The sequence below is a fragment of the Lactobacillus sp. ESL0228 genome, assembly GCF_003692825.1.
Lineage (GTDB): Bacteria > Bacillota > Bacilli > Lactobacillales > Lactobacillaceae > Lactobacillus.
In genome coordinates, this window is the sequence record NZ_REHJ01000008.1 from 1 (window position 1) to 115,343 (window position 115,343).

General features: G+C 34.4%; 108 protein-coding genes, 1 pseudogene and 1 riboswitch (1 of these 110 running past the window's edge). Of the genes and pseudogenes, 93 read left to right on the forward strand and 16 right to left on the reverse strand.

The features are described 5' to 3' along the window. Positions 1-198: IS3 family transposase (locus F5ESL0228_RS03460; protein WP_147441423.1), on the forward strand; the 198-nt coding region annotated here is incomplete at its 5' end. Positions 199-303: 105 nt separating this feature from the next. Here F5ESL0228_RS03460 and F5ESL0228_RS03465 read toward each other — a convergent pair. Together F5ESL0228_RS03465 and F5ESL0228_RS03470 are read right to left on the reverse strand one after the other, a co-directional pair. After that, positions 304-765 (reverse strand): universal stress protein, encoded by a 462-nt coding sequence (locus tag F5ESL0228_RS03465; protein WP_122022862.1) that lies wholly within the window; start codon positions 763-765, stop codon positions 304-306. A 45-nt stretch (positions 766-810) separates the two neighbouring features. Continuing rightward, a complete protein-coding gene (locus F5ESL0228_RS03470) occupies positions 811-1,089 on the reverse strand; it encodes a hypothetical protein (protein WP_122022863.1) in 279 nt (92 codons plus the stop codon). Positions 1,090-1,761: 672 nt separating this feature from the next. On the opposite strand from F5ESL0228_RS03470, the gene F5ESL0228_RS03475 reads away from it, so the two are divergent. Beyond that, positions 1,762-6,576 carry an SLAP domain-containing protein gene (locus F5ESL0228_RS03475; RefSeq protein WP_122022864.1) on the forward strand — a complete coding sequence of 1,605 codons (4,815 nt, stop codon included), beginning with the start codon at positions 1,762-1,764 and terminating at the stop codon, positions 6,574-6,576. A 618-nt stretch (positions 6,577-7,194) separates the two neighbouring features. Here the strand turns inward: F5ESL0228_RS03475 and F5ESL0228_RS03480 are convergent. The 3 genes from F5ESL0228_RS03480 to rpsD form a co-directional block, all read right to left on the reverse strand. Continuing rightward, the gene (locus F5ESL0228_RS03480; protein WP_122022865.1) at positions 7,195-8,505 is read right to left on the reverse strand and encodes a replication-associated recombination protein A; all 1,311 of its coding nucleotides are present in this window, start codon (positions 8,503-8,505) and stop codon (positions 7,195-7,197) included. Beyond that, positions 8,502-8,975, reverse strand: a complete 474-nt coding sequence (locus F5ESL0228_RS03485) for a YueI family protein (protein ID WP_122022866.1) — start codon at positions 8,973-8,975, stop codon at positions 8,502-8,504. The genes F5ESL0228_RS03480 and F5ESL0228_RS03485 overlap by 4 nt, the downstream gene beginning before the upstream one ends. A 64-nt stretch (positions 8,976-9,039) precedes the next feature. Next, positions 9,040-9,651: a 30S ribosomal protein S4 gene (gene rpsD / locus F5ESL0228_RS03490; protein ID WP_122022867.1), complete on the reverse strand. Its 612-nt coding sequence runs from the start codon at positions 9,649-9,651 to the stop codon at positions 9,040-9,042. Between the two features lie 423 nt (positions 9,652-10,074). Between rpsD and ezrA the strand changes: the two genes are divergently transcribed. The 10 genes from ezrA (at position 10,075) to mreD (ending at position 23,149) form a co-directional block, all read left to right on the forward strand. Then, positions 10,075-11,790 carry a septation ring formation regulator EzrA gene (gene ezrA, locus F5ESL0228_RS03495; RefSeq protein ID WP_122022868.1) on the forward strand — a complete coding sequence of 572 codons (1,716 nt, stop codon included), beginning with the start codon at positions 10,075-10,077 and terminating at the stop codon, positions 11,788-11,790. A gap of 930 nt (positions 11,791-12,720) precedes the next feature. Continuing rightward, positions 12,721-13,878, forward strand: coding sequence for a cysteine desulfurase family protein (locus F5ESL0228_RS03500; protein ID WP_122022869.1), 1,158 nt, complete (start codon positions 12,721-12,723; stop codon positions 13,876-13,878). A gap of 6 nt (positions 13,879-13,884) precedes the next feature. Continuing rightward, a complete protein-coding gene (gene thiI, locus F5ESL0228_RS03505) occupies positions 13,885-15,102 on the forward strand; it encodes a tRNA uracil 4-sulfurtransferase ThiI (RefSeq protein WP_122022870.1) in 1,218 nt (405 codons plus the stop codon). Between the two features lie 271 nt (positions 15,103-15,373). Continuing rightward, positions 15,374-18,013, forward strand: a complete 2,640-nt coding sequence (locus F5ESL0228_RS03510) for a valine--tRNA ligase (RefSeq protein ID WP_122022871.1) — start codon at positions 15,374-15,376, stop codon at positions 18,011-18,013. A 1-nt stretch (position 18,014) separates the two neighbouring features. Then, positions 18,015-19,292: a folylpolyglutamate synthase/dihydrofolate synthase family protein gene (locus tag F5ESL0228_RS03515; protein ID WP_122022872.1), complete on the forward strand. Its 1,278-nt coding sequence runs from the start codon at positions 18,015-18,017 to the stop codon at positions 19,290-19,292. Next, positions 19,273-19,950: an HAD family phosphatase gene (locus F5ESL0228_RS03520; protein WP_122022873.1), complete on the forward strand. Its 678-nt coding sequence runs from the start codon at positions 19,273-19,275 to the stop codon at positions 19,948-19,950. Before F5ESL0228_RS03515 ends, F5ESL0228_RS03520 begins: the two co-directional genes overlap by 20 nt. A 38-nt stretch (positions 19,951-19,988) precedes the next feature. Continuing rightward, positions 19,989-20,612 carry a RadC family protein gene (locus tag F5ESL0228_RS03525; RefSeq protein WP_122022874.1) on the forward strand — a complete coding sequence of 208 codons (624 nt, stop codon included), beginning with the start codon at positions 19,989-19,991 and terminating at the stop codon, positions 20,610-20,612. 97 nt (positions 20,613-20,709) lie between these two features. Then, a complete protein-coding gene (locus tag F5ESL0228_RS03530) occupies positions 20,710-21,714 on the forward strand; it encodes a rod shape-determining protein (protein WP_122018078.1) in 1,005 nt (334 codons plus the stop codon). Between the two features lie 50 nt (positions 21,715-21,764). Then, positions 21,765-22,616: a rod shape-determining protein MreC gene (mreC, locus tag F5ESL0228_RS03535; RefSeq protein ID WP_122018079.1), complete on the forward strand. Its 852-nt coding sequence runs from the start codon at positions 21,765-21,767 to the stop codon at positions 22,614-22,616. After that, entirely contained in the window at positions 22,616-23,149 is a 534-nt protein-coding gene (gene mreD / locus F5ESL0228_RS03540) for a rod shape-determining protein MreD (RefSeq protein ID WP_122018080.1), read from the forward strand. Before mreC ends, mreD begins: the two co-directional genes overlap by 1 nt. A 27-nt stretch (positions 23,150-23,176) precedes the next feature. On the opposite strand, the gene F5ESL0228_RS03545 is transcribed toward mreD, so the two are convergent. Beyond that, the gene (locus tag F5ESL0228_RS03545; RefSeq protein WP_122018081.1) at positions 23,177-23,317 is read right to left on the reverse strand and encodes a DUF4044 domain-containing protein; all 141 of its coding nucleotides are present in this window, start codon (positions 23,315-23,317) and stop codon (positions 23,177-23,179) included. A gap of 99 nt (positions 23,318-23,416) precedes the next feature. On the opposite strand from F5ESL0228_RS03545, the gene F5ESL0228_RS03550 reads away from it, so the two are divergent. The 29 genes from F5ESL0228_RS03550 (at position 23,417) to F5ESL0228_RS03690 (ending at position 51,503) form a co-directional block, all read left to right on the forward strand. Further along, positions 23,417-23,743 carry a DUF3397 domain-containing protein gene (locus tag F5ESL0228_RS03550; protein WP_122018082.1) on the forward strand — a complete coding sequence of 109 codons (327 nt, stop codon included), beginning with the start codon at positions 23,417-23,419 and terminating at the stop codon, positions 23,741-23,743. 241 nt (positions 23,744-23,984) lie between these two features. After that, positions 23,985-24,416, forward strand: a complete 432-nt coding sequence (mraZ, locus tag F5ESL0228_RS03555; RefSeq protein ID WP_122018083.1) for a division/cell wall cluster transcriptional repressor MraZ — start codon at positions 23,985-23,987, stop codon at positions 24,414-24,416. A 3-nt stretch (positions 24,417-24,419) separates the two neighbouring features. Then, complete coding sequence (rsmH, locus tag F5ESL0228_RS03560) at positions 24,420-25,367, forward strand: 16S rRNA (cytosine(1402)-N(4))-methyltransferase RsmH (RefSeq protein WP_122022875.1); 948 nt, start codon at positions 24,420-24,422, stop codon at positions 25,365-25,367. 13 nt (positions 25,368-25,380) lie between these two features. Next, positions 25,381-25,743: a cell division protein FtsL gene (gene ftsL, locus F5ESL0228_RS03565; protein WP_122022876.1), complete on the forward strand. Its 363-nt coding sequence runs from the start codon at positions 25,381-25,383 to the stop codon at positions 25,741-25,743. After that, positions 25,743-27,908: a penicillin-binding transpeptidase domain-containing protein gene (locus F5ESL0228_RS03570; RefSeq protein WP_122022877.1), complete on the forward strand. Its 2,166-nt coding sequence runs from the start codon at positions 25,743-25,745 to the stop codon at positions 27,906-27,908. The genes ftsL and F5ESL0228_RS03570 overlap by 1 nt, the downstream gene beginning before the upstream one ends. A 6-nt stretch (positions 27,909-27,914) precedes the next feature. Beyond that, complete coding sequence (gene mraY / locus F5ESL0228_RS03575; protein WP_122018087.1) at positions 27,915-28,874, forward strand: phospho-N-acetylmuramoyl-pentapeptide-transferase; 960 nt, start codon at positions 27,915-27,917, stop codon at positions 28,872-28,874. Between the two features lie 5 nt (positions 28,875-28,879). After that, complete coding sequence (gene murD, locus F5ESL0228_RS03580; RefSeq protein ID WP_122022878.1) at positions 28,880-30,259, forward strand: UDP-N-acetylmuramoyl-L-alanine--D-glutamate ligase; 1,380 nt, start codon at positions 28,880-28,882, stop codon at positions 30,257-30,259. 1 nt (position 30,260) lies between these two features. After that, positions 30,261-31,361: an undecaprenyldiphospho-muramoylpentapeptide beta-N-acetylglucosaminyltransferase gene (gene murG / locus F5ESL0228_RS03585; RefSeq protein WP_122022879.1), complete on the forward strand. Its 1,101-nt coding sequence runs from the start codon at positions 30,261-30,263 to the stop codon at positions 31,359-31,361. 22 nt (positions 31,362-31,383) lie between these two features. Next, positions 31,384-32,235: a cell division protein FtsQ/DivIB gene (locus F5ESL0228_RS03590; protein WP_122022880.1), complete on the forward strand. Its 852-nt coding sequence runs from the start codon at positions 31,384-31,386 to the stop codon at positions 32,233-32,235. Positions 32,236-32,297: 62 nt separating this feature from the next. Further along, entirely contained in the window at positions 32,298-33,656 is a 1,359-nt protein-coding gene (gene ftsA / locus F5ESL0228_RS03595) for a cell division protein FtsA (RefSeq protein ID WP_122022881.1), read from the forward strand. Positions 33,657-33,671: 15 nt separating this feature from the next. After that, a complete protein-coding gene (ftsZ, locus tag F5ESL0228_RS03600) occupies positions 33,672-34,988 on the forward strand; it encodes a cell division protein FtsZ (protein WP_122022882.1) in 1,317 nt (438 codons plus the stop codon). A gap of 14 nt (positions 34,989-35,002) precedes the next feature. Continuing rightward, a complete protein-coding gene (locus tag F5ESL0228_RS03605) occupies positions 35,003-35,440 on the forward strand; it encodes a cell division protein SepF (RefSeq protein ID WP_122022883.1) in 438 nt (145 codons plus the stop codon). Then, complete coding sequence (locus tag F5ESL0228_RS03610; protein ID WP_122018094.1) at positions 35,440-35,742, forward strand: YggT family protein; 303 nt, start codon at positions 35,440-35,442, stop codon at positions 35,740-35,742. Before F5ESL0228_RS03605 ends, F5ESL0228_RS03610 begins: the two co-directional genes overlap by 1 nt. A gap of 282 nt (positions 35,743-36,024) precedes the next feature. After that, entirely contained in the window at positions 36,025-36,717 is a 693-nt protein-coding gene (locus F5ESL0228_RS03615; protein ID WP_122022884.1) for a YlmH/Sll1252 family protein, read from the forward strand. Further along, positions 36,687-37,463, forward strand: coding sequence for a DivIVA domain-containing protein (locus tag F5ESL0228_RS03620; protein WP_122022885.1), 777 nt, complete (start codon positions 36,687-36,689; stop codon positions 37,461-37,463). The genes F5ESL0228_RS03615 and F5ESL0228_RS03620 overlap by 31 nt, the downstream gene beginning before the upstream one ends. Before the next feature lie 216 nt (positions 37,464-37,679). Next, the gene (ileS, locus tag F5ESL0228_RS03625; protein WP_122022886.1) at positions 37,680-40,469 is read left to right on the forward strand and encodes an isoleucine--tRNA ligase; all 2,790 of its coding nucleotides are present in this window, start codon (positions 37,680-37,682) and stop codon (positions 40,467-40,469) included. Further along, positions 40,469-40,678 carry a cold-shock protein gene (locus F5ESL0228_RS03630; protein WP_122018098.1) on the forward strand — a complete coding sequence of 70 codons (210 nt, stop codon included), beginning with the start codon at positions 40,469-40,471 and terminating at the stop codon, positions 40,676-40,678. The genes ileS and F5ESL0228_RS03630 overlap by 1 nt, the downstream gene beginning before the upstream one ends. A 12-nt stretch (positions 40,679-40,690) precedes the next feature. Continuing rightward, positions 40,691-41,254: an NUDIX hydrolase gene (locus F5ESL0228_RS03635; RefSeq protein ID WP_122018099.1), complete on the forward strand. Its 564-nt coding sequence runs from the start codon at positions 40,691-40,693 to the stop codon at positions 41,252-41,254. Between the two features lies 1 nt (position 41,255). Continuing rightward, entirely contained in the window at positions 41,256-41,567 is a 312-nt protein-coding gene (locus F5ESL0228_RS03640) for a hypothetical protein (RefSeq protein WP_122018100.1), read from the forward strand. Between the two features lie 16 nt (positions 41,568-41,583). Then, positions 41,584-42,279 (forward strand): 5'-methylthioadenosine/adenosylhomocysteine nucleosidase, encoded by a 696-nt coding sequence (locus F5ESL0228_RS03645; protein WP_122022887.1) that lies wholly within the window; start codon positions 41,584-41,586, stop codon positions 42,277-42,279. A gap of 3 nt (positions 42,280-42,282) precedes the next feature. Further along, positions 42,283-43,440 carry a cysteine desulfurase family protein gene (locus tag F5ESL0228_RS03650; RefSeq protein ID WP_122022888.1) on the forward strand — a complete coding sequence of 386 codons (1,158 nt, stop codon included), beginning with the start codon at positions 42,283-42,285 and terminating at the stop codon, positions 43,438-43,440. Positions 43,441-43,489: 49 nt separating this feature from the next. Beyond that, entirely contained in the window at positions 43,490-43,831 is a 342-nt protein-coding gene (locus tag F5ESL0228_RS03655) for a DUF1831 domain-containing protein (protein ID WP_122018103.1), read from the forward strand. Continuing rightward, positions 43,832-44,959 carry a tRNA 2-thiouridine(34) synthase MnmA gene (gene mnmA / locus F5ESL0228_RS03660; protein WP_122022889.1) on the forward strand — a complete coding sequence of 376 codons (1,128 nt, stop codon included), beginning with the start codon at positions 43,832-43,834 and terminating at the stop codon, positions 44,957-44,959. It abuts the gene before it with no gap. Between the two features lie 171 nt (positions 44,960-45,130). Then, on the forward strand, positions 45,131-45,790 hold the full coding sequence (locus F5ESL0228_RS03665) for a histidine phosphatase family protein (RefSeq protein WP_122022890.1): 660 nt from the start codon (positions 45,131-45,133) through the stop codon (positions 45,788-45,790). Next, entirely contained in the window at positions 45,787-46,437 is a 651-nt protein-coding gene (locus F5ESL0228_RS03670; protein ID WP_122022891.1) for a lipopolysaccharide assembly protein LapB, read from the forward strand. Before F5ESL0228_RS03665 ends, F5ESL0228_RS03670 begins: the two co-directional genes overlap by 4 nt. Beyond that, the gene (locus F5ESL0228_RS03675; protein WP_122022892.1) at positions 46,430-48,781 is read left to right on the forward strand and encodes an ATP-dependent RecD-like DNA helicase; all 2,352 of its coding nucleotides are present in this window, start codon (positions 46,430-46,432) and stop codon (positions 48,779-48,781) included. Before F5ESL0228_RS03670 ends, F5ESL0228_RS03675 begins: the two co-directional genes overlap by 8 nt. A gap of 13 nt (positions 48,782-48,794) precedes the next feature. Further along, complete coding sequence (locus F5ESL0228_RS03680) at positions 48,795-49,184, forward strand: DUF1828 domain-containing protein (RefSeq protein ID WP_122022893.1); 390 nt, start codon at positions 48,795-48,797, stop codon at positions 49,182-49,184. A gap of 334 nt (positions 49,185-49,518) precedes the next feature. Further along, positions 49,519-50,742 (forward strand): MFS transporter, encoded by a 1,224-nt coding sequence (locus F5ESL0228_RS03685; protein WP_122022894.1) that lies wholly within the window; start codon positions 49,519-49,521, stop codon positions 50,740-50,742. Between the two features lie 293 nt (positions 50,743-51,035). Beyond that, on the forward strand, positions 51,036-51,503 hold the full coding sequence (locus tag F5ESL0228_RS03690) for a GNAT family N-acetyltransferase (protein ID WP_122022895.1): 468 nt from the start codon (positions 51,036-51,038) through the stop codon (positions 51,501-51,503). Positions 51,504-51,671: 168 nt separating this feature from the next. Here the strand turns inward: F5ESL0228_RS03690 and F5ESL0228_RS03695 are convergent. From F5ESL0228_RS03695 to def, 5 genes and pseudogenes are all read right to left on the reverse strand, one after another. Beyond that, a pseudogene (locus F5ESL0228_RS03695) lies at positions 51,672-52,334 on the reverse strand (alpha/beta hydrolase). Between the two features lie 184 nt (positions 52,335-52,518). Continuing rightward, positions 52,519-53,466 (reverse strand): diacylglycerol kinase family protein, encoded by a 948-nt coding sequence (locus F5ESL0228_RS03700; protein ID WP_122022896.1) that lies wholly within the window; start codon positions 53,464-53,466, stop codon positions 52,519-52,521. Positions 53,467-53,505: 39 nt separating this feature from the next. Then, positions 53,506-55,185: a ribonuclease J1 gene (gene rnjA / locus F5ESL0228_RS03705; RefSeq protein ID WP_122018113.1), complete on the reverse strand. Its 1,680-nt coding sequence runs from the start codon at positions 55,183-55,185 to the stop codon at positions 53,506-53,508. A gap of 5 nt (positions 55,186-55,190) precedes the next feature. Beyond that, positions 55,191-55,415, reverse strand: coding sequence for a DNA-dependent RNA polymerase subunit epsilon (locus F5ESL0228_RS03710; protein WP_122018114.1), 225 nt, complete (start codon positions 55,413-55,415; stop codon positions 55,191-55,193). Between the two features lie 170 nt (positions 55,416-55,585). Further along, a complete protein-coding gene (def, locus tag F5ESL0228_RS03715) occupies positions 55,586-56,140 on the reverse strand; it encodes a peptide deformylase (RefSeq protein WP_122022897.1) in 555 nt (184 codons plus the stop codon). A 255-nt stretch (positions 56,141-56,395) separates the two neighbouring features. Here def and typA point away from each other — a divergent pair, with 255 nt between their 5' ends. From typA to holA, 9 genes are all read left to right on the forward strand, one after another. Further along, positions 56,396-58,237, forward strand: coding sequence for a translational GTPase TypA (gene typA, locus F5ESL0228_RS03720; protein WP_122018116.1), 1,842 nt, complete (start codon positions 56,396-56,398; stop codon positions 58,235-58,237). A gap of 93 nt (positions 58,238-58,330) precedes the next feature. Further along, complete coding sequence (locus F5ESL0228_RS03725) at positions 58,331-59,509, forward strand: FtsW/RodA/SpoVE family cell cycle protein (RefSeq protein ID WP_122018117.1); 1,179 nt, start codon at positions 58,331-58,333, stop codon at positions 59,507-59,509. Then, the gene (locus tag F5ESL0228_RS03730) at positions 59,506-59,850 is read left to right on the forward strand and encodes a YlbG family protein (protein ID WP_122022898.1); all 345 of its coding nucleotides are present in this window, start codon (positions 59,506-59,508) and stop codon (positions 59,848-59,850) included. Before F5ESL0228_RS03725 ends, F5ESL0228_RS03730 begins: the two co-directional genes overlap by 4 nt. Continuing rightward, positions 59,847-60,398, forward strand: coding sequence for a 16S rRNA (guanine(966)-N(2))-methyltransferase RsmD (gene rsmD, locus F5ESL0228_RS03735; RefSeq protein ID WP_122018119.1), 552 nt, complete (start codon positions 59,847-59,849; stop codon positions 60,396-60,398). The genes F5ESL0228_RS03730 and rsmD overlap by 4 nt, the downstream gene beginning before the upstream one ends. Continuing rightward, entirely contained in the window at positions 60,398-60,892 is a 495-nt protein-coding gene (coaD, locus tag F5ESL0228_RS03740) for a pantetheine-phosphate adenylyltransferase (protein ID WP_122018120.1), read from the forward strand. The genes rsmD and coaD overlap by 1 nt, the downstream gene beginning before the upstream one ends. Beyond that, positions 60,882-61,925, forward strand: a complete 1,044-nt coding sequence (locus F5ESL0228_RS03745; RefSeq protein WP_122022899.1) for a SepM family pheromone-processing serine protease — start codon at positions 60,882-60,884, stop codon at positions 61,923-61,925. Before coaD ends, F5ESL0228_RS03745 begins: the two co-directional genes overlap by 11 nt. A 60-nt stretch (positions 61,926-61,985) precedes the next feature. Then, positions 61,986-62,681, forward strand: coding sequence for a helix-hairpin-helix domain-containing protein (locus F5ESL0228_RS03750; protein WP_122022900.1), 696 nt, complete (start codon positions 61,986-61,988; stop codon positions 62,679-62,681). Continuing rightward, the gene (locus tag F5ESL0228_RS03755) at positions 62,650-64,941 is read left to right on the forward strand and encodes a DNA internalization-related competence protein ComEC/Rec2 (protein ID WP_122022901.1); all 2,292 of its coding nucleotides are present in this window, start codon (positions 62,650-62,652) and stop codon (positions 64,939-64,941) included. Before F5ESL0228_RS03750 ends, F5ESL0228_RS03755 begins: the two co-directional genes overlap by 32 nt. Before the next feature lie 208 nt (positions 64,942-65,149). Continuing rightward, the gene (gene holA, locus F5ESL0228_RS03760; RefSeq protein WP_122018123.1) at positions 65,150-66,136 is read left to right on the forward strand and encodes a DNA polymerase III subunit delta; all 987 of its coding nucleotides are present in this window, start codon (positions 65,150-65,152) and stop codon (positions 66,134-66,136) included. A 51-nt stretch (positions 66,137-66,187) separates the two neighbouring features. Here holA and rpsT read toward each other — a convergent pair whose 3' ends face one another. Further along, positions 66,188-66,439, reverse strand: a complete 252-nt coding sequence (rpsT, locus tag F5ESL0228_RS03765; RefSeq protein ID WP_122018124.1) for a 30S ribosomal protein S20 — start codon at positions 66,437-66,439, stop codon at positions 66,188-66,190. Between the two features lie 201 nt (positions 66,440-66,640). Here rpsT and rpsO point away from each other — a divergent pair, with 201 nt between their 5' ends. The 7 genes from rpsO to yihA all read left to right on the forward strand — a co-directional run bounded on the left by rpsO (position 66,641) and on the right by yihA (position 74,516). Continuing rightward, the gene (gene rpsO, locus F5ESL0228_RS03770) at positions 66,641-66,910 is read left to right on the forward strand and encodes a 30S ribosomal protein S15 (RefSeq protein WP_122018125.1); all 270 of its coding nucleotides are present in this window, start codon (positions 66,641-66,643) and stop codon (positions 66,908-66,910) included. 169 nt (positions 66,911-67,079) lie between these two features. Then, complete coding sequence (locus F5ESL0228_RS03775) at positions 67,080-68,861, forward strand: ribonuclease J (protein WP_122022902.1); 1,782 nt, start codon at positions 67,080-67,082, stop codon at positions 68,859-68,861. Between the two features lie 2 nt (positions 68,862-68,863). Next, entirely contained in the window at positions 68,864-69,697 is an 834-nt protein-coding gene (locus F5ESL0228_RS03780; RefSeq protein WP_122022903.1) for a tetratricopeptide repeat protein, read from the forward strand. 183 nt (positions 69,698-69,880) lie between these two features. Continuing rightward, a complete protein-coding gene (tuf, locus tag F5ESL0228_RS03785) occupies positions 69,881-71,071 on the forward strand; it encodes an elongation factor Tu (RefSeq protein ID WP_122018128.1) in 1,191 nt (396 codons plus the stop codon). Positions 71,072-71,216: 145 nt separating this feature from the next. Beyond that, entirely contained in the window at positions 71,217-72,536 is a 1,320-nt protein-coding gene (gene tig, locus F5ESL0228_RS03790) for a trigger factor (protein WP_122022904.1), read from the forward strand. Positions 72,537-72,661: 125 nt separating this feature from the next. Next, positions 72,662-73,942, forward strand: coding sequence for an ATP-dependent Clp protease ATP-binding subunit ClpX (clpX, locus tag F5ESL0228_RS03795; protein ID WP_122018130.1), 1,281 nt, complete (start codon positions 72,662-72,664; stop codon positions 73,940-73,942). Continuing rightward, positions 73,932-74,516 carry a ribosome biogenesis GTP-binding protein YihA/YsxC gene (gene yihA / locus F5ESL0228_RS03800; protein ID WP_122022905.1) on the forward strand — a complete coding sequence of 195 codons (585 nt, stop codon included), beginning with the start codon at positions 73,932-73,934 and terminating at the stop codon, positions 74,514-74,516. Before clpX ends, yihA begins: the two co-directional genes overlap by 11 nt. 95 nt (positions 74,517-74,611) lie before the next feature. On the opposite strand, the gene F5ESL0228_RS08535 is transcribed toward yihA, so the two are convergent. Beyond that, entirely contained in the window at positions 74,612-74,731 is a 120-nt protein-coding gene (locus tag F5ESL0228_RS08535) for an SPJ_0845 family protein (RefSeq protein WP_369916844.1), read from the reverse strand. A gap of 175 nt (positions 74,732-74,906) precedes the next feature. On the opposite strand from F5ESL0228_RS08535, the gene uvrC reads away from it, so the two are divergent. The 8 genes from uvrC to F5ESL0228_RS03840 all read left to right on the forward strand — a co-directional run bounded on the left by uvrC (position 74,907) and on the right by F5ESL0228_RS03840 (position 83,921). Next, positions 74,907-76,709 (forward strand): excinuclease ABC subunit UvrC, encoded by a 1,803-nt coding sequence (gene uvrC / locus F5ESL0228_RS03805; protein WP_122022906.1) that lies wholly within the window; start codon positions 74,907-74,909, stop codon positions 76,707-76,709. A gap of 78 nt (positions 76,710-76,787) precedes the next feature. Continuing rightward, on the forward strand, positions 76,788-78,095 hold the full coding sequence (gene obgE / locus F5ESL0228_RS03810; RefSeq protein WP_122022907.1) for a GTPase ObgE: 1,308 nt from the start codon (positions 76,788-76,790) through the stop codon (positions 78,093-78,095). Between the two features lie 24 nt (positions 78,096-78,119). Continuing rightward, on the forward strand, positions 78,120-80,039 hold the full coding sequence (locus F5ESL0228_RS03815; RefSeq protein WP_122018134.1) for an acyltransferase family protein: 1,920 nt from the start codon (positions 78,120-78,122) through the stop codon (positions 80,037-80,039). A 12-nt stretch (positions 80,040-80,051) separates the two neighbouring features. Then, the gene (rnz, locus tag F5ESL0228_RS03820; protein WP_122018135.1) at positions 80,052-80,993 is read left to right on the forward strand and encodes a ribonuclease Z; all 942 of its coding nucleotides are present in this window, start codon (positions 80,052-80,054) and stop codon (positions 80,991-80,993) included. Further along, positions 80,986-81,780: an SDR family oxidoreductase gene (locus F5ESL0228_RS03825; RefSeq protein WP_122022908.1), complete on the forward strand. Its 795-nt coding sequence runs from the start codon at positions 80,986-80,988 to the stop codon at positions 81,778-81,780. The genes rnz and F5ESL0228_RS03825 overlap by 8 nt, the downstream gene beginning before the upstream one ends. Positions 81,781-81,789: 9 nt before the next feature. Then, positions 81,790-82,011 (forward strand): lipopolysaccharide assembly protein LapA domain-containing protein, encoded by a 222-nt coding sequence (locus F5ESL0228_RS03830; RefSeq protein WP_122022909.1) that lies wholly within the window; start codon positions 81,790-81,792, stop codon positions 82,009-82,011. A gap of 110 nt (positions 82,012-82,121) precedes the next feature. Beyond that, positions 82,122-82,313 carry a 50S ribosomal protein L32 gene (gene rpmF / locus F5ESL0228_RS03835; RefSeq protein ID WP_122022910.1) on the forward strand — a complete coding sequence of 64 codons (192 nt, stop codon included), beginning with the start codon at positions 82,122-82,124 and terminating at the stop codon, positions 82,311-82,313. A 60-nt stretch (positions 82,314-82,373) separates the two neighbouring features. Beyond that, positions 82,374-83,921: a bifunctional UDP-sugar hydrolase/5'-nucleotidase gene (locus F5ESL0228_RS03840; RefSeq protein ID WP_122022911.1), complete on the forward strand. Its 1,548-nt coding sequence runs from the start codon at positions 82,374-82,376 to the stop codon at positions 83,919-83,921. A gap of 88 nt (positions 83,922-84,009) precedes the next feature. On the opposite strand, the gene F5ESL0228_RS03845 is transcribed toward F5ESL0228_RS03840, so the two are convergent. Further along, complete coding sequence (locus tag F5ESL0228_RS03845) at positions 84,010-84,216, reverse strand: DUF2929 family protein (RefSeq protein WP_122018140.1); 207 nt, start codon at positions 84,214-84,216, stop codon at positions 84,010-84,012. A 104-nt stretch (positions 84,217-84,320) separates the two neighbouring features. Between F5ESL0228_RS03845 and F5ESL0228_RS03850 the strand changes: the two genes are divergently transcribed. The 16 genes from F5ESL0228_RS03850 (at position 84,321) to F5ESL0228_RS03925 (ending at position 101,386) form a co-directional block, all read left to right on the forward strand. Further along, positions 84,321-87,446, forward strand: coding sequence for a DNA polymerase III subunit alpha (locus F5ESL0228_RS03850; RefSeq protein WP_122022912.1), 3,126 nt, complete (start codon positions 84,321-84,323; stop codon positions 87,444-87,446). A 145-nt stretch (positions 87,447-87,591) separates the two neighbouring features. Then, a complete protein-coding gene (gene pfkA / locus F5ESL0228_RS03855) occupies positions 87,592-88,551 on the forward strand; it encodes a 6-phosphofructokinase (protein WP_122018142.1) in 960 nt (319 codons plus the stop codon). A gap of 24 nt (positions 88,552-88,575) precedes the next feature. Then, on the forward strand, positions 88,576-90,345 hold the full coding sequence (pyk, locus tag F5ESL0228_RS03860) for a pyruvate kinase (RefSeq protein WP_122022913.1): 1,770 nt from the start codon (positions 88,576-88,578) through the stop codon (positions 90,343-90,345). Between the two features lie 169 nt (positions 90,346-90,514). Next, a complete protein-coding gene (locus tag F5ESL0228_RS03865; RefSeq protein ID WP_122018144.1) occupies positions 90,515-91,402 on the forward strand; it encodes a S1 RNA-binding domain-containing protein in 888 nt (295 codons plus the stop codon). Further along, a complete protein-coding gene (xerD, locus tag F5ESL0228_RS03870; RefSeq protein WP_122022914.1) occupies positions 91,395-92,294 on the forward strand; it encodes a site-specific tyrosine recombinase XerD in 900 nt (299 codons plus the stop codon). The genes F5ESL0228_RS03865 and xerD overlap by 8 nt, the downstream gene beginning before the upstream one ends. Before the next feature lie 10 nt (positions 92,295-92,304). Next, entirely contained in the window at positions 92,305-92,652 is a 348-nt protein-coding gene (locus F5ESL0228_RS03875; RefSeq protein ID WP_122018146.1) for a reductase, read from the forward strand. 6 nt (positions 92,653-92,658) lie between these two features. After that, positions 92,659-93,384, forward strand: coding sequence for a ScpA family protein (locus F5ESL0228_RS03880; protein ID WP_122022915.1), 726 nt, complete (start codon positions 92,659-92,661; stop codon positions 93,382-93,384). Between the two features lies 1 nt (position 93,385). Next, complete coding sequence (gene scpB / locus F5ESL0228_RS03885) at positions 93,386-93,997, forward strand: SMC-Scp complex subunit ScpB (RefSeq protein WP_122022916.1); 612 nt, start codon at positions 93,386-93,388, stop codon at positions 93,995-93,997. Next, the gene (locus F5ESL0228_RS03890; protein ID WP_122018149.1) at positions 93,997-94,716 is read left to right on the forward strand and encodes a pseudouridine synthase; all 720 of its coding nucleotides are present in this window, start codon (positions 93,997-93,999) and stop codon (positions 94,714-94,716) included. Before scpB ends, F5ESL0228_RS03890 begins: the two co-directional genes overlap by 1 nt. A gap of 28 nt (positions 94,717-94,744) precedes the next feature. Continuing rightward, positions 94,745-94,860, forward strand: a riboswitch (FMN riboswitch). Between the two features lie 92 nt (positions 94,861-94,952). After that, on the forward strand, positions 94,953-95,639 hold the full coding sequence (locus F5ESL0228_RS03895) for an ECF transporter S component (protein WP_199713312.1): 687 nt from the start codon (positions 94,953-94,955) through the stop codon (positions 95,637-95,639). 100 nt (positions 95,640-95,739) lie between these two features. Continuing rightward, on the forward strand, positions 95,740-96,216 hold the full coding sequence (locus F5ESL0228_RS03900) for a LysM domain-containing protein (RefSeq protein WP_122022917.1): 477 nt from the start codon (positions 95,740-95,742) through the stop codon (positions 96,214-96,216). Between the two features lie 44 nt (positions 96,217-96,260). Beyond that, positions 96,261-96,944 carry a (d)CMP kinase gene (gene cmk, locus F5ESL0228_RS03905; protein ID WP_122018151.1) on the forward strand — a complete coding sequence of 228 codons (684 nt, stop codon included), beginning with the start codon at positions 96,261-96,263 and terminating at the stop codon, positions 96,942-96,944. 52 nt (positions 96,945-96,996) lie between these two features. Then, complete coding sequence (gene rpsA, locus F5ESL0228_RS03910) at positions 96,997-98,202, forward strand: 30S ribosomal protein S1 (RefSeq protein WP_122018152.1); 1,206 nt, start codon at positions 96,997-96,999, stop codon at positions 98,200-98,202. Positions 98,203-98,269: 67 nt separating this feature from the next. Next, the gene (gene der, locus F5ESL0228_RS03915) at positions 98,270-99,580 is read left to right on the forward strand and encodes a ribosome biogenesis GTPase Der (protein WP_122022918.1); all 1,311 of its coding nucleotides are present in this window, start codon (positions 98,270-98,272) and stop codon (positions 99,578-99,580) included. A 185-nt stretch (positions 99,581-99,765) separates the two neighbouring features. Continuing rightward, complete coding sequence (locus F5ESL0228_RS03920; RefSeq protein WP_122022919.1) at positions 99,766-100,041, forward strand: HU family DNA-binding protein; 276 nt, start codon at positions 99,766-99,768, stop codon at positions 100,039-100,041. 88 nt (positions 100,042-100,129) lie between these two features. Next, positions 100,130-101,386 (forward strand): lipopolysaccharide assembly protein LapB, encoded by a 1,257-nt coding sequence (locus F5ESL0228_RS03925; RefSeq protein WP_122022920.1) that lies wholly within the window; start codon positions 100,130-100,132, stop codon positions 101,384-101,386. Positions 101,387-101,971: 585 nt separating this feature from the next. Here F5ESL0228_RS03925 and F5ESL0228_RS08455 read toward each other — a convergent pair. Then, entirely contained in the window at positions 101,972-102,172 is a 201-nt protein-coding gene (locus F5ESL0228_RS08455) for a hypothetical protein (RefSeq protein ID WP_233553531.1), read from the reverse strand. A 676-nt stretch (positions 102,173-102,848) separates the two neighbouring features. On the opposite strand from F5ESL0228_RS08455, the gene F5ESL0228_RS03935 reads away from it, so the two are divergent. Further along, complete coding sequence (locus F5ESL0228_RS03935) at positions 102,849-104,048, forward strand: CCA tRNA nucleotidyltransferase (RefSeq protein WP_122022921.1); 1,200 nt, start codon at positions 102,849-102,851, stop codon at positions 104,046-104,048. Here F5ESL0228_RS03935 and F5ESL0228_RS03940 read toward each other — a convergent pair. After that, on the reverse strand, positions 104,045-104,710 hold the full coding sequence (locus tag F5ESL0228_RS03940; RefSeq protein WP_122018157.1) for a hemolysin III family protein: 666 nt from the start codon (positions 104,708-104,710) through the stop codon (positions 104,045-104,047). The two genes, F5ESL0228_RS03935 and F5ESL0228_RS03940, sit on opposite strands and share 4 nt — an antisense overlap. Positions 104,711-104,830: 120 nt before the next feature. Here F5ESL0228_RS03940 and F5ESL0228_RS03945 point away from each other — a divergent pair, with 120 nt between their 5' ends. From F5ESL0228_RS03945 to F5ESL0228_RS03995, 11 genes are all read left to right on the forward strand, one after another. After that, the gene (locus tag F5ESL0228_RS03945; protein ID WP_233553533.1) at positions 104,831-105,691 is read left to right on the forward strand and encodes a DegV family protein; all 861 of its coding nucleotides are present in this window, start codon (positions 104,831-104,833) and stop codon (positions 105,689-105,691) included. Between the two features lie 4 nt (positions 105,692-105,695). Further along, a complete protein-coding gene (locus tag F5ESL0228_RS03950; RefSeq protein ID WP_122018159.1) occupies positions 105,696-105,926 on the forward strand; it encodes a YozE family protein in 231 nt (76 codons plus the stop codon). Between the two features lie 45 nt (positions 105,927-105,971). Next, complete coding sequence (gene ylqF, locus F5ESL0228_RS03955) at positions 105,972-106,811, forward strand: ribosome biogenesis GTPase YlqF (protein WP_122022923.1); 840 nt, start codon at positions 105,972-105,974, stop codon at positions 106,809-106,811. Continuing rightward, a complete protein-coding gene (locus F5ESL0228_RS03960; protein ID WP_122018161.1) occupies positions 106,808-107,563 on the forward strand; it encodes a ribonuclease HII in 756 nt (251 codons plus the stop codon). Before ylqF ends, F5ESL0228_RS03960 begins: the two co-directional genes overlap by 4 nt. A gap of 53 nt (positions 107,564-107,616) precedes the next feature. Further along, positions 107,617-108,468 carry a DNA-processing protein DprA gene (gene dprA / locus F5ESL0228_RS03965; RefSeq protein WP_122022924.1) on the forward strand — a complete coding sequence of 284 codons (852 nt, stop codon included), beginning with the start codon at positions 107,617-107,619 and terminating at the stop codon, positions 108,466-108,468. A 78-nt stretch (positions 108,469-108,546) separates the two neighbouring features. Beyond that, positions 108,547-110,640, forward strand: a complete 2,094-nt coding sequence (gene topA / locus F5ESL0228_RS03970; RefSeq protein WP_122022925.1) for a type I DNA topoisomerase — start codon at positions 108,547-108,549, stop codon at positions 110,638-110,640. 95 nt (positions 110,641-110,735) lie between these two features. Further along, a complete protein-coding gene (trmFO, locus tag F5ESL0228_RS03975; protein WP_122022926.1) occupies positions 110,736-112,052 on the forward strand; it encodes a methylenetetrahydrofolate--tRNA-(uracil(54)-C(5))-methyltransferase (FADH(2)-oxidizing) TrmFO in 1,317 nt (438 codons plus the stop codon). 1 nt (position 112,053) lies between these two features. After that, positions 112,054-112,983, forward strand: coding sequence for a site-specific tyrosine recombinase/integron integrase (gene xerA, locus F5ESL0228_RS03980; protein ID WP_122022927.1), 930 nt, complete (start codon positions 112,054-112,056; stop codon positions 112,981-112,983). Continuing rightward, on the forward strand, positions 112,980-113,504 hold the full coding sequence (gene hslV, locus F5ESL0228_RS03985) for an ATP-dependent protease subunit HslV (protein ID WP_122018182.1): 525 nt from the start codon (positions 112,980-112,982) through the stop codon (positions 113,502-113,504). Before xerA ends, hslV begins: the two co-directional genes overlap by 4 nt. A 14-nt stretch (positions 113,505-113,518) precedes the next feature. Then, entirely contained in the window at positions 113,519-114,916 is a 1,398-nt protein-coding gene (gene hslU / locus F5ESL0228_RS03990) for an ATP-dependent protease ATPase subunit HslU (protein WP_305018003.1), read from the forward strand. Positions 114,917-114,934: 18 nt separating this feature from the next. Beyond that, positions 114,935-115,343 carry the 5' end (the start) of an aldose 1-epimerase family protein gene (locus F5ESL0228_RS03995; RefSeq protein ID WP_122022929.1) on the forward strand. Its footprint extends 479 nt past the window's final position, so 409 of the gene's 888 nt are visible here — the first part of the coding sequence; it begins with the start codon at positions 114,935-114,937; its stop codon lies beyond the right edge, outside the window.

Consider the following 115,343-nt stretch of genomic DNA (forward strand, 5'->3'; position numbering starts at 1 on the left):
AATGCAGCTATGGAAAGTTTCTTTCACATTATGAAAGTTGAAATGAATTATTTTACACATCACTTTGATACTAAGAAACAATTGGTTAAGGCGATGAAAGAATGGATAAGTTATTACAATGAAGATAAAATTCGGCACAAACTAAAAGGCTTAACTCCGATTCAATATCGGAATCAAGCCTTAAGTAAAATGATATAAAACTAACGTCCAGTTTTAGGGGTTAGCTTCAAGAAGTTGAGCTTTTTTCATGCTATTTTAGAATTTCCGTCGTAGCAGAGTAGCAGAGGGTTATCTTCCGTTATTTTATTTTGCTACCCGAGCATATTCGTGTGAGCGACAGACCAGCACATCGCATTTAGCTGTGCGAGTAACGTAATCAGTTACACTACCAATCAAAATGCGTTCCACGGTGTTGAGACCCGTTGCTCCTAATACAATTAGATCAATCTGATGTTTTAGCGGAAATTTGTGAGAAATGATTGCCTTGGGAGAGCCAAATTCAATGGCGTAGTGTACTTCTTTGACGCCCTCATCTTGCGCTTTCTGATAATATTCTTTTAATTTTTTCAGGGCACTATCTGATACTTGTTCTACCATTTTGGAGTCAAAACTAGAAACATTCTGGAATGAGCGCGTATCTATGACGTGTAAAATTTCTAAGCTTGCGTCACTGCGTTTAGCTACCTTGACCGCCTTGTAAAACGCAAAGTCGGCTTCTTTTGAACCATCAACGGCAACTTGAATTCGGTGATATTGTTTCATCATTTTTAATACCTCTTCTTACTCCCATTTTATCAAATTTTGCTTGGATTATTCATCCTTTTGATTAATTGCTAAGCCAAAAAACAAAATTGTTAAACAGCTCAAGATTAAGGTAATAAAGTTAAGGTACTTGTCATCTTGCAACAATATACAAAAGCCAATTAGGCTATCCGCAATCAAGGCAATCGCCGTGATGGCCATGATTGAAGTAAAATTGGTCTTGTTCTGATTATTATAAATTAAAAAATGATCGTTGCGTTTCTGCCAGAGGTACCAAGCAGCTATGAGCAATACAACAAGATAGATTGATATAACAACTTTAAGCATCTTAATTACTCCATAAAAAAACGGTCCTTTGACCGTTTCCTAACTTTCAAAAAAATCTGAGTTGACGAGCAGTTTGGCAAAACAAGTGCTGTTGAACCCGCAGTGTTCAAAAAATGAGCAGTAGCGCAACGAATATGGATCCTATACATTGATAGTTTTCCGATTCGACAGTTATTTACTAACTCGCACGTTGATAGTTTGACCGGTCAACTTTATCTAATTAAGCCTAGTTGCCAACTCAGACCAATATTATAGTAACCAAACTGCTGCTATTTGTCAAGATTGGCCGCAACTGAAGATGACTAATTAGGTCTCTGAATGAAAAAATGCTTTTCAAATAGTTAGGTAATGATATTTATTTCACTTTCAAATGTTTAAGCTAAAACTGAAGAATATTATCTTAAAATAAAAATAATATACGAAACTTAGTCTAATTGTTTTTAAGTGAATTACTGTTATTTTTATTTAATGTTATTTTTGATTTTAGCCTAAGCTTACTAACTAATAGTCACTGCTTAAATGAAAAATGTATTAGCGTATTATTCTTAATAATAACTAATCAGATAGTTATTTAAATTATACATAAAAAAACAATTTTAATATTGCTATTTGTGGTACATGGCTTTAAAATAAACCTTCGTATAGGTTTAGTTAAGTAGGAAAGAGATTTTTATGTTAGGAAAAAACAACTATAATGAACGTCTAAGAAAAATGGAAATGCAAGCAAAGCAAGATCACTTTTCAATTCGTAAATTGAATGTTGGTGTTGCTTCGGTGTTGTTAGGTTTCACTTTCTTCGGCTTGAATAGTCAAGCAGTAAAGGCTGAAACAGTTGCTCCAACAGAAGACGCTAGAACCAATACTCCGGCAGCTGAGACGCGGGCGCCTAGTGATACGAGAGTGCCTTTGGTAGCAGATAACATTAATGACTCTCCTGCTGCACCAGTTACAGAACAAGCGCCAACTAAGTCTAATAAACCTACAACTGGAACGCCAGCTAATGTAAATGAACAAGCCATTGCCCCTAAGAAAAGCATTGAGACTTGGGCAAAACGCTCACAAACTGATTTGAGCACCTATCGAGGCTTAAAGTCTTTTTTGCAGGTAAAAGAAAAAGAAGACCGATCCACAGCAAGCGCTCAGCCAGCTCAAAAAGCACCTCGTGCTATTAAAGCACAGCGTGTAAGAACAGATACGAATGCGCAGACTGGTTCTTTGTCTGCGCAACCAGTTAATCAACTAACGGTTACTGATGATCAGCCAACCGAAACTACCAAGTCGCAGATCCCAACTAATAAAGATCCGCGGGGGAAACAAATGACTGGTCCATCTCAGGATCATAATGGGACCAAGCCACTGACCCCAACTGACCAGGATCAGAACAACAAGTCGGGTATTAATGCGCAAGATGATAACGGTGGTAAAATCAGCGAGGTAACTAATTGGAAAGATTATCTTGTAGCCTTAAGCGACTCTACCGTTACCGAAATTGATATCATGAATGACTTTGCTGCTCCAGATGGTGTCAATTATATACAAATTGCAAGTAGCAACTCGCGTCCACGTGATTTATTTATTACATCAAAGGGCGGTAAGCATAAGGTTGATTATAAAGGTACAAGTTTAACTTGTACATCTAAGATCAATATCACTTATGACAATTTAGAACTTTGGTGTGCTAATTATTATGGTGTGATTAATACGGATAATACTCCTGTTGCAACTGTCACCTTTAAAGACATTGATTTTCATGGCAGTCAGATGGCTCATGCAACGTCTCATACGCACTATCATTTTAAAGGAACCAACAATGCTGAAACCGTTCGAATGCCATATCCAGGAACTACTGTAATTCTGGCTAATAATCAACAATTGCTTGAGCTAATGAATTCAGATAATAGTATTGATTTTGATGATGGTACTTTTACTGGTTCTACATACAATGGAACTGTAATCGAATTAGGTAGTCGTTATAGTCTCTCATCATATAATAAGGTAAATATTGCTGCTGGCGCTAAAGTTGTTTTAAATCCGGGAAAAAATGCAGATAACTTAGTTACAGCAGGGAGTGCCGAATATACTAATGCCCAATATGGTATCTACATGTATGGCTCGAATCTAAACGTTAATGTTAATGGGACTTTACAAATTAATGTTGGTCAAGCTGGCTTTAAGCAGACTACGGCTGATAATCGGCAAGCTTCTGGTATCTATATCAGTAAGGGTTCCAATAATTTTAATATTAAGACTGGTGGGCAGGTTGAGGTGCAAACTAACGGTGACATCTCGACAATTAACACTGACTCTAATAGCGGTAACTTAATCTACAATGGTGGTAACTTTAAGATTGATCCGAAGGGTAGTCTCAAAGTAACTGGTACCAACATGAGAAAATATAGCGGTACCTTGTTCATGATTAAAGGAAGTGCTAATGTCAATAATGGTACCTTTGAAATCAAATTAGATGGTGATGCAAATGATGATGGCGCTGGAACAGGTGTAATTACTTTAGTTGATATCCAAGGGACCCTAAACGTTAATAATCCTCAGTCCTTGATTTTGAATGCTCAGAATAATAAAGCAGTGGGGACTACAATTATTGGTCAAAACACGATCACATTAAGTAACGTTAGTCAGGTTTTGCGAATAAGCAATCAAGAACTTAATCTACCGCCGTTTGCAAAATTACAACTAAATAGAGGAAAAGTTACTGACAAGGGTACAATAATTGGAGTTTCAGCCTTAAACCTGCTCAACGGTCAAAGAAAAATAACTCCAGAATTGCTTAGTAGCATTACCGATACTAAGTATAAGGCTCTAATTAACTTATTAGTGTCGAAGGGGTTGCTCGGTGCCAATATGACTTTTGACGATGCCTTTAAGAATATTATTATTGCTGCTTTTGGTGATAAGACACTCTTTAGTGATGGTTATAATAATATTCATTTTAAATCTGCCAATCCTGATGGCTTTTTAGATATTGAAAATGTGTCAGTAACTACTGGTGCGAATGGTAGCCGTATTATTAAAGGGCATATAACAAATTATAATGATAAAAATGATGGTCCTGATAGTGATGGTATTTTTAGTAAAATTTTACCAGGAGGAACATATGCCTATGTTGGAGCCAAATTTGAGTCAGCAAATAGTTTATTGAATGATAAGAACTATATTGGTATGATTAAAAATCCAAATCCTTATGGTGAAACAAACGTTACCGAAGCACAAAACGAATTTGCTGCTCAAGCAGATGGGAATGGCTATTTTGAATTTGAAATTCCAGCAGATAAAGTTAACCAGCTTAAACCTGGAGATAAGATAGAATTAGTACCATATGCGAACTTTATCAGTTATGATCCGGAAAATAAGGATGATCATAGTTATGATTTACAAATATTGAGTGTAGATGAGCAAAAGAGCGCCGCGCATCAAGCGATCCAGGACGAAGCCGCCAAGATCAAGGGTGAGATCAACGCTGATCAGAGCTTGACAGCGGAAGAAAAGACGCAGCAAACGAAGGCTGTCGACGCCGCCGCCCAAGCCGCTGATGACCAGATAAACAAGGCGACAAATGCGGATGAAGTCAATACCGCCGTAAAGGCTGGTAAAGCTGCCATTGATAAGGCGCATCAAGCAGGCACCGGTGTAGATGAGCAAAAGAGCGCCGCGCATCAAGCGATCCAGGACGAAGCCGCCAAGATCAAGGGTGAGATCAACGCTGATCAGAGCTTGACAGCGGAAGAAAAGACGCAGCAAACGAAGGCTGTCGACGCCGCCGCCCAAGCCGCTGATGACCAGATAAACAAGGCGACAAATGCGGATGAAGTCAATACCGCCGTAAAGGCTGGTAAAGCTGCCATTGATAAGGCGCATCAAGCAGGCACCGGTGTAGATGAGCAAAAGAGCCAAGCTAAAGCTGAGATAGATCAGGCAGCTAAGGATGCCAAAGACAAGGTAGATAGCAATAAAGATATAACGGATAAGCAAAAGGCTAAGGATCAGATTGATAAAATTGCCAAAGATACTAAGGATAAGATCGACAATGCCCAGGATCAAGCAACAATTGATAGCAGTAAGAATCAGGGTATTGCGGATATCAATAAGATAGCTGAAGGCAAGGATAATAAAGATGATCAGGCTGAAGCAAAAGAGAAAGCCAAAGATGCCGTAGATGAAGCAGCTAAGGATGCCAAAGACAAGGTAGATAGCAATAAAGATATAACGGATAAGCAAAAGGCTCAGGATCAGATTGATAAAATTGCCAAAGATACTAAAGATAAGATCGACAATGCCCAGGATCAAGCAACAATTGATAACAGTAAGAATCAAGGTATTGCGGATATCAATAAGATAGCTGGTGGCAAAGATAATAAAGATGATCAGGCTGAAGCAAAAGAGAAAGCCAAAGATGCCGTAGATGAAGCAGCTAAGGATGCCAAAGACAAGGTAGATAGCAATAAAGATATAACGGATAAGCAAAAGGCTAAGGATCAGATTGATAAAATTGCCAAAGATACTAAGGATAAGATCGACAATGCCCAGGATCAAGCAACAATTGATAGCAGTAAGAATCAGGGTATTGCGGATATCAATAAGATAGCTGGTGGCAAAGATAATAATGGTAATTGGAATAATATTCCTCTCCCTAATGCTGGAAATGGCAACTCAAGTTCAAACTCAAATCCAATTGACAGTAAAGTACCAGAAGTTAGTCCTAAACCTACTCCAAATGCCGTAGAGAAGACTTTAAAACACAATGCTTACTTCTATAACAAAGAAGGCAAACGAGCTAATCTGTTAATTGCTAAGAAGGGGTCAATCATTGCCACTTATGGCACAGAAAAGATTAATGGTCATGATTTCTATTTGACTGATAGTGGCTTATATGTTGATGTTTACAACGTTGTTGGACAAAAACGGAATTTGGTTCATAATGCCTTTGTTTATAACCACTACGGCAAGCGAATTAGTTCTAAATTGCTTAAGAAGAATACAGCAGTTATTACTTATGGAGATCCTGTCAAGATTCATGGTAAAGCATATTACCTGACAATTAATAATCACTATGTCAAAGTCGCTAACTTTGCCCCATCTATTACTAGACCAAATAGAGAAGTAGCAGATGGTGTAACGGCCAATGCAGTGATTGTTCATAATTCTTATGTTTACAATGATGAAGGCAAACGAATTAATCAAGTTGTTCTTCAGGTCGGTTCTAGATTTACCATTGGACAAAGAAAAGTAGTGAGCGGTCATGAATTGCTAGAAATTGCTCCTAACCAGTATGTGGCAAGTGGGAATGTTATTGGTACAAAACGGCGGTTAAAAGTAGCTAGTCATATTTATAACAAAGATGGTAAACGTTTGGCTGGTAAGCAATTAAAGAAGCATAAGACGATTAGAACTTATGGTAATGCAGTCAAAATTCATGGTAAAGCGTATTACATAATTGGACATAACCAATATATTAAAAAGAGAAGTTTTTAAGGAGGATAGTTTAATTATTTTGAAATAAGAAAAGAAGCTCTCATAGCAATGGGGAGCTTCTTTTTGTTTAATAAAACTCAAGATTGGTTAAAGATAATTGAATTTTATTAACGCAGTTAAATTAAAAATAAAGTGATGAATTCCAATATAGATCAAGTGGCAGATGCGTCTGGAGTAAGTGGCGCCGTAAGCTCGGGTAAAGGGGTCCTCCAATGCCGCGCATCAAGCAAGTTTATATAGTCAATATGATAATCTGAGAAAGCGTAAGTTAATTAGAACATATTGTAGCCCATGTTAGGATTAATCAAACGAAGCATTACATTGACAGAACAGGTAAATATATTAAGAGAGTTAATTTTAAATGATTAGTTTACAATATTAAAAACGTCACAACAGACAGTTGTGGCGTATTTTAATTTTGAATGATGTTAAATATAGTTAGTTTTAAATGCTAGTATATTAATTATTAGAAAGATATTTGAAAATTTCTTGTTTTAACCAAAAAGACTATAAATACTAAAGCGATCTCTTGATTTTTTAGTCGTTTCTTGCAAAGCTTTTATAAAAAACCTCTAAAATTGACTTAGCTTACTTTAGAGACAGATGCAATTTATAGATTTAATATTTTTGGTGTAGACCTTTATTTTGCATTTTATGTAATATTTGATATTGCTGTTTAAAAGCTTTTTCTATTTTAGAATTTCCTTTAGGAGAAAAATATTGCTTTCCTAATAACAAATCAGGCATATATTGTTGTGGTATCCAATCTCCTGAATATGAGTGGGGATAAATGTATCCAGTTCCATGTCCTAGATTTTTGGCACCACGGTAGTGTGTATCTTTTAAATTATTGGGTATATTTCCATAATTTTTATTATGTATATCGGCTAAAGCAGAATCAATTGCACAAATTGCACTGTTACTTTTAGGTGATAGAGATAATTCAATTACGGCATTTGCTAAGGGGATCCTGGCTTCTGGAAACCCTAAATTTTGAGCAGCAGTGATAGCCTGAATTGTGTGTTGACAAGCAGCTGGATTAGCAAGTCCAATATCTTCATATGCGATTACGCTTAATCGTCGGCAAATTGCAATTAAATCTCCTGATTCAATTAAACGGGCTAAATAATGTAATGCAGCGTCCGTATCAGAACCACGAATTGATTTTTGAAAGGCGGAAATAAGATCATAGTGACCATCGCCTTTTGCATCAAAATTTTGCGTTCGCATTTGAATTGAATTTGCCATTTCTTGTTGGTCAATTGTAAAGCTATCTTCAGTTTTTTTACCCGCTGAAATTAATTCTTGCTGAGTAGAAATAACAGCAAGCTCTAGTCCATTTAAGGTTGATCTTAAATCTCCATTACCTTTTTCAACCAATAATTTTCGGGCAGCAGAAGTCAGCTTAACTCTAAATTTGCCTAAACCTTTTGTTTTATCAGTAAGAGCTCGGTCAATTGCTTTACTAATATCAGTTTCAGTTAATTGTTTTAATTCAAAGATTTGGCAACGAGAACGAATTGCAGGTGAGATTGAAATATAAGGATTTTCAGTTGTAGCACCGATTAAAATAATTTGTCCTGATTCAAGTAATGGTAACAAGAAATCTTGTTTAGCTTTGTCTAAACGATGAATTTCATCTAGTAATAAAACAACAGTACCACTCATTTTTCCTTCTGCTGCTACTTGTTCCAATTGTCTTTTAGTGTCGGTAGCGGCATTTAATTGTCGAAAGGCGTATTGGGTAGAACCAGCAATAGCGCTGGCAATACTAGTTTTGCCAATACCTGGTGGACCATAGAGAATCATGGATGACAGCATTTTAGCTTCCACCATCCGACGAATTATTTTACCATGACCGATTAAATGAGTTTGTCCGACAACTTCATCGAGTGTCTGAGGACGCATTCTGTATGCTAATGGTTTCATTGTTTATACCTATGAAAGAGTCGGTGCCAAAAGCCAATTTTCTTTTTATTTACGTTGCCGGGTAGTTCATCTTTCGGTATTTCGGGTGGAAAAACTTGATTAATTTCTATTCTCATCTTATTAATAGCAGTTTTAGCTACAACAAGAATGGCGGTATCTTCTGGATTGGTTCTTGCAGTTTCATTATTTATCAAGGTAAATGCGATATCATATTTGCCACAACTTGCTTCAATTTGATTTAAAAAAGCGTCATCAATATTTCCATTAATTAAAACTTCGTAATTAAGATAATTACTGAAATTATCCAAGAATAATTTTCTTAACTTAGGATTTTGGACCTCAGAATTAGACATTCTGACAAACACACGTTCTCGAAGTGACCCCAAAAATCGTCTCCGCTCGTCGGGTTTTGTCTGAGGGGTGATTCCTAGAGCCGCGTTACTAACTCTTTTATTTAAATCTTCAGCCATTGATAAACCACCTTTTAAATAGTAAAAAACCCCTTCCAAAAGGAAAGGGCTTTTAAATAAGAAATTAAAGTAACTTGTTGTAGTATTCAACAACAAGGGCTTCGTTGATTTCTGGTTCTAGCTCGTCACGTTCTGGTAAACGTACAAGTGAACCTTCCATCTTATTGTCATCAAATGAAACAAATGATGGACGATTTACGACAGCTTCAAGAGCATCTTTAACTTGTTGCATACCTTTTGCTTTTTCTCTCAAACCAATGGTTTGGCCAACTTTAACCTCGTATGAAGGGATATCAACACGTTTACCATCGACAGTGATGTGACCGTGGTTAACTAATTGTCTAGCTTGTTCTCTAGTAGTAGCTAAACCCAAACGGTAAACAATACTATCTAAACGAGATTCAAGCAAAATCATGAAGTTAGTACCATGTTCACCTTGACGAATCTTACCTGCACGTGTAAACAAAGTTCTAAATTGGCGCTCATTTAAACCGTACATCCAACGTAACTTTTGCTTTTCGTGTAATTGTTCACCATATTCTGATAGGCGACCACGTGAGTTGGGTCCATGTTGACCTGGCGCATAGTTACGACGACTAAGCTCTTTACCAGTACCTGAAAGTGAAATCCCCAATCTTCTTGAACGTTTCCAGCTTGGTCCTGTATATCTTGACATAAAATCCTCCAATATAATCTATTAACAATTTTTGGAGTAAAATATCACATATAAGTTCAACATTCGTGCATCTTAATTTTCATTTTCGCCTGTTGCAGCGTCGGTTACTCGTTCACTAAAACGTATTAAGATGTTGACGTTCTTGTCACTTATGGCTGCAAATATTTTACACGTTATCAATTATAACGATTGAATCTTTGTAAAGCAAGGAAATATACCGATTTTTATTGAAATAGAGCATTAGTTAATCGGTTGTTTCATAGCTACAATTATAAAGTGTTAGTATTAAGCAAAGAATAAGTGCTATAATTTTGATTACCGGTTTTATTTTAAAAGTCTAACTTAATCTTAATCTTTTTACAAAACTGTATACCACACTATTAGATAAATTTGGTATAATTGGGATAGTTTTGGAGGAAGATTATGTCACCAACCCAATCGATAGTTGTAATAATTGCAATTTTAATCATTATTGTCATTATAGCATTTATGCTTATTGTTAATCGTAGGCAACTACACGAAATTATTGAGCTTGATGAGCTGATTAATAGAATTGCCGAAATGCATCTAGAAACCGATATCATCAACCTTGATAAAATGGATCTAGCAGGTGAGAGCCTGACGACATTAACAACATGGCGTAAAAATTATCAGCAAGCAGCTAATAACAAAATTCCACATGTTCAAAAATTGGTGGAACAGTCTGCAGAGCAAAATGCGCATTATCATTTAATAAAAGCTCACAAACAAATTAAGCAGGCACAAGAGATTATGCAGTCTACATATGATGATGCCAAAAATACAAAAGAAGTTTTTACAGAGCTACTTGAATCTAATCGCGAAAATAAGATGCAATATGATGATCTGATCAAAAATTATCAAGAGATCCGGAAACTTGTTTTGGCAGATTCGTTTGAATATGGCGTAGCTCTTGATCAACTTGAAAATGAGCTAACAAATTTAGAAAATGATTTTTCTGAAGCTAAGAGTTTAACTGCTCAAGGAGATCAAGTTGAGGCAAAACGTGTTCTGTCTAAGATTAAGATGAGTTTAAGCTCAATTAATTCGCTGTTACCTAAAATAAGATCTAATCGTCATTTGTTGGATACTGTTTTTCAAGATCAACTAAGTGAATTAGCTGACTCATATAAAAAAATGGTATCATCTAAATATTATATTACTGAAATTGATGTGTTAAATGAAGTTAAGCAAATTCGTAAACAAGTCGATGCTGCAGACCAACTTTTGGCGAATTTAAAAATTGATGAATTAAATCAGCAAGTTTTACAAATTAAATCGCGAATATCTAACTTATATGATATTTTGACTAAAGAATATAAGGCTCGTCCTTTTGTTGAAGAAAATCAAGATAAAATTCAACGGCTCTTAGCACATGAACAGGTTGAGTCTAAAAAACTAGTTGAAAAGTTGCGCCATATTGATGAAAGTTATGAGTTGACACATGGTGAACTAGCAACTAGTCGCCAACTCGAGCAAGAAGTTAATGATATGAATCGTCAATATACAGTGGATACACAAAACTTGGCTGATGGTAAAGGTGTTTATTCTGGTATTAAAGCATCATGGTTAAGCGTTATTGAAAGATTGCGTGAAATTTCTGCGGAACAACAAACGATGTCGGAAGATGTTGATGGCCTGTTTGATTCTGAGAATGTTGCCAATGATTCGATTAATCGCTTTAAACAGGAAGTGTCATTGGTTTATCGGCGTTTAGAACGAAAAAAATTACCGGGTAATCCAGATTCTTTTATCCAGATGTATACGTTAGTTGTTAATGAAATTGGTCATGTTGCTAAAGAATTAAGTCAAGTTAGACTTAATATGGAAAAAATTTCAAATGAACTAATTCAAATTTCAGATGATGTTGAACGATTAAAACGTGAAGCAGATGACATAATTAACTCTGCAGATCTAGTTGAATTAACTCTGCAGTATGCTAATAAGTATTCGACTAACGCTATAGTTAAAAGCGCTCAACAAAAGACAATGAAATTATATAGTCAAGAATATAACTACAAGGAAGCTCTTGATACGATTGCTACTGCAATTGAAAAAGCGGAGCCCGGCTCATATCAACGACTTGAAAACCTTTATTATTCTGAAAAGAAAAATAATTAATTCTAAGATGTTGAGAATTTTTTATTTAGATTAGTAACTCTTTTAAAAGTAATAAAATTATCATGATTTAAAATAGTAATAGAAAAAGCATCAATTAGGCAGCTTGTAGTGTGCTCTAACTAGGAAAGTTTAACAAATTTTAATTAGGGACTGATTTTCGATATTCTGTGTGATCAGTCCTTTTAATTTGGTTTTTATTTTTTATTATAGTACGATATATATATTGCTGATAATTTATTACTACTCAGTATAGTTTTAATAGTCTTTGCAAAGCTATAAAACATTTATCTTTTCAAGATGTAAAAATAGTTAATATCTTTAAGCAAAGACCAATTGTTTTTCTTAAAAAGCTAGATGAAATTTAAAAAATAAAATTGTGTAAAGCATTAATAAATAAGTTGTTATTAAGATATAAAATTTATGCTAAATAAGGTTTATTTGTTATTTGCTTGCTTTTAGGGATGTTCAATGGTTACGATATACTAAACTTGTGCTACAATTTTAAACGTGTCATTTTAGAAAATAAGTTTTATTTAGTCAAAGTGCAATAAAAATGCCCACAAAACTTGTTACATTAGGGTAATTAGTGTTGCTGATGGAGATAGGTAATATTACATGATATCTTTTTCAAGTTTCAACAAATAAATAAGCCACTATGGACATTAGACTGTGGTGGCTTATTTTTTTATGCGAATTTCTATAAAGATTTTCCGATTTGTAAAAGACTGTTAAGATGTTAGAATAACTATTGGCAAAGAATTCTGATGGCCCCAAATGTTAATTATACTGATGCAGATAATTTTGGGGACACAAAAGGGACAAAAATATCGATTTTTCACGAATTAAAGTGAATTTATACGAAGCTAATTATGTTGCAAAACATCGCTGTTGAGCGAAAAATACAGAAATACATAGGGATGATTTTATTACATGATATATTTTGATAATAGCGCAACAACTAAGATTGATTCAAAGGTTTTAGAAACTTATGAGCAGGTAGTACAAACTATTTGGGGCAATCCTTCTAGCTTGCATAAACTTGGAGACCGTGCATTTCAATTGTTGGAAAGTTCGCGTAACCAAATTGCTAATCTTTTAGGAACTAAACCCGATGAAATTTTCTTTACTTCTGGCGGGACGGAATCAAATAACTGGGCAATTAAAGGAACCGCATTGCAAAAACGCGAATTTGGTAAACATATCATCACGTCAAGTGTTGAACATGCTTCAGTGGCCAATACGTTTACAACTTTAGAAAGTCTTGGCTTTCAGGTTACGCGTTTGCCAGTTGATAAACGAGGTTGCGTTAGTGTTACGGATCTTCGTAACGCTATTGATTCAAATACTACGCTAGTGTCAGTCATGGGAGTTAATAATGAAATTGGAACGATTCAACCAATTGCAGAAATTAGTGACTTGTTAGATAATTACCCGACTATTAGCTTTCATGTTGACAATGTTCAGGCTCTTGGTAAAAATATTTGGTCGCGAGTTTTTACACCACGCGTAGATTTATTTAGCTTGTCAGGGCATAAGTTTCATGCCCCTCGTGGAACAGGAATTCTTTATAAAAAACGTGGTAAGATGATTTTTCCACTACATGATGGTGGTGGACAAGAAAAGGGTTTACGTTCAGGAACTGAAAACTTGCCTGCAATCGCTGGTATGGCTAAGGCTATACGGTTACTTTTAGAAAATGAGGTACAGAAGGCCAACCTCGAGGTAGCAATCAAACAAAGAATAGTTGATTATCTACAAAACAAACCTGGGATTAAGATTTTTTCACAGAGTTCAGTTGACTTTGCTCCACATATTCTTTGTTTTGCGCTTGAAGGTATTCGCGGTGAAACTTTAGTTCATACATTAGAAGAGCATGATATCTATACTTCTACTACTTCAGCTTGTGCTTCTACCAAAAGTGAAGAAGCTAGTACATTAGTTGCTATGCATGTCGATGATAAGGATGCTACAAGTGCAATTCGGTTGAGTTTTGATGAAACAAACACTATTGAAGAAGCTGATGAATTTATTAAAGTTTTTGATAAAATTTACCAACATTTCGCCCCAATTAATCATTTAGGAGAATAAAAAGTAATGAAATATACTGAAATTATGGTTCGCTATGGTGAGCTTTCAACAAAAGGAAAAAATAGGAAGGATTTTATCGGACGGCTTGCTGGAAATGTAACTAAAGTTCTACGTGACTTTCCGCAAGTTGAAATTCATCCACGTCACGATAGAATGCATATTGTATTAAATGACGCACCTTTTACTGAAATAGATCAACGGCTAAAAAGAGTTTTTGGAATTCAAACGTATTCACCAACTATTAAAGTAGAAAAGACGCTAGATGCCATTAGGGAAACTTCACTTGCATTAATGAAAGAAACTTTTAAAGCTGGCATGAGTTTTAAAGTTAATACCCGTAGAAGTGATCATCATTTTACTTATGACACTAATGAATTAAACCTAATGATTGGTGATTATTTATTTAAAAATATGACTGGCTTGAAAGTAGAAATGAAGCATCCAGATTTGGTATTACGTATTGAGGTGCGCCAAGATGCGGTATATATTTCTAACCAGTTGCTTCATGGTGCCGGTGGTATGCCTGTAGGTACTGGTGGTCACGCAGTTATGATGCTATCCGGGGGAATTGATTCGCCAGTTGCATCATATCTTGCTTTAAAACGTGGTGTAGACATTGATATGATCCATTTTTATAGTCCACCATACACTACTGAAAAAGCACTAAATAAAGCTAAGGAATTGACTGGAATTTTAGCCAATTATTCTGGGCGAATTAATTTTATTGCTGTACCATTTGCTGAAATTCAAGAAACTATTAAAGAAAAATTACCAGAAGGTTATCTAATGACGGTTCAACGCAGATTTATGTTGCGTTTAGCCGATCAAATCCGTGCAAAAAGAAGAGGTTTAGCGATTTTTAATGGTGAATCTATCGGGCAAGTTGCATCTCAGACATTGGAATCGATGGCAGCAATTAATGATATAACAACTACTCCTGTTGTGCGCCCAGTGGCAACGATGGATAAAACTGAAATTATTCGTTTAGCTGAACAGATCGGAACTTTTGATTTATCGATCCAGCCGTTTGAGGATTGTTGCACAATTTTTGCGCCACCTCGTCCAAAGACCAAGCCAAGAATTGATAAGGCTCGTGAATATGAATTTCGCCTTGACATTGAAGGATTGGTCAACCGAGCTCTCGATGGTATGAAAATAACTACTATTTATCCTGGCGATAAATTCTTAGCTAATAAAGCTAAGGAAGATACTGCATTGCTATAAAAAACATGCTATAATACATGCAAAGCAATAATCAAGAGGGTATTAACTTTATAAATAGAGAAAGGCTCATTGTTGGTGAAAAGCCGAATGAAGGTTAATTGGTAGCTTGATTAAGCTGATTGGCTGAACTAATAGTAAGCTAATTCGGTAAGTTAACCGTTATCACTGTTAAGAGAAGCAGGTTTTAACCTGCTTAACCTTAGGTGGTACCGCGGTTAAATTAAATCGTCCTAGACAATTTGTCTAGGATTTTTTTATTGGGAGAAAAATTATGACAGATCTAGCACCTAAATATGATCCCCATGAAGTTGAAGAAGGTCGGTATCAAGAATGGCTTGATCAGGATCTTTTTAAACCATCGGGTGATAAAAAAGCACATCCATATTCCATTGTTATTCCACCGCCAAATGTTACAGGAAAACTTCATTTGGGGCATGCCTGGGATACCGCAATTCAAGATACATTAATCCGCTTAAAACGGATGCAGGGCTATGATACCTTATATTTACCAGGCATGGATCATGCTGGAATTGCGACACAAGCTAAAGTTGAAGCAAAATTGCGTAAGCAAGGAAAAGATCGTCACCAAATGGGCCGTGAAGCTTTTGTAAAACAAGTTTGGGACTGGAAGGATGAATACGCAAATATTATTAAAGGCCAGTGGGCCAAGATGGGGCTATCCCTTGATTATTCGCGTGAACGCTTTACTTTAGATAAGGGACTATCGAAAGCTGTAAAACGGGTATTTGTACAGTTATATAATGAAGGCTTGATTTATCGTGGTGAATATATTATTAATTGGGATCCACAACTGCAAACGGCTTTGAGTGATATTGAGGTTATTCATCAGGATGATAAAGGAGCTTTTTATCATATTAAATATCCATTCGCTGATGGTTCGGGCTTTGTAGAAATTGCGACAACTAGGCCAGAAACCATGTTTGGAGATACAGCCGTTGCTGTTGCACATGGTGATGAACGTTACAAAAATATTGTTGGTAAAGAATTGGTATTGCCACTAGTAGGTCGTAAAATTCCGATTATTGAAGATCAACATGTTGATCCTGAATTTGGGACTGGACTAGTTAAAATTACCCCAGCACATGATCCAAATGATTTTGCAGTAGGAAATCGTCATCATTTAGAACGGATTAACGTAATGAATGATGATGGTACGATGAATGAAAATGCTGGAAAATTTGCAGGAATGGATCGTTTTGACTGCCGTGAGGCCCTGGTTAATGAATTAAAGGATCAAGGCTATTTGATTAAAGTTAGACCAATTGTTCACTCCGTTGGTCATTCTGAACGTTCTGGTGTTCAAGTTGAACCACGTTTATCAACACAATGGTTTGTAAAGATGAAGCCGTTGGCTGAGAAAGTTCTAGAAAATCAAAAAACTGAAAATAAGGTCAACTTTGTTCCTGAACGCTTTGAGCAAACACTTGAGCATTGGATGGAAGATGTTCATGATTGGGTAATTTCTCGTCAGCTATGGTGGGGTCACCGAATTCCTGCTTGGTATAATAAAAAGACTGGTGAAATGTATGTTGGTGAGGAAGCACCAAAGGATGAAGAAAACTGGAATCAAGATTCTGATGTTTTAGATACATGGTTTTCAAGTGCTTTGTGGCCATTTTCGACACTGGGTTGGCCAGATGAAGATGCTGCCGATTTTAAACGCTATTTTCCAACTAATACCTTGGTTACTGGTTATGATATTATTTTCTTCTGGGTATCACGAATGATTTTTCAAAGCTTGCACTTTACCCATGAGCGTCCATTTAAGGATGTTGTTTTACATGGTTTAATTCGTGATGAACAAGGTAGAAAGATGAGTAAATCTCTGGGTAATGGTGTTGATCCAATGGATGTGGTTGATGAGTACGGTGCCGATGCTTTACGCTGGTTTTTACTTAATGGAACAGCACCAGGCCAAGATACACGTTATAATCCGAAAAAATTATCTGCTGCTTGGAACTTCATAAATAAAATTTGGAATGCTGCCCGATTTGTAATCATGAATTTACCAGAAGATTCGCAGCCGGCACATTTACCTGATACTAAACAGTTTGATTTATCGGATAGTTGGATTTTTGATCGATTGAATCACACTGTTAGTGAAGTCATTCGGCTATTTGATGAATACAAGTTTGGTGAAGCTGGCCGAGAATTGTATAACTTTATTTGGAATGATTTTTGTGACTGGTACATTGAGATTTCCAAAGTTGCATTAAATGGAGATAATGCGGAATTAAAGGCTAGAAAGCAAGATAATTTAATTTGGATTCTTGATCAGATTTTACGTTTACTTCATCCAATCATGCCGTTTGTAACTGAAAAATTATGGTTGTCAATCCCACACGATGGTAAGTCAATTATGGTTGCTAAGTACCCTGAACAACATAATGAATTTGTTAATGATACTGCTCAGCATGATATGGCTTTCTTAATTGAAATTATTAAGGCTGTTCGTAATATTAGAATGGAAGTTAATGCACCGTTATCATCTTCTATTGATATCATGATTCAATTAGAAGATGCAAAAAATAAACACATTTTAACAGATAATTCTGACTATGTTAAAAACTTTTTGCATCCAAAAGAATTAACTATTGCAACTAAAATTTCAGCGCCTAAATTGGCTAAAACCGCCGTTGTTTCGGGAGCGCAAATTTTTATACCATTAGCTGATTTAGTTAATGTTGAAGATGAAATTAAGAAGATGAGAAAAGAAGAAACAGATCTTGAAGCTGAGGTGGAACGGTCTACAAAGAAGTTGAGTAATCAGGGCTTTGTGGTACATGCACCAGCAGCTGTTATCGACAAGGAAAAAGAAAAGTTGTCCGATTATGAAAGTCAACTTGATGGTGTACGGCAAAGAATTAAAGAATTGAAGAAGAGTGAATAAAGTGATTTTTAATAATACGAAAACCTTTTTGTCATATTTATATGCTCTACCTAAAAAACACTCTAAATCCGATTTAAGTTACATTCAAAAAATTTTACATGTCCTCGGTGATCCACAAGACCAGGTTAAAACAATTCACGTAACAGGGACTAATGGTAAAGGATCGACATCGTATTATTTAAGCCATTTGCTAGAAAAGGCCGGTCAAAAGACTGGCCTTTTTGTTTCACCTTATGTGTTTGAGTTTGGTGAACGAATGCAAATTGATGGTAAAAACATGACAGATTCTGCCATGCTTAAAACAGCTAATCAAATTGAAAATGCTCTATACAAAATAAGAAAAATTGACCCGGATTTTTCATTAGTAACCTTTGAATATGAAGTTGTTATGGGCTTTGTTTACTTTGCCAAGGAAAAATGTGATTTTGCGGTCATTGAAGTTGGCATTGGTGGTCAACATGATAAAACGAATGTAATTATTCCAGAGGTCAGCATTATTACTACAATTGGATTGGATCATGAGAAAATTATCGGTCCGACTATTCAAGATATTGCTTATGAAAAAAGTGGCATAATTAAAAGAAATCGCCCGTTAGTTGTGGGGAATATTCCACGAGAAGTTATGCCTATAATTAATAAAAGGGCGGTTAAACAACATGCTGCATGCTATAAATTGGGGCAAAATTTTAAAATTTTTCTTAATAAAAAGTTGATCTATCAAGATAATGAGCATTATCTTAGTTTTTTACCACGACCTAAGGTAGAAAGTTATGATATTGCTGTTGCACTTAAGGCCTTTTTTTTATTGCAGCTACAACTATCAGATAAGCAAATTATAGATACGATTGATCAAACTGTAATTCCAGGACGTTATCAAATATTACAGGCTCAACCTTTAATTATCTTAGATGGGGCGCATAATCAGCAAGCAATGAAAAATTTGCTGAATTTTGTTCATCAACAGCAAAATTTGCATAAAGCTACAGTGAGAATTTTAATTATGATAATGCGGGATAAAGATCTGGATCCTATTTTTTCTTTGTTCAAAGAAACGGATCGGGTAAATCTAACAACGATTGATTATCCACGTGCCGCTAAATTGGAAGATTTCCCGAAAAAAATCAAAAATAAATATCCTTATTGGCTAGATTGGAAAGCTGCATATGCTTCCTTAAAACATGAGAGTAAATCAAATGATATACTAGTAGTAACGGGATCATTTTACCTAGTTGGTAATATTTTGCAGCTGGAGGAATCAAATGAAAGTTCAAGGGATTAACGAGCGTGTTAGGGGAATTCTGTTCGATATGGATGGATTATTGATGAACTCTGAAAAGCTGTATTGGCAAGCTAATATAGTGGCTGCTAAAGAAGCTCATATTAATGTTCCAGATGATCTTTATTTAAAACTTGTTGGGTCATCAGAAGATGAAATGAATCATTTTTATCATCGCTATTTTAGTAGCTATGAGCAACGGAATCGTTTTATTAAACGTACAAATGAATTGGTTTGGCAATGGACTGATGAGGGTAAATTAAAGTTACTTCCCGGAGTTCAGCGAGCTTTGGATTGCTTTCAGCATCTTGCACTTTCGATGGCAATCGTAACAAGTAATACAGAGGAAGTAGTTGAACATAATTTATGGGTAACTGGTATTCGAAATTACTTTGATTTTCATTTGAATTCTGCTGACATTTATAGAAATCATATCAAGCCAAAACCAGAACCAGATATTTATCTTTTAGCTGCCGAAAGAATGGGATTACCCAAACGTAATTTACTTGCTTTTGAAGATTCTTCTTCTGGAGTGAAATCTGCTACTAGTGCTGGAATAAAGTGTGTAATGATTCCTAATTTATTGCCTGCAAATGATCAAGATAAGGATAGTGCAGTGGCTGTTTGTTCAAGTTTTGATGAGTTTTTAGAAAAAATTTAGTCTTTTCTACGTATCTAATTAGTGAAAGGAATGATTTAATGAAGTATATCAAATCCAGTCACTTTTGCGTAGACACAGATATGGAATTGTTGTGTAACTTGTTTAATCGACTGAATGATAATGGAATTAGTCGATTTGATGAGTTAATTAAAAAACTTACAGAACTTCAAGTGAATAGTTTTAGTGATCTGTTTGCTTATCTTTCTGGCGCTAATTGTGATGATGATCTTGCAATTGTTTGTGAAGATTTGCTTGAAAGATTGAGATTAGCTGTGCCTGATCGTGAGGCCATTTTGACCTCCAGCAATGAAGTAGGGATGTATTTAATGGATAAGTTGGCAGGTCACCAACAGGAGGAATTATGGGTTCTGTATATTGATAACAGTAATCATATTATTGCAGAAAAGTGCCTATTTCGTGGAACCTTAGATAAGTCAATTGCGCATCCACGGGAAATTTTTCGTTGGGCCGTGATATATGCTTGTGCAGGAATTTTTGTTGTTCATAATCATCCTAGTGGTAATTTGTCACCATCTAAGAGTGATATTGAATTAACTAAGAGCTTAATATCAATTTCTCAAGTAATGCACATTGATTTTTTAGATCATTTTATTGTCGGTAAAGGCAAATATCTCAGCTTGAAAGAGAAACAATTATTTTAAAATCATCTAAAACTTAACTCGGAAATCTATTTTAAATCGTACTTTATGCTATAATTATTCAAGATTTAGAGACTGCAGTTATTAAGGAGAGATTTTCGTGTTTGGATTAGGAGCTAAAAATATTGGTATCGATTTGGGTACAGCCAATACTCTTGTTTATATGGAAGGAAAAGGAATTGTTCTTAGAGAACCTTCTGTTGTGGCAAAAAACACTCAAACTGATAAAGTGATCGCAGTTGGCTCAGAAGCTCGTGAAATGATCGGCAGAACGCCAGCTAATATTGCTGCCATTCGACCAATGAAAGATGGAGTGATTGCGGATTACGATACTACGGCTGCCATGTTAAAATACTTTATTGAGAAAACAGTGGGAAATGCTAAGCCTTCAGCGATGATTTGTGTGCCATCGGGTGTAACCGAGGTAGAAAAGCGTGCTGTCATTGACGCCGCGAGGGTTGCTGGTGCTCGTGAAGCTTTTGTAATTGAAGAGCCCTTTGCTGCTGCTATTGGTGCTGGGCTTCCAGTCATGGATCCTACTGGATCCATGGTTGTTGATATTGGAGGAGGTACAACAGATGTTGCCACAATTTCACTTGGTGGCATTGTTTCCTCTACATCAATTCGGCAGGCTGGAGATAAGTTTAATTCTGCAATTATAAACTATGTGCACTCTAATTTTAATTTATTAATTGGAGAGCGTACTGCTGAAGATATTAAGATTCAAATTGGTTCGGCTTCAGTTGAAAAAGCCACGAATATTGAATCGATTAATATTCGTGGTCGTGATTTAGTTAGTGGTTTACCAAAATCTGTTGATGTAAAAGCTGTTGATGTTGCTAATGCTATTCAAGATGTTGTTCAGGATATCATTGTGGCAATTAAAGAGACACTTGAACAAACATCTCCAGAAATTGCGGCAGACGTTATTGACCATGGGATTGTTTTAACCGGTGGTGGAGCATTGCTGAAGAATTTACCAGATGTTATTTCAGAAGCAACTAAAGTCCCAGTTTTTATTGCTCAGGATCCACTTGATTGTGTTGCGTTAGGGACTGGCAAATCTCTTAAAAACATTGAACTAATGCGCAAAAGTCGCAGATAATCTTGAAAGTCGGCTATTTTTGCCGACTTTTCTTTAGGGATAAATTCCATATGAAGAAGTTTTTACAAAATAAAAAATTATTATCAGTCTGTATAGTTATTATTATTGCTTTTTCCATCATAGGTGGTAGCGTAAGTTTACGTAATAATCGAAATACACCATTACTTATACAAAGCTTTGGAAATGATATTGTAGCAGTTGGTACCAGAATAGTTAATTTTCCGATTAGCATAGTTTCAGGTAATTTAAACAGTGTTTATGATTTATTAAAAACGCAAGATGAAAACAATTATTTAAAGAGTCGTGTAACTGAATTACAACAGACTAAAACCCGCAATCAAGCGCTTGAAGCGGAGAACCAACAATTAAAGGCAGCATTAAAAGTAAAACAAACAATGACCGACTATGACACGGTACAGGCTTCAGTTATCTCACGTTCACCAGATAGCTGGCTTGATTTGCTGGTGATCAATAAAGGTACTACTTCAGGTTTACAAAAAAACATGGCAGTCATGTCAGGTGGTGGTGTGATTGGACGAATTGTTGAAACTAATGCTGCTTCTGCTAAAGTTGAATTAATTACAACTAGTGATAAATCAGCAAATCGTTTTGCGGTTGAAGCGGAAGCGACTAATGGAAAAAAAGTTCATGGAGTTATCACTGTAATTGGATCTAATACTTTAGCCTTTACTCAAGCAATTGACGCTCATAAGCTTAAAGCTGGAATCAAAGTATATACAAGTGGTATGGGGGGAAATTCACCAAAAGGATTGTTAATTGGTTCAATTGCTACTACAACACATGATACTTTTGGCTTGTCTAATTTGATAAAAATTAATCCAGCTGGTGAATTAAATGATCCGTCTATTGTTACTGTGATAAAAAGAAAGGTAGCAGAGTAATGCATGTCTTCAAGAAATTCACCTTGGCATTTGCTTTATATGTTGCCTTAGTTACTAATGCGAGTCTCTCTTTTTTCTTGCATCAATTTTTTGCCAATACAGGTGGTTCTAATTTGTTGATGCCAATTGGTATTATGTTGATTGCATTATTTGATGATACAAATAAAAATGAAATTTGGCTCTCCCTATGTAGTGGAATTATTGCTGATTTGTATTATTTTGGAATCATTGGCATTTATACTATTTCTTTACCAATTATTTGCTGGGGATTACAACGGATAGCTCGTTTTTTGCCAGAAGTTTTTTGGGTTAGGATTCTGGTTGTTTTGTTAACTGTAATTTTGCTTGATTCTTATACTTGGATGATTATAAATTTGGTCGGCATTAGTAGTATTTCGGTTACCAAACTACTTACAAGCATCATACCTACTCTTTGTTGGTCGCTTTTATTTACAATAATTACTTACAAACTTTGGGACGTTTTGGCTAGTAATTATCCCTTTATGGTTAATCTTGATAATTACAAACAATAAAAACGTGAAGCCACTGTCTTCACGTTTTTATCCTAGCATTCCCATGCTAGCTAATGAACTAACTGCCTGCATAATAATGCCTACCAAGGTAATGAGTGCCATTAACCAGGCCATTACAATTGTTAGTCTTTGAAATTTTGATCTTTTCTTTTTATGTCTACGTGCCATAAATTCGTCCTCCTATTTGAACAATATTTTATTCTACTTGATTATTTTTTTCAATTAGGAAAAGCAATAAGAGGCATAATTAAATTATCGAGGTGCAATATGCTTTATATTTTTTTACTACCGCTAATTGGATTAATTATCGCTTTTGGACTAGCTCATTTTTTTCCAAAAGCAAAATTTAGAGGATATGATGTTTTACCTTTATTTTTTATTATGGCATGTCACTTAATTTCGGTTCAGCAAGATAAGCCAGAATTCTTGCCTTATGGCTTTTTCACTTTTTTTATTCTGATTGTGATTTTAGCTGCTGTTGAAGCAATTAAAAATAAAAATATTTCTTTAATTAAATTAATCCGTCAAATTTGGGATTATCTTACTGTCAATACAATATTTTGGTATCTTGGCTTGTTATTTATGATGATCTAACTCTAAGTAATTCGAACATAAAATAAAAAACTGCTAAATTTTGCTTTTTAAAAGTATTAGTTTAGCAGTTTTTTATTTGGAAACAATGAGACCCCCACATTTTTCTTAAATAAAAAAGTTGAAAAATAAAGGTAATTTACTTATTTCAAAATAAAAAATTAAATAATTCATCTTTTATTACTAAAAAAGTGGTAGGAAGTGGTGAATTGTGGTAAATTATTCTTAGGAAGGAGGCTAAGCCATGTTCATGGGTGAATATCATCACAATCTTGACAGTAAAGGGCGCTTAATTATACCTGCTCGTTTACGAAGTCAGATTGGTGACAAGATGATTTTTACGCGTGGAATGGAGGGCTGTATATTCGGCTATACCACTGAGGCATGGGAGAAAATTGAAGCCAAATTAGCACAACTTCCGTTGACTAAGAGAAATGCACGTAGTTTTACACGTTTGTTTTATTCTGGTGCGATGGAGTGTGAATTCGATAAACAAGGGCGTGTCAATCTGACCACAACATTAAAGAATCACGCTTCCTTGGTTAAAGAATGTGTCATTGTCGGCGTTTCAGACCGAATAGAAATTTGGTCAAAAAATCGTTGGGAAGATTTTAGCATACAGGCTAACGAAGATTATGATGATATTGCTGAAGATTTTGATAATATTGAACTATAAATTATGAAATTCAAACACACCAGTGTACTCTTACACGAAACAATTAATGAATTAAAACCAAAAAATGATGGGCTTTATGTGGATGCAACCTTTGGTGGAGGCGGACATGCAAAGTACTTGTTAAGTAAACTTGATAGAGGAACGTTAATCGGTTTTGATCAAGATCAATATGCAATAGATTCAGCAAAGTTAAACTTTGCTAATTTATTAGCTTCGAAAACTGGTCCGCAATTAAAATTGGTACACGATAATTTTAGCCATCTGAATGTGAATCTGGTTAAGCTAGGTTATCAAGATGGTATTGATGGTATCTATTATGACTTAGGAGTTTCTTCTCCACAATTTGATCAAGCTGAACGCGGATTTTCGTATCGCTTTGATGCCAGACTGGATATGCGAATGGATCAGAGGCAAAGCCTCGATGCATATCAACTGGTAAATGAAACAAGTCAAAAAGACTTAGCAAATATTTTATATAAATATGGTAATGAGAAATTTTCACGTCAAATTGCTCACAAAATCATTGAAAGCAGACAAAAAAAACCGATTGAAACAACTTTTGAGCTAGTGGAAATAATTAAAGAAGCTATTCCGGCGTATGTTCGTCGTAGCGGTGGACATCCTGCAAAAAAAACTTTTCAAGCCTTACGTGTAGCTGTAAATCATGAACTCGAAGTATTAAATGAATCACTTAAAGAGGCAATTGATTTACTAAAGCCGGGTGGCAGAATTAGTGTAATTACTTTCCAATCCGACGAAGATCGAATCGTCAAAAGTATTTTTAAAAAGTATTCTGAAGTTGAAGTTCCAAGGGGAATGCCAATGATACCAGATACTTTAAAAGCAAGAATGCGTTTGGTTAATCGAAAACCAATTGTTGCTTCAGATGAAGAATTAAAAAATAATAACCGCTCACACAGTGCCAAGTTGCGGGTAGCAGAAAAATTGTGAAGAGGGAAAAGCAATGGCTGATAGTTTAGCAAGAAAAATAGAATTTAATCCTAATGAAAAGCCAAAACCACAAAATAGGCAGCGGCAAGTTCTTGATTATCATCAAGTTTCTTGGTCTGTTTTCGAGAAGACTTTGTTGACTGTGGGAGCAATTATTACAGTTGTTTTAATGGCTATTTTAGTTTCTTCTAGTATTTCTGCAACATCAGCCCAGCATGAACTTACCAGTGTACAGCGTTTAGTTGAAAAAAAGCAGAGTCAAGTTAGCGATTTACGTCAGGAAATGGGAGAGTTAACTTCGACTAGTAGAATGAACAGGATTGCTCGTAGCAATGGGTTGACTTTAATCGATAAAAATATTAGGACTATTCGCTAATGAAAAAACGCGTTATAAATTTAGAATCACAAAAATCCAAAGCTCACAGATACCGTTTTACAGTTGGAAGATATTTTCAGGTAACTGTAGCTTTGGTTTTTCTTGTATTTATGGGTAGATTTTTATATGTTGGAATATCTAAAACTGTTAATGGTCAAAATTTAAATCAGAAAACTGAACAGCTGTATATGCGCAATCAAGTATTAAAAGCAAATCGTGGAACGATTTATGATCGCAATGGATTAGCAGTTGCGCAAGATTCTCAATTGTATACTGTTTATGCCATTTTGGATAAGTCGTCAATTAATTATAAAAACAAACCGGAATATGTTGTAAATAAAGAAATAACAGCTGAAAAATTAGCTCAAGTTCTGCCTTTATCCAAAAATCAAATTTTACATTATTTGTCTCCAATACATCCAGCTTTTCAAGTACAATTTGGTAATGCTGGTATTGGTTTAAATAAGAAACAAAAGGATAAAATTGAAAAGATGAAATTGCCAGGAATCAAATTTTTTGAGACACAGTCTCGACTCTATTTAAATGGTAATTTTGCTTCTCATGTGATTGGATTAGCAACTCCAGAATATAATAAGAAGACCAAAAAAGAAAATTTGGTAGGAACTATGGGACTTGAGGCATGGTATGATAATACTCTGTCTGGTAGGGATGGTTATCAAATTTCATCGGTTGATGCTGCAAATTATCAAGCGCCAAACAGTGTTCAAACATACAAAGCACCGGTTGATGGAAATAATATTTACTTAACTATTGACTCACAGCTACAAACTTATCTGGAAAGTAGGTTAACTTATGTTCAAAAAAACTACGACCCTGTATCAATGACAGCAGTAGTGGAAGATTTAAAAACTGGTAAAGTCTTAGCTGCATCGCAAAGGCCAACTTTTAATCCACAAACGAAAAAGAATTTAAGTCACTCATATCGTGATATCTTGATTCAGGACACTTTTGAACCTGGATCAGTATTTAAGGTTTTAACACTAGCAGCCGCTACTAATAGTGGTAATTATCATCCTAATCAATATTACAATTCTGGCTCTGTGCTAGTTAAAGGTTCAGCTATTCATGACTGGCAGGCGCATGGCTGGGGAAGTATACCATTTTCACAAGCATTTGCGCGATCCAGCAATACAGGATTTGTTCATATTGAACAACAAATGGGGGCCAAGACTTGGTATAGCTATTTGAAAAAATTCCGTATTGGTCAAAAAACAGGAGTAACTTTGCCGGGCGAGCAACCAGGCTTTTTGACTTTTAATTCACCAATTGATCAGGCAGTAACTAGTTTTGGTCAAGGTGTAAATGTTAATGTAATGCAAATGATGCAGGCATTCAGTAGTTTGGCAAATAATGGACAAATGGTTAAACCACAATTTGTTGATAAAACATGCGATCCAACAGGGAAAACAATCACTAATTATCAAATTAAAAAAGTTGGCCAGCCTGTATTTTCTCCTGAAACTGCGCAAGTAGTCTTGTCTAACATGAAGCAGGTTTTGAATAAGCGCATTGGTACTGGATCAATTTATAGAATTGATCATGAAAGTATTGCAGCTAAAACTGGTACAGCTCAGATCGCCAATCTTAAGGGCGGAGGCTATTTAAAAGGTGATAATAATTATATTTTTTCGGTGGTTGGTGTTACACCAGCCAAAAATCCACGTTATTGTATCTATATTACAATGAAACAACCACGCAGAATGAGTAAACCCGCTGAAGTAATTTTGGCATCTATTTTCAAGCCCCTAATGAAGAGAATTATTTTAATGTCGCAAAGTGGACTGAATAGTTCACTATATGTTAAGGTACCTAATTTTAAAGGGCTGAATTATTCTGATGCTGTAAAAAAAGCGAATCAGGTTGGCCTTGAACTAGAAAAAATTGGTAAGGGTGATAAAATAACGGCACAGGCTTATCTTCCTGGTAAAAAAGAATTGCCTGGGTCACGGCTATTTGTTAAAACTTCAGGACAAATGATTTGTCCAAATATGAAAGGTTGGACACTTGATGATCTTCATCAATTTTCTGAATTAACTGATCTAAATCTAATTATTAGTGGGTCAGGCTGGGTTCAAGATCAGAGTATTTTGCCAAAATTACCGATTAAGTCAAAAGATAAAATAAAAATAAAATTAAAGGAGTAGCACCTTATGCTTATTAGCATCATAGCATTAGTCAGTTCATTAGTAATTACAAGTCTTCTTTTACCATGGATGATCATTTTGATGCGATCACACCATGAAGGACAGGAAATACGTGATGAAGGTCCTAAGTGGCATCAGAAAAAATCAGGAACACCAACAATGGGTGGTATTGTTTTTGTACTTGCTTCTGTCGTTTCAACGTTATGGGTTGTATTATGGCAGCATGAATTTAGTAAATTGATTTTAATATTGGTGTTAAGTTTATTAGGTTATGGCTTAATTGGATTTCTTGATGATGGTATAAAACTTGTTTATAAGCGTAATTTAGGATTAAAAGCTTGGCAAAAATTTACTCTTCAGATTTTAATTGCATTACTGATAGTTGTACTTGCGACTGCTGATCATTTCAAATTTAGTCTTTATTTGCCATTTTTTGGTGTTGTCAGCAATATTTTTTTATTTATTGTGTTTATTGTCTTTTGGTTGGTTGGTTTTTCAAATGCAGTGAACTTATCAGACGGATTAGATGGATTAGCCACCGGATTGTCAGTAATTGCTTATGGAACTTATGCAGTTTTAGCGTTTAAACAACAAAATTTAGCAGTTTTAATATTTTGTATGAGCGTATTAGGCGGCCTACTAGCATTTTTCGTTTTCAATCATAAGCCAGCCAAGATTTTTATGGGAGATGTTGGTTCATTAGCTCTTGGTGGAGGCCTAGCTGCTGTCAGCATATTCTTACATCGCCCATGGTCATTGTTACTAATAGGAATTGTCTTTGTTTGTGAAACTGCAAGTGTAATTTTGCAAGTCATTTCTTTTCAAACTACTGGAAAACGAATCTTCAAAATGACTCCAATTCATCATCATTTTGAAATGCTGGGATATTCAGAATGGAAAGTTGATTTTATTTTCTGGATAGTTGGATTACTAGGAAGTATTTTGTATCTTATGATTTGGGGGTAAACAAAATGAAGCAAATCAAAACCTATGAAAATAAAAATATTCTGGTTCTTGGATTAGGAAAAAGTGGTTTTGCAGTTAGTAAGCTACTCCTTAAACTTGGGGCTAAATTAACATTAAATGATCAAGCGGATCTAACAAATAACGAACATGCAAAAAAATTACGTGATCTTGGGGTTCGCATTATTAGCGGAACTCATCCTGTTAATTTGTTTGACCATGAGCGGTTTGATTTTTTGGTTAAAAACCCTGGAATTTCGTATGATAATCCGATGGTAAAAAAGGCGCAAGAAGTTGCGATACCAATTATTACAGAACCACAGATTGCTTTAAATGTAAGCGATACACCGTATGTCGGAGTGACGGGGTCAAATGGTAAAACAACGACTGTAATGCTTACACAGCAAATCCTCGACCATCACTTGAAAAAGTACGGGCACCATGCATATGCCGTTGGAAATATTGGTGTCCCAATTTCTGAAGTTGTTCTTTATTCAACTAAAGATGATGTTCTAGTGGTTGAATTATCTAGTTTTCAACTATTAGGTGTAAGTGATATTAGACCCCAAGTGGCAGCAATTGTTGATATTTATAATAATGTACATCTTGATTATCATAAATCATTTAGCAATTACGTGAACGCTAAGTTAAATATCACCAGAACTCAAACTTCTGAGCAATATTTTTTGGTAAATTATGATCAAAAAGATATTTTGATTCAGGAAAAAGATGCTTCTAAAGCACATATTTTGACTTTTTCAGAAAAAGAAAATGCAGCTGATTTTTTTATTGCAGATAATTATTTGCAAAGCAAAAAAGAAAAAATTATGAAGACGAGTGATATGAAGTTACCAGGACTTCATAATCAGCAGAATGCTTTAGTTGCTAGTGCAATTTCTTTGATAATGGGTGCTAACCTTGATGATATACGTACTACATTAGCATCTTTTGCTGGTGCTAAACATCGCTTACAATATGTGATGACGCTTGAAGGACGCCAGGTTTATAATGATTCTAAATCAACCAATATCGAAGCTGCATCAGTAGCAATTCCTTCTTTTAATGAACCAGAGGTTTGGATAGCTGGAGGATTAGATAGAGGTTTTAGTTTTGATGAACTTGTTCCACTTATAAAAAAACATGTTAGAGTTGCTGTTTTGTATGGTGAAACTAGGTATTTATTGGCAGATGCTGCCCGTAAAGCTGGCGTTGAACAAATTATTATTAAAGATACTTTACAAGAAGCAGTACCTGAAGCATATCAGGTTAGTAAATCTGGTGAGGTCTTGTTATTTTCCCCAGCTTGTGCCTCTTGGGATCAATTTAGAACATTCGAAGAACGCGGCGATTATTTTATAAAATTTATTAAGGAACTGAAGACTAAATAAAATGAGAGTTATTTTTACAGGTGGTGGAACTGGTGGCCACATTTATCCGATTATGGCAATTATTGAAAGGTTAAAGGAGCGTAAATTAGCAACAAATGATGAAATTTTGTTTGTTGGAACAAAAAACGGTTTAGAAGCCAAGATCGTTCCAGACGCCGGTGTTAATTTTAAAACAATTGAAATTCAAGGGTTCAGTCGCAAACATATAATGACTAACTTTTCAACACTTAAAATGTTTGTTAAGGCAACTAAAACTGCCCAAAAAATCATTAGTGAATTTAAACCGGATGTTGTTATGGGTACAGGTGGATATGTCAGTGGCGCGCTTGTCTTTGCAGCCGCAAAAATGAATATCCCAACAATGATTCATGAATCAAATTCAGTGGTTGGTATTGCTAACAAATTTTTGGGGCATTATGTTGATAAAATTTGCTACACTTTTGATGATGCTGCTAAACAATTCACTGAAAAGAAAAAGTTGGTGAAAACTGGGAATCCGCGCTCTCAACAGGTATTAAGTTTATTTTCTGAAGATTCTAATATTCACTCATCACTAAATTCTCCAAGACCAACGGTATTGATTTTTGGAGGTTCACGAGGAGCCTTGGCTATTAATAAAATAATGCTAAAATCCATAATAAAGTTAAAACATAAGCCATATCAAACTATCTGGGTAACTGGGATGCTTTATTATGATAAAGTTAAAGCAAAATTGACCGGCATTGATTATGGAGATAATATAAAAATCTTACCGTATGTCAATGATATGCCTGCATTATTACCCAAAATGACGTGCGTTGTTTCACGGTCTGGAGCAACAAGTATTGCTGAATTTACTGCTCTCGGAGTGCCTGCAATTCTAATACCAAGTCCTAATGTAACACATAACCATCAGATGCAAAATGCACTGGACTTAGAAAAAGCTGGAGCTGCCATTGTCATTGCTGAAAATGACTTGAATCCTAATAATTTTATTTCTTCAATTGATCATATTTTACTTGATGGCAAATATGCTAATGCAATGAGTGATGCTTCTAAAAAATTGGGCGTTCCAGATGCTTCAGATCAAGTAATTAAAGTTATGAAAGAAATCTCTAAATAACTGGAATAAGAAGGTGAGGTAGTTGAAAAAAAAACGTGTGACAAAAATTGACCCTCAAGAAAAATTATCACGCTATTTAAACTATCAGTCTAATCAAACTAAGAATAAACAAAGAACCAAGGTTTCTGCCTCGCTTTCTAAATTGCGCAATGAACGTAAGACAGCTTTGGTCAGAAAATTAGGGTTGATTTTTGTTGTTTCATTTATTGCACTAATTATGCTTGGTTACTATATTTCGCCTCTGGCAAATATTAATAGTGTGAAAATTACTGGTGAAACTGATCTTCCTGTAAAAGATGTAGTACAGATATCAGAAATCAAAGCAAGTGATAAGGTAATTGATTATCTTTTACATCAAAGCAATATCAAATATAAATTGATGCACCATTATCCTGAAATTAAGAGTATACAGATAAATATTAGTAATTTTAACCAGTTAACTTTAAGAATTAACGAATACCAAACAATAGGCTACATAAAAAAAGACACGGGATATTGTAAAATTTTAATTAATGGAAACTTAGGATCGCAGTTATTGCCTTGGAATAAAATTAGCCGAAATCAGCCGATTTTTATTGGTTATAATCACGAAGTGTCTTTGAAAAACAATCTACATTTATTTAACAGTTTACCAAAAGAATTTCGTGATCAGATTAAACTTTTAAGTGGAAAGACCAGAAGAAAGTCACAAGTTATTTTCGTCATGAAAGATAACAATGTTGTTATTGGTAATATTGACACACTCAAAAGCAAACTAAAGTATTATAATGATATAAAAGATAAAGCTGGAAAAGAAAGTTTAATCGATTTAGAAGTAGGGGCATATAGTCGTCCTTTAACTGCAAATGAAAAGAGAGTTTACGGTATTTTGTAGGCTGAAAATATGTTTATTTTATGGTAAAATTTTTAAAAAGATTATCGACGGGGGGTTAATTTTTGGACAATACAAATCTTTTGGTGGGCTTAGATTTAGGAACTACAAGTGTGAAGGCTGTAGTTGCTGAGTCAGAAAAAGTGATTGGTGCAGTAGCGGTACCAAATAAAGGTATGCGACATGGAAACATTGTTGACATCGATGAAACTGCAAGTGCAATTAATAAAGCTTTAAAAGAAATCGCCAAAAAAACTAATGCAAATATTTATCGTGTTGTAACTGGTATTCCAGTAGGAATGTTACAGTTAGAAGCAGCAAGTGATTTGATTAACGTTAGTGATAATGGCCAAGAAGTTGGCAATCATGATGTTAGGCGTGTTATTCGTGCATCAATTCGATCCGCCGTTAAGAATGAACGGGAACCAATTGCTTTTTTACCAAGTCGTTTCTTGATTGATGGCAAAACAGAAGTTGATGATCCGCGTAAAATGATTGCTCATTCACTATCAGTTCAAGGTATTATGCTAACTGCACCGGCTAGCCCTCTGCATAATATAAAAAAGGCAATTGAACGTGCGGGTTATCAAAACAATTTCTTTATACCAACCCCTCTTGCTATTTCTAGTGTAGCTCTTGACGAAAGTGAGCGTACTTTTGGATCGATTATCCTTGAATTAGGTGGAGGTGTAACCACAGCTACTGTCATACACAATGGTCAGATTAAGTATGCCAATATTGACTTTGAGGGCGGTGGTGATATTAGTAATGATATTTCTACTGTTTTAAGTACTTCGAAAAAAGATGCTGATCAATTAAAGTTAGATTATGGTTATGCTGATCCCAATCTTGCCTCTGTTAAGAATAAGTTTGCTGTTAATAGTGTTGGCACTAATGGGCAACAAATGGTTGACGAAGTTTATTTAAGTAAAATTATTAATGCTAGGATTATTCAAATAGTTGATAGAATCAAAAAAGGTTTGGTTAAGCATGATGCATTGAAGTTGCCTGGAGGAGTTGTAATTACTGGTGGTAATAGTTTACTACAGGGAACAGATAAAATAATTTCCGATACACTTAATGTAAAAACACGCATTTATCAGCCGGATCAAATTGGAATGCGTAATCCTGTTTATTCAGCAGCATATGGTATTGTTAACTATGCTTATAAAATGTCTGATATTGATTTTTTAGTTATTGATGCAATTTACGGTAAAAACTCTCTAGGTCAAGTTACTGAATCCGACTCACGAGTGACTAAAAATTTAAAAAGAGTGAATACTACAGATGAAACAAAAGTAAAAGAAGAATATAATAGACGTGAGTTGCTGAAGCGAGAACACAAGTCGCAAAGCAAGAAAAAAAGTAATACAGATAATAAGGAAAAAGGCATTAAGAGTTTCTTCAAGAAGTTCTTTGATTAAAGGTGGTTAATATAGATGGATTTTACATTTGACTCAGACGACAATAAAAATGCTGTCATCAAAGTCATTGGTGTTGGCGGCGCAGGTGGTAATGCAGTCAATCGAATGATTGATGATGGTGTTCAAGGGGTATCCTTTGTGGCTGCCAATACTGATGTACAAGCTCTTAATAGTAATAAAGCTGAAACCAAAATTCAATTGGGGCCAAAATTAACGAGAGGTTTGGGCGCTGGTTCGCATCCAGAAGTTGGTCAAAAGGCAGCTGAAGAAAGTGAACAAACAATTGAAGATGCACTAAAGGGTGCAGATATGATTTTTATTACAGCTGGAATGGGTGGTGGAACTGGTACAGGCGCAGCGCCAGTTGTTGCCAAAATTGCACGTGAAACCGGAGCGTTAACCGTGGGTGTTGTGACACGTCCTTTTACTTTTGAAGGCCCTAAACGGTCAAAGAACGCTGCTGAAGGAATTTCACAATTAAAACAATATGTTGATACATTAGTTATTATTGCAAATAACCGATTGCTTGAAATGGTAGATAAGAAGACTCCGATGATGGATGCCTTTAAAGAAGCGGATAATGTTTTAAAACAAGGTGTTCAAGGTATTTCAGATTTGATTACTTCAACTGATTATGTTAACTTGGACTTCGCAGATGTAAAGACAGTTATGGCTAACCAAGGTGCTGCTTTGATGGGAATTGGTCGTGCTAGTGGTGAAAATAGAACGGTAGAAGCTACTAAATTGGCTATTTCTTCACCTTTATTAGAAGTTTCAATTGACGGTGCTAAACAAGTATTACTTAATATTACTGGTGGTCCTGATTTAACTTTATTTGAAGCTCAAGACGCTTCGGAAATAGTTTCTAAAGCGGCGGGTGACGATGTTAATATCATTTTCGGAACATCTATTAACCCCAACCTAGGTGATGAAGTTGTTGTGACTGTAATTGCAACAGGAATTAGTTCTCAAGCGGAAGAAGAAGCATCTAAACAGTTGCCTGGACGGAGTCATCAAATTAAAGCGGAAGCTGAACAAACAAAAAGTTCAGGTGATAATGTTTCAGCAGTCCCACAACCAACTACAATGCCACATTCAGAGCAAGTCAAGACTGCGCCTAAGCATAAGTCAATGGTTGATCCTACAAGCGTATGGGGGTTAAACAGTGAGGATCAGGAAAGCAGAAGAACAACCCCATTAAATCTTGATCAAGATGAAAATCAAAGTCCTTTTGATGTAGATGATCAAAGTAGTATCTCACAAATTGAAACAAGTGCGATGGATGATGATACAGATGATATACCTTTTTTTAAACACCGTGGTGAAAATTAATAGGAGGCAGAAGAATGGCTTTCAGTAAAATAGGTAAATTTTTTGGCGTTTCTGATGATGAGATGATTAATGACGAAGATTATCTTGAAGATCGATCTGTTGATGAAGAGAATACGGCTATTACTAACGGCGTTGATCATGATAAAGTTGTCTCAATTAAATCTGGGATAAGTTCTACTAAAAGTAAGATTGTTCTTTATGAACCGCGCGTGTATTCTGATGCAAAAGATGTTGCTCAAAATCTTTTGAATAATAGAGCTGTAATTATTAACTTTAGTCGCATGGAAGATGCTTCAGCGCGAAGAATTGTTGATTTTATTACGGGTACTGTTTATGCTCTTAGTGGTGAAATTCAACGCATTGGAGATAAGATTTTTTTAGCTACACCACCTAAATTTGTGACTAATGGTAAAATTAGCGATTTAGTTGACAAGAAAGATAACCTAAGTTAATGACAACAGTAATTTATAGTGTAATAACCCTAATTCGGCAACTAATCTGGATATATAGTATTATAATGGTAATTGATGCGATTATGAGTTGGGTTCCAGCTATGAGGAATTCAACTGTAGGTCGGTTAATTGATCGTTTGATTGAACCATATTTGAGTATTTTTCGTAAAGGACCAATTGAAAGCTTATCTAGCTCAACTGGGTTAGATTTATCTTTCATATTAGGACTATTACTACTTTATTTTGTACAAGATCATGTTATCATTTGGATAGCTAATATTTTACTAAGACTAGTTAATTAGGAACATACTATTTTATAAACTTAATAAAGTTAAAGAAGTCTTTTCAGTTGTTACTGGGGTGACTTTTTTTTATAAAAAGAATTTTAAATTCAGGTAGATTGTTGACAAATAAAAGTTCAAAGATTGAATTAAAGTTGGTGAATTAGAACGAATTTAGAAAAATTAAAGAGACAGCAACAGTATGCTAAAAATATTTTAAGTCAATATGAACAGTCTGATCACAAGTTTAATAACAAGATAATTAGTTTTTTTAATAATGTTGCGTTTAGGAATGAAATCATTTTGACTGATTTTCTTGATCCTGGGCAAATTGCAATGCTAAAAGCAATAGCAGGGACTGAAATTTATGTTCAAGAATATGGTGGTTACAGTAGAGCTGAAAAAAGGAGGCTCTATTTAACTCCAAAAAAGTCTAAACGATCAATTTTCGATTTTCAAATTGCGATTTGTCAAATTAATTATCCATCAAAATTTGCTCGATTAAATCATAGCATGATATTAGGGACTCTAGCCAATGCCGGTGTTGAAACTGATACTTTTGGTGATATAATCACGGATGGTAACGGAAATTGGCAATTTATGGTTAAAAAAGAGCTATTGCCTTTTTTTGAGAAGGAAATTAATAGAATTGGCCAAACCAAAGTGGAAATTAAGTCAGTTAAACTTTCTCAAGTGTTATTGCCAAAAGATAATAGTAAGGAAGTAGTAATTATTACATCTTCTCTTAGGATTGATGCAGTTCTTTCTGGAATTAGTGGTCATAGTCGAAGACAAATGAAGGATGCTTTTGCAAATAATTTAATTAAATTAAATTGGCATCATGTGATTGATTCTAATATAATAGTAAAAAAAGATGATATTCTAAGTTTGAGATTTTTTGGTAGAAGTCAAATTTTAGATATTTTAATAACTCGAAAAGGTAAATACAAGGTGGTGCTAAAACTTTGGCAAACAAAGAAACACAGAAGAAATTAACTCCAATGGATATTCATGATGTGGAATTTAAAAAAAGAGGATTAAGTGGTTATGATAGACATGATGTTGATCAGTTTCTAGATCAAATTGTTGATGATTATGGTGATACTCTTGATCAAACTGTAGATTTAAAAAATGAAATATTGCAATTGAAGCAAAAACAAAGTGAGGCACAGCAACAAATTGATAGTTTGAATAAACAAGTAGCAGACTACCAAAGAGTTCAACGAGCTGCACAAGAAACAATTGCCCAGGCCCAGGTAAGGGCGCGACAAATTGTTGATGAAGCTACGCAAAATGCTAACGATCAAATTGCTCAAGCTAAGGTCGACACTGATTATCAAAAACAGCAACTTCAAACAATTAAGGCCGATTATAAACATGTTAAAGAAGAAGTGGCAAGTTATCGAAGCTATATTCAAAAGTTATTGCAGCAAGCAATTGATAATTTAAACGATGAACAGTGGCAAAAAGCACTTGATAAATATTTTGGAACTGAGCGCTTCTATCCACAAGATGGTGGGGAACCGTTAACTTTAACTTATGCTGAGGAAGATGTTGATGACGAAGATGATGAGGTTGACAATGATAACCCAAATGAAGTAAACTTTGGTGAAGACATTGATAATGATGAGCCGCGCCCAATGGAGGGCGATAGTTCTAATAATACAACGATCGATGTGCACGATAATGATTCAGGAGCAAATTCATTTATTTTTCCTGATGATTATAAGAATCACAATTAATAGACCGATAGTAAAATTGAGGTAGACTCAGCGAATTAGCGATGGTGGGAGGCTAGTCAAAGATACCATAGATTGATCAGCTGTCTTATTGGTTTATTGCGTCATTGCACGATATGCAATTATAAGTGGAGCTTAATAAGCTCAATTTAGGTGGTACCACGATTAAAAGCTCGCCCTAATTTTTAGGGTGAGTTTTTTATATAGAAAGGAATCCAAATGAAAGTAAAAGATACATTAAATTTAGGTAAAACCAAATTTAAGATGCGGGGAAATCTTCCGGTTCGTGAAGTAGAGTGGCAAAAGAGTTGGGACGAAAACAGGTTATACGAGCAACGATTAAAACTAAATGCGGGCAAGCCAAGATTTGACTTGCATGATGGCCCACCATTTGCTAATGGCAATATTCATATGGGACACGCTCTAAATAAAGTTTCCAAAGATATTATTGTTCGTTTCAAAAACATGAGTGGACATTATGCTCCTTTTGTGCCAGGATGGGATACTCATGGTCTACCAATTGAACAACAATTGGCAAAACAGGGCATAAAACGTGAAAAAATGAGTCGTTCAAAGTATCGCCAATTGTGTCAAGACTACGCAAATAAGGAAATTAAAAAGCAAATGGCTGACTTTAAGCGTTTAGGAGTCATGGCTGATTGGGATCATCCATATATTACTTTACAACCAGAATATGAAGCAACAGAAATTCGCCTATTTGGTAAAATGTATGAAAAAGGCTTTATTTATAAAGGTAAAAAGCCAGTTTATTGGTCACCATCGAGTGAATCTACCTTGGCTGAAGCAGAAGTCGAATATCATGACATCGAATCTCCCTCGATTTATATTTCATTTCCTGTCAAAGATGGTAAAGGAATTCTAAGCGAAAAAGATACTTATTTTGTAATTTGGACGACGACTCCATGGACCATCCCTTCTAATCAAGGTATTACTGTTAATCCAGCTTTTGATTATTCAGTTGTTAAGGTTGACAATAAAAAATATGTCATTGGTACCCAACGGCTAACTACCGTTGCTGAAATACTTGGTTGGAAAGATTACCAAATTGTTCAACATCTGAAGGGAAGCGATATGGATCGAATGTTAGCAACACATCCTCTTTATGGTCAAGATGTGTTACTAATGAATGCTATGCATGTAACTGCAGATGATGGAACAGGATTAGTCCATACAGCATCTGGGTTTGGTGAAGATGATTATAATGTTGCCCAAAAATATGGGTTACCGGTATTTAGTCCGATGAACAATAAAGGATGCTTTACTGATGAGATTCCTGATCCTGATTTAGTTGGTATTTTTTATGCTGATGCTAATAAAATTGTTAGTGAAAAGCTAAAAAAATCTGGTAATTTATTAAAATTAAGTTACTTTACTCACTCTTATCCACATGATTGGCGGACAAAAAAGCCAGTGATTTATCGAGCAACAACACAATGGTTTGCTTCAATTGATAAATGTCGTGAACAAATTCTCAGTCAAATTAATCAAGTTGATTTTAAGCCTTCATGGGGTAAATTACGTTTGCATAATATGATTAAGGATCGTGGTGACTGGGTAATTTCTAGGCAACGTGCATGGGGAGTACCACTACCTATATTTTATGCAGAGGATGATACACCAATTGTTACACCTCAAACGATTGAACATATTGCACAAATCTTTGAAAAAGAGGGATCGAATGCCTGGTACAAATATAGTGCTAAAGACTTGTTACCAGAAGGCTTCACATCTGAACATTCTCCCCATGGAGAATTTAGAAAGGAAACTGATATCCTTGACGTTTGGTTTGATTCAGGGTCATCTCATCAAGCAGTGATGGCTAAAAGACCAGATTTGCACTTTCCAGCGGATTTATATCTTGAAGGTAGTGATCAATACCGTGGTTGGTTTAATTCAAGTTTAATTACTTCGGTTGCAACAACTGGGAAAGCTCCGTATCATTCAATTTTATCTCAAGGATTCGTACTAGATGATAAGGGACATAAAATGTCTAAGTCTTTAGGCAATGTTATTGCGCCTAGTGATATCATTAAAAAAATGGGCGCAGAAATTATCAGGCTTTGGGTTGCTTCAGTTGATGCTACCTCTGACGTAGCCGTTTCACAAGAAATTTTGAGTCAAACTTCTGAAAGTTACCGTAAAATTAGAAACACCTTTCGTTATTTACTTGCAAATACAAATGATTTTGATCCTATAAAAGACCGAGTTGATTATCGAGAATTAAATTCAATTGATCAATATCTAGAGGTTAGATTAAATGATTTAGTTGAGAGTTGTTTAAAAAGTTATGAATTATACGATTTTAACATGGTATATAAACGTGTCTTTGCATTTATTTCGAACGATTTATCGGCTTTTTATTTAGATTTTGCTAAGGACGTCTTATACATTGAAGGTAAAAATAGTCATGCTAGACGTTCAATGCAAACTGTAATTTATGATGCAGCAGTTAAATTAGCAAAAATTTTAACTCCAATTTTGCCACACACTATGGAAGAAATTTGGACATTTTTAAAAGAAAAAGAAGACTACATTCAACTTTCTGAAATGCCAGTTGTTGAACAATATGATAATCGTGATAAACTATTATCATATTGGAATATTTTTATGGACTTGCGCGATGATGTTCTCAAAGCGCTTGAAGAAGCACGTAATAAAAAATTGATTGGAAAGTCATTTGAAGCTGCTGTAACAATATATCCAACTGAAAAAGTTATGAATGCCCTAAAACAATTGGATGCAGATTTTAGACAGATATTAATTGTTTCTAAATTAATAATTGCTCAGGATAATGCACCTACAGAAGCAGAACAATTTTCAAGTGCCTCAATAATTGTTAAACGTGCTGATGGAGAAGTATGTCCACGTTGTCGAATGATTAGAACAGATATTGGTAAAGATAACGATTTGTCAATGATTTGTGGTCGGTGTGCTGCAATTGTTAAGTCTGAGTTTCCAGAAGCAATTCAAGAAGGATTAGAAGAATAATGCGTTTAGGAATAGTCAAACAGTTTGATCAAAATAGCAGTTTTGGTTTTATTGAAGACGAACAGAATCATAAATCCTATTTTGTTTTTTATACTGCGATTAAAGAAGAGGGTTATCGCAGGCTTCAAGTGGGACAAAAGGTCAAATACCAACTTGCGCAAGGTAAAAACGGATTACAATGTGTTAATGTATATTTAGCCGATGTTTAGGAAAGAGAATAAATGGATTTAACAGAAACCGAAATTTCTACAAAACAAATTTTTTCGGGTCGAATTGTTGACCTTTCAGTTAAGACAATTAGATTACCTAATGGTGAGACTGCTACTAGAGAAGTGGTAAAACATCAGCCAGCAGCAGCGGCTATTGCAGTTAATAACAAGCAGGAAATGCTTCTAGTTGAGCAATGGCGAGAACCGATAAAGGAATTAACTTTAGAAATTCCAGCAGGCTTAATTGATAAAAAGGATGCAAGTCCTTTGGATGCAATGAAACGGGAATTAAATGAAGAGGGAGGCTATCATGCAGACTATTGGGAGCCAATCACCGAATTTTATTCTTCACCTGGATTTACTGATGAAAAGTTATATCTATTTTATTGTGATACATTGACAAAAGTAACTGACAAATTACCTCTTGACGACGATGAGTTTTTAACAGGACATTGGTATAATTTAGAAGAATTAAAGCGGTTAATCTCTCAAGGAAAGATTGTTGATGCTAAAACCTTATATGCAATGAGTGTATGGGAAAACATGCTGTTAACTGGTGCTAACACAAAGGAATAAGATGACTGAAAAGCGTTCTGATTACCGTAAAAAAATCAAACACAAGAAAAATAAACAATTTTTAAATTCAATTAAGACCGCATTTGAGGATAATGAAGTTGATGTTAATCCTGCATTTACAAGAGAAACAGAAAAAGACTCTTCAGTAAGCGAATCTGTGGGGCGACGCGAAAGTCAGCAATACAGTAGGACTCAGGATATTAATCAACTTTCTGAAGAAAAAGGATTACGACTTAAGCGAAAATTAAATCATGCAATTTTAATTGTGTTGACTCTGATAATTTTGGTATTATTTGCGTTATTTCACTTATAATAGATGCGAGGGGAAAATGAAAATAGCAATAATTGTCCCAATGGAAATTGAGGCAGAATATTATCGTAAATATTTTCACTCTGGTAGCAGGAAAATGTTCGGATCGACAGTATTCGAGCATTTTTACGTTAATCAGAATGATATTTATCTGGGACTTAGTGGTATTGGTAAGGTTCAAGCGGCTATCAATTTAACTTGCTTACTGAGCCAAGTAAATATAGATTTAATATTAATGACTGGAACCGCTGGGTCATTACAGCAAGAAGTTCATCAAGGAGATTTGGTTATTGCTAAAACTTTTTCTTATCATGACGTGCATAATACACTTGCTGGAGATTATGTTGAAGGTCAAATTCCTGGAGAGCCAGCTGTTTTTGATCTAGATTCATGTGAACGAAATAATTTTATTCAGTTTATCCATGAACAAAATTTATCCTATCAAGAGGGGCTAATTGTAACAGGTGATTCATTTATTGGTTCTCAAGAGCAAAAAGATCAAATTAAAAGTAATTTTCCAAATGCTTTAGGTGTAGAAATGGAGGGTGCAGCCTTTGCCCAAGTCTGTCATCATTTCAAGAAACCGCTCATTGCTATTCGGGCAATCTCAGATAATGGTGATGATGGTGCAAATGATGATTTTGATTTATTTGCCCAAAAGTCTGCCGCCAAGGCAGCCAAGATAATTTGTAAATACCTGGAGAAGATGAAATAGTTCATGAAAGAAATCTATTTAGATAATGCCGCAACGACACCAATGTCTCCCAAAGTAATTGAGAAAATCACTACTGAAATGAAGAATAATTTTGGTAATGCTTCTAGTACCTATGAAATAGGTCGTAAGGCGAGACATACAATTGATCAGGCACGATCAAAAATTGCGGCTTCAATTAATGCTGCAGATAATGAAATTGTGTTTACATCAGGGGGGTCAGAAAGCAATAATACTGCCATATTAGGTATTGCACACAGCAAAAAAAACAATGGGAGCCGAATTATTACTACTAAAATTGAGCATCCTTCTGTTTTAGAACCAATGAAACAACTTGAAAAAGAAGGATATGACGTTATTTATTTGGACGTTGATTCTGATGGGCGTATTTCACTTGATCAATTGCAAACAGCGTTAACACCTGAAACAATTTTGGTTTCTGTGATGGCAGTTAATAATGAAATCGGAACAATTAATCCACTTATTAAAATTGGTTCTATCGTAGCTAAAAGCAATGCGTACTTCCACGTTGACGCTGTACAAGGACTCGGAAATATAGAGATCGATGTTAAACAGATGAAGATAGATTTATTGTCAACATCAGCTCATAAGATTAATGGTCCGAAGTTCTTAGGATTTTTATATGAAAATTCGCAAGTTGAATTACCTCCTTTAATTCTTGGTGGTGAACAGGAAACTAAGAGGCGAGCCGGTACCGAAAATGTTCCAGGGATTGCTGGATTTGGCGAAGCAGTCGAAGAAATTACAACAATTGATAAGGCTGAATTACAGGCTAAGTACCGATATTTTCAAAAATTGGTTTTGTTTGAGCTTGACCAAGCTGGAGTTAGTTATGAAATTAACGGTGGCGTTAAAGAATATTGCTCACATCATATTCTGAATTTGCACATTAATGGAGTTTCTACAATTTTACTTCTGACTAGTCTTGATTTAGCTGGTTTTGCAATTTCGGGAGGTTCTGCTTGTACTGCTGGCTCACTTGAGCCATCACATGTTTTGCAAGCTATGTTTGGTTCAAACTCACCACGAATAGATGAATCAATTCGAATATCATTTGGACGATATAATACTGCGAAAGAGATTAAGTCTTTTGCACTTCAGTTAGCAAAAATTGCTTGCAAGTTACAAACAAGAGAAAAATGATTGCTTTATTTTTTAAAATCACTTATTATTTGTAAGAGGGAGATAAATTATGGCAAATATAGCGATAATTAATGGTGATAATCGTAAGTTTACACTTAGTCCTGATTTAAAACTTTATGCGTTGATTGATGTAGGATTTGTGAAAACTAAACGGGGTAATTTCAATTATGAGCACCCGTTATACAATGATTCTCCATACAATGCGCCCACTAAGTTGAAAATGACGATTGATAAAGACATGATGCATTTAACAATGGTTGTGACTGATCGTAATGGTTTAAAGAAAGTTAATATTTTTAAGAATAAACAATTAGCGCCTACAGTTGAACTGTTGAATTATATTCTTAAAGATTTGGAAGAACGCAAAATTATTATTCCAGTAAAGGATTGATTGAAAGTGGCAAAAAAAGCCAGAGTAGTTGTCGGAATGAGTGGCGGAGTGGATTCTTCCGTTTCAGCTTTGCTCCTTAAAGAGCAGGGGTATGATGTTATCGGAGTCTTTATGAAAAATTGGGACGATACCGATGATGCTGGAGTATGTACAGTAACAGAAGATTATGAAGATGTTAAAAAAGTGGCGGATCAAATTGGCATTCCCTACTATTCAATTAACTTTGAAAAAGAATACTGGCAACGTGTATTCGAGTATTTTTTAAAGGAATATAAGCGTGGAAGAACTCCCAATCCAGATATAATGTGTAATAGCCAAATCAAGTTTAAGTCTTTTTTAGAATTTGCTATGAACTTGGATGCTGACTACATTGCAATGGGGCACTATGCCAAAACGGCAACAGATCAAAACGGTATTACCCATATGATGAGACCTAAAGATGGCAACAAAGATCAAACATATTTTTTGAGTCAACTTAGTCAACAACAAATTAGTCGGGTGATTTTTCCTTTAGCTAATTTAACTAAACCTCAAGTTCGTGAGATTGCAATCAAGAGTGGGTTAGCTACAGCTAAGAAAAAAGATTCTACTGGAATTTGCTTTATTGGTGAAAGGAATTTCCGTAAATTTTTGAGTGAATTTTTACCAGCACAATCTGGTAAGATAGTTACTCCTGAAGGCAAAATTGTCGGAGAACATGCAGGTTTAATGTACTATACAATCGGTCAGCGTTCGGGTTTAGGTCTTGGTTCAACTAAAGAATCAACAGCTCCTTGGTTTGTTGTTGGTAAAGACTTGAAAAACAATGAACTGATTGTTGAGCAGGGCTATGACAGTGAGCTGTTATATGCGACTCAGCTTGAAGCAAGTCAAATGTCATTTTTTACAGGTCAACCAAACCACGACTTTAAGATGCGCTGTACTGCAAAATTTCGTTATCGTCAGCCTGATGTCAGTGTAAATGTTCATTATCACTCTAAGACTAATACAATAACTGTCTATTTTGATGAGCCTGCACGGGCGGTTACTCCCGGACAAGCCTTGGTACTATATGATGGTGAAGAATGTTTAGGCGGTGGCAACATTGATTGTGCCTATCAAAATGGGTGTAAGCTTCAATTAGTTTAATTTAAATGAATAAAAAGAGTAGTGTGTCTAAATGGGGTTTCAAAATGTTTTTTAACTTTTGAAATTTCTTAAGAGTACTGCTCTTTTTTCTTTAATTAATTAAGTCTTTTTATTTTAATTTGATAAAATGATAAACTAAAACAGTAACTAATACAGGAGAGATAGTTTTAAATGCAGATTTATTTTGTTCGTCACGGGAAAACACAATGGAACCAAGCACAGATATTTCAAGGAGCACACGGTGATTCTTCATTATTGCTTCAAAGTTTAATTGATATAAAAAAATTAGGAAATTACTTAAAAGGAACAGACTTTTCTGCAATTTATACTAGTCCTTTAAAACGAGCAGTTACAACAGCAAAGGGACTTCAACAAGAATTGGAAACAAATTTAATTATAAAAACTGATGAGCGTTTACGAGAATTTGATTTAGGCAAACTTGAAGGGTTACATTTTTCAAACGCGTTGGCTAAATACCCTGAACAAGTAAATAATTTATGGCATCACCCTCAAAATTATGATGGCAAAAGTATTGGTGGAGAAAATTATAGTGATGTAATCAAGCGAGGCAAAAATTTTACCCAAGAAATTGTCCAAAAATATCCTAAAAAAGATCAGAAAGTTTTGGTAATTAGTCATGGAGCTGCACTTGCGGCAATTTTAGGCGGGTTGTTAGGATATTCTCTAAATAATCTTCGTCAACATGGTGGGCTGAGTAATACTAGTTTAACAATCCTGGAAACAATAGACCAAGGAAAAAACTTTCACTTAATTGTATGGAATGAAACTAGTTTTTTAGAAAGAAAATTGGTGGATTCAGATTCATTATGAAAAGTAATAAATTTCCAAAAAAAGATGACAATAAAATGATCAAAAAACGGATAGATAATTTAATTAGTGAAATTGATAACCATCCACAGGAATCAGAAAATTATTTAAAATTAGCAACAATTTTGATCGAAGAAGGTAGCTTTGACCAAGCTACGCAGCTGCTTGAGCAAGCTAAAAATGCAGTTAAGAATTCACAAGATTTAGATTATGATTTGGCAGTGTGTTATTACATGCAGGGAAAATATGATCAAGCACTGAAGCTACTCGATCATATTCCAAATGATGATCTGGTTTTATACCAAAAATCATTAGTTTTAATGAAAATGGGACAACTGCAAAAGGCTCTTGCCTATGCTTTGACAATTAGTGAAACTGATGATCGCGTCCTAGAATTACTAGGAGATATTTGGCTTGGTTTGGGAGAATTTGACCAGGCGGAAAAGAGTTATACAACAATTTCGCAGGACCAGCGCAGTGCTAAGGTTAACTTTATGTTAGGAATCACGATTTTAACTAAAAATCGTGATTTAGCAGAAAAACATTTTACCATCTCTCAAAAGCAAGATATTAAATATTTTGAGCAAGCTCAAAAAAAGTATGATGCACTTTTAAAAATAATCGGGGATAAGGACAAGTTTAATGGTTGAGTTCACTGGAAAAATAAATCGTACCATCTTTGAAAATGATCAGGATTTGTACAAAATTCTTGATGTAACAATTATTGATTCAATAGATGGTTATGATCGTGAAGAAATCAAGGTAACAGGTAATTTCGGTGATATTCAAATTGGTGGCACTTATCGATTTCACGGTAGTTTAATTATTCATAATAAGTTTGGACAACAATTTAAGTGTGAAAGTTATAAGCAAGCTTTACCACACGAAAAGGGCAGTTTGGTTAATTATTTGAGTTCTAAACAATTTCTAGGTATTGGCAAAAAAACCGCAAATAAAATTGTTGCTTCATTAGGAATTAATGCTTTAAGTATTTTAAAGGATAATCCCACTAAGATTGCTACATTATCACTGACTAAAAAGCAAAAGGATAGCTTGTTAAATGGTATCAATGCAATGGACTCCTATTCTGAAATTATTCTGAAATTGGCTCAATTTGGTTTAAACAGAAAGGTTTCAAATAAGATATATCAGATTTACCATGGTGAAACTTTGAGTAAACTTCAAAAAGACCCATATGCTATGATAGCGGAAGTGACTGGATACGGTTTTAAAAGTGCTGATCGAATGGGTATGGAATTAGGTCTAGCAAATGATGATCCTCGTAGAATTAAGGGTGCTCTTTTTCAGATTTTAACTGATGAATTAAGTCAAGCTGGTAATACATTTATTAAACTAAAATTACTTTTGATAAATGCTGGTAAATTATTATCATTTGATAACTATGATGTAATTGCAACATGTGTCAATGATCTGCAGCATGAAGGTAAAATTGTTGTCGCAGGTGAAAATGCAGCATTACAAAATATTTTTCAAACAGAAAATGACATTGCCTTAACAATGAAAAATTTACTTGAAAAACAAAAAACAGATAATTATTCTGTAAAAGATGTTCAAAAAGCAATCAAAAAAGCTGAAAAACAACTTAATATTCACTATGATGATATACAACGAGTTGCGATTATTAACGCTTTAACTAATCCAATTTCAATTTTAACAGGGGGACCAGGAACTGGTAAAACAACAATTATTAATGGAATTTTGTTGGCATTACGAAATTTGGCAGAAATTCCTGCCTCAACACTTTATAGTAGTGATCCACCATTTTTATTAGCAGCACCAACGGGAAGAGCTGCAAAGCGCATGGAGGAAATTACCGGGATTACTGCCAAAACAATTCATCGCTTGCTGGGGCTAGGAATCGGTGAAAACGAAGCTATGGATTTAAATGAGTTAAATGGTGAAATTTTAATTATTGATGAAATGTCAATGGTTGATATGTTTTTGTTTAAGCAATTAGTATCAAGTATCAACGAAACTAAGCATGTGGTATTTGTGGGAGATAAAGACCAATTACCTTCTGTAGGACCGGGAAACGTTTTTGGTGATCTAATTAAGGCTGATGTCTTTCCAACAACTGTTTTGAAACAAATTCATCGTCAAGGTGATGATTCAAGTATTATTACTTTGGCACATGCAATTAATGAAGGGCAAGATCAACAAGTTTTATTTACCAAAACTCAAAATTATTCATTTATTTCTTGCCCTCCACATGAGGTTGACCATGTGGTTAGTCAAATAGTTGAACGTGCACTTGCGCGCGGTTTTAAGCAAGATGATGTGCAAATATTGGGCGCAATGTATCAAGGTGATGGTGGTGTTATCAATTTAAATAATGTGATTCAGGAAATAATGAATCCTGCTAAGCCCAGTAGTAAAACTCTTGATATACATGATGAAACTTTTCGCATTGGTGATCGCATTTTGCAGTTACAAAATAATCCTGAAAAAGATATTTACAATGGGCAAATTGGTAAAATACTATCAATTGATGATAAAAATTCAAAAAAATGTATGACTGCTGATTTTGACGGACGTGAGATTATTTTTAGTAAAAAAGATTTGCTTGATGTAACCCGTGCATATGCAATTACCATACATAAAGCGCAGGGATCAGAATTTCCACTAGTGATTTTAAGTTTAACAATGCAAAATTACGTCATGCTTAAGCGGAACTTATTATATACAGCTGTCACTCGGGCTGAAAAAAATTTGGTTTTAATTGGTGACCCGCGTGCGTATACTCTGGCATTACAAACATCAGGTAATGATAGGCAAACAGGACTAAGTATAAAGTTACGGGAATTTCTTGGTGCAAATATCTCAAAAAAAGAATTACAAACCAATTCTGTATCTGAGCAAACAATTCTAAAACAGGAGAAAAATGAATATATTCTAACAGCAGAAATGATTTATTCAGGACAGATTGATCCAATGATTGGGATGCAAAAAATTACGTTGCAATCAAATTCGTAAGCAGAGGAGAAAAATGGCAGCAAAAATATTTTTAGGATATGATAATTTAAAAACAAAGTTGGTTGACTGGCTGGCGGCTAACACGCAAGTTATTCAGTTCGATGATGAAACTATAGAAATTATGACACCTGTAAAGGACGCATTAAAAGATGACATTTATTGTTTTGTTACCAAAAAAACAAAAGGCTATCAGGTTAGCGATGATGGAAGATGCCTTTTTAAGTTAGATCCAAGTGCAAGCGATAGTGAACTGTTTGAAGAAGCAGCAGAAGTTGTAGCAAATGCAAAATTTAAGATAAATATTGATAGTTGGATAATTAGTACTTTGACAGACGAGAAGAATCTGATGGAAACAATCATGAGATTGGCATATATACAGGCAGCTATTTCATATTTAGTGTAACTTTTACTTTAAAAACTCAAAAATTGTTATAACTATATATATTGTGATTTTAGGAAAAAGATAACTAAAAAATATAAAGATAAAATATTATTATGATCTGAACCCCGAAATTAAGACAAATTAATTTCGAGGTTTTTATTATGTCTAAATTATCTAAGCAAGTTTAGTAAAATTGACGTTAGTACAATTAGAAAATAAATGTATCTTTTTTCTTCTATTTTAAAATTATGTGTCATTTTATTAATTAAATTTGTAAAAAGTTAAAAAAAGAGTAAAATTGTCTTTTAAAGAAATAATTGAACGACAGAGAGCGTTCGTTTTGGAGGAATTAAATATGGATTTATCAAAACAGCACAGTCATGGTCTAACTAAAAATCAAAAGTGGACGATTGCATCGACCTCTTCAGGATTTGCTTTAGAAAATATGGATGTGCTTTTTTTATCTTTTGCAATGAGTTCGATGATTGTTGATCTACATTTATCCGGTGGGGCAGCAGGATTGATTTCCTCAATCACTAATTTGGGTATGCTAGTTGGTGGAATTGTATTCGGAATTCTGGGCGACAAAATAGGGCGAGTGAAAACTTTCAGCCATACAGTTATTATATTTGCTGTTGCAACAGCTTGTATGGCATTTGCCAATAATTTATATTTGATCTATGCTTTGCGTTTCTTGGCTGGAATTGGAGCTGGGGGTGAATACGGAGTTGGCATTGCGCTGATTGCTGAAAATTTTCCAAAATCACAAATAGGGAAAATGACTTCCGTTGCGGCAATTGGAGGACAAATAGGAGCAATTTTAGCTGCATTAATTGCAGCGGTGATTATACCGACAGTCGGTTGGCATATGCTTTTTTTAATTGGTATTGTACCAGTAATTTTAACAATTATTATTAGGAAACATCTTCATGAAAGCGAACAGTTTTTATCAGCAAAAACTGAGAGAAAAGGTTCTTTATTGTCGAACGTTTTTAAAGAAATGTTTGCTACAACACAGTTAACTTTTCAAAGTTTAGGTTTAATGTTGATGATGACAGTGCAGATTGCTGGCTATTTTGGATTAATGAACTGGTTGCCAACCATTGTGCAAAAGCAATTACATTTAAATATTGCTAATTCTAGTTTATGGATGATTGCTACAATTGTTGGGATGAGTATTGGGATGATGACATTTGGTTCAATTTTTGATTATTTTGGACCTAGAAAGGCTTTTGGCATTTTCTTAATTGGCTCTGCAGTTATGGTTTATACCCTTAGCTTAGCTACTAATATGATCACTTTACTGCTAATTGGTGCAGTAGTTGGCTTCTTCTCTAATGGGATGTTTGGTGGCTATGGTGCTGTAATTAGTCGACTCTATCCAACTGAAGTTAGATCCAGTGCCAATAATATTATTGTTAACATTGGGCGAGCAATCGGTGGATTTTCATCTGTTGTAATTGGTATTTTGATGGATCATTATAATTTAACAGTTGTAATGGGTTTTCTATCAGCCTTGTATATTATTAGTTTTATAGTGATGATCAACTTGCCAGGATTAAAGAGGTTATCACGGTGATAAAGCATAAAAAAATATAAAAAGTTCCCAAATCGCATTTTTAGCGTCAAGTGATTCGGGACTTTTATAATTAATTTTCATTTAAACCTTTATACAACTCATCGTCACTTTTAATATATACCATATTAATTGCAATGAATTATTTATTAAATTATTTGTTACTGTTCAACTAATCTCTGCTATACTAATAGCGTAGTAAAGTTAAATATTAAAAAGAAAGCTAGGATACTATTTTACATTTTAAGAATATCAAATGGGGAAGTAAAGACTATTTCCAAGCTGAAGAATTGTATGTGTCAGCTTTTCCTAAAGAGGAACGTATTCCGACAATTCAATTAGTTATCAAATCATTGAGAGAAAACATTTACTTTCAAGCAATTTATAATGATGATCAATTCATAGGTTTGGTTTTTGTGGTTGAAGGTAAAGCAGCCGTGTATATAGGATTTTTGGCGATCACATCCAATCAACATGGCCATGGCTATGGTTCACAAGTTTTGCAAATATTACGTAAGCGATTTATAGATAAACGAATAATTTTAGATATTGAACCTGTGATCAAAACTGCACCTAATTATGAGCAGCGTGTTATGAGACTGCATTTCTATGAGAGAAATGGATTTAGTGTTACACGGAGAATGCTAAAAGATGATGGTGGCAGGTTTACTATTTTGACTAGTGATGGAAATTTTGATAAAAGTGAATTTAGTCAACTTTTGAATTATATGGGGTTTAATTTATATAAATTTAAAATTGAATAAACTCAAGTAAAAGATGGTAAATGATTTTAAGATTTTGAAGTTAAAAATAAATGAATAAAAATACAAGTCATAGGAAATTTTGTTTAATGCGTGTAATATTATTTTACAATAGGGGAATAATGTTTTTAACTGATAAAATCTAAATAACCCTAATTATTTATCTAAGAATTAAACTTCATTTCTGTTTATATGCAACCCATGATCACTACCAGAAATTAGATAGTATTTAGAATTATCAAATACTGCTTGATAATGAATTGCAGCGTAATTATTGACAATCTTATCATTTTCACCATGTAGAATTAAAACAGGTCCATGAAAAGCTTGAGCTATTTTATAAATATTAATAAACTTGGCAGTTCTAAAATACCAGTCATTTATACTGAAACCGTCAAACTTCAGTTTTTTAGGAATGTTCTCGGGATCATAATTAATCCCCATACAAGTACCTATTCTTGCATCATCAACCAGAGTAGCTGCGGGTGACATAAGTACTAATTTATCAATTTTGTCTGGGTAAAATCCTGCCATCATTGATGCTATGACACCACCTTGAGAATGACCAATAAGAAATAATTTGTTTAACCCTTGAAGGTTATCAAAAACGTATTGTAAAATTGCGTGAAAATCTTCAAGTTCATTATAAATAGTCATATTATCCAGTGCACCGTCACTTAACCCCGTGACCGTTAAAGTCAAACCTGATAGTTGCAATTCCTTTGTTTTGTAATTTTTTGCTAAAACTGGTAATAAGTCATTAACTTTAGGGTCCATCATTCCTACAAATCCATAAGCCAAAATTGCTGCATTATATTTATTTGTCTTTGGGATTGAAAGTTTAGCTGCTAAATTTAAGCCATCATGCTAATTGCGGTGGTTATATATAATTATGATTTTTTAAATTCATAAAAAATTTTATGTAAAAATCACTATTTAAATGTTTAGGTAAACAAAAATACCCCAAGATTAATTTATCTTAGGGTTCATAATTATTAAACTGTTTCAGTGCATTTATTTATCGTAATAAATTAAAGTGATCAATTGCAAATTCTAGTTCAAAAGAACTCAATTGTATTTCCTCACCATCAAGCTGAGCAAATTCTTTTTTATTGGTTTTTACTGTTATTTTGTCAGCTTCAATGTAATGAAATTGTGTGTCATGCACATGTGAACCATCCTTTAAAAGTTTGATAAACAACTTAGCTAATTTACGTATTGTGAACTTTTCAATTACAACTGTATCGAGTTTGTGGCTGTCAATTCTTGCAGAGGGCAAAAGAGAAATACCACCACCCAAATATGGATGATTTGTTGTAGTTACTAAAAAGGCTTTATTATAATATCGTTTCTTACCATCGCCTACGACTTCAACACTAAATGTGTCCTGCTTACGCAAACTAGATAAAATATTAAGACTGTAAATTAGCTTGCCTTCATTAATTCGATTTAAAATCTTTTTGAACTCAGAGATATTGCTAAAATGATTTACACAAGCATCGAAACCAATACCAAAACTATTAGCAAAATAATAATTTTGGTGACTAGAAGGAGATAATTTAAATGAACCACAGTCAATACGATCAGCTGTTAAACCGTTTTTGAAATGCTTAAGTAGTTTTTTGGGATTAGACGTTAAATTGGCTGCACGTCCAAAGTCATTTCCTGTACCAGCAGGCAAATATGCAAAAGGTGTTTGAGGATTATTTGATCGTTTAATGCCATTAAGTGCTTCATTAAGCGACCCATCGCCGCCAATTATTAACAAAACTTCATTTTTTTGGTGTTTGTGCTCACCGTAAACTTGAGCAAGTTTGATTAACTCACCAGCATAAGTGCTTTTTTTTATATCAAAATGTATATTTTCGTTAACTAAGAGCAAGACAACTTGATCCATTATTTTTTTGGCATGACCGTTACCGGCTGTTTCATTCACTAAGAGATGTATTTTTAATTTATTATTCATCAATTTTGTTCTTTAAATAAAAAGCCCCTTAGGGCTTTTTTATTTCTTTTCAACTAACATTGGCAAAATCATTGGTCTTCTTTTAGTCTTTGAATATAAAAAATCAGAAAGATTTTCAACAATTGCCTTACGAATGATACTATCTTTTGGATTATCAGTTTTATCCATTTCAGTTTTTAATATGTGGTAAATATGCTTTTGAGCTTGATTAATTAACTCGGTTGATTCACGCATGTAAACAAAACCACGACTTAAAACGTCTGGACCAGCTAAAACACGTTTATGTTTATAATCAACAGTTGCTACTACGATCACAATGCCATCTTCTGATAAAACTTGTCGATCGTGAACCACAACGTTGCCGACATCGGCAGTTCCGGATGTATCAACATAAACATCTCCAGCAGGAACATGACCAGCAATTCGAGATCCTTCAGGACCAAAGCAAATTACTTCGCCATTTTCCAAGACAAAGGTATTTTCAGCAGGTACACCTGCTGCTTGTGCTAGTTCAGTATGAATAACTTGCATACGATATTCACCATGAACTGGGATCATATATTTAGGTTTTGTTAAACGAACCATCATCTTTAACTCTTCTTGTCCGCCATGACCAGAAGTGTGAACATTGTTAATGCGGCCATGAACGACATTTGCTCCACCCTCCATTAATTTATTGATCAAGTGATTGACACTTAAGGTGTTTCCAGGGATAGGGTTGGATGAAAAAATAACCGTATCACCAGGTTGAAGGCTGATCTGCCGATGAGTACCATTAGCAATTCGAGACAGAGCAGCGAGTGGTTCGCCTTGAGAACCAGTACACAGAATCATAACTTCATCAGCAGGAGTGTGATTAATTTCATTTGCATCAACAATTAATCCTTCTGGAACGTTGAGGTAACCAAGATCAATTCCATTTTGTACACCATTTTCCATACTACGACCAAAAATCGCAACTTTTCTTCCAGTATCGATTGCAGCTTGAATTGCTGTTGAAACTCGATATAAATTTGAGGCAAATGTAGCAAAAATTATTCGTCCATGAATACCAGTAATGATATCATGCAATGATTTAGCAACGAATCGTTCTGATTTCGTGAATTGTGAAACTTCAGCATTTGTAGAATCTGACAAAAGTGCTAAAACTCCTTCGTTACCGAGTTTAGCCATTGTTTGAAAGTCTGGAGCTGGTTGATTCATGACAGGAGTTAAATCAAACTTAAAGTCACCGGTAAAAACAACAGCCCCTAGTGGAGTATGGATAGCAATTCCTAATGTATCTGGAATTGAGTGAGTAGTCCTAAAAAAAGTAACACTAAGTTTTTTGAATTTTAGAACTGTATCTTCATGTTCTTCATGTAATTCGGTAGTTCTTAAAAGACCATGTTCTTCAAGTTTGCCCTTAATTAAAGCAAGCGCAAATGGCGTAGCATAAACGGGAATTTCTGGTATTTTTTCAAGTAAGAAAGGAATTCCACCAATATGGTCTTCATGGCCGTGACTGACAACCAATGCTTTAATTTTCTTTCGATTTTTTACTAAATAAGAATAATCAGAAATAACATAGTTAATACCAAGTAAATCATCTTCTGGGAATTTAATTCCGCAATCCATGATAATAATTTCATCTTGATACTGAACACAATACATATTCTTGCCAATTTCATGCAACCCCCCGATTGCAACAATGGCAACTTCATTATTTTTTATACGCAATTAGATTACTTCTTACTTTCAAAGGACGTTAATTTAAAATCAGCGTGCTCTTTTTCGTATTTTAATGAGTTTCCAGCTAGTTCTTGGATTAATTCGATATTGTAGGGGGTATTATCTTCAACTAAAGTTCTAGCGTTGACCATATTTTCAGCCTCTAAGTAAAGTGTCTTGGTTGTTTCTCTTCTTGGATTGACAACCTTGTCTTTTTGATACAAAACTTTGTAGATCATATTTGTATTCTCCTTATTAAATTGTTAAAACGTTCATATTTGGGCATGTAGTAAGAAACTAAAAACCCAATAGTTAATAAAAATTTTAACATAATTGTTATTTCAAGTATAGAAATAAGTTGTTGTCCTTTAACTAAAAAGTCGCCAACTAATTGGCGACGGTTAATTTATTAATAAATTACAACTGTATCCTCATCTAGTTTAAATGGTTGCTTTTTATTAATTCGATCATAAAATAAATGACCGCGTAGATGTTCAATTTCATGAGAAGCAACAATAGCAGGGTAATCTTTTAAACGAATTGTTTTTTCTTCTCCATCAACCGTATAATAACGAATTTTAAGCTTATCTGGACGAAGTACATAACCATCAATTACACGGTCGACACTCAGGCAACCTTCACCCTCACTCAAACAAGCTTGTCTAACCGATTCTGATAGAATTTCTGGATTAACAAAAGTTTCTTTAAATACAATTTCACCTTTGTCATTTGGTACAAGTAATGAAGCCATTTGTACACTTTCACCAACTTGTGGTGCTGCAAGGCCAACACCTGCACGCAGTTGATGTTTTTCAGCAATTTTTGGATCTTGAGAATTAATTAAATACTCCATCATGTCATCTGCTAACTTGCGATAATGCTCGTTTAATGGAAATGTTAGTGGTTGTGCCACTTTGCGCAGTACTGGATTACCATCTCGGGTAATATTTTTCATTAAAATCAATTGTCGTCACTCTTTCATAAAATTTATACATATATTTTTAACATAATTTAGATTAATTTGTCTGCTTTTTATTCTATACTAAATTTTCACTTTGAAAAAGAGGGGATAAACGTTGACCAGTATTACAGTTAGGTGTTAAAATCAATGAGCGTAACTATACAGATATGAAACACTTCGATAAGCATGTTTTTGACGTGCCACCGAAACTGTGACAGCGTCACAGTTTTTTTATTGAGGAGTGGAGGAGGAATACTTTTGTCAGAAAAAAGAAGAAACGATATTAGAAATATAGCAATTATAGCTCACGTTGACCATGGTAAAACAACGTTAGTTAATCAACTATTAAAACAATCCGACACTCTCCCTGAACATATGGCTCTGGAAGATCGTGCAATGGATTCAAATGATATTGAGCGTGAGCGTGGTATTACTATTTTGTCAAAAAATACTGCGGTTAAGTTTGGTGATACGACCATTAATATTTTAGATACTCCAGGACACGCTGACTTTGGCGGTGAAGTTGAACGGATTATGCACATGGTTGATGGAGCTTTGCTTTTGGTTGACGCATACGAAGGTACAATGCCACAAACTCGTTTTGTCCTTAAAAAGGCTCTTGAAGCTGGAGTTAAGCCAGTTGTTGTCATTAATAAAATTGATCGTCCAGGTGCTCGTCCTAAGGAAGTTCTTGATGAAGTCCTTGAATTATTTATCGAATTAGGTGCAAATGATGAACAACTTGATTTTCCTGTTGTTTATGCTTCTGCATTAAATGGAACTTCTTCATATGATGAGGATCTTGCAACACAAAAAGAAACTATGGATCCCATTTTTGAAACTATCATAAAATCGATTCCAGCACCACTTGATAATGCAGATGAACCATTGCAATTTCAAATTACTATGCTTGATTGGGATGATTATGTTGGCCGGATAGGCGTTGGTCGTGTTTACCGTGGGCGTGTTAAAGTTGGTGATAATATTACCGTTATGAAGCGGGATGGTTCAACACAAAATTTCCGTGTGACTAAACTATTTGGTTTCTTTGGCTTAAAACGAAACGAAATCAAAGAAGCTACTGCTGGCGATATTATTGCTATTAGTGGAATTAACGATATTTTTGTAGGCGAAACTATTGCTTCTGCTGAAGAACCAGAGGCATTGCCACTTCTAAAAATAGATCCACCAACTTTACAAATGGATTTCGTGGCTAGTGATTCTCCATTTGCTGGTCGCGAAGGTGATAAGGTTACACCTAAAAAGTTAGAAGACCGCTTGATTAGGCAAACTAGAACTGATGTTTCACTCAAAGTTGAGCCAACAGATCAAATCAATGCTTGGACTGTTTCAGGCCGTGGTGAATTACACTTATCAATTTTGGTTGAAGAATTACGTCGTGAGGGCTTTGAATTACAATTGTCTCGTCCAAAAGTAATTTACCGTGAAATTGATGGTGTTATGTCTGAGCCGTTTGAAGCTGTTCAAGTTGATACTCCTGACGAATATGTTGGTTCCGTTATCGATTCTCTTTCACAAAGAAAAGGTGAAATGAAGAATATGGAGTCAACAGGTAATAATCAAACTCGCTTAGACTTTTTAGTTCCTTCACGTGGCCTAATTGGGTATAACAATGAATTTATGTCGCAAACTGGTGGATATGGAATTTTAAACCACAGTTTTGATTCTTATAAACCCGTTGTTAAGAATTGGGAACCCGGTCGACAAAATGGTGCTTTGGTATCAATTAGTCAAGGTAAATCGACAACCTATTCTTTGCAAACAGTAGAACAACGTGGAGAACTCTTTATTGGTGCTGGTGTTGAAGTTTATGAGGGAATGATAGTTGGTCAATCTTCTCGTGACCGGGATATTGCAGTAAATGTAATCAAGGGTAAAAATTTAACGAACACTCGTGCAGCTGGTAAAGATCATGCCGCAGCAATTAGAACACCAAAAACGTTAACTTTGGAAGAAGCAATAGAATTCTTAAATGATGATGAGTATTGTGAGGTAACACCTGAATCAATTCGCTTACGAAAGAAAATTTTGAATACATCGGAGCGTCAAAAAGCTGATAAAAAACGCAATCGTAAATAATTTAATTTATTCCAAAAAAGTAATCACTGATGAAGTGGTGCTTTTTTTGTTTTATAATAAGGACAAGTTTTTATTATAAAGGGAGAGCAACTTGTGCGAAAAAAATTACTTCATATAGATTATCAAATTTTGCTACCATATTTATTGTTAGTCGCTTTTGGAATAATTATGGTTTACTCTGCAAGCTCTGATATTTTGCTTGTAAATGGTTTTAAGCCGTCAACTTACGGAATTCGCCAAATGTACTATGCATTTTTTGCGATTTTCATTTTTGCAAATGCAACTTTTGCTTTACGGTTAGATATCTTTAAAAGCCAGAAGTTTGTTATTTGGTTCGTAGCACTTAGCATTGTGATGTTGCTTTATCTAATTTTATTGAAAATTTTCAAAGGATCAGCAGTAGCAGTTAATGGTGCTGTTGGTTGGATTGATTTGAAGATTATTAAAATTCAGCCATTAGAAATTGCTAAATTAGCTTTGGTTATTTATTTGGCATATTTTTTAGATCGTCATGATGGAACTTTTAACCAAGGAAATATTATGAATACATTATCTAGACCAGCAATTTTAGCTGCTGTGATGATGTTTTTGGTTTTGATTGAACCCGATCTTGGTGGTACCGCTATCTTAGCAATGATTGTGATAGTGATGTTTTCACTATCTGGAATTTCAGCTAAAAAAGTAGTATTCTGGTTAATCATTATTGGTATCACGGTTTTCATACTTGTGTATTTAATTATTACGTGGAATCCCAAATTTTTACAAGCAAATTATCAATATCAAAGACTAATGTCATTTTTGCATCCGTTTGAATTAGAACAAAAAGGTGGTGCTCAGTTAGTTAATTCATATTATGCTATTCATAATGGGGGATTATTCGGTGTAGGGTTAGGCAATAGCATGCAAAAAAGAGGTTATTTACCTGAGCCGTATACTGACTTCATATTATCTATCATTGCTGAAGAACTTGGGGTAGTAGGCGCATTGGTTGTTTTAGGATTACTTTTTTATTTAATGTGGCGAATTATGGAAGTTGGAATTCATTCCAGTTCTCAATTTAATTCTTTAATTTGTTTTGGGATTACGACAATTATTTTTACTGAAACTTTATTTAATGTTGGAGCTGTTTTGGGGTTGCTGCCAATTACTGGAGTAACATTACCATTTATTTCCTATGGTGGTTCGTCATTAATTGTTTTATCTATTGCAATTGGATTAGTACTTAATATCTCGGCTAACGAGAAGATTAAGCAAGAGGAGGCGATTAGATGAGTATATGCAAGGATTTAAGTAATACTTCTATAGCTCAAAGACAAGGGTTGATAGTTTATTTTAATTCTGCAAGCAAGCAATATAAACTGAGACGGTATGGAGACATTGTTTATTTTTCTTCTCAAATGGGTTACTGTATTTTATACGTTAATCGAAAAGAGTGTGATGAAGTAATTGCTACACTAGTAAATCTTGATTTTGTTAAACGAGTTGAAAAAGCTTTGAGTGATAGTGTTAATTTGGACACCCCACATATTGAGCAGCAAATCGTTGACTTGGCACATGAGGCTGAGGAAAAGTTACAAGCAAAAGAAAAGAAAAGTTTGGATCAATTATTATGAGAATTATTTCGGGCAAATATGCCAAACGTAATTTATTTACTTTAAAAAGCCAAAAAACTAGACCAACAAGTGACAAGGTTAAAGAATCCCTTTTTAATACTTTAGGCCAATTTTTTAATGGAGGACAAGTGTTAGATCTTTACGCTGGGAGCGGGGCACTAGCGATCGAAGCTGTTTCACGTGGTATGGATCACGCTCAAATTGTTGATATTAATTATCAGGCTGTTGAGATTATTCGAAAAAATATTACATTAACTAAAGAAGAAGATAGGTTTTCTGTTTATAAAATGTCAAGTCAAGCAGCACTAAAAAAATTTGCTCATGATCAACTAAAGTTTGATTTGGTTTTTTTGGATCCCCCCTATGCAAAGCAACACATTATTGCTGACATGAAAAAAATACTTAAATTGCAGTTGTTAAATGACAATGCACTTATTGTTGCAGAAACCGATGATGCAACATTTTTAGAACCTATTTCGGAATTTGCTTTACTAAAAGAACACCATTTAGGGAAGACATTTGTGCGGTTTTATCGGAAGGAGAACTAATGAAAACGGCTCTTTTACCGGGTAGTTTTGACCCGATTACTAATGGTCACGTTGATATTATTAAGCAAGCTGCTAATTTATTTGATAGAGTTGCTGTTTTGATAATGACCAATTCAACTAAGCACTATCTATTTTCTGTTGATGAACGAATGGAATTTGTTCAGGATGCTGTAGGAACAATTGCGAATGTTAGAATTTTAAAAAAACCAGATGAGTTAACGATTAATGCAGCACAAGAATTAAATGCCACGGTAATTGTTCGAGGCGTTAGAAATAGTACTGATTTTTTGTATGAACAGCAAATTGCGGCAATGAATAAAATGTTAGCACCTAATATTGAAACAATTTTACTGTTTACTAAACCTCAGGAAAGTTTTGTTGCTTCCAGCATTATTAAGGAAGTAGCAAGATTTGGTGGAGATGTTACTGCTTTTTTACCCAATAAGGCTGCTAAAGCACTCAAGGAAAAGATGAAAAATATTGATGAATTATAACTACAAAAAGCCAAAAAAACATCGGATTCGTAATTGGTTACTAACGATTTTAATCATAGTTATTGCAATAATTGGCTTAAGTTGGCCAACTAACTACTATATTCAAATGCCAGGAGAAACTATTCAAATTAGTCAATTTGTTAAAAGCAAAAAGCCGGTACCAAATAATTTTTATTTAGTAACTATTAGTGAAACGAGTGATCCCGCCACCGTTTTAGAATACCTTTTGAGCTATACACAAAAGTTTGCAAGTCGCGTTCCAAAAGCTGAAGTGCTGGGTGACACAACTAGCAGTCAATATCAGGAATTACAAAAGTGGTATATGGAAACAAGCCAACAAAATGCTATTTATTGTGCCGCTAAAAAGGCAGGATTAAAGCCTAAACTGCAGTATGAAGGCGTTTATGTAATGGAGGTTCAAAAAAATTCCAGCTTTAAGGGTAAATTACAGATTGGTGATACAGTTCTTGGTGCTAATGGTCATAAGTTTCTGTCGACTGAGGAAATGTTGGCTTATTTTAAAAAACAAAAAATAGGTTCAAACGTTAATGTTATGATTTTGCGTGAACACAAGCCATATAATCTTAGTGGAAAAATTGTCAAAGTTGCTGGAACGAATAAACCAGGAATTGGTATTCAACTGGTAGAACATGTTAAAGTTAGTACTAAACCTAAGCTGAATATAAATGCTGGGGCAATTGGAGGACCTTCAGCTGGATTAATGTTCACTTTGACTAGTTATGAGGTTTTTACTCAAAAGAAACTAGCTACAAGCCATAAAATTGCTGGCACTGGAACCGTAAGCCCAAGTGGAAAGGTTGGAGTCATTGGTGGCGTTGATAAAAAAGTAGTTGCAGCTGATAATGCTGGTGCAGAAGTCTTTTTTGCCCCGACTGATACTTCTTTAGTTAAAAAATCAGAGAGTAATTATGTTGTAGCAAAAAAAACAGCGCAAAAAATCGGTACTAAAATGAAGATTGTTCCAGTTAGAACGGTTGACGATGCTTTAAATTATTTAAAAAAACATTATTGATAAAAAGTTCAGAAAATATCTGAGCTTTTTTTTCGTACTTAATTTATGGAGGATAGGATAATGGATTGGAAAAAAATAAAAAGCCTTTTAATTGAGTACAAGATGTATGTATTTGTTGGTATTATTGTGCTTGGATTTTTTTTATGGCATCAGCATGATACCAGTATACAAAATAATAATCAGTCTAATTTAATTGGTCAAACGAAAAAAGCTGAGCAGAACGCTAAATTAGAAAGGACAAATACTAAACCTTCTACTGAGTCACAAGTAACAGCAAAATCCCAGGAAGTAACCTGCGATATTTCTGGTGCTATTCGGCATCAAGGAGTTTACACGTTAAAAAAAGGAGCACGATTAGAAGACTTAATTGAAGTAGCAGGTGGAACAACTAAACGGGCTCAATTAAATAATGTAAATCGTGCTTTAATTCTAAAAGACCAAGATAAAATTCATATTCCTTATACTGGTGAAAAAATTAAGCAGGGTGAAATTGTTACTTCTGTTGGGGGACAAGATGGTGCACAAACTACAGAATCAGTTGATACTGATAGTGGTGGAAAAAATAGTAAAGTGAATATAAATACTGCAGGCGCTCAGGACTTACAAAAATTAAATGGAATTGGCGAAAAAAAAGCAGCTCAAATAATTGCTTATCGCCAAAAAAACGGTCAATTTAAAAGAATTGAGGATTTAAAAAAAGTGTCAGGAATTGGAGATAAGACTTTTGCGGCTCTTAAAAACCAATTGGAAGTCTGATATTTTAATTCCTGGGTTCCTATTTATTACTTCCTTACTTTTTATTGATTTAAGTTTTTTAATATATCAATGTTCGCAAATAACGCAAAAGGTAGTTTGTTGCTTAATTGGATTATACTTAATTTATTTGCTTTTAAAAAAATATCCAACATTAATTGGAATACTTGAAATCTTTTTGACCTTAGCTATTTTATGTATAGGATTAAACAAAAAGCAAACTAATTTTTCAATTAATGATAATTCAGAAATTAAACTGTATCCCGATCAAATTAAAATCAATGATAATTGGCTCTCTGGAACTGGCCAAATAAAAGGGGGTCACGTTCTTGTTACGGCAACGATTTCAGATAATGAAAAAAAGCAATTAAAATGGGGACATCGGGTTGTTTTATCAAGATTAGATGGTGAGGTAAAACCAATTGAATCGGCTACTAATTATGGACAATTTGATTTAAAAAAATATTATTTGAGCAAAAATATTACACAGCAAGTCAAGTTAAAGAGCTGCCATTTTGTAGTAGAAAAGGGTGGATTAGAAGATTGTTTACATCATTTTCGCTTTGAACTACAGTCTTATTTTAAAGAGATGCCCCAAATATTAAACTTTTTTAGTAGTGAGTTAATTTTGGGAGAAAATCCCAATTCTGATAATCAAGAAATTTTAGATAATTATCGTGATTTAGGAGTTATTCATATTCTAAGCATATCGGGATTACATGTGGGCATCTATACGATGATAATTAGTACTCTTTGCTACATCTTTAAGTTAACAGAAGACGAAGCTTTCTCGTGTTGCCTGATAATATTAGCGATTGGAGTTTTTCTTAGTAACGGTCAAGCTGGGTTTGTTCGTGCTAGTTTAACATTTATTTTAAGTAAACTTTTTAAATTTAAACGGATACCAATTAGTCAGTTTGACTTATTAGGTCTAACCTGTTTATTGCATTTATTAATTGATCCGAGATTAATGATGAAAGTAGGTGCTTTACTAAGCTACGTACTTAGTTTGGGATTAGTAGTTACTGGTAAGTTATCTAATTTTAAACAATCTGTAGCGTTAAATATTTTGTTAGCTCCCCTTTTGCTATGCTTCTTTTTTCAGTTTAATTTATTAACTGTTATTTTTAACCTTTTAATTGTACCTTATTTTAATTTGGTTATTATGCCATTGACATTTTTTAATTTGGTTATATACAAAATTGATCCAGCTTTAAGTGGTTTTTTGGAAATGATTCTAGAATCAGGGGAAAGAGTAATTAGTACCATATCATCTACGAAATTAGGTTTGCTAACCTTTGGGAAAATTAATTGGTGGCAATGTTTACTTTTGCTCATTTTAACGACAGTTTTAATAGCAGATTTAAATGAACCGTGGCTTAAAAAAATTAATCAAAAAAAATTATTGAAAACGATTGGATGGCTTTATTTTGCATTGTTTATTTTGATTCATTTTCCATTAACAGGACAAGTGACATTCATTGATGTTGGACAAGGTGACAGTATTTTGATTACTACACCCTTTCCTAGACGTGTTTATTTAATTGATACTGGTGGTAAACTAAATTTTAGTGGTCGAAAAGTAATACCACAGGTTAACAAGATTACAATTCCATTATTGAAAGCTCAAGGAATTACCCATCTTAATGGGATTTTTGTTACACATCAAGATGCTGATCATGTTGGTGATCTTGGTCCACTTCTTAGTCAAATTCCTGTGCAAAAATTATATGTAGCACAAGGAATTCTTAATAATCCTTCCTTTTGCAGACGAATTGCTGGTCGAGTAGAGCAGAGACAAATAGTACAATTGCTGGCAGGTCAGCAAATTAATGAACCACAAATTAAATTTAATGTTGTTTATCCTTTTAAACCAGGTATAGGAGAGAATAAAGATTGTTTATCATTGACTTTTAAATTGGCTAATAAGAGCTGGTTGTTTACGGGAGACTTGGGTCAAGAAGGCGAACAAGAAATAATGGCTAAATATAACTTGCAGGCAAATTATTTTAAACTAGGACATCACGGAAGCAGGACATCATCTAACCCTGAATTTTTGCACAAATTAGCACCAGAAGTTGTTTTTATTTCGGCTGGACGAAATAACCGCTTTAATCATCCTCACTCAGAAACTTTGACTACTCTTAAAAGACAAGGAATTCCATGGGCGTCAACACAAGATTGTGGAATGATTACGTGGAATTATGGAAAATTTACTAAATCAAGGTTTATTTTCTTCTTAAAAGCAGAAAAAGAAAAGTAAAACTTTGTTATACTAGTTGTTGATTAAGGTTCTGCGCGAATTATCAAAACAATGAAATGCTACTATCAATTGCATAAAATATATAGTAGAAAGGCAAATAATCTTTAGCTATATTCAGCTGGGAATAGTCATAGGCTTTGATGGTAAAATGTGGTACGATTAGCTAGATTTGTAACAATTATAGGGTTCTTATTAATGGTGAGTATTAATGTCTTTACTTTCTATATTTAAAAATTCAAACAAAAATAAACAACAAACTTTAATTACAGGTGATGATAATTTTTTAAACGATTATTTAGCGCGCTTTTTTACGCATGAGGAGATTTTTTCTAGCTTTGATAAGCTAACGATTGATTGTGAAATAGACAGTCTGGATGAACTTATAGCTGAGTTAACCGAATCAAGCTTGTTCAGTCAAAAAAAAATAATTACAGTAAAAAATCCTTTCTTTTTAACGGCAAAAGTTCCTCAAAAATTTAAAAGACAGTTAGAACAGTTGCAGCAAATTTTTGCTAATATTGATCAACTTGACGATATTGTTGTACTAGTTGCTTCGTATGACAAGCTTGATCGGCGTAAAAAATTAACGAAAACCATTTTAAATAATTTTAACGTAGTTGATACCAAAATTAAAAATTACGAAGTTAGTAAAACAATTCAGGCAATGATCAAATCGGAAGGCTACCAAATTTCCACCTCAGCGTTACATTTATTGCTAGAGCGAAGTGATCAAGTTTTAGATACTACTTTAAGTAATTTTAATAAATTGAAAGCACTTGCAAATGATGGCAAAATTACTATAGAAGAAATTGAAAAAAATATTGATTTGTCATTAGCACAAAATGTTTTTTCTATTATGGAAACAGCATTAAATCATGATTACCGAGAAGCAATTGAGCGATTAGAGAACCAGTTACGTGAGGGAAGCAATCCCATTCAGTTGCTTGCGGTTTTTGAGAATCAACTAGAATTAATTTTAGTAGTTAAAATTTTAAAGAAGCGTGGCAGAAGTGAATCTGAAATAGCTAAATTATTAGGTATTCACCCTTATAGAGTTAAAGTAGCCTTGAGGAATCAATTGACTATTTCTAAATTGGAAATCTTACTAAAAAGAGCAATTGAATTAGACTTTAATTATAAAAACGGTCGTTATCGAGAAAGTGATTTTCTAAAACTGTTTATTTTAAGTGTATAAAAAAACAAGAATGAATATTCATTCTTGTTTTTTACTATTGTCAATAAAAATTTATTTTGCTAATTTAGCTAAACGACTCTTATCACGACTAGCCTTGTTCTTATGAATAAGACCCTTTGACGCAGCTTTGTCCAAAGCACGGGCAGCAGCAATATGTAATTCGGAGGCGTTTTCGGCATCTGCTGCTTGAGCAGTCTTAAACTTCTTAATAGCAGTTCTCAACTGATTCATTTGAGCGGCGTTGCGCTTTCTCGCATCACCTTGTGTTTTGACACGCTTAATAGCTGATTTGATTTGTGGCATAAAATTCACCTCCATTACTAGTAAATTCACTTAGTAAATTATACTGAAGAATAATTCTAGATGCAAGCTAATTTATACTTGCATTTTAAAAAAATAATCTGTATTATACTATTGTTGTGAACCGTTAACGCTGTTTGCACGCTCACACCTGACGGTTAACGTTGTTAACGGCAATTATTTAGTGAAAGGTGAAAAATATTTATGGCAATTTCAAAAGCAGAAAAAGATGAAATTATCAAAAAATTTGCAACTCATGAAGGAGATACTGGTTCAACAGAAGTGCAAGTTGCAATATTAACTACAGATATTAACAATTTAACTGAGCATATGCGTAATCATTCACACGATCACCATTCATATGTTGGTTTGTTAAAGAAAATTGGTCATCGGCGTAACTTGCTTCGTTACTTGCAAGAAAACGACATTAATCGTTATCGCGAGTTAATTAAGAAATTAGGTTTGCGTCGCTAGTTGCAAAATATTTAAAAGTCAGTCCCATGTGGGCTGGCTTTTTGTTTTTGTCATCTACTTTTTTATGCTAAAATAAAAAAGATATCTTTTACGTTGTGATCAAAGCGATCCATAAATGACAACTGAATAAAAATAATGGCTTTTTACATGTAATAGAAAAGGAAATATGATGACTGAACAAATTAAAATAATGATTTTGAGTGGTGTTCGTGAGCAAGGCAAGGATATGTTCGCCATTCAGGTTAATGATGAAATTTATGTTTTAGATGCTGGACTTAAGTATCCCGATAGCACCTTATTTGGAATCGATGTGGTCATTCCAGATCTTGATTTTTTTGAGCAATATGGCGACCAAGTAGTTGGCATCTTTTTAACACATGGACACGCTGATTCAATTGGTGCACTGCCGTATATTTTACGTGAGTATGATATCCCTGTTTTTGGATCACAATTAACAATTGAACTAGCCAAAATAAAGGTCAAGCGTGAAAATAAGCGAATTAAGAATAGTCTGTTTCATGTTATTGATGCTGATACAGAAATTGAGTTTAAAAATTCTAATATTTCGTTTTTTCAAACAACCCATTCAATTCCGGATTCGCTAGGAGTTGATGTGCACACGTCAGCAGGTGAAATCGTTTATACTGGTGATTTCAAATTTGATCCCACGGCATCGCCTAAATATCGGACTAATTTAGATAGATTAGCCGAAATTTCCCAAAAAAATATTTTGGCACTTTTAAGTGATTCATCTAATGCTGAAGCATCATTTTCAAATGTTTCTGAACAAGAAATTGGTGACTATGTAACAAATGTTTTTCGTAATGCCAAAGGACGTGTCATTGTTGCTGCCAAGGCATCTAATCTAATTCGTATTCAAGAAGTTTTAAATGCAGCTCATAAAACTGGTAAGCGTGTTTTATTGACTGGACGTGATGTTGCTAAAATAGTTCGTACAGCGATGGGACTCGGGTATTTAAAAGTACCTAAGGGATTATTAATGCGTGTGAAAGATTTAAAAAGCACACCTGATAAGCAAACTGTCATTCTTGAAACGGGGCAAATGGGTGAACCATTAAATTCTTTGCAAAAGATGGCTAAGAAGAAGCATAGTATGATTACTATTCATGAAGGTGATCTTGTGTTTATTGCTACTACACCATCGCATGCAGTTGAGACGATATTGGCTCAAACTAGCGATATGGTTTATCATGCCGGTGGAACAGTTATTGAACTTGGTCGAGCTAAGCATACAAGCGGTCATGCAACTGGTCCGGATTTACAACTACTTCTTGGGATATTAAAGCCTAAGTTTTTATTTCCAGTAATTGGTGAATATCGTTTGCTTGAAGTTCATCGTGATTTAGCAATTCAAGTGGGAATGAAGAAAGAAAATATCTTTATTTCTAAAAATGGTGATTGTTTTAATTATGATTTCAATCAAAATCATTTTTATCTAACTGATCCGGTTCCCGGTGAAGATACAATGATTGATGGGTCTGGAATTGGTGATGTTGGCAATATTGTTTTGCGGGATCGCGAAGTTCTATCTGATGATGGGATTTTTATTGCTGTTGTAACCATTGATCGAAGAAAAAAGAAAATTATTGCGCAACCTCAAGTTACTAGTCGTGGATTTGTTTATATCAAGGCTAATCGGCAGCTGATGCATGATAGTATTGAACTAATTAAAGAGACAATTAATAACAACTTTGAACACAAAAAATTTGATTGGACTGAAATTAAGCAAGATGTTAGAAATGATCTTGAAAAGTTTTTGTATAAAAAGACAAATCGAAGACCAGTAGTTTTACCTGTGGTAATGGAGGTTAACCAAAATCGACACCGTGCAATGCAAAAACGCAACAACAAAAATGAGACGGATAATGGTAATACGCATCGACCAGTTGATGTCCAAAAGACGGGGCAAAGAATTGTCAAGAAAGATTAATTATGATGTCATTAAGCCAAAAAAATTTACTTGAATTAGCACGAAAAAATGAGAAAACGGGAAATTTATCGCAAGCAATTGAAAATGTTGAGGAAGCTCTAAGAATTGGTTCCAGCAAAGCCGCAACTCTTCAGCTTTGTGAACTATATCTAAAAAATGGGCAGGCTGATTTTGCTTATTCATTAATTAAAGAAGAATCTGATCTTTTTTCTAACCAGGAAATCTTTGCAGAATATAGTAAAATTTTACAAACTACTCATTATGTAATTGAAGCACTTGAGATTAGTAATCTTAGTAAAAATGAAATAAAGATATTGGTCGAACCTGTCAAACAAAGCAAACAACAAAGGATTATGGTTGATTTTAAAGATAAGAGACAACCTACATTGAATGATTATCAACAGTTATTCAAGCTTGACTTAAACAATTTTAAACAGTTTTCTCAAAGTTTGCTTATTGATCCAAGTTTAAATTTTGCAGTACGTATTTCTATATGTGAAGATTTAATCCGTCTAGGACTTGATGACCATTTTAGAGTATTAGTTTTAGGAAAAATCGAAGAATTTGTTCCCAGAAGTGTAAGTCTATTAGAAAAGGATCCAATTTATCGTGAAGTTGTATCAGGAATAGGCTCACGATATTACCATCGTCCCAATCAATTACCTACAATTTTAGCCGAAGTTAACTTGATTTTAGGCAATCTTTACCCTATGATAAATATGTACGTAGACGATCCTGATAGCTTTACCAGTGATCTTGTGTCATACATTGAGAATCATGATGGAAGAAGCCGTCAAAAGCTGTTTGAAGCTATTGAACTTAATTTGCCAAAATAATTTAAGCAAAAGGCTTTACTTTTTTTAGGCATTTAGTATAATAGCAAAGGACGTTTTCATTAGGCATGGCTCTATGCATTAAAATACTAGGCATTTGCCAATGAAAGTAGTACAATATTCAACAGAGAACTATCCGTTACTTACTCAACGGACTTCTTGCAAATTTACAGGAGGGTCATTTTAATGGCAGAAAAAGAACATTACGTTAGAACGAAGCCACACGTAAACATTGGTACTATCGGTCACGTTGACCATGGTAAGACCACTTTGACAGCGGCTATTACTAAAGTTTTATCAGAAAAGGGTTTAGCAAAAGCTGAGGATTATTCAGAAATTGATGCTGCTCCAGAAGAAAAAGAACGTGGTATTACTATTAATACCGCTCACGTAGAGTATGAAACTGAAAAACGTCACTATGCTCACATGGACGCCCCAGGACACGCTGACTACATCAAAAACATGATCACTGGTGCTGCTCAAATGGATGGAGCTATCTTAGTTGTTGCTGCAACTGATGGTCCTATGCCACAAACTCGTGAACACATTTTACTTGCTCGTCAAGTTGGTGTTAACTACATTGTTGTCTTCTTGAACAAGACTGACTTAGTTGACGATCCAGAATTAATTGACTTAGTTGAAATGGAAGTTCGTGACTTGTTATCTGAGTATGATTACCCAGGTGATGATATTCCAGTTATCCGTGGTTCAGCTTTAAAAGCATTACAAGGTGACAAGGAACAAGAAGAAGTTATCATGAAGTTGATGGACACTGTCGACGAATATATTCCAACTCCAGAACGTCAAACTGATAAACCATTCTTAATGCCTGTTGAAGATGTCTTCACTATTACTGGTCGTGGTACTGTTGCTTCAGGTCGTATTGATCGTGGTACTGTTAAGATTGGTGATGAAGTTGAGATCGTTGGTTTAGTAGAAAAGGTTATCAAGTCAGTTGTTACTGGTTTGGAAATGTTCCATAAAACTTTAGACCTAGGTGAAGCCGGCGATAACGTTGGTGTATTGCTTCGTGGTATTGACCGTGATCAAGTTGTTCGTGGACAAGTTTTGGCCGCACCTGGATCAATTCAAACTCATAATGAATTCAAGGGTCAAGTTTATGTCTTGAAGAAAGAAGAAGGCGGACGTCATACTCCATTCTTCTCAGACTACCGTCCACAATTCTATTTCCACACTACTGATATCACTGGCGAAATTGAGTTGCCAGAAGGTACCGAAATGGTTATGCCTGGCGATAATACGGAATTTACTGTTAACTTAATTAAGCCAGCTGCCATTGAAAAGGGTACTAAATTCACTATCCGTGAAGGTGGTCGTACTGTTGGTGCTGGTCAAGTTACTGAAATTCTTGACTAGTTCGTAAAAAGACAGTTTAAAAAAGATGTACTTTTTCATAGAAGTACATCTTTTTTTGCCTAAATTTGTTTTTTACGAGCGTTTAATGTAAGATAATTTAGTATGCAACGATGTAGATAAACTTGACATTGGAGGTATTTAATTAATGTCTGTAACATGGAATAAAACTGGTAAAACTACCGGTGAATTAACTTTTGATATTTCCCAAGAAGAGGTTAAACGTGGATTAGATCAAGCTTTTAAAAGAGTGAAGAAGAATTTGCGTGTACCTGGTTTTAGAAAGGGACATGTTTCGCGAGTTATTTTTGATCAGTATTATGGTGAAGAAGCTTTATATGAGGATGCTTTAAACATTGCACTACCTGCAGCATATTCTGATGCTGTTAAGGAAGCTGATATTAAGGCGGTTGGTCAACCTCAAATTGTACCTGTATCAATGGATAAGGGTAAGGATTGGACAATGAAGGCCGTAGTAAGTATTCAACCTGAAGTTGAATTAGGAGACTACAAAGGAATTGAAGTTCCAAAGCAAAACACACGCGTTTATGCTAAGGATGTTGATGCTGAACTTGAAAAAGACCGACAAAAGAATGCTGAACTTGTTCTTAAGGAAGATACAGCTGAAAAGGGTGATACAGTAACAATCGACTACAAAGGAACTATTGATGATAAGACATTTGAGGGTGGCACAGCTGATGATTATGCTCTTGAATTAGGTTCAAATACGTTTATTCCTGGTTTTGAAGATCAATTAATTGGTCACAAAGCCGGAGATGACGTTGATGTTGTTGTTACTTTCCCTGAAGATTATGGTGCCAAAGAATTAGCTGGTAAGGAAGCTCATTTTGCAACTAAGCTTCATGAAGTTAAGTCAAAGCAATTACCTGAATTAGATGATGAATTTGCCAAAGATGTTGATGATTCTGTTGAAACTTTGGATGACTTAAAGGAAAAGATTAAAAAAGATCTGAAAGCTAAAAAAGAAGAAGAAAGCCAAGCTGCTATTGAACAAGCTGCCATTGAAGGTGCTGTTGCTAATGCAAAGATTGATGAAATTCCAGATGCAATGATTCAAGAGGATGTTAATACCCAAATGAATCAATATCTTGGTAATATGCAGCGTCAAGGGATTAGTCCAGATGTTTATTACAAGCTAACAAATACTACTGAAGATCAATTGCGTGCGCAATTTTCTAAGGATGCTGCTGAAAGAGTTAAAACTAATTTAGTTCTTGAAGCAATTGTCAAAAAAGAGGGTATTAAGTCTTCTGAAGAAGAAATAAACCAAGAAATTAAGAACCTTGCCAATGACTATAACATGGATGAAAAAACAGTTCGTAATACTTTAACAAATGAAATGATTTCACATGATATTAATGTTCGTAAGGCCATTGATCTTGTAGCTGATAATGCAAAACAAGTTGCTAAATCAAAAATTAAAGATGAAGACAAGAAGTCTAAATAAATAAGATTTAGAAAAAAGTAAAAAGGTGGTTGTATAACTACCTTTTTGCTTTTTTTAAGCAAATAATTCAATTACAACTCTTAAGTTATGATATTCTTAGACTGGTAGATATGAGGAGGAAAAGAATGGCATCACAGTTTACTAATCAAGAAGAAATTAAATGCTCGTTTTGTGATAAGACACAAGATCAGGTCAAAAAAATGATCGCTGGTAATGGGGTTTATATTTGTAATGAATGTGTTGACTTATCAAAAAAAATCATTGATGATGAATTGCGATCCGATTCATTAAAAAAAGCCAAAGACTTGCCTAAGCCAATGGAAATAAAGCAAAAACTTGATCAATATGTAATTGGTCAAGATAGCGCAAAAAAAGTATTATCGGTTGCTGTTTATAACCATTACAAACGAATTAGTCAAATGGATATTGATTCCTCAACTGAATTACAAAAATCAAATATTGCTTTAATTGGGCCTACGGGATCAGGTAAAACTTATTTGGCTCAAACTTTAGCTCGAATTCTCAATGTTCCATTTGCAATAGCAGATGCCACCACTTTAACAGAGGCTGGATATGTTGGTGAAGATGTTGAAAATATTTTACTTAAGCTTTTGCAGAATGCTGATTACGATATAGAGCGTGCTGAAAAAGGAATTGTTTATATTGATGAGATTGATAAAATTTCTAAAAAGTCGGAAAATGTTTCAATTACTCGAGATGTATCTGGAGAAGGTGTACAGCAGTCGCTGTTAAAGATCCTAGAAGGTACAATTGCTTCTGTTCCGCCACAGGGTGGTAGAAAACATCCACAACAAGAATTAATTCAGATTGATACGACTAATATTTTATTTATTGTTGGTGGTGCTTTTGATGGTATCGAGCAAATTGTTAAAAATCGTTTGGGCAAAAAAGTTATCGGATTTAGTGCTGAGAACGAATTAAGTAGGGTTCAAGATGATTCTTGGACGAAACATTTAACTACTGGTGATTTAGTCAAATTTGGATTGATTCCGGAATTTATTGGTCGTATTCCAATTGTTGCAACACTTGATAAACTGCGAAATGAAGATTTAGTTAGAATATTGACTGAACCTAAAAATGCTTTGGTAAAACAATATAAAAAGTTGTTATCACTTGATCAAGTTGAACTTGAATTTTCTAAGGATGCTTTAGATGCAATTGCAGATTTAGCAATTGAACGTAATATGGGTGCTCGTGGTCTCAGAACAATTATTGAAAATTCAATGATGAGTATCATGTATAAAACACCTAGTGATTCCACTATTGAAAAAGTTAAAGTTACTAAAGATGTGATAATCAAGCAAAAGGAACCGGTGGTCACTAGAAAGAATCCTCATGATGACAAGTCAAGTAATGAAGAGATAAAGGTAGCAAATGATAATTAAAAGTAGCGATTATGCAATTAGTGCAGTTAATGAAAAACAATATCCTCAGGATCACTTACCAGAAATTGCTTTAGCTGGACGGTCTAATGTGGGAAAATCTAGTTTAATTAATTCATTACTTAGTCGTAAAAATTTAGCTCGCACTTCATCACGACCTGGGAAAACACAAACATTAAATTTCTATATTATTAATCAAAATTTCTATCTGGTTGATGTTCCCGGTTATGGTTATGCGAAAGTATCTCAAACACAACGCCAAAAGTTTGGTGAGATGATTCAAGAATACCTTGAAACTCGTGAAAATTTAAAAGGCTTAATCATTTTGATTGATTCCCGACATGATCCAACTCAAAATGATGTGTTAATGTATGAATATGCACTAACTCTTGACTTACCAATTTTAATTGTATGTACTAAAATAGATAAGGTTAAAAAGAGCCAAGAGAATAAAGTTTTAGTTAATTTAAAAAAGAAGTTAGACTTATCTTACGATAAAGTTAGTGTTCTCACCTATAGTGCAATTCAAAAACGGAATGTTAATGAAGTTTGGTCTTGGATTGAACAAAATTTATAAAATAAAACATGTAAATAAAAACCTGAAATATGAAGTTTCAGGTTTTTATTTCTAAATAATATTTTAGATGGTATATCTTTAAAAGATATGTTATTTTATTTGGTCTTTTTATCCTTTTCTTTTTCTAGGTGCTTTTTTCTTTTTTCAGGAACAGTAGCAAATTTATCAAATAATTTTTCTAAGTCATCTTGTTTTTTAAAAGTTAAACCCATCATTCATCTTCCTTTCGTTTTAAATATTATAATCAAAAAAATAGCAAGAGGCTAGCAGAAATAATAAAAATTATGTAAAGTAAGTAAAAGCTGTTTCAATATAAATAAGCGCCAATTAAATAAATAGATGTAGCATATGTTAAAATTGATAAAGCAAATTTTAAGAGGGAGTGATTTTTTGGCAACTAGATTGATTGAAAATAAGTTGAAATTGTTGCCTGATAAACCAGGTTGTTACTTAATGAAAGATATTAATGGAAAAGTAATCTACGTTGGCAAATCAAAGAATCTTAAAAATCGTGTACGTTCATATTTTAAAAGTAAGCAGATTGGGCGGCGTGCAGAATTAGTTCAAGAAATTGTAGATTATGATATCATTACGGTTTCCACAGATAAGGAAGCTTTTTTACTTGAAGTTACTTTGATTAAAAAATACCAACCATATTATAATGTTCAACTTAAACAAGGAACTGGCTACCCTTATATTGAAATTACAAATGAGCGTGATCCGCAAACCAAATTAACGAGTATTGTTCGTAAGGATAGTGGGTATTATTTTGGTCCCTATCCAAATGTATATGCTGCGCAAGCTACTCTTCGTTTTATTCAAAAAGTATTTCCTTTACGGCGTTGTAATGGTAAACAAGGACGGCCGTGTCTATACTATCACATGGGTCAATGTTTAGGTGCATGTTTTAAAAAAGTTCCTGAAGAGCAGTATAAATTTCAAATTAAAAAAATCAAAAGTTTTTTAAATGGTGATATCACAGCTGTTAAGCAAGATTTAACTAACAAGATGATTAAAGCATCAGAAAATTTGGAATTTGAAAGAGCGGCAGAAATTCGAGATCAATTACAGTATATTCAAGAAACAGTTGAAAAGCAGAAAATAATTTCAAACGATAGTACACAACGTGATATTTTTAATTTTTATGTCGATAAATCTTGGATTTCTGTTCAAATTTTCTTTTTTCGACAGGCAAAGTTGCTTCGGCGAGAGACTAGAATGTATCCATTAACAGATACAGATGATCCAGAAGATACATTTACCTCATTTATAGTACAATTTTATGGTCAGAAAAATCGTGTTTTGCCAAAAGAAGTTTTGGTTCCTAATGGTATTGATAATGAAGCTTTGAGTGAGGTGCTCAGTGTTTCGGTAAGAACACCTAAAAGAGGCCAAAAATTATCGCTGTTAAAAATGGCTAAAGAAAATGCCCAATTGAAATTAGATGATAAATTTCGCTTGCTTGAACTAGATAATCGAAAAACTAAGGGAGCGCAGGCTGAAATTTTTGCTTCATTAGGATTACCATATGGCCATATTATTGAAAGTTTTGATCATTCTCATATTCAAGGAACAGATCCTGTTTCCGCACTTGTTGTTTTCAAAGATGGCAAACCAGATAAAAATGCTTACCGTAAATATAAGTTAAAAGGAGAGGTTGAACACCAAAATGGTGGCGATGAGGTGCGTAATACTCGAGAAGTTGTCCGCAGACGATATAGTCGTTTGTTGCGGGAACATAAACCCATGCCTGATTTAATTTTAATGGATGGGGGACAAATTCAAATAGATGCTTGTGAAGATATTTTGCGCAATGAGTTAAATTTATCTATTCCAGTAGCAGGTATGGTTAAAGATAATAAACACCGAACAAATCACTTGCTTTATGGAGATCCCATAAATGGGGTAGCGATGAAATTAATACCACTTGATCCAAAATCACAGGGCTTTTATTTAATGACAAGAATTCAAGATGAAGTTCATCGCTTTGCCATTACATTTCATCGAAAAACCCATGCTAAAAATGCACTGTCAAGTAAACTTGATTCCATTAAAGGGATAGGACCTAAAAGTAGAAATAAACTATTACGTCAGTTTGGTTCATTAAAAAAAATAAAAGAGGCATCAATTAATGATTTACGTGCTGTAGGACTGACTTTGCCTCAAGCACAAACAATTAAGTTAATGTTATAGCCAGAAAATTTTATCACGTTCGGGTTGGATTTTTGTGGTATAGTATTTAAGGTTAAAGCAGACGGAAGGAGAATATAAATGCCTACATTTGTCGATCAAACTAAGATTGAAGTTCAAGCCGGTAAGGGTGGAGATGGCATCGTTGCTTTCCGCCATGAAAAATATGTTCCTAACGGTGGACCAGCTGGTGGAGATGGCGGTCGTGGAGGTAGTATTGTTTTTGTAGCCGATAGCGGTTTGAGAACTCTGATGGACTTTCGCTATCGTCGTAAATTTAAGGCCGAGAGTGGCGAAAATGGCAGAATTAAATCCCAATACGGTCGTGGTGCTAAAAACCTCTATTTACGAGTACCTGTGGGAACAACTGTATATGATTTTGAAACCAATGAAGAGATGGGTGATTTAACCCAAAATAAGCAAGAGTTAGTTGTCGCTCATGGCGGTCGTGGGGGTCGTGGTAATATTCATTTTGCTAACAGCATCAATACCGCCCCCGAAATTGCTGAAAATGGGGAGCCTGGTGAAGATCGAGTATTGCGATTGGAGCTTAAAGTATTAGCTGATGTTGGTTTGGTTGGGTTTCCTTCGGTAGGTAAATCAACGCTTTTATCAGTTGTAACTAAAGCCAAACCTAAGATAGCTGCTTATTCATTTACTACGTTAACACCTAATTTGGGAATGGTTATTCTTCCTGATGGACGTGATTTTTCAATGGCTGATTTACCGGGTTTAATTGAAGGTGCAAGTCAAGGTGTAGGTCTAGGGATCCAGTTTTTACGTCATATTGAAAGAACAAAAGTAATTTTACATTTAGTATCAATGGATCCTGCTAACGGTCGCCGGGCAATTGAAGATTATCAAAAAATTCGTAAAGAATTATTACTTTATGATAAAGATTTAGAAAAGCGCCATGAAATAATTGTTGCAACTCAACTTGATATTCCAGGAGCCGAAGAAAAATTAACTGAATTTAAGCAAGAGTTAAAAACAATGGGAATTAATTCTATGATCTATGCAATTTCAAGTGTTACGCACCAAGGAGTAGAGCAGTTAATGCAAGATACTGCTTCTTTAGTGGAACAAACTGAAAAGGAACAGGCGTTACTTAAACTTGAAGACAAATCCAGAATTAAAGAGTATAAGTATCAAGAGGATTCTGTTAATGAAAAATTTACAATTATTAAACTTGAAGATCATGTCTTTGAGATTAAAGGTGAGCGGTTAGAACGTCTAGTTAAGCGAACTAATTTAGATTATCATGATGGTGTAGTTCGTCTAGCTCGTCAGTTAAAAAATATGGGAATCGATGATGCTCTTCGTGCAAAAGGAGCTGTTGATGGTGATGATGTAGTCATTGGAACATTTAATTTTGAGTTTGTTCAATAAAAATAAATAGAAAAGTTTGAAAATATGACAAAAAATCGGTTTATTACAGGATATTCTGGACTTAGAGCATTAGCAGTTGTTGGAGTGATTTTATATCATCTCGCACCTGATACTTTTGTTGGTGGTTATCTTGGGGTACCGATTTTTTTTGTGTTATCTGGGTATCTTGTAACTTGTCAAATGCTCAAAGCATATGATGAAAACGGAACTTTTGATAATCAGGGCTTTTATTTAAGCCGACTAAAAAAATTGTATCCGCCATTGATTACTGTTCTATGGCTTTCGGCAACATATATTCTTCTGTTTCAACGAAATTTACTTGCTAAACTGAGTGAAATAGTATTTACTAATTTATTAAATGTTTATAATTTTTGGCAAATCTTAAATGGTCAAAGTTATTTTGAAAGATTTGCGGCTAATGAATCTCCGTTTGTTCATTTATGGACAATGTCAATTAACGGTCAATTTTATTTGTTGTGGCCATTAGTAATTTTCTTATTAGTAAAATATGGCAAAAAAAGAAAAAAGATGTTTTGGCTTTTGTTTACATTTTCGTTGGCTTCGGCTATAGAAATGGCCATAATGTACTATCTTGGGATAGATATTAATCGAATTTATTATGGAACAGATACGCGTTTTTTTGCATTAGGTTTAGGTGCTTCCTTAGCAGTAGTATGGCCAATTGACAAGTTAAAAGAAATAATTAGACCAAGTGATATTTATTTGTTAGATAGCGTAGGTTTAATAGCATTAATTGGAATAGTAATTCTTTTTTTTAATCCGTTAATGAATCCTCAAAGATCCGTTCCTTATTATGGGGGGATGCTGTTTTTTACTATTTTGGTTGTCCTGATGGTAGCCGTTATAGCACATCCTGGTAGTCATTGGAATCAATTGCTAACTAATCCAATATTTAACTGGTTAGGATCACGTAGTTACGAAATATATCTTTACCAATTTCCAGTAATGATATTTTTTGAAGATAAAATTTCAGATATGGCTGATCATGTCCTTTTATATCATGTTATCGAAATTATTTTGATTTTGCTTTTTAGTGAAATTGCTTATCGCTTGATTGAAAAACCATTTGGAAAAATCAATTGGGAAAAGACTAAAAATTACTTACAACAAGTTTTCAATTTGCAAACAAGCAATTATCTAATTAAAAGTCAAGCTATAATTGCAAGTCTAATTCTAATTTTAGGGAGCTTTGCGATTACCATTTCACCAATTGTTAAGGCAGAAGATTTTACCAAGTCACAACTTGCTTTAAGAATCAAAAGCAATCGGCAACAACAAGAAAAAGATAATCAAGTTTTAATTGCGAAATTGAAGAAAGCTAAGAAAAAAACACGTAAAAAAGCTAAAATAATAGATGAAGCGAAACAAAACGCTATCAGGCATGTTGTTAACAAATCTTACATGAAATATTATATTTCACAAATTGACCTCCAACTTGCCCAAAAAATTGAATTGACGGCAGTGGGTGATTCTGTTATGGCTGGTTCAAGTAATAATTTAACGCGGTTAATGCCAAAGGCAGTGATTGATGCGGCTGTTTCTCGTCAGGCTAACGTTGCTTTGGATTTGTTAAATCATTATAAAGCTCAAAATGCCTTAGAAGATAACGTGTTAATTGGTTTAGGAACTAATGGTTCATTTCCGATATCTGATTTAGATCAATTGATGAAACTTGTTGGTTCGAATCGTCATGTATTTTGGATAAATACGCATGTTCCAGATAAGCCATGGCAAAATCAGGTTAATCAATTGTTAATTGAAGCTGCTAAACGGTATCATAATCTTACTATCATTGATTGGTACAATTACTCCAAAAATCATCCCAATTGGTTTTATGATGATAATACACATCCGACACCAATTGGTTCAAAATATTACAGTGCTTTTATAGTTAAAACAATTGTCAGGCACGCTAAATTCTAGAATAGGAAAATTATGGAATTACAATTTTTAGGTACAGGAGCTGGGCAACCTTCTAAACAGCGCAATGTCTCAAGTATTGCTTTAAAAATGTTAGATGAAATTAATGAAATATGGTTATTTGATGTTGGTGAAGCAACGCAACATCAAATTTTACGGACAAATATCAGACTTCGAAAGGTGACCAAAATCTTCATTTCACATAATCATGGTGATCATATTTTTGGATTACCCGGATTACTTGCCACAAGGTCTTTTCAAGGTGATGTTGGTCCAATAACAATTTATGGACCAGCGGGATTAGAACAATTTGTGCGAACAGCCTTGAAAGTTTCCCGAACAAAAGTTTCATATCCAATTAAGTTTGTTGTATTAGATGAAGGTGGACTAATATACGAAGGTCAGGGATTTAAAGTTTATGCTGAAAAATTAGTTCACCGTGTTCCAAGTTTTGGCTATCGAATAGTTGAAAATCCACGTCAAGGTGAACTTTTAATGGATAAATTAATGCAATATAATATACCTAATGGTCCATTACTTGGTAAACTAAAGAATGGAGAGACAATAGATTTAGCTGATGGTACTACTTTAAATGGTAAAGACTTTTTGGGACCAAATAAAGAAGGAAGAATCGTTACCATTATTTACGATACACGTGCGACACCAGTAATTGCTAAGTTGGCTCAAAATGCTGATATTCTGGTTCATGAGTCCACTTTTGCTGGTAACGAAGCAGATTTGGCTCATTCATATTATCACTCCACAGCTGTGGAAGCTGCTAAGATTGCTCGCGCTAATGGTGTTAAGCGCTTATATTTGGATCACATTTCAGCCAGATATTTAGGCGTAAAAGCCAAAAAGTTAGTGAAGCAAGCAGAAAAAGTTTTTCCCAATACAAAATTAGCAAATGATTTTGATCGGGTATCAATTCCAATGAAAGGTGAAAAAAATGAGTGATTCATTGAGAAACAAGGTTGTTGTTATAACAGGAGCTTCAAGCGGTATTGGGCATTCAATTGCTCTTGAAAGTGCTGGCCGGGGGGCAACTGTTATTTTAATTGCAAGACGTAAGGATAAGCTTGATAAACTTGCTTCTGAAGCACATGAACTTTCAGGAGTAATTGCCCACACTTTTGTAACCGATATGGGCGTGAGCGAAGAAATTGATGCAACATTCAAAAAAATTATTAAGATAACAAAGCATGTCGATTACTTAGTTAATTGTGCAGGATTTGGTAAGTTTGGCAATTTTGTCGAAATGGATCGACATGAAGTGACTGCAATGTTTCAAGTTAATGTATTAGGGTTAATGTACTTTACGCGTTTGATTGGTAGACTCATGATTGATCAAAAAACTGGTCAAATTATTAACTTTGGTTCAATTGCTGGCAAAATTCCGACGGTAAAGTCAGCTGCATATAGTGCAACAAAAGCAGCTGTTATCCAATTTTCTAATGTATTACGCTTAGAATTAAAACCATTCGGTGTCAAAGTGATGACTGTTAATCCAGGCCCCGTATATACTAACTTCTTTAATATTGCTGATGAAAGTGGAAACTACGTAAAAAATGTTGAAAAATACATGTTAGATCCAGATGATGTTGCGTGGCAGGTAGTTCACTATTTTGGAAGTGCTAAGCGTGAATTAAATTTACCAATTAGTTTAGCTTTTTTGTCCAAGCTATATAATATTTTTCCAGTAATCGGCGATAAGCTTTCTCTTAAGTATGCGTCAAGAAAGTAGTACAGAATAATGAAAAGTAAAGCTAAACAAATCAAACTAGTACTCAGTTTAATTCTCATTTTATTAGCGGTTATATTTGTTGTAATGAATACTGATAATGTGGCTATCAATTTTGGCTTATTCAAATTAAAACTGCCATTAATCATTATTTTGGTTGTAATGATTATTATTGGGATTGTGATCGGCTGGATTGGTGGCTCAAGTGGACACAAACAAGATAAGAATAACTAATATAACTTGATTTATTTGAGATACAATAGTATCATTAACAATCGTGAGGCGTTTTAAGTATCTTGATAATACTTTAAAAACGTAATTCTACAATAAAGGAGATCAATTAAATGGCAGTTCCTAAGAGACATACTTCTAAGCAAAAGAAACGTTCACGTCGTGGTCATATTAAGTTAGCTATTCCGGCAATGCATTATGATGCAACTACTGGTGAATACCGTTTAAGCCACCGCGTTTCACCCAAAGGTTATTATAAGGGGCGTCAAGTTGCAAACGAAACTAGCAGCAGTGACAACCAATAAAAAAGACACCAGTTGTGGTGTTTTTTTATTCAAAAAAATTCCCCAGAAGAAAGATAAATAATGAAAATTATATTTTTAAATTCAAGTGATATCCATGGCTATATTTTACCAACTGATTATCAAAATCAATCTTTCTATGAAGCTCCGTTCGGTTTGAGCAGAGTTAGCAGTGTTATTAATTATGAAAGACAGAAGTATGGAGAAGATCATGTTGTGGTCACTGATACTGGTGACTATTTACAAGGGTCACCTTTAGCTTCTTATATTCATCTTGATAAAACATATACTGCACTAAAGACATATACAGAACTGACAAATCAAATTGGCTATGACGCACGTTGCTTAGGTAACCATGATTTTAATTACGGTTTGAACTACCTTAGTAATTATATTGCTGCAAACCATGCTCCATTTTTAAATGCAAATGTTTTAAGCATAAAAGATGATCAGCCAGCCTTTGGTAAAAATTACTGTATTATAAATAAAGCTGGTGTTCGAATCGGGCTGATTGGTGTTACTACGCAGCGTATCCCAACTTGGGAACCAGCACAGAATGTAACAGGGCTAAAGTTTGTTTCTGCTTTTGAGCAAGTTAAAAGATATGCGCAAATTTTACGTCCGCAAGTCGATGTCTTGGCAGTGATTTATCATGGTGGCTTTGAAGCTAATCCTCTGACTGGTAAGAGAACTGAGCCAGCTACTGGGGAAAATGAAGGATATCGAATTTTAAACGAAATTCCTGAAATTGATGTCTTTTTAACGGGACATCAGCATCGAAAAATTAATTTGGTAATGAATAATACTGCAATTGTTCAGCCAGGTTATCGTGGTGAAGCAATTGGTGAAGTAATTTTAGAAATTGATGATGCCACTAAAGAAATTCTGGATTTATCTGCAAAATTAATTGATACTAAAGACTTTCCACCTGATACTAAAATAAATGACTTAGCGTCTGAACTTAATCAAAAAGCTCAATTGTGGCTCGATCAACCGTTAGCACATTTAAAACAACCGGCTCTAATTGGTGATTCTAATCAAGCAAGGCTTAAGGGTGCACCATTTATTAATTTATTACAGCAAATGCAGCTTTTTTTCACTAGTGCAGATATATCGGCGACAGCTGTCATGAGTGAAACAGCTAAAGGTTTTGGACAGGAAGTGACTATGCGAGACATTTTACTTAATTATCCCTATGCTAATCAGCTATGTCGAGTTAGACTGACAGGAAAACAATTACGCCAGATTGTTGAGTATAGTTTATCTTTCTTAATGAAAGATGAGCAAGGAGAAGTTGGTTTTGCACCTAAATGGCAGGATCAGCTATTTAATTTTGATGTTTTTTATCCTGTTAAATATGTAGCAAAAATTGATCGAGCTGTAGGTAATAGATTAATTAAGTTTGAACTTAATGGAAAAGCGATTGAGGATGAACAAGTTTATCGTTTAGCTGTAAACAATTACCGAGCTATGGGAGGTGGTTTCTATCCTGCATATCATATGGGTGAGATTGAATTAACTCTTGATCAAGATTATGTGCAAATGTTTAAAACTTTTTTAACTAAAGGTGATATACAAGTAGATAATACTATTAATTATTTATTTAAATAAAAACCAAACAAAAAGGTCGACAAACTAATGTTTAGATAACAATTAGTTTGTCGACCTTTTTTATTAATAAAATATTTCTTAAGTTGAACTATTTCAGCTTTGAGTACTTGCTCTTGTCTTTACTTGAATGTGCAGTGATGGTTGGTATGATTGCTGCAAATACCAATCCAAAAATCAAGCCAACAATTAAAGCATCGTTAAGATTAAAGACAGTTTGAGTCAAAGGCGCGGCAATGAACCCCACAATCAACATATAGACAACACTCCAGCCGATAGTAATGATATAACGACCCATAGTAGTTCCCTCTTTCATAAATGAATTTTAACAGAGATTAATCAGGTTTTCAAATTTAAAACCAATCTTTTGTTATACTAATTATATAGAAAGGCGGCTTCAAGATGAAAATTGCTTCATTGCAAAATATTAGTGCTTTTACACTTTTAGAAAGTCCAATTAAAATTAAAGAGTTACTTTTAGCAGCTAAAGCTCAGGGATACGAAGCTGTTAGTCTTACGGATATCAATGTTACCTATGGATTGGTGAACTTTTATGAAATAGCTCAAGAAGTAGGGATTAAACCGATATTAGGTATGCAAGTTAGATTGAATGGTTTGATTGATAATACAAACCTCTATGATTTAGTTGTTTTGGCTAAAAACGATGATGGCTATCGTAATCTTTTACGCTTGTCGAGTAAAATTAACTTGTTGACTGAAAATGGAAATAATAACCGAATATTGACCTTAATTAAATTGACAAAATATCTTGATAATTTAATTTTAATTGTGCCTGCAAATACAAAAAGTGAACTGCTAAATTTGCAAAAACAAAATGAGCAATTAGGGCATGATTTTATTCGTCAATTGCTGTCTTTGATTCCAAAATCGAGTTCGCTTTATTTAGGTGTTTATGCAGCAAAGAGACAAGAAAATTATCTAGCTTATGTTCAAACATTGGCTAAACAATTTGACTTACCTTTGGTCAGTGTGGAAGATACACGCTATTTAAAGCCTCAAGATCAGTTCTTACAGCACACATTACAAGCAATAAAAAAAGGAAATCTTCTTCAAAATGTGGAACAATTATCTGAACAAAATGGATCACATTATTTACCTAATGTAGAAGAGCTACGTATCCGCTATCATGAAATGGATCTTGATGAAGCACTGAACAATACTTGGAAAATTGCTGAAAAATGTAATGCTAAGATTAAGTTTCAAACGCCAGTTTTGCCTAAATTTAAACAAAATAAATTTCCAAGTTCAAAGGAATATCTTGTTTACTTATCACAAAAAGGATTGCATTATCGATTCAAGCAGCGGATTCCTATCGAATACCAAAAGCGATTAGATTATGAGCTAACCATTATTGATCAAATGGGATTTAATGATTATTTCTTGATTGTTTGGGATGTGATTAATTATTGTCACCGAATTAAAATTACAACGGGCCCTGGGCGAGGATCTGCTTGTGGCTCACTTGTTTCGTATGTATTGCAAATCACTGAAGTTGATCCACTTAAATATAATTTGTTATTTGAACGTTTTTTGAATCCTGCTCGTCATGAAATGCCTGATATTGACTTAGATATTCCCGACAATCGACGCGATCAAGTAATTCAATATATGTTTGAAAAATATGGCATGGATCATGCTGCTCAAATTTTAACTTTTGGAACCTTAGCAGCTAAGCAGGTACTTCGAGACACCGGTCGCGTTTTTGGTCTGAGCGAAATTGAAATGAATAAATGGTCAAAAAGTGTACCTTTTTCAAAGGGAAAAATCACTTTAAGTGAATCATATAAAATTTCAACCGAAATGCAGTTGCTAGTTAACGCCAGTAGTAAAAATAAACTGTTATTTCAAACTGCTAAAGAATTAGAAGGGTTACCACGGCATTATTCAATTCATGCTGCTGGATTGGTGTTAAGTGATAATTCGATTGCTTCAATATCTGGACTACAAGCTGGTCAATTTGGCATTCCTGTTACCCAACAAACAAAAAAATATGTTGAATCTTTAGGACTATTAAAAATTGATTTCTTAGGGTTGCGCAACCTAACAATTTTAGGCGATACTGAAAACATGATTCGTTATCAGAATAAAAATTTTGATGTCAGGCAAATTCCTCTTGATGATTCGGAAACAATAAAGCTGTTTCAATCTGGTAATACTGATTTAATTTTTCAATTTGAATCAAGTGGAATTAGGTCTGTATTACGACAATTAGTACCTGATAACTTTGAAGATTTGATAGCTGTCAATGCATTATATCGACCAGGTCCAATGAAAAATATTCAAACGTTTATTGCACGTAAGCAAGGCAAAGTCAAAGTGACTTATCCCGATCCAAGCTTAAAAGAAATTTTAGCTCCAACTTATGGTATATTGGTTTATCAAGAACAGGTTATGCAGACAGCAAGAACCATGGCTGGTTTTACGTTAGGTGAAGCTGATATTCTTCGTCGTGCAATGTCTAAAAAGAATCAAACTGTCATTGAAAAGCAAAGATTTAAATTTATTGCCGGAGCAGTAAAAAAGGGAAGGTCAAAAGAAAAGGCCGAGCGAGTTTATGATTATATTGAACAATTTGCTAATTACGGCTTTAATCGATCACATGCAGTTGCATATACTAAAATCGCATTTTGGTTGGCCTATCTACAGGTTCACTACCCAGCCCAATTTTTTGCTGCATTGCTTAACTCAAATAGTGCCAATCGTCACAAGACTAATGATTTAATTATGCGTGCTCAAAATGTAGGGGTAAAAATTCTTCCACCTGATATCAATAAAAGTGACTTAGAATATAGGGTAGTTGATGGACAAATTTTAGTCGGTTTACGGACAATTAAAAATATTCGGTCTGATTTTCTGGAACAGATAGTTTTTATCCGGCAACAAAAAAAGTTTGTTTCACTTGGAGATTTTTTACGACAAGTTGATTCAAAATATATTCAGCCCAAAGTAATCAGATTACTGATTAAGGCGGGATGCTTTGATAGTATCAATCCTAATCGCAATGAATTATTAGAAAATAGTCAAGAAATTATTGAAAATATCGAATTGACAGGCCATAATTTAGCACTTTCTGAAAGTTTAGGTGGGGTGCCAATTAAACATGTTTCACCTCCAACCAATCAGGAAAAAGCTGCGATGGAAGAAGAAGTTATGGGCTTTTCTACTATGACTTCACCTTTAGTGGCAGTTCAAAGATATGCAACTAAGTTTAAAGCTAAATCACTAAATCAATTTGATATTAATGATAGAGGGATTGCAGTGGGGAAATTGACTTCCTTAAAACTGATTAAAACTAAAGCGAGCAAAACGATGGCTTTTACTGAGTTTGTTGATTTAACTAGTAGGCAGGATATTGTGATCTTTCCAAATGTTTATGAAAAGATACAAGCGATTTTAAAGGTGGGAGATATCTACTTACTTAGTGTTAAAGTGCAAAATGATCGCTTTGATAATAGTCAAAAGCAATATGTTTTAAATAATCTTAGGCTGATTAACTTTAAAAATTAAGCTGTAAGCATTTGTTAACGCTATCATAATTAAAGACTGCTAAAATAAGCAAATATATTATTTTTTATGAGATTTTTTCTTGAAAGAATGTTAGAATTTAGAGGATGTGAGAAATTACACAATAAAAAGTTGATGAGGTGAATTCATGAAACGAATTGGTATTTTAACGAGCGGTGGCGACGCTCCTGGTATGAATGCAGCTATTAGAGCTGTTACGAAGACTGCAATTCATAATGGACTTGGCGTTGTTGGTATTCGTTATGGCTTTGCCGGGTTAGTGGCAGGAGACTTTATTACTTTGACTGCTGAAAATGTTGATCACATGGTTAATCTAGGTGGAACTTTTCTTTACAGTGCCCGATACCCTGAATTTGCACAAAAAGAGGTGCAAGAAAAAGGTGTTGAGCAATTAAAGAAGCACGATATTGATACTGTTATTGTAATTGGTGGTGATGGTTCTTATCATGGTGCTCTTGCTTTAACTCGGATGGGAATTAATTCTATCGGTCTTCCAGGTACAATTGATAATGATATTCCGTATACTGAATATACAATTGGACTGGATACTGCTTGCAATACGGCATTACAAGCAATTGATAAGATTCGCGATACGGCTAGTAGTCATCACCGTGTATTTATTGTTAATGTAATGGGTCGTGGTTGTGGCGACATTGCTATGCGAGTTGGTTTAGCAAGTGGTGCAGATGCTATTGTAGTTCCTGAACGGTCATATGACGTTAAAGAGATTGCTGAAACTTTGAAGCGTGGTTTTGCAAATGGTAAGGATAACGGAATTATAGTATTAGCTGAAGGTGTAATGAATGCTGAAGATTTTAGAACGGAGCTTCTGAAATATGGTGATTTTGATGCTAGAGCTAATGTCTTGGGGCATATGCAACGTGGTGGATCACCAACTGTTTTAGATAGAATCAATGCTACAAAGATGGGAAATTATGCTGTTAAGTTGCTTCTTGATGGTAAAGGCGGTTTAGCTGTCGGTGTGGAGAATGGTCAACTAGAAACACATGATATTCTGGATTTGTTTGATGAAAAGCATCACAGCGATGAAATGTTAGTAGATATAAATGATGAAATGACTAAATAGTCAATTTTGAGGAGATTGTTATAAATGAAGAAAACTAAACTTGTTAGTACATTAGGACCAGCTTCAAATGATATTGAAACTATTACAGCTTTAGCCAAAGCTGGTGCAAATGTATTTCGTTTTAATTTTTCACATGGCGACCATGCAGAACATCTTTCACGGATGAATATGGTTCGTCAAGTTGAAAAGGAGACCGGTTTGGTTCTGGGAATAGCTCTTGACACTAAGGGTGCGGAAATTAGAACTACTGATCAAGAGGGTGGTAAATTTACTCTTAATACAGGTGATGTAATAAGAGTTTCTATGGACGATTCTGAAACTGGTAACAAGGAAAAAATTCACGTTACCTATGCTGGTCTTTATGATGATACCCATGTTGGTGGTCACGTTTTAATTGATGATGGCTTAGTTGATTTATTAATTAAAGAAAAAGACGACGAACACAAAGAGTTGATTTGTGAGGCTCAAAATACAGGTGTTATTGGATCAAAGAAAGGTGTTAATGCACCTGGCGTTGAAATTCGTCTTCCAGGAATTACTGAAAAGGATACCAGTGATATCAAATTTGGTTTAGAACATGGAATTAACTTTATTTTTGCTTCATTTGCTCGCAAAGCCCAAGATATTTTAGATATTCGTAAGTTATGCGAAGACGCTGGGTGTGATTATGTTAAGATTTATCCCAAAATAGAATCTCAAGAGGGTATTGATAACGCTGATGAAATTTTACAAGTTTCTGATGGATTAATGGTTGCACGTGGTGACATGGGAGTTGAAATTCCATTTATTGATGTCCCATTTGTTCAAAAAGATTTAATTAAGAAAGCTAATGCCCTAGGTAAGCCAGTAATCACTGCTACTCAAATGCTGGATTCAATGCAGGAAAATCCTCGCCCAACTCGTGCTGAAGTATCTGATGTTGCGAATGCTGTATTGGATGGAACTGATGCAACAATGCTATCTGGAGAATCAGCTAACGGTCTTTATCCAATTAATGCGGTAAAAGCCATGGCAGAAATTGATGAAAGAACCGAAGATGAAATGCTTAAACGTAATACTTTGGCTCTTCAAAGATTTGAAGAATACAAGGGTTCAAATGTTACTGAAGCAATTGGGGAATCAGTTGTTCGTACTGCTCAAGAATTAGGTGTAAAAACTATCATTACTGCTACTAACTCTGGTTATACTGCAAGAATGATTTCTAAGTATCGTCCAAATGCCAACATTTTGGCTTTAACATTTGATGAAAAGATTCAACATTCACTTGGAATTACTTGGGGCGTTCAACCCATGATTACTGAAAAGCCTGCATCAACTGATGATATGTTTGAAGTAGCTGCTAAAGTTGCTAAAGAACAGGGCTATGTCAAAGATGGTGATTTAGTAATTATTGTTGCTGGAGTACCAGTTGGTGACTCTGGTACAACCAACTTGATGAAGTTACAAATCATTGGTAACAAGTTGGCTCAGGGCTTAGGCGTTGGTAACGGTTCTGTTGTTGGTAAAACTGTGGTTGTTAGAAGCGCCGATGAAGCAAACAGTAAGGTTCAAGAGGGTGATATTTTAGTTGCAAAAACTACCGATCCTGATTACTTACCTGCAATTAAAAAGGCTTCAGGTTTAGTTGTTGAGTCTTCAGGTTTAACTTCACATGCAGCTGTAGTAGGATTATCACTAGGTATTCCAGTTGTAGTTGGTGTTACAGATGCAACTGATAAAATTGCTAATGAATCGACTATTACGATTGATGCTCGACGTGGTGCAATTTACCAAGGTGAAGTTTCTAATTTATAATAATTAGCAAATTAATAAATAGCCAGTTTTCAAACTGGCTATTTATTTTGCTCAGTATTTATTCATAAAAGTACATCAAAGATGAAATTTAGTTGACTTATGTTAATTTAATTAGTTAAAATGTTATACTTGTTAAAAGAGAATTTATTTGATTTAGGAGATTGAAACTATGCTTGGCACAATTGCAACAGGGAAAATAATTGATCAAAATGATGATGCATTTTATGTTCAAGTAGATGGAGTTACTTACGAATTGAAATGTAAGGAGATTACTCAAGAGGAAACTCCACGTTTAGGTAGTCAAGTACAAGGTTTTTTATATGATGATAAGCAACATCATCGTGAAATGACACAATTTTTACCTTTTGCTCAAGCTGATCAATATGGTTGGAGCAAAGTAACTGATATTAAGTATGATTTGGGTGTTTTTGTGGATATTGGACTACCTGATAAAGAAGTTGTTGTTTCAGTTGATGATCTACCATTTGATAAAGAGCGCTGGCCGAGAATTGATGACCAACTTTTGGTTCATCTTGAAACTGACAGCAAAGATCGTATCTGGGCAAAATTGGCAGATGAAAGTATTTTTGAACAATTGGCAGCCCATTTTCCTGATAAAATGAAAAATAAGGATATTTTTGGTACGGTTTATGCTAGTCGTGAAATTGGAGCATTTGTCATTACTAGTGAGTATTATCTTGGTTTTGTCCATGCATCTCAAATGGTACGACCACTCCGTTTAGGCGAGCAGTTTAAGGGTCGAGTAATTGGTATTAGTCAGTATGGTCGCTTGAATTTAAGTAGTTTGCCACGAGCTTTTGAAGAGATTGATGATGATGCTCAAATGATCTTAATGAGTTTACGCCGTAAGAATACAAAAACTTTGCCCTTTTATGATAAATCCGATGCGCAAGAAATTAAAAATTATTTTGGTATTTCTAAATCCTCATTTAAGCGAGCTATAGGTCGTTTGCTAAAGGCAAAATATATTACTGAAGATAAGGATGCCGGGTCAATTACATTGATTAATGATCCTGAAGTTAAAGAAAATGAATGATTTACTAGAAGAAGTTGAGGATTATTTACGTTATAGTCAAATTGAACGTGGTTTAAGTGATAACACCATTTTGGCATATCGACAAGATTTAATTAGTTTTTTAGCCTTTTTGAAAAAAGAAAATATTACGTCATGGCCAACTAAAACTGTTGATATTGATGCTTTTTTGGCTGAATTACAAGATCAAAAAAAAGCGACCACTTCAATTAGTAGAATGATTTCAAGTTTGCGAAAGTTTTATCAATGGCTTGTACGTCAGAATATTCAGAAACTTAATCCGATGCAAGAAATTGATTCACCTAAGAAACGGCATGTTTTACCTGTAGCTTTAAGTGTTAAAGAAGTAAATGATCTTTTGGCTCAACCCAATATTAAAACAAAATTGGGATTACGTGACCGAGCGTTACTTGAGACACTGTACGCAACTGGAATTAGAGTAAGTGAATTGATTAATCTTAAATTTGATGATTTACATGCTGATTTGAGATTATTAAAAGTATTTGGAAAGGGAAATAAGGAGCGGCTCATTCCAATTAGTTCGGTAGCAATTTCATGGATTGAAAACTATCAGCAAAAAGTACGAGATATATTACTTCTGAAAGTTGGGAAAAATAGTGATTATATTTTTCTTAATAATCGTGGCGGACAACTAACAAGACAGGCGGTTTGGCAAATTATCAAACGTTATTGTCAATTGGCTGGAATTTCTAAAAATGTTACACCTCATACACTGCGCCATACATTTGCGACTCATCTACTTGAAAATGGTGCAGATTTACGTGTAGTGCAAGAAATTCTTGGGCATACAGATATTAGCACGACGCAAATATATACAAACTTAACTCAAAAGCATATCTTAGAAGTTTATACTAGGACGCATCCGCGAACATAGGTGATTTATTTTGCTAATTGAATGTAAAAAAGATCAAGAAAAAGTTGCAATGGGATTATTATCCTATTTGCCTGAATTTAAAAATCTTGATAATTTAAAAGAAGAAATTAAACTGAACAAGGCTAGCTCAGAGTTTCAACTATATTTATATCGAGAAAAAGAAGCTAATTTTATCGGCGTAATCGGTACTCAAAATGATGATCATTTTATTATAATTCGCTATATCTCACTTGCGCCAGATTATCGTCAATCTAAATATGAATCTCGGGCTATTCAAGAGTTAGCTAGTAGTAATCCTAATAAAAAAATTACAGCTGTGCCTGAATGGATTTATTTAATTAAATATTTGACAAAATGAAAGAATATGACTAATAATTTAACTTTAGAATTGCCTAATTTCGAAGGACCACTTGATTTACTTCTTCACTTAATTAAATCTCAGAAAATTGATATTTATGATATTCCTATTGCGCAAATCACTAGTCAATACTTAGCTTATTTGCATGAAATGCAGCGCTTGAATTTAAAAGTTGCTGGTGAATATTTTGTAATGTCCTCAATGCTACTAAGGATTAAGTCACAATCCCTATTACCAAAGAATGATTTTACTGATAATCAAGAACTTGAAGAAGATCCACGTGATGAATTAGTTCAACAATTGGTGCAATATTCTGTTTTCAAAAAAGTTTCGTTGTATTTTAAAAAGAGAAATGAAGAAGTTCCAATTACGGCGGCAAAAGAAGAAAGTGTGCCACAAACTAAAAAGATAGATCCATTGCCGCTGGGCAAAATTACCTCTTCGCAATTGGTCAATACATTTATTGTGGTTTTACAACGTTTAAAAATTAGCCATTTAGATAATGTTTCTATTGCATCTAATGAAACATCAATTACTGAAATGACTGATTTTTTAGAGTGTAAGCTTGCTACTGAAAAAACAATTAGCTTTTTTTCATGTAGTGACCAACTGAACAGTTTATCAGATGTTATTGGTCTTTTTTTGGCTTTATTAGAGCTATGTAAAAAGCAACAAATCAAGGTTCGACAATCACATGCATTTGGAGATTTGGAAATAGAAAGAATTGGTTAAAATGGTAAGTAAAATGGCGCAGTTAGAAGCGTTACTGTATCTTGCTGGTGATAGTGGATTAGAAAGTAATAATTTGTGTGAATTATTACAAATTGATTCTTCTGCCTTAAGGGAGCTTAGCAAAAAATTAAAGGAAAAACTTAAGCAAAATGCAGATACGGGTTTGCAAGTGGTTCATCTTGATCATAGCTATAAATTAACAACTCGTCCAGAAGTTAGTGAAATTGTGACCGGTTTTTTTCAAAAAAATCTTACCAAAACACTGAGCCAATCAGCTTTGGAGATACTTTCAATTATTGCTTATAAGCAACCAATAACGCGAGTTGAGATTGATACAATAAGAGGAGTTAACTCTTCTGGCGCACTACAGACATTACTTTGGCGCGGTTTGATAAAAATTGAAGGTAAAAAAGATGTCCCAGGACATCCAAATTTATATATTACTAGTGAATATTTTTTACAATATTTCGGTTATCAAAGCTTGGCAGATTTGCCTTTAATTGAGGATTTTGAAGATGACATCATTAATGTCGAGGGGGAAATAGATCTGTTATCAGCGAAAGGGCAGGTAGATAAGAATTTACTCAAACATCAACGCGAAGGAGAAAAATAATGGTTTTACAACGCTTACAAAAAGTAATTGCGGAGGCAGGGATTGCTTCTCGTCGCAAAGCAGAAATAATGATTAAAGAGGGTAGGGTAACAGTTGATGGTAAAGTAATTACTAAATTGGGGACAAAAGTTGAAACATTTAGTAATATCTCTGTTGATGGTGAGCCTATTGAGCGTGAAAGCTTGCATACATTTCTTTTTTATAAACCTCGTGGTGTAGTTTCTACGGTTAGTGATGATAAGGGAAGAAAAACCGTAGCTGACTATTTTTCTGAACTACCATATCGATTGTATCCAGTTGGGCGCTTGGATTATGATACTTCTGGTCTGTTGCTTATGACTAATGATGGAGAACTAGCTAATTTACTGATGCATCCCCGCAACCAAGTGTCCAAAGTCTATTTGGCAAAAATTAACGGACAATTGTTACCAGAAGAAATAGCCAGACTAACTCACGGTGTCATTTTTGATCATAAAAAATCTGCACCGGCAAAAGTTAAAATTATTCGCAGTGATAGGAAAAAAAATTTTCAACTTGTTCAATTAACAATTCATGAGGGACACTATCATCAAGTTAAAAAAATGTTTAAAGCAGTGAATCATCAAGTTAAAAAACTTTCGCGTGAAAAATACTCTTTTTTAACCTTAGACTCGCTTATTTCAGGAAAATATCGTGAATTGACACATGCTGAGGTTGACAGATTAAAGCGCTTAGACTAGTATGTAATTGTAATCAAATATATCAGTTTGTTGTCTTCATGGCAGGGTGTAAATCCCGACCGGTGGTGTGAGTCCACGACCCACGTAAGTGGTGGAATTCTTTAAGAATACCGATAGTTAAAGTCTAGATGAAAGAAGGCAGACTAACTTAAAAGCTTGGATAATCTTATGCTTACTTTTAAATAAGTCTGTTGCTAGAAGCAACAGACTTATTATTACTTTTGGAGGTAAGTTTTTTGAAACGAAAAAATTCAAGTAATTTAGCTAATATTATTGCCTATGCATTGCTAGGAGCAATAGCGTTTGTCGTAATGGAAATTGCATTTCCATTGCCAGTTGCTAGTTTTTTGAAATTTGATTTTTCTGATGTAATTATTACAATTGGAACTTTTCTATTTGGTGCAGGTCCAGGAATTTTCATTGCGTGTATTCGAATGATTATTAATCTAATTTATAAAGGATTTGCACTCCCAAGCATTGTCGGTCAAATTGCTGCCTTATTAGCGACTATTTCGTTTGCTTTACCATTTTATTATTCAACAAAAAATCTTAATGCTGATGAAACGAATATTTTTAAGCGTCATTTTAAGCCGATTCTTGGAATTGTTTTAGGAATTTTAGCAATGACGGTCGTTTTATCAATACTTAATGCACTAGTTTTGACTCCACTTTATGCAGTGACAGCTGTACCTAAATTGCCAGCAATAAACGGTTACAGCGATTTGTTAAATTTTACCGAGAAGATTTACTTGGGACAGTTGCTTCATATTCCATCTATGAGTGCCTATATTTTTGGCATAATTGTACCTTTTAACTTACTAAAAGGATTAATTAATGGTGTAGTTGTTTTCTTACTATTTGAAACAATTTTGAAGACTATTAAACCTTTTGTTCGTAAATACTTCAAAAAAAATAATCAATAAAATTTAATTTTATAAAACGACCAGATCCGGTCGTTTTTTTTTATCCAAATTTCATATTAAATATGCTAAAATTATACAAGTTAAGCAAGGGGGTTTTAAAATGAACCAAAAACCAGTAGAACCATATCGACATTATTTACGTCCAGCAGAATCTAGAGTTAATACACACAAGTCTGTGTCTAAAATCTGGAAAGCAATAATGTCATTTTTAATGATCATACTTGTTGCTCTTGTACCTATTGTTTATCATTTGGCTTCAGCAAACAAGACAGATAACCAGGCAGTTGAAGTAAAGAAATCTAGTAAAAAGCAAATAAGAGTAAAAAAGTCACCGATTATCCCAAAGTCTAATTCTAAGGTAAAGTTGCACGCTAAGGTGCAAAATAAACCAAAAACTAAAGAACCAGCTAAGAATGAATTTCAAGAAAGGGTTCCTAAGCAATATATTGTAGCAAATGGTGATTCGCTGACTAGTATTGCTGAAAAATTTAATTTGACTGTTAGCGATATAGTCGCACTTAATAATCTTGATGAAAATAGACAAATTGAAGCAGGGCAAACCTTGATATTAAAGTAATGGTATAGAAAGGATAGGGACAATGTTGCCCCTTTTTAATTGGAATGCAGATAGCAATTGATGGACCAGCATCAGCTGGTAAAAGTACTGTAGCAAAAATTGTTGCGCAGAAATTAGGATATATATACATTGATACAGGTGCGATGTATCGTGCTTGTACTGTGATCGCACAAGAAGAGGGAATTGATTATGCTGATGAGCATCAAATTTTAGTTGCAATTGATCGGTGTGGAATTGAACTTAAATCTGTTGGTGGTGAGCAAAAAGTTTATGTTGGCGGTCAGGATGTTTCGCGCAAAATTCGGACTCCTGAAATTTCGAAAAATGTTTCTCAAGTGTCTGCTTTAGCTGGTGTTCGAAGTAAAATGGTAGATTTACAGCGCCAAATGGCCGGAAAAATGGATATTGTAATGGATGGAAGGGATATTGCTACTACTGTTCTTCCTAATGCACAAGTTAAGATATTTCTTGTAGCAACTGCTCGGTCTCGTGCACAAAGAAGGATGCTCGATTTAAAACAACGTGGAATAAAAAGTGAAAAAACACTAAAAGAAATTGAGTCTGATATAGTCGCACGAGATTACAAAGATTCTCACCGAGAAGTGTCACCATTGAAAAAGGCTTCTGAAGCCGTCGAAATTGATACAACTAAGATGACAATTAATGAAGTTGTTAATTCTATTTTGGCAGAAATTAAAAAAAGTCAAAAAAAGGTGTTAAAACAGTAGAAAAATATCTAACTTTCATTTAAAATGAGGTTATGATATCGGGAGGTAAATAATGTCAGAAAATAGTAATCAATTTTTAGATGCATTAAAGCAAATGCAAGGAGTTGAGGTCGGAGATATTGTAGATGTTGAAGTTTTAGACGTTGAAGAAGGTCAAATCGATGTTGGTGTTGTAAATGCTGGTGTCGAGGGAGTTATTCCACGTCGTGAATTTACTTCAGATCGCAACGTCGACCTTCGTGACGCTGTTAAGCCTGGTGATAATTTCAAGGCTTTAGTTTTAAGAAAAGCTGGCGGCGATAAGGAAAATGGTGAATTCTTCTTCTCTGTAACTCGTTTAAAGGAAAGAGAAGCCTACGATGAATTACAAAAGGACTTTGAAGCTGGTACTCCAATCGAAGGCACTATTACATCATCAGTACGTGGTGGATTATTAGTTGATGTAGGAACGAGAGGTTTCTTACCTGCATCACTTATTTCAAATCGATATGTTTCAGATCTTAAGCCATATATTGGTAAAACAATGAAGCTTAAGATTACTGAGATTGATCCAAGTAAAAATCGCTTAATTTTATCACACAAGGACTTAATCGAAGAAGAGCGCGAAGAAGCCTTTGAAAATGTTGCTTCACAATTAGTTGTTGGTGACGTAGTTGAAGGTAAGGTTTCTCGTTTAACTAACTTTGGTGCTTTTGTTGATGTAGGTGGTGTTGACGGTTTGGTTCACATTTCTGAAATTTCATATAAGCACGTTGATAAACCTAGTGATGTATTAAAATCTGGTCAAGATGTTAAGGTAAAAGTAATTGGTATTGATGATGATAGACATCGCATCTCCCTTTCAATTAAGCAAACTGAACCTTCCCCATTTGAACAAGCAACAGCAGAACTTCATGAAGGTGACATCTTTGAGGGCGAAGTTAAATCTTTAACTAACTTCGGAGCTTTTGTTGAAGTGGCTGATGGCATTCAAGGTCTAGTTCATGTTTCTGAAATTTCATACAAACACGTTGACAAACCAAGTGATGTATTGAAAGTTGGTCAAACTGTTAAAGTTAAAGTTTTGAGTATTGATCCAGGTGAGCGTCGAATTTCACTTTCAATGAAAGCGGCTGATCCTAAGAGTTCTGATAATGAAGGTTCCCAATCGCATAGTTCATATAACAGAGGTTCAATGAACAATAAGTACATGAACAACGATGATAGTGGCTTTGCTTTAGGTGATATTATCGGTGACCAATTAAAAGATCGTCATTAATTGTAATAAAAAGGCTGGCTTGACCAATAAGTCAGCTTTTTTTATATTTTAGGGAGGCTGAAAATTTATGGTTTTACCTGTAGTTGCAATTGTAGGACAACCGAACGTTGGTAAATCAACACTTTTCAACCGGATTATCAATGAACGTCTAGCAATTGTTGAGGATAAACCGGGGGTTACTCGTGATCGAAATTATGCTCAGGCAGAATGGCTTGGACATAAATTTGATTTGATTGATACAGGTGGCATCACCTGGGAAGATGGACGAATTGAGGATGAGATACGGGCTCAAGCAGAAATTGCAATTGAAGAAGCTGATGTAATTATAATTTTGACCAGTGTAACTAATCACCTGACTGATTTAGATGAAAGAATTGCACATATGCTATATCAAACTAAAAAGCCAGTGATTTTGGCTGTTAATAAGGCTGATAATCCTGAGCAAAGAATGGATATTTACGACTTTTACAGCTTGGGATTAGGTACGCCAATACCTGTTTCTAGTGTTCACGGCACGGGTATTGGCGATTTGCTGGATCGTATTGTTAGTGAATTACCGACTAATTTAGATAAAAAAAATGAAGAACAAATTTCCTTTAGTGTGATTGGACGTCCAAATGTCGGTAAATCCTCAATTGTGAATCAATTACTTGGAGAAAAGCGAGTAATTGTTAATAATGAAGAGGGGACAACACGTGATGCCGTCGATACTCCTTTTGTTGGTGAAGATGGAACTAAATTTCGAATCGTTGATACAGCTGGTATCAGAAAACGTGGTAAAGTTTACGAAAAAACCGAAAAATATTCGGTAATGCGTGCAGAAAGTGCTGTAGAGCATTCAAATGTAGTTTGTCTGGTTTTAGATGCAAGTACAGGTATTCGTGAACAGGATAAGCATGTAGCTGGATACGCACATGAAGCAGGACGCGGCATTATCATCGTTGTTAATAAGTGGGATCTACCGAAAAAAGATAGTAATAGCGGCAAGGAATTTATTCAAACAATTCGTGAAGAATTTCAGTACCTGGATTATGCTCCAATTTTATTTGTTTCCGCAAAGACAGGACAAAATCTTGAGCAAATCCCACAACTTGTTAAAGAAGTTTATCAAAATCAAACTCAGCGTATTCAGTCGAGTGTGTTAAATGATCTTCTTCTTGAGGCAAGTAAGTTAGCCCCAACTCCAATGATTAAGGGCAAGCGATTACGCTTGTATTATATGACACAAGTATCTGTTAATCCACCAACATTTGTTGTTTTTGTTAATGACCCTGAATTGTTACATTTTTCTTATCAACGTTTTTTGATTAATCAATTACGAGAAAATTTCAATTTTATAGGAACACCACTTAAAATTATTCCGCGTAAAAGAAAATAGTTTGTATTTAGCAAATGTGAAAAAATGATTTTTTTAGTCAAATTGCTTGTTGTACAAGGCTTTTTATGATATTTTGAAACAAGGAATATTGGTTGGTCATAATCATTTATTCCTTGTTTCTTATTTGAGAAATAAATTAATAATTTCATATTTTATTTGAAATTATTTTGGGAGGTGAATTCCAGATGGCAAACAAGGCGGTATTAGTTACTGAAATTGCTTCAAAAACTGGTTTAACTAAGAAAAAGGTTGCTGCAACTGTAGACGCAATTTTCAGTTCAATCCAAAAGGATCTTGCTAAAAATGAAAAAGTTCAATTAATTGGTTTTGGTACTTTTGAAGTAAGAAAACGGGCAGCTCGTAAGGGTCGAAATCCACAAACTGGTGATGAAATAGCGATCCCAGCTAGTGTAGTTCCTGCGTTTAGACCGGGGAAAGCACTTAAGGACGCTGTTAAGTAGTTTTATAAAAAATGGTGGCAAAAAATAATGGCCACCATTTTTTTGACTAAACTAAAATATAAATTGTTTTATTAAATGAAGGTTTAAAATGACTTATTCGAAACAGATGCTTGATTCACTTGAAAATCAGGATTTTTCTCAAGAAAAAATCTTACTAAAAAAAGCATTAGATAATGATGATCCAGAGGTTTTAGCTTCATTGGCGGAAAATTTAACTGGATTAGGGTTTACTGATTCTGCTAAAGAAGTTTATCGTAGTTTAATTGCTCGCTTCCCTAAGGAAGATTTATTTAAAATTTATTTAGCTGAAATTTTATTGAATGATGGTAAAGATGATGATGGTCTAACGCTTTTATATAATATTTCTGAAGATTCATCTGTATATCTGGATAGTTTATTAGTTCAGGCAGACTATTATCAAACTAATGGTCTATTTGAAACTGCATATCAGAAATTAAAAAAAGCCTTAAAATTGGCACCTGATGAAGATGTTGTTAAATTTGGTCTTGCAGAACTCGATTATTTTAATGGAAAATATGAAGAAGCACTTGAATTATATCAAGATTTATTAAAACGACAAAAAAATTTTAGTGAAGTTAATTTAAGTGATCGTTTATTCCAAACTTTAGCAAAATTAGGACGTTATGAAGAAGCTGCTACAGTAATTAGAAAAAATGGTGGTGATATTTTAGATATTGATAGTAAATATCAGGCTGCATTGGTGATGTTAGCTGTTAAAAAAGATGATCAGGCAATAAAATACTTAGATGAAGTTCTTGATCAAAGTCCAGATTATGCTAATGCATACCGTTTGTTAGTCTCGGCTTATGAGCATAAAAATGATACGGAGCAAGTTTTACGTTCGGCACAAGCTGGTATCGCTTATAATGAATTGGATGCCGTTTTGTATGAAAAAGGTGCACTAGCTGCAATTAGACTCAATGATTTAAAAACAGCAGAAGATTTATTGATAAAAGGTGTGAATTTTTTACCAGATAATATTGATTTACGGCTACAACTATCTAATTTATATCTTCGCGAAAATAAAGATCAGGATAATTTAGCTTTGTTCAGTAAATTCGATGAAGATGAAATTGAACCTCAGATTCGTTGGAATCTTGCAATATCTTATCAAAGGTTAGAGCAAGAGCAAAAGGCGAAAAGTGAATTTTGGTTAGCGTATCCAGAATTTTCAGATAATGCAATCTTCTTAAAGCAAATGATACGATTTTTTAATACAGAAGCTCATTCTGATGACATAGTTAAGCAGTTACTAGAAAAGTATTTAAAATTAGAACCAGAAGATTCCGAACTGCAAGATATGTACGATAACTTGCAAAATTGATGATAATTAATAAAAGAAACTAATTTTCGGGCAGGTATCTAATCAAAATAATAGCTATTTCATTATTTTATTTGTATTATAAAATTTAAAAATAATGGTGATAGCTTTAATAGAAATGTTTAATTCGTAGCGAATAAAGTTATTACTACTATAGATCTAATTTGGCTTTATCGTTGAGTATAAATAAAAAATATCAAAAAATTGTGTTGCGGCTAATAGTATAATTTTGGAATGATATAACATATTTACTTATATGTCATGGATATATTTAAAATTTATATGATGATTTTTGAGTAAGAATAAATATGCTAAAAATCTCCTTTAATTAGTTTGATAAAGGACTCTACTTAGGGATTTTTTAATTGAATACCCAGATATTGAGCAAAAGATTGTTGATAGATAATCTTAATTGTTTTCAATTTATCTTTGAATAGTTCTCTAAAATATAGAAGTAAAAAAATAGCTGTGCTAGTCTTTGACGTGCACAGTTATTTTTGTTAAATTGTTATTTACGAATAAAAAAGTGATGTTGATTTTGCTTAAATGTAAAGGTCCTATCCCAAACCTCATGTACTTCAAAAACATTTATGAATTCCTGGTGTCTTCAGCGGCAATTAGTTGTCTAACTGTTGAAATTTTTCTCGGTGAGACAACAAGATAATTAAATAATTGACAGGTCTTTTTTAAACTATAGTCACTGTGTACATTTAGGTAAGTAAAATCACGATTAATTTTTAAATCAATCTTATTAGCTATTTCCTGATGTTTTTCAGAAATAATGACCATTCCTCTAGCGAAATACGTTTCCTGTTGGACAGTATCCATTACTTAAGTGAGAAAAATGATGTACATAATGTATTTAATATCTAAATATGATTGCGAACATAATATAATTATGACATTACAGAAAGAATAACAATACTTTTCCAAAAGAAAAGTCAAAATTCATTTAAAAAACGCGCGCAATAAGATCAGTATGTAATGTCTACCGAAAAACAAGTCCACGTCCACAACGTTCCAGGCTAGTAGGGCGTTAAGAAAATGGTCGTGTTCTAAGTTTAATTGAGATATAATAGATACTGAGTACTAAAATCAGAGAAAAAAGGAGTCACATAATTCCCTAGACTGTATGAGCAAAAGATATTTTATCCATATACCAACAGCCTAATATAATTAGTGGAATATTTTAATAGTGGAATATTTTAATATAGGAAAGATAATACCAAGTTAGCTCCCCAAAAATGTCTAAGCAAAAGCGAATTTACGCTAACAGCAAGACTTACTAGGATCGGAGATTATGTCTAAACTAAAGCCATAAATATGCACCCTATTAGAATTAATAACTAGTTTAAGAATAGTTGTTTTAGTATATTTTTGGCATAATTTTAGGTTTTTCTTTAAAAATTTAATAATTTAAACATAACAAAAATAACGTGATTATAAAACAAATGAGTTGATTAAAATGATAAAAATAGATAATTTACCATCAATATTTATTGCTGCATTACCAATACTGGAAAAATTAGAAGCAGCTGGTTTTGAAGCATATTTTGTGGGAGGAGCAATTAGAGATTTATTACTCAAAAGACACATTCATGATATTGATATTGCAACCAGTGCTTATCCAGAAGAAGTAAAAAATCTTTTTTCCAAAACAATTGACACTGGTATTCAGCATGGAACCGTTACTGTTCTTTATCATGGCATTGGTTATGAAATTACCACCTTTAGAACAGAGTCAGGGTATCAAGACTTTCGAAGACCTGACCATGTAACATTTGTTAAAAATTTGAATGAAGATCTTAAACGACGTGATTTTACTATTAATGCATTAGCGATGGATTCTCATGGTCAAATTATCGATCTTTTTGATGGCTTAGGCGATTTGCAAAAACATATAATTAAAGCGGTTGGCGATCCGTTAGAAAGGTTCCATGAAGATGCCTTAAGAATGATGCGTGCAGTTCGTTTTATGAGTCAACTGAATTTCAATTTGGAAAGTTGTACAGAAGAAGCAATAAAAGATTTGCATCATCTTTTAAGCAAAATTTCGATAGAAAGAGTGCGAGATGAATTTGTCAAAATGGGCCTAGGGCAAAATTCTCGAGAAGCTTTTCGAAGCTTTATTGAGACGGAATTAAACGAAGCAATTCCCGACTTGGCGCAAAAAGGAAATTTATTAGCAATTTATCCTAATTTAAAATTTAATCCAACTTTGGAAACAAGTTTTTGGGGAGTTATTATCATTTTACTAAAAATTCAAAATGACCAAATATCTAAATTTATGCATAATTGGAAAAATTCTAATGCAATGACAATTAAAGTTGAAAAAATTGTTTCTTTATTTGACCTAATTTCTGAACACTCACCCACAGATTTTGAATTATTTGAAGCGGGAAAAGATGTTCTACTTAATACAATTGATGTTGCTCACATTTTGGGTCAGCCAATAAACTCTGAGGTCTTAGTGGATCGCTATATGGCATTACCTATTAAATCTTCATCTGAGTTAGCAGTCGATGGTAGGTTCTTAATTAAAGAAGGCTTTAAGCCTGGTCCTAGACTAGGGGAAGTATTAAATGAAATTAAACATAAGGTAATTGACGGTAATTTAGAAAATTCCGAAGAAGCGGTTAGAACTTATCTGACGAGTTTAAATTAGACATAGAATAGTACTGAAATATACATTAGAGTTGAACCCAAAATAACGAAAAGATGCCAAATAACATGAATGTATGGAATTTGTTTCATTGTGTAAAATAAGGCCCCAACGGTATAAGCAATTCCCCCACTAACTAGCAACCAAAATCCAGTAGAACTTAGGCGTATATATAATGGATGTGCAACAGAAATGACTAGCCATCCCATACCTACGTATACAATTGTGTCTAGAATTACATGTCTGCCACGATTAAAAATATAGTAAAGAATTCCAAAAATTGCTAATAACCAAACAAAACTAAACATTAACCAACCTCGAAGTCCACCAATTGCAACGAGTGAATATGGTGTATATGTTCCAGCAATCAATAGAAAAATCGAAGAATGATCAAAGATTTGAAAAATGTTACGGGCTTTAGTAAAAATCAAACTATGGAAAAGAGTAGAAAACAAATATAACAAAAGTAAGCAGATACCATAAATGCTAAAAGTTACAATTCTCAATGTGCTATGTGTAGAGACTGCTTTAATAATTAATAAATCAAAGCCAGCAAGCGCTAAACAAAAACCAATTCCGTGTGTGACTGCGCTAAGGATGTTATCTAAAATGTAGTAACGTTTCGCTCTTTCTTTTGGTTCTTGCCAAATTTCTTTTAATTTCATTTTGAATCAGTTTGTTCGCTTTCTTTTTTTTGCTAGTTTTTTTGCTATAATAACTTATAATTGATACAGATAATATTTTATCATAAATGTAAGCAGCATTCAGAATTGAGGGCGAGGACGTTGTCGAAAATTAAAATTTTGACGGATTCTTCTGCGCAGCTAACACCAGAAGAAATTGAAAAATATCATATTACTATTGTGCCGTTGTCAGTGACAGTTGGTGGAAAAACATATCTTGATGGAGTTGAAATCACAAGGCAACAATTTGTTGATAAGATGAATGAAGCTGAAGAACTTCCTAAAACCAGTCAACCATCCATTGGCCGACTGGTAGATGCAATTAACGACTTAACGGCTGATGGTAGTGAGGTTATTGGTATTTTCTTAGCCAAAGTCTTAAGTGGGACAGTTGATGCCGCCAGACAAGCAGCTGAAATTGCTAAGAAAACGGCGATGGTTCATATTGTGGATTCAGAATTAACAGATCGTGCAGAAGGTTTTCAAGCATTGGTAGCAGCACGTGATGCTGAAATGGGAAAATCAGTTGATCAAATTTTAGAGCATCTTGAAAAAATAAAGAAGACACAACGTTTGCGAATGATGATTGTTAATTTAGAAAATGTTATTAAAGGTGGACGTCTGGGACCGATTTCTGGTAAAATTGCTAATTTGCTTAATATTAGAATTGAGCTACAAATGCCTAATGGTAAACTGAAGGTCGCTAAAAAGGGGCGTGGCAAGAAATTTACTATGGCATTTGATCAACGAGTTTTAGATGATATTGAGGCAAACAAGGATAAAATCAAAGAGGTTGGCATATCTTATGTTTCAATTGATGGTGTGCCCCAAAAGTTACTTGACTTTGCTCAAAAAATTAAAGATATTAATTCCCAGATTGATGTCTTAGTTCGGGAAACCAGTCCAATTATTGCTACACATGCAGGGATGGATGCTTATGCAATTTTATATTATACGGAGTAACTAAGTGGTATATCGAGAAAGTTTTTATCGTTATTTGATGACACAACGAAATAATAATTCAAGTAGCGAGATTGCACAGTTTGCAAATAATGCTCAAAATGATCAAACTTTTCCTAAACAAGAGCAAGATTATGAAAAATTGTCTAATTATCTTGAGTTAAATGCGGGATATCTATCGAGTATGAGTATCTTTGATGATGCCTATCAGATGTATCGTGATAAAATGTCGTATTAATCAAGAGCTCTTTGGAGCTTTTTTATAGTATAAAGAAGAGGAAAAATGACTAAAATCCAATGGTATCCGGGTCATATGAATAAAGCGCGCAATCAGCTTGAAGACAAGATGGACTTGATTGATGTCATAGTAGAAGTTTTGGATTCAAGGATTCCTCAGTCTTCTAGAAATCCGATGATTGAGGAATTAGTGGGTAATAAACCACATCTAATTATTCTAAATAAAGCAGATTTGGCTGATCCAGTAATGACTAAATTATGGCAGAAAAAGCTTTCTGGTAAAGGCAAAGTTGTTATGGCAATGGATGCACTTCATAGCAATAATATGCAGGCATTAATTCGAATGATCAAAAAGACAGCACAATCAAAAATCACTAAGCTTGAGGCAAAAGGTGCGTATAATCCTGTAATTAGAATTGCATTAGCGGGGATTCCTAATTGCGGTAAATCTACGATTATTAATCGCTTGGTTGGTCATAATGTTGCTGTTGTTGGCGATAAGCCTGGAGTAACTAAGGGACAGACATGGCTTAAAGCGCAAGCAAATATTCAAATTTTAGATACCCCAGGCATTTTGTGGCCCAAATTTGAAGATCAAGAGGTTGGTTACAAACTAGCAGCTTTTGGTGCAATTAAAGATAGTATTTTTAATGCTGATGATGTTGCCCTCTTTTTACTAGGATCTTTACGTGATTATTATTTTAATTGCTTAGTTAAGTTTGCTCGATCATCTAAAGAAGAAGTAGAAAAGATTAATGATACCGATTTGCTGTTAGCGCTTACAAACCAATATGGGATGCGTGATGATTATGATCGCTTTTCTCTTTATCTTCTTCAAAGATTGCGAAAAGGTAAAGTAGGAAGGATAACATTGGATCGAATATGACCATTAATGAAATCAAACAATTGCTAGCCTCTAAAAAAGTTAGTGATGCTACTTTAGCAAAATTAGCATCTGATCCTAGAGTTGGCGTCCAAAAACTTGTTGTAAGTTACCAAAATCGTCAAAGACGATTAGCAGAAAAGCGAGCAGCTTTCGCCAATCGATTTATGTATGAACGAGAATTTTGGGCTAAAGGCCGAACTGTTGCAGGGGTTGATGAAGTTGGTCGCGGTCCACTTGCTGGTCCTGTTGTAACTGCAGCAGTAGTAATTGATGCCAATTTTGATATAATTGATGTTAACGACTCTAAAAAATTGAGTGTACAAAAACGTGAACTGCTTTACCCTAAAATTTTACAAAAGGCGATTAGTGTAGCAATTGGGATTAGAGATTCTCAAGTAATTGATCAAATCAATATTTATGAGGCAGATCGATTAGCAATGGCTGATGCAGTGGCTGGTCTTAATTGTAAACCAGATGCTCTTCTTGTTGATGCAATGACGGTACCAATTGATATACCACAAAAGCGATTAATAAAAGGAGATGCAAAGTCTAATTCCATTGCTGCAGCTTCAATCATTGCTAAGGTTTTTCGGGATAGGATAATGGCTGATTATGCCTTAATTTATCCCGAATATCATTTTGAACTTAACGTGGGGTATGGTACTAAGGAACATATAGCTGCTCTAAAAAAATATGGACCGACACCAATCCATCGTAAAACTTTCGCCCCTGTGAATAACTTTTTTAAATAATAAGATAAAAAATTCCTTCTTTTTTGAGTATTTATAATTAGGAGGATTTTTTTATGGAAATAAAAGATTTTCTATTACGCCTGAAATTGCAAAAAGGTATTGGCTATGTAAAGCTATTACAAATTGCAGAACAATTAGATGATTCTGAAGTAAGTATTAATTCTTTTAAAAGAATGAATTTATCTGATGAATTAATGCATGCCTGTTTTCAAGCTTTCAATGATCATGAAAAAGGAAAATTTGTTGAGCGGATAAAAAAGCAATGTCAGATTATTAGCTTTTTTGACAAGGAATATCCAGAAAATCTTCGTCAAATCTATCGTCCACCACTAATATTATTTGCTCAAGGAGATCTAGAATTATTAAAGCAGAAAATAATAACTATTGTTGGGTCACGCAATGCTACTTCATACAGTCAACTTGTTCTGGATAATATTGTTCCTAATTTAGTAAAGAATAGATGGGTAATTGCCAGCGGTTTAGCTAAGGGAGTTGACGTTATGGCACATAAAGCTACTTTATCTAATAAGGGTAAAACAATTGCAGTTGTTGGTAATGGCCTCAATCATTTTTATCCACTATCTAATTGTCATGTTCAAAATCAAATTATTGAACAAGGTTTATTATTGAGTGAGTATTTGCCTGATACACCACCACGACCTTTTCGTTTCCCTGAGCGTAATCGGATTTTAGCAGGATTAGCTCAAAGTGTAATTGTTACTGAAGCCAAGAGAAAATCTGGTTCATTAATTACAGCAAATTTGGCTTTACAGGAAAATCGGGACATTTATGCAGTCCCAGGACCAATTAATAGTGAATTATCAGTAGGACCAAACCAGTTGATTGCGGCTGGAGCTACCCCAATTACTGATTTTCAAATAAAATTTGACAATTTTAGTAATTAAAGATTTGACAATTGACCGTTAAATATTCTATTCTCAGTTTAGTATTTTAAAAATAGAATTTTAATGAGGAGGCTTTTGATGCCTACTAAGTCAAAGCCAAAAAAAAGAAAAAAAACATTGGTGATTGTTGAGTCACCAGCAAAAGCTAAAACGATAGAAAAATATTTAGGGCGCAACTATCGCGTAATTGCCTCTAAAGGGCATATTCGAGATTTACCTAAGTCGCAAATGGGAATTAATTTTGATAATAATTATCAACCTAAATATATTTCAATTCGTGGTAAGGGTGACACAATTAAAGAATTGAAATCGGAAGCTAAGAAGGCAAAGGAGGTCTATTTGGCCTCTGACCCCGATCGTGAAGGTGAAGCTATTGCTTGGCATGTGGCCCATGTATTAAATCTTGATGATACAGCTAAAAATCGCGTAACTTTTAACGAGGTAACTAAAGATGCTGTTAAAAATAGTTTTAAGCATCCCCGAACAATAGATATGGATACTGTTAATGCCCAGCAAGCTCGAAGGATTTTAGATCGAATTGTTGGTTATTCACTATCTCCAATTTTGTGGAGTAAGGTAAAAAAAGGCCTAAGTGCAGGTCGAGTTCAATCTGTTGCACTTAAGCTTGTTATTGATCGTGAAAAAGAAATTAATGATTTTAAACCCAAAGAGTATTGGACAATTGATGCGGAATTTCAAAAAAATAAATCGTCGTTTAAATCACAATTTTGGGGAATTAATGGTAAGAAAAGTGAATTACATAATAATGAAGCTGTACAGGAAGTTTTAGCTCAAATTGATAAGAAGAAGTCATTTGAAGTTAATAATGTGGTTAAACGTGAACGTCGAAGGCAAGCTGCTGCACCATTTACTACATCAACAATGCAACAGGAAGCGAATAAGCGTTTAAATTATCGTACACGGAGAACGATGAGTATTGCTCAACAATTATATGAGGGAATCAGTCTGGGTAAGCAAGGTACAGTGGGTTTAATTACATATATGAGAACTGATTCTAAACGTACATCACCGATTGCTCAGGCAGAGGCTTCTAAATTTTTGACAGAAAAATATGGTCAGGAATTTGCTGCTAAAGAAACCAGACATTTTAAAAATCAAGAAGATGCGCAAGATGCTCACGAAGCTATTCGACCAACTAGTGTTTATCGAACTCCAGAGTCACTTAAATCGGTTCTGACGATGGAACAATACCGCTTGTATAAATTGATATGGTCCCGATTTCTAGCAAGTGAAATGACTCCCGCTGTTTATGACACTGTTCGAGCTGATATTGAACAAAATGGGATAATTTTTAGGACTACTGGTTCTAAAATGAAGTTTGCTGGTTTCACAAAGGTTTATGATAGCCAACAAGAGAAAAATGTTGAGCTTCCTGAACTAGATAATGGCGATAGTGTCAAAATGACGAAATCTGATAATAAGCAGCATTTTACTTTGCCACCTGCCAGATATACCGAAGCTAGTCTGGTTCATACTCTTGAAGAAAATGGAGTTGGTCGTCCCTCAACTTATGCGCCTACTATTGATACCTTACAAAGACGTTACTATGTCAAATTAGAAGCTAAGTCAATTGTTCCAACAGAATTAGGTGAAATCGTTGATGATTTAATTGAAAAGTTTTTCCCCGATATTGTTAATATTGATTTTACTGCTCAATTAGAAACTGATCTTGATAGTATTGAAGAAGGAAAGAAGAATTGGGTTAGAGTAATTGATGAGTATTATCACCCATTTAAAAAGGAATTGGATAAGGCAGATGCTGGGATTGAAAAAATCCAAATTAAAGATGAACCAGCAGGCTTTAATTGTGACATTTGTGGAGCTCCAATGGTAATCAAGATGGGACGATATGGTAAATTTAATGCATGTTCTCGTTTCCCCAATTGCCGTAACACTAAGCCAATTGTTAAGAAAGTTGGTGTGATTTGCCCTAAATGTGGCAAAGGGGATGTAGTGGAAAAGAAATCAAAACGAAACCGTAAGTTTTATGGTTGTTCAAGATATCCTGAATGTGATTTTGTTTCATGGGATAAGCCACTTAATCGCAATTGTCCTAATGACGGCCATTTTTTAGTCGAAAAGCGTAGTAAAAAGGGACTAGTCGTTCTTTGTCCAAATGGTGATTACAAAGAAGACACCATAACCGAATAAAATTTAAGTTAACTTTATGTTAATATCATCAAATTTTATTAATTTGATGATATTCTTCGATATAGAAGACATTGTTTTAGTAAAGGATATTTTGTATGCTTCAAAGTGTAAATGTTGTTGGAGGCGGTCTAGCTGGTAGCGAAGCTGCATGGCAATTAGCCCAACGTGGTATTAAAGTAGATTTATATGAGATGCGTCCTAAAAAATTGACGCCAGCTCATAAAACTGGCCAATTAGCTGAATTAGTATGCACTAATTCAATGCGATCTAATCAGTTAACAAATGCAGTTGGCTTGTTAAAAGAAGAAATGCGTCAATTGGATTCGCTTATTATGACAGCTGCTGATGCAGCACATGTTCCCGCAGGTGGTGCCTTAGCAGTTGACCGCAAAGAATTTAGTTCTTATGTGACTAAAAAATTGATGGCTTTGCCAAATGTAACTTTTCATGATGAAGAAGTAAAACAGATACCAAAAACTGGCTTAACAATTATTGCAACAGGCCCACTTACTAGTGATATTCTTGCAACGCAAATTCAAAAGTTTTCTGGTACGCAAAGTCTACATTTTTTTGATGCTGCAGCACCAATTATCGCTGCAGATTCAATTGATTTGGATATCGTTTATAAAAAGTCACGTTATGATAAAGGGGAAGCTGCTTATTTAAACTGTCCGATGACTCAAGAAGAATATGAAAATTTTGCACATGAATTAGTAAAGGCGGAAACAGCCGAAATGCATAGTTTTGAAAAAAGTGATGTCTTTGAAGGATGTATGCCTATTGAAGTAATGGCTGGGCGAGGTGAAAAAACGATGCTCTTTGGTCCACTTAAACCTGTTGGTCTTGAAAATCCACATACCGGGCAACTTCCATATGCAGTTGTTCAATTAAGACAAGATAATGCCGCTGCTTCAATGTATAACATTGTTGGCTTTCAAACACACCTTAAATATGGTGAGCAAAAGCGAGTTTTTTCAATGATTCCAGGTTTGAAGAATTCACGCTTTGTCCGCTATGGTAAAATGCATCGCAACACTTACATGGTCTCACCAGAAGTTTTGACTGCTAGTTATGAATCAAAAAAACAGCCAGGTTTATTTTTTGCTGGACAAATGACAGGTGTTGAAGGTTATGTTGAAAGTGCTGGAAGTGGCTTGGTTGCTGGAATTAATGCGGCAAGAAAAGCAATTGGTAAAGAAACCGTAACCTTTCCTAAATTAACAGCATTAGGGTCAATGGCAAGATATGTTACGACAGCAAGTGTCAAACACTTTCAACCAATGAATGCTAGTTTTGCATTAATTCCTGGACTTGAGGATAAGAAAATTAGGAATAAGCGTGAACGGCATCAGAAAATAAGCGAACGTAGTCTCACAACGCTAACAGAATTTAAACAGACAGTGTTAAAATAAAATGGTAAACAATGAAGATGATCTTTTACAAAGTTTTATGGCATATTTGCGAAATGAACGCCATTATAGCAAGATGACCTTAAAGTCGTATAGAACTGATTTACTTGAAGCAAAACGGTTTTGGCAAGATAATGGTGGCTTTAAAGGTTGGCAAGATGTTGATCGACGAGACGTTGAGATTTTTTTACAAAATCTTGCGCAAAAAAAATCAGCTCGGACAACTCAAGCTCGCAAAATGTCTAGTTTAAGATCTTTTTATCGTTTTTTGACTAAAAGAAAATTAGTTAATTATAATCCAACTCAAACAACAGTTTTGCGTACAAAAAATCATAAGTTGCCGCAATTCTTTTATGCTCCTGAAATTAAGCAAGTATTTGCGTCACTTAAGGGTAGTGATCCACTAACAAGGCGTAATCTTGCTATGTTTGAACTGTTTTATACAACCGGAATGCGTGTTAGTGAAGTGAGTGGATTAAAAACTGATCAAATCGATTTAAATTTAAAAATCATTTTAGTACATGGCAAAGGAAATACCGATCGTTATGTGGCTTTTGATGATGAAACCAAAGTAGCATTGACAGGATATTTAAATGAATCCCGAAAAAAGTTGCTAGCAAATCAGGATGATCATAATTATGTTTTTCTAAATAAACAAGGAAAGAACTTGACTTCACGCGGTATTGAGTACATTATGCAAAGAGTTTTTAATGGAGCTGGAATTAGCGGCAAAGTTCATCCTCATGAATTGCGACATTCTTTTGCAACGGCAATGCTTAATAATGGGGCGGATTTGCGTAGCGTCCAAGAACTTCTTGGACATGTAAATTTATCGACAACTCAAATTTATACGCATGTTACGATGAAGCATTTACAAAATAATTATCAAAAATATTTTCCACGAAATAATGAGAAAGATGAGGCAAAAAAATGACAACAATATGTTCTGTAAAATATAATGGCAAAACTGCTATTGCTGGTGATGGACAAGTAACATTAGGAGAAAAAGTGATTGCAAAAGCAACTGCTAAGAAAATTAGACGCATTTATCATGATCGTGTAGTCATTGGATTTGCTGGTGGAGTTGCAGATGCAGTTAGTTTACAAGAAATGCTAGAAAATAAACTAGAAGCCTTTGGAGGGGACCTAAAACGGGCAGCCGTAGAAATGGCCCAAGATTGGCGTAAAGACGCAACACTACAAAAATTAGAAGCAATGATTATTGCATTTAATGATCAAGATTTACTACTTATTTCAGGAAATGGTGAAGTCCTTGAACCTGATGAGAACGTTGTAGCAATTGGTTCTGGCGGTAATTTTGCTCAAGCAGCAGCAATTGCCATGATTAAACATTCATCAGGGATGACTGCTAGCCAAATAGCACATGAGGCGGTTGAAATCGCTTCTGGAATTGATATTTTTACGGATAATCAAATTAATACGGATGAATTATAAAAGTAGGTGGAATTTTGATGGAACCTAAAACTCCCAAGCAAATTGTGAATTTATTAAATAAATATATTATAGGACAGGATGAAGCCAAGAAAGCAGTGGCTGTTGCACTGTATAATCGATATCGAAGAATGCAGCTTTCACATAAAATGCAAGAAGATATTACTCCTAAAAATTTATTGATGGCAGGTCCCACTGGTGTTGGAAAAACGGAAATTGCAAGAAGGTTAGCTGCAATTGTTCAAGCACCATTTATAAAAGTTGAAGCTACTAAATTTACTGAAGTTGGATATGTCGGTCGTGATGTTGAATCAATGGTTCGTGATTTAGTAAATGAAGCCGTTAGAATGGAGGAAAAAGATCAGTTTGAACGAGTTAGGGACCAGGCAACTAGAGAAGCTAACAAGGTATTAGTAAGATTACTTGTACCAGGTATTAAACATAAGAAACAACAAAACATATTGCAGCAATGGCAAAATATGATGACCTCAGTTGACTCCGATTACCCCAGCAATAGTTCTGAAGAAGAAGTTACAGATGAGATTCGTAATGAACGCTTGTCTGTTTCGGAACAATTAAGTAAAGGGCTGTTAGAGGATCGAGACGTTACAATTAATGTGCAACAAACTCCTAAAGTTAATCCGATGAGCGATATGATGGGACAAGTTGGGTTCGACGTTAGTTCCATGTTAAATGGGTTGGCTCCTAAAAAGCAAGTTAAAAGAACGTTACCTGTTAGAGATGCACGCGAAATTCTAATACAGGAGCAATCACACAAAATGGTTGATTATGATTCAATTTATCAAAAGGCGATTGAACGAACGGCAAACAATGGCATTATTTTTATAGATGAAATTGATAAAATTGCTGCTGGTAATAAGAAAGCGTCAGGTGAAGTTTCGCGTGAAGGAGTCCAAAGAGATATTTTGCCAATTGTTGAAGGTTCAACTGTGCAAACAAAGTATGGTCCGGTTGAAACAGATCACATTTTGTTTATCGCAGCGGGTGCTTTTTCTGAAGCTAAACCAAGCGATTTGATTCCTGAGTTACAAGGCCGCTTTCCAATTAGAGTTGAACTTAATCCATTGACTAAGGAAGATTTTGTTAAAATTTTGAAAGATCCCGCAGATTCTCTTTTAGAGCAGTATGTTGCCTTAATGAAGGCTGATGGTATAAAGTTGGTTTTTACTCAAGAAGCAGTGGAGCAAATTGCAAAGATTGCGTACGATGTAAATCAAGGTACTGACAATATTGGTGCTAGAAGATTAGCAACAATCCTTGAAAAATTGCTTGAGGATGTTTTATATGAAGGCCCAGATATGGAAATGGGTGAAATAACAATCACAGAAGCATACGTTAATGAAAAACTTAGTGATATAATAACTAATAAGGACTTAACTAAGTTTATTCTTTAATAGAGGCGATGAATAAGCATGGATTACACTATTAAAAACAGTATCCTACAGGTTATTATATCTAGTATGGGGGCTGAAGTTCAGAGTATTAAAAGTCAACATAGTGGATTCGAATATATTTGGCAAGCCGATCCCAAAGTCTGGCGTCGGCATGCACCAATTTTATTTCCATTTGTAGGTAAATTAAAAAATGATCAATATACTTACCAAGGGAAGACTTATCATATGGGACAACACGGTTTTGCCCGTGATATGGAATTTACTGTTGAGCATCAAACTAGTGAAAGTATTACTTTTTTACTAACAGATACAAATGAAACTAGAAAAATTTATCCTTTTAGCTTTGAGTTGCGAGTAAATTATAATCTGCTTAATAATTTACTTGAGGAAAATTTTAGTGTAATCAATAAATCCAATGGACAGATGA

Coding starts and splice junctions, on each gene's coding strand:
- mreD (WP_122018080.1), top strand. CDS start 22,616: ATGCATGTCTTCAAGAAATTCACCTTGGCATTTGCTTTATATGTTGCC.
- F5ESL0228_RS03640 (WP_122018100.1), top strand. CDS start 41,256: ATGACTGAAAAGCGTTCTGATTACCGTAAAAAAATCAAACACAAGAAA.
- coaD (WP_122018120.1), top strand. CDS start 60,398: ATGAAAACGGCTCTTTTACCGGGTAGTTTTGACCCGATTACTAATGGT.
- F5ESL0228_RS03960 (WP_122018161.1), top strand. CDS start 106,808: ATGACCATTAATGAAATCAAACAATTGCTAGCCTCTAAAAAAGTTAGT.
- mraZ (WP_122018083.1), top strand. CDS start 23,985: ATGTTCATGGGTGAATATCATCACAATCTTGACAGTAAAGGGCGCTTA.
- der (WP_122022918.1), top strand. CDS start 98,270: ATGGTTTTACCTGTAGTTGCAATTGTAGGACAACCGAACGTTGGTAAA.
- ftsZ (WP_122022882.1), top strand. CDS start 33,672: ATGGATTTTACATTTGACTCAGACGACAATAAAAATGCTGTCATCAAA.
- yihA (WP_122022905.1), top strand. CDS start 73,932: ATGATAATTAAAAGTAGCGATTATGCAATTAGTGCAGTTAATGAAAAA.
- F5ESL0228_RS03685 (WP_122022894.1), top strand. CDS start 49,519: ATGGATTTATCAAAACAGCACAGTCATGGTCTAACTAAAAATCAAAAG.
- F5ESL0228_RS03675 (WP_122022892.1), top strand. CDS start 46,430: ATGGTTGAGTTCACTGGAAAAATAAATCGTACCATCTTTGAAAATGAT.
- mraY (WP_122018087.1), top strand. CDS start 27,915: ATGCTTATTAGCATCATAGCATTAGTCAGTTCATTAGTAATTACAAGT.
- F5ESL0228_RS03645 (WP_122022887.1), top strand. CDS start 41,584: ATGAAAATAGCAATAATTGTCCCAATGGAAATTGAGGCAGAATATTAT.
- F5ESL0228_RS03470 (WP_122022863.1), bottom strand. CDS start 1,089: ATGCTTAAAGTTGTTATATCAATCTATCTTGTTGTATTGCTCATAGCT.
- thiI (WP_122022870.1), top strand. CDS start 13,885: ATGAAATATACTGAAATTATGGTTCGCTATGGTGAGCTTTCAACAAAA.
- F5ESL0228_RS03670 (WP_122022891.1), top strand. CDS start 45,787: ATGAAAAGTAATAAATTTCCAAAAAAAGATGACAATAAAATGATCAAA.
- obgE (WP_122022907.1), top strand. CDS start 76,788: ATGCCTACATTTGTCGATCAAACTAAGATTGAAGTTCAAGCCGGTAAG.
- F5ESL0228_RS03840 (WP_122022911.1), top strand. CDS start 82,374: ATGAAAATTATATTTTTAAATTCAAGTGATATCCATGGCTATATTTTA.
- F5ESL0228_RS03880 (WP_122022915.1), top strand. CDS start 92,659: ATGACTAATAATTTAACTTTAGAATTGCCTAATTTCGAAGGACCACTT.
- F5ESL0228_RS03520 (WP_122022873.1), top strand. CDS start 19,273: ATGAAAGTTCAAGGGATTAACGAGCGTGTTAGGGGAATTCTGTTCGAT.
- F5ESL0228_RS03890 (WP_122018149.1), top strand. CDS start 93,997: ATGGTTTTACAACGCTTACAAAAAGTAATTGCGGAGGCAGGGATTGCT.
- F5ESL0228_RS03750 (WP_122022900.1), top strand. CDS start 61,986: ATGGATTGGAAAAAAATAAAAAGCCTTTTAATTGAGTACAAGATGTAT.
- F5ESL0228_RS03500 (WP_122022869.1), top strand. CDS start 12,721: ATGATATATTTTGATAATAGCGCAACAACTAAGATTGATTCAAAGGTT.
- xerD (WP_122022914.1), top strand. CDS start 91,395: ATGAATGATTTACTAGAAGAAGTTGAGGATTATTTACGTTATAGTCAA.
- pyk (WP_122022913.1), top strand. CDS start 88,576: ATGAAGAAAACTAAACTTGTTAGTACATTAGGACCAGCTTCAAATGAT.
- F5ESL0228_RS03865 (WP_122018144.1), top strand. CDS start 90,515: ATGCTTGGCACAATTGCAACAGGGAAAATAATTGATCAAAATGATGAT.
- cmk (WP_122018151.1), top strand. CDS start 96,261: ATGCAGATAGCAATTGATGGACCAGCATCAGCTGGTAAAAGTACTGTA.
- xerA (WP_122022927.1), top strand. CDS start 112,054: ATGGTAAACAATGAAGATGATCTTTTACAAAGTTTTATGGCATATTTG.
- trmFO (WP_122022926.1), top strand. CDS start 110,736: ATGCTTCAAAGTGTAAATGTTGTTGGAGGCGGTCTAGCTGGTAGCGAA.
- mreC (WP_122018079.1), top strand. CDS start 21,765: ATGAAGAAGTTTTTACAAAATAAAAAATTATTATCAGTCTGTATAGTT.
- F5ESL0228_RS03630 (WP_122018098.1), top strand. CDS start 40,469: ATGCGTTTAGGAATAGTCAAACAGTTTGATCAAAATAGCAGTTTTGGT.
- F5ESL0228_RS03850 (WP_122022912.1), top strand. CDS start 84,321: ATGAAAATTGCTTCATTGCAAAATATTAGTGCTTTTACACTTTTAGAA.
- F5ESL0228_RS03775 (WP_122022902.1), top strand. CDS start 67,080: ATGACTGAACAAATTAAAATAATGATTTTGAGTGGTGTTCGTGAGCAA.
- F5ESL0228_RS03610 (WP_122018094.1), top strand. CDS start 35,440: ATGACAACAGTAATTTATAGTGTAATAACCCTAATTCGGCAACTAATC.
- F5ESL0228_RS03570 (WP_122022877.1), top strand. CDS start 25,743: ATGAAAAAACGCGTTATAAATTTAGAATCACAAAAATCCAAAGCTCAC.
- F5ESL0228_RS03920 (WP_122022919.1), top strand. CDS start 99,766: ATGGCAAACAAGGCGGTATTAGTTACTGAAATTGCTTCAAAAACTGGT.
- rpmF (WP_122022910.1), top strand. CDS start 82,122: ATGGCAGTTCCTAAGAGACATACTTCTAAGCAAAAGAAACGTTCACGT.
- F5ESL0228_RS03815 (WP_122018134.1), top strand. CDS start 78,120: ATGACAAAAAATCGGTTTATTACAGGATATTCTGGACTTAGAGCATTA.
- F5ESL0228_RS03465 (WP_122022862.1), bottom strand. CDS start 765: ATGATGAAACAATATCACCGAATTCAAGTTGCCGTTGATGGTTCAAAA.
- ileS (WP_122022886.1), top strand. CDS start 37,680: ATGAAAGTAAAAGATACATTAAATTTAGGTAAAACCAAATTTAAGATG.
- murD (WP_122022878.1), top strand. CDS start 28,880: ATGAAGCAAATCAAAACCTATGAAAATAAAAATATTCTGGTTCTTGGA.
- F5ESL0228_RS03550 (WP_122018082.1), top strand. CDS start 23,417: ATGCTTTATATTTTTTTACTACCGCTAATTGGATTAATTATCGCTTTT.
- ftsL (WP_122022876.1), top strand. CDS start 25,381: ATGGCTGATAGTTTAGCAAGAAAAATAGAATTTAATCCTAATGAAAAG.
- rsmH (WP_122022875.1), top strand. CDS start 24,420: ATGAAATTCAAACACACCAGTGTACTCTTACACGAAACAATTAATGAA.
- hslV (WP_122018182.1), top strand. CDS start 112,980: ATGACAACAATATGTTCTGTAAAATATAATGGCAAAACTGCTATTGCT.
- F5ESL0228_RS03845 (WP_122018140.1), bottom strand. CDS start 84,216: ATGGGTCGTTATATCATTACTATCGGCTGGAGTGTTGTCTATATGTTG.
- dprA (WP_122022924.1), top strand. CDS start 107,617: ATGGAAATAAAAGATTTTCTATTACGCCTGAAATTGCAAAAAGGTATT.
- F5ESL0228_RS03830 (WP_122022909.1), top strand. CDS start 81,790: ATGAAAAGTAAAGCTAAACAAATCAAACTAGTACTCAGTTTAATTCTC.
- F5ESL0228_RS03605 (WP_122022883.1), top strand. CDS start 35,003: ATGGCTTTCAGTAAAATAGGTAAATTTTTTGGCGTTTCTGATGATGAG.
- tuf (WP_122018128.1), top strand. CDS start 69,881: ATGGCAGAAAAAGAACATTACGTTAGAACGAAGCCACACGTAAACATT.
- rpsD (WP_122022867.1), bottom strand. CDS start 9,651: ATGTCAAGATATACAGGACCAAGCTGGAAACGTTCAAGAAGATTGGGG.
- F5ESL0228_RS03655 (WP_122018103.1), top strand. CDS start 43,490: ATGGCAAATATAGCGATAATTAATGGTGATAATCGTAAGTTTACACTT.
- rsmD (WP_122018119.1), top strand. CDS start 59,847: ATGAGAATTATTTCGGGCAAATATGCCAAACGTAATTTATTTACTTTA.
- F5ESL0228_RS03900 (WP_122022917.1), top strand. CDS start 95,740: ATGAACCAAAAACCAGTAGAACCATATCGACATTATTTACGTCCAGCA.
- clpX (WP_122018130.1), top strand. CDS start 72,662: ATGGCATCACAGTTTACTAATCAAGAAGAAATTAAATGCTCGTTTTGT.
- F5ESL0228_RS08455 (WP_233553531.1), bottom strand. CDS start 102,172: ATGGTCATTATTTCTGAAAAACATCAGGAAATAGCTAATAAGATTGAT.
- rpsO (WP_122018125.1), top strand. CDS start 66,641: ATGGCAATTTCAAAAGCAGAAAAAGATGAAATTATCAAAAAATTTGCA.
- murG (WP_122022879.1), top strand. CDS start 30,261: ATGAGAGTTATTTTTACAGGTGGTGGAACTGGTGGCCACATTTATCCG.
- scpB (WP_122022916.1), top strand. CDS start 93,386: ATGGTAAGTAAAATGGCGCAGTTAGAAGCGTTACTGTATCTTGCTGGT.
- holA (WP_122018123.1), top strand. CDS start 65,150: ATGTCTTTACTTTCTATATTTAAAAATTCAAACAAAAATAAACAACAA.
- ezrA (WP_122022868.1), top strand. CDS start 10,075: ATGTCACCAACCCAATCGATAGTTGTAATAATTGCAATTTTAATCATT.
- F5ESL0228_RS03475 (WP_122022864.1), top strand. CDS start 1,762: ATGTTAGGAAAAAACAACTATAATGAACGTCTAAGAAAAATGGAAATG.
- F5ESL0228_RS03525 (WP_122022874.1), top strand. CDS start 19,989: ATGAAGTATATCAAATCCAGTCACTTTTGCGTAGACACAGATATGGAA.
- F5ESL0228_RS03700 (WP_122022896.1), bottom strand. CDS start 53,466: ATGAATAATAAATTAAAAATACATCTCTTAGTGAATGAAACAGCCGGT.
- F5ESL0228_RS03935 (WP_122022921.1), top strand. CDS start 102,849: ATGATAAAAATAGATAATTTACCATCAATATTTATTGCTGCATTACCA.
- F5ESL0228_RS03635 (WP_122018099.1), top strand. CDS start 40,691: ATGGATTTAACAGAAACCGAAATTTCTACAAAACAAATTTTTTCGGGT.
- F5ESL0228_RS03925 (WP_122022920.1), top strand. CDS start 100,130: ATGACTTATTCGAAACAGATGCTTGATTCACTTGAAAATCAGGATTTT.
- F5ESL0228_RS03780 (WP_122022903.1), top strand. CDS start 68,864: ATGATGTCATTAAGCCAAAAAAATTTACTTGAATTAGCACGAAAAAAT.
- rnz (WP_122018135.1), top strand. CDS start 80,052: ATGGAATTACAATTTTTAGGTACAGGAGCTGGGCAACCTTCTAAACAG.
- topA (WP_122022925.1), top strand. CDS start 108,547: ATGCCTACTAAGTCAAAGCCAAAAAAAAGAAAAAAAACATTGGTGATT.
- F5ESL0228_RS03545 (WP_122018081.1), bottom strand. CDS start 23,317: ATGGCACGTAGACATAAAAAGAAAAGATCAAAATTTCAAAGACTAACA.
- pfkA (WP_122018142.1), top strand. CDS start 87,592: ATGAAACGAATTGGTATTTTAACGAGCGGTGGCGACGCTCCTGGTATG.
- F5ESL0228_RS03825 (WP_122022908.1), top strand. CDS start 80,986: ATGAGTGATTCATTGAGAAACAAGGTTGTTGTTATAACAGGAGCTTCA.
- F5ESL0228_RS03940 (WP_122018157.1), bottom strand. CDS start 104,710: ATGAAATTAAAAGAAATTTGGCAAGAACCAAAAGAAAGAGCGAAACGT.
- F5ESL0228_RS03480 (WP_122022865.1), bottom strand. CDS start 8,505: ATGAAACCATTAGCATACAGAATGCGTCCTCAGACACTCGATGAAGTT.
- rpsA (WP_122018152.1), top strand. CDS start 96,997: ATGTCAGAAAATAGTAATCAATTTTTAGATGCATTAAAGCAAATGCAA.
- F5ESL0228_RS03680 (WP_122022893.1), top strand. CDS start 48,795: ATGGCAGCAAAAATATTTTTAGGATATGATAATTTAAAAACAAAGTTG.
- rpsT (WP_122018124.1), bottom strand. CDS start 66,439: ATGCCACAAATCAAATCAGCTATTAAGCGTGTCAAAACACAAGGTGAT.
- F5ESL0228_RS03510 (WP_122022871.1), top strand. CDS start 15,374: ATGACAGATCTAGCACCTAAATATGATCCCCATGAAGTTGAAGAAGGT.
- F5ESL0228_RS03730 (WP_122022898.1), top strand. CDS start 59,506: ATGAGTATATGCAAGGATTTAAGTAATACTTCTATAGCTCAAAGACAA.
- F5ESL0228_RS03745 (WP_122022899.1), top strand. CDS start 60,882: ATGAATTATAACTACAAAAAGCCAAAAAAACATCGGATTCGTAATTGG.
- tig (WP_122022904.1), top strand. CDS start 71,217: ATGTCTGTAACATGGAATAAAACTGGTAAAACTACCGGTGAATTAACT.
- F5ESL0228_RS03665 (WP_122022890.1), top strand. CDS start 45,131: ATGCAGATTTATTTTGTTCGTCACGGGAAAACACAATGGAACCAAGCA.
- F5ESL0228_RS03485 (WP_122022866.1), bottom strand. CDS start 8,975: ATGGCTGAAGATTTAAATAAAAGAGTTAGTAACGCGGCTCTAGGAATC.
- ylqF (WP_122022923.1), top strand. CDS start 105,972: ATGACTAAAATCCAATGGTATCCGGGTCATATGAATAAAGCGCGCAAT.
- F5ESL0228_RS08535 (WP_369916844.1), bottom strand. CDS start 74,731: ATGATGGGTTTAACTTTTAAAAAACAAGATGACTTAGAAAAATTATTT.
- F5ESL0228_RS03650 (WP_122022888.1), top strand. CDS start 42,283: ATGAAAGAAATCTATTTAGATAATGCCGCAACGACACCAATGTCTCCC.
- F5ESL0228_RS03710 (WP_122018114.1), bottom strand. CDS start 55,415: ATGATCTACAAAGTTTTGTATCAAAAAGACAAGGTTGTCAATCCAAGA.